Origin of the sequence: Shouchella rhizosphaerae, from assembly GCF_036700015.1 — a bacterium.
Classification (GTDB): domain Bacteria; phylum Bacillota; class Bacilli; order Bacillales; family Bacillaceae_D; genus Shouchella; species Shouchella rhizosphaerae.
Genome location: NZ_CP144921.1, coordinates 3852138 through 3967480, shown reverse-complemented (window position 1 = coordinate 3967480; position 115343 = coordinate 3852138). Strand labels below are relative to the sequence as shown.

Here is a 115343-nt window from a genome sequence, read left to right as displayed (position 1 = left end):
ATAGCATTAAGACGGTAGAAGAGGCCAAAGCCCATAGTGAGCGGTTCCGTAAAAAAAGCACGTCTAAACCACGAAGAGAAACGGCCAATACGCAAGACATTCCTGGTTTTCATTGGCTCGAAAATTTATAAGGAGTTTCGCGATGTTGTCAAAAAAAGATACACAATATGCAATTGATCAAATGGGAGAGCTTTTTCCAGAAGCTGAATGCGAGCTAACCCATTCCAATCCGTTTGAGTTGTTAATTGCAGTTGTCCTTTCTGCTCAGTGTACTGATGCACTCGTCAACAAAGTAACACCGAAGTTGTTTGCCAAATATAAAACGCCAGAAGACTACGTGCAAGTCCCTTTAGAAGAACTACAAGAAGATATCCGTTCCATTGGCCTCTATCGAAACAAGGCAAAAAACATTAAAAAGTTGTCTCAGTCACTGCTTGAGCATTTTGATGGACAAGTGCCTAGAGAGAGGGAACAGCTTGAGTCCCTTGCTGGCGTCGGTAGAAAAACAGCAAATGTCGTGACAAGTGTCGCTTTTGGCGAGCCAGCCATTGCCGTTGACACCCATGTAGAGCGAGTCTCAAAACGCCTTGGCATTTGTCGTTGGAAAGACAATGTCCGCCAAGTTGAAGAGACGCTAATGAAAAAAATTAAAAAAGAAGATTGGTCCGATGCCCACCATCGACTGATTTTTTTTGGCCGTTACCATTGCAAAGCGCAAGCGCCGAAATGCCCGACATGTCCTCTGTTAGACATGTGTAGGGAAGGAAAAAAGCGCATGAAAAAAAGCATGGTTGAAGCATGAACAGACGGATGCGCTAAATTTGCAAATACGATAGAGAAAATAGAAAGGAAGACAGAAGTGAGCGGAATGACTGGAACGACGACTGTAGAGTGGACAGAAAAAGAAAAGCAAAATTGGCAGGCGATTGAGACAAAGCAATCGTTTCGCCTCGCTTTTAGCGGCCATTTTTCCGCCGGGAAATCGACGCTTCTGAATGAGCTTCTTGGTGCGCCTCTGTTGCCAACGAGCCCGATTCCGACAAGCGCAAACCAAGTAATCATTGGCCAAGGCGACATTCGTGTTGTATTAGAGAAAGCAAGTGGCGAAGAGGAAAACTGGCAAGGGGCAATTGATTGGGATGCTGTCAAACGTTCAGGCATGGACGGCACTAAAATCAAACGGCTGCGCATTTATGCCCCCATTCCTTTTTTAAAACATGGCAGCGAACTTATGGATACACCTGGCGTCGACTCGACGGATCCTACTCATCAACGTGTGACATTAGATGCCCTTTATACAACCGATGCAATTGTATTTGTTATGGATTATAACCATGTAAAAGCAGAAACGAACCTCTATTTTTTAAAACAACTTAGCACAGAAGGAAAGCCTCTGTTTTTAGTGATTAACCAAATTGATAAACATGAAGAAGGAGAACTTTCGTTTGCTGCATACAGGGAAAGTATTGAAAGCACGCTTAAAGAATGGGGCATCCGGTATGTAACGATTTATTATACGAGCATGAAAAAAACAGGTATCCCTGAAAACGAACTAGTCCGGTTTAAACAGGAAATGAAAGCATTGCTTTTAGCCGGCAACCGCTTAGCTGAAGCAAGCAAAAACCGGTTGAAACACAGTTTTTATAAATCTGTGCAGCGGCGTCTCCAGGAAGAAAAAGACGAAGCGGTTCATCTCCTTGATGAACAGGCAGCTGCCCAAGGTGCCTCTTTCGAAACGCTGCTTTCTTACCAAGAAGAGTACGAGCGCCTTGAGCGCTTAAAGGATGCGCATCAAAACAGGCAGAGTCAATTCCAGGGTGAGTGGCAATCGCTTTTCCGACAAGCGACATTGTTTAATGCTGCGCTTATGGAACAAACGCAACAATGGCTGGAAACCCTTCAGCCAAACTTCCGTGTCGGTTGGTTTTTTTCTAAAAAGAAAACCGAAGAAGAACGGATGCGGCTCCTTAAACAGTTAACACGAGCGTTAGACGATCAAATCCAGTCGCAGCTTGTTTTTCATGTCAAACGTTCTTTGCAAACGATTCCAGTAGACCGTTTAGCAAATAAAGAAGCATTTCTTGAAGCGGTTGAGCGCACCGCTTTCCACATTGATGAGTCGTTTGTAAGCAAGCACGCACCGACGGAAACCGTCGGGAGAGAGTACGCCTACCAATTTGCGAAAGAACGCACAGACGAGATTATCCGTGAGGTAAAAAAACGGGCTAATGCTGCTTTAGAAAAAGCACAAGCTGGCTTGCGAACAGCAGATCAAACGGCGTTGGAAAAAGGAAAGGCTGAACTTGAACAGCATCAACGCTTAAAACCACTTGTCGAAAAATGGGTACAACTCAACCAAGCCTATGCGAATCAAGTGGAAAGCCTTGAAAGTGCTGCGAAAAGAGTGAGCGACAACGGTGCATTTGAACAGGCGTTGCAGGAAGCGCGAAAACAGCAGCTGCCAGAAGACGAGCAGCAACAGACGAATTGGGTAAAAGACATCGTCTTTTCAGACGAGGCGCTTTTCGCTGCAGAGGAGCAAGAGAAGCCAACAGAGCGGCTGCGTTTTAGCCATGAACCAAACAAAAGCGCTTTGCGTACGCTGCTCCGTCAATACCAAGCGAACATATGGGGCAGCGAGTGGCGAGAGCGCCTTGAACGTCGCCTCAAGCAAATGGAAGAACAGCAGTTTACCATTTCTTTGTTTGGTGCTTTTAGCGCTGGCAAATCAAGTTTTGCCAACGCTCTGCTTGGCGCGGATGTCTTGCCAACATCCCCACATCCAACAACGGCGACGGTCACCCGTGTGCAGCAAGCAACCGATTCATTTAGCCATGGCACTGTCCAAATTCGGTATAAAGGCTATCAAGAGCTCGAACAAGAAATTGCCTCGATCGGCAAACTATTGTCGCTCACTCTTACACCAGAAACATTAACATCCTTTAAGCTGGCAGGTGTCAAAACTGAAACAGCTGCCAAAAAGCAAGCGCGTGCCTATTTACAGACGCTTGCCGCTAGCTTGAAGCAAAGAGAAATGTTGTTATCGACAACAACCACTGTTCCATTAACAGAACTTAGTGAACTTGTTGCCAACGAAGCCCATGCTTGTTTAATTGCCGATGTGTGCATTTACTACGATTGCCTGTTGACAACGCAAGGACTGACGCTCGTTGACACACCTGGCGTCAATTCCATTCATGGCCGTCATACAAATGTCGCTTACGAACAAGTAAGGCGTTCGGATGCAATTTTTTATGTAACGTACTACAACCATTCGTTTTCTAAAACCGATGCCCGCTTTATTGAACAACTTGGTAAAATTAATAAACAATTCACAAGCAACAAGCTTTACTTCGTTTTAAATGCGGTTGATTTAGCCGCTAATCAAAGCGAGCAAAAAGGGGTTGAGGCATATGTGTTACGTTCGTTGCAAAGCGCGGGGGTAGAAAACGCTGCTTTGTACCCAATATCGAGCAAAATTGCCTTGGCCGAAAAGCGAGCAGGCAAGCCTGTAACTGGATTGTTTGCTGCATTTGAAAATGAATTGTACGGACGAATGCTGCAAACGTTTAAACAGCTGAATGTGGACATTCTTTATGAAGAGGTCGCAGCATATAACCGCTACTTACAACAAATGGCTACTTATGCAAAAGCGGGGGCAGGGAGCCAAAAACAACATATAGACGAAATAAGCGAATCGCTTGCGCAAATGTACAATGCGTTTTGCCGGGAAGCAGGGGAACCACTTAAACAGCGGCTCCAGCAAGAAGCTAGCGAATTGTTTCTTTATTTGCGCGAACGGATGCAATACATGTTACGTGATGGGTTTGGCGAACATGTAAATGTCGCGACTGTACAGGGAACGACAAAAAAAGCACAGCGTGAATCACTAGCAAAAGCGTTGCGCGAGTGGGGAGAAGACAGCAGTTCATTTCTTGCCCAAGAAGCGAGGGCCACTGCCGTTCGTTTGACGCTATCATTTAAACGCCATTATAGGCGTTGGTTGAAAGAGTGGGAGCAAGCGATTCAGCAAGCTTATGAAGCATTTTATTTGGAAGAGCAAGAAACAATTCCGTTTGCTTTTCAAGTGGAACCTCCTGATATTCGATTTGATACTGAGCGATATGCAAAGAACTTTCAATCGCTTAAATCGCTGTTTGAAGGCGGAGAACTGGACCATGTAAAAGAACAAGCGGCAGCAGAACTAGCTGCTTCAGCTGTTGCTTATGTACGCGATGAGGAAGCGCGTTGCAAGGAAGCAGTCATCCAAGCGGTACAGACGGCCTTTATGGCAGAGAAAGATCGGATGGAAAGCGCCATTGCATTACAGTTGCAACGGCTTGAAACCGTTAGTAGCCGGGAGTTTGCCCAGCAAATGGAACAAGAAAACACCGCATTACAAAACTGGCTTGAACAAGAGACAGCAAACCAAAAGGCGCAGCTATAAGATAAGCTGCGCCTTTTGTTATTCCTCAGAACTGCTGTCGCTTTGAGTCGATGAACTTCCATCGGATGAATTGTCTGGCTCATTAGGCGGCGTTTCGTTTCCGTTATTATTGTTGCCGTTCCCGCCGCCATTCGTATTGTCATTGCCGTTCCCCCCGCTGTTCCCATTATCATTGTTTCCATTATCGGAACCAGGGTTAGAACCGTCATTACCGCCATTGTCTGTTCCGTCTCCGTTGCCATCATCGTTGTCATTGCCGCCATCCGCAGGGTCTGTATCTGAACCTGTGTCTGAATCAGAGTCTGAACCATCGTTCTCGCCATTGTTGTTTTCATCATCGTTGCCTTCATCTTCATCAGGCGGTGTTTCCTCGCCATCGTTTGGCTCTTCTTCCTCTTCTTCTGGCTCTTCCTCTTCTTCTGGTTCTTCTTCCTCTTCCTCTTCTTCGGTCCCACCTGGAATTGTTGCTGTTACTGAAACAGCCGCACTTCGTAGACCTGTTCCGTCCGTTGCCTGGGCTCGGACTGTAAAGGTATAAGATTCACCTGGTGTGACTCCCGTTAAGACAGCTTCCATGCTGCCTTCATCTACATTAAGGGAACCGCTGCTGACAGAAGTGGAGAACTTGACGTCATCAACTTCATCGGCAGGATAAGACCAAGAGAATGTCACACTGTTCGATTCTTCGTCATACGAGTAGCTGACGTTGGTTGGGTCAGAAATACTAGCAAATTCCTGCGATACTTCTGTAGGACCAGTGCCTTTGACAAATAGCTCTGTGACAATTTCACTGCTTGGCGTCCCTGCACTAGGCAGCTTGCCGGTGCTGCGTTCGACACGCATCTCTACAACCGAATCGGGCTTCACAAAATCAGGCGTATCGATGCCTTGATGGACTTCCGTCATAATGTGTTTAAACATTCTTTGCGCCGTTTTGCTATGGGCGCTCGTCAAGTAGTTGCCTTCTCCATTTTGCGAAAATCCAATCCACACAGAGGCAGTATAGTTGGTGCTATAGCCTGTAAAGGAAGAAGCCGGGAATCCCCCAGAAGGGATGTTGTACTTCTGCATCGTTTCAGGTACATAGTTCGTTGTTCCTGTTTTTCCGGCGATTGGCACGCCAGGAATTTGGGCTTCTTTGCCTGTTCCGGCAGTGACGACCGTTTTTAACATATCAGTAATCATGTAGCCAGTATAGTCTTCCATCACTTGCGTTGGTTCAGGCTCTGTATTGAGTTCCCGGCCGTCTGGAAACACGATTTTGCGAATTGTATATGGTTCATGGTATTCGCCGTTGTTTCCAAAAGCGGCATACGCGCCGGCCATTTCTTTTGTAGAAACTTCAGCACCACCGAGTGCCGCTGATTCATAACGGTCATTTTCATTTACGACAAACATTTTATCAAGGAAGGCAAAGGCATTGTCGACGCCTTCTTCATTGATGGCTTTTACAGCAGGGACATTTCGTGATTCTGCCAATGCTTGCCGCATCGTCATCGGCCCTTTATACGTCCGGTCATAGTTGCGAATCTCTTTGCTGGCATCAGATTGATAAGTGTACTCTTCATCAACAAAGATTTTAGCTGTTGACCATTGTTGATCGTTAATACCAGGTGCGTAAGAGAGCAGCGGTTTCATCGCCGACCCTTGCTGTCTACGGATAGTCGCATAGTTTTCGACACGGGGATCGTTTTCGTCAATGCCATTTCCCATTGCGCGAATCGCACCTGTTTGCGTTTCAAGCAGCGTGACGCCAGCACGGAAATCTTCGCTTTCTGGGAAGACGAGATCGGCATATTCTCCCGATTTCATGACATGGTCGACATGTTCTTGCGCATCCATATCAAGTGTTGTGTAGACTTTTAAGCCTGAATTGTAAATGTCATTTGTCGACAAGTCGCTCATTTCTTCCAGTTCGGTTAACACTTCATCGTAAAACGTTAAATAGTCGCTGTTTTCGCTTTCTACATAATCCAGTTGCTCTTCAATCGGTGTATTGCGTGCTTCTTCAGCTTCTTCAGCTGTGATAAAGCCTTCCCGTTCCATCCGATCAATGACGACATTGCGCCGCTTTTCATTGTTCTCCGGATTTCGGTGTGGATCAAAGTAGCTTGGCCGCTGTGGAATGGCTGCAAGCACGGCTGCATCGGCAACGGTCAAATCGTTTAAGTCTTCTTTGTTGAAATATTTTTCTGCTGCTAATTGTACGCCGTAACCAGCCGATGGCCCAAGGTTGATTTGGTTTAAGTACATTTCCAAGATTTCATCTTTCGTATAACGGCGCTCCAGCTGAATGGCCAAATACTGTTCTTGGATTTTTCTCGTTAATGCTTTTTCATTAGACAAAAATAAATTTTTAACTAGTTGCTGGGTAATCGTTGATGCGCCTTCAGCGCCAAACCCTTCGCGGAAATTGGCCACAACGGCCCCGCCGAGGCGCCTCAAATCGACTCCAAAATGGTCATAGAAGCGGTGGTCTTCTACAGCAATAAAGGCATTTTTTAAATGGTCAGGCATTTCGTCAATATTGGCATTTATCCGCTTTTCCCCAGAGGCTAGCGTATAAACTTGCTCATCATTCATATCAAAAATCTGCAATGATTGTGGCAGCGTCAAGCGCTCTTCGTCAATATCAGGTGCCCCAGCTACAATAGAGGCAACGGTAATCCCGCCGCCAATAATTGCTAAGCCAATTAAAATCGCCATCGTGGTAAAGATTTTTTTCCATACGCTTCGTTTCTTCCCACCATTTTTTGGCGTTGTGCCATTTTTGCTGCGATTTTGGGCTTTTTTGCGCTCCTGCCTTGATTTATACTCATCTGACATGTCTTACGTCCTCTCCTTTGCATCCCCATTAAAGTAAACGGCGTCAAGCGTCCGCAAATAATCAATGGGCGGATGCAGGCCCGTTTTTACTTGGTGTCCAAGTCGTTCAATCTCTGTTTTTTTAATCGACTTCCGTACGTCCTGATTGTCATAATAATCAATTAAATGTTTGGCATCAAGTAAAAAAACTTCTGCCGATTGAAAAAAGCGAATGAGCACAAAACAAATGCCGCCGTGTTTGCTGACTTCCCGCATGTGATCAACTTGGTGGGGATGAATGTTTTTCAGCGGGAACGACGTTTTGTTTTTTGTTTCTTTTGCTTCGAAATCGATATAGGCGCCTCGGTAAACGCCATTATAATCTGTCGTTGAAGCTTGCTTAAAATAAGCCTCACGGATGACAGCTGCACTTCGTTTTGGGTAATCAACTTTGACAATTTGTACCGGTGTCGGTTTTTTATGGACGACTGCCCGTTGTTGGCTCAAATAATATAAATTTGCCTCGTCAATGTCCTGCTCGAGTGTCATGCCGCGACCGCTATATGTATCGGCTGGTAGTGGCTTTTTTGCTTGCCCTTGTTTAGGGCTGCGTGAGTAGGGCTGTCCATTCGGGTAACGAATTGGCATTTGCCCACATCCTTTCCAAATGGCTTTTGTATGTTTTTTGTCTATATGCGGAAAGGTAACAAAGCATAGTCATTCTTTCATTTTAGCATATTTGTCGTCCGAGTAGCGGAACAGAACACGCGATCTGTTGAAAAATTAACGAAAAAATGAGGGAAAGCATGGGATGAAAGGGATCATTCGTTTTAACAATGTCGATAATATTGCCAGGACGAAAGCATACGAGGCATTCGGCAGGCGTCATCCTGAAATTCGCTGGGCACGGCTTGCTGGAATCGTGTCCCGGAATGCAGGCTGGAATATGACTGACCTTGCCGGTGGCCCACTTGCTGCGATCATGCCTAAAGAGACGAGGCAAGCGATTGTCTCTGTTTATGAGCGTGCCAACTGGCTGATTTTTGCAGATGCCTTTCCTCAATTGCAATTATATGCAAAATGGAAACGAACGAAGAACCCTCGTTTTCAAGAGTTGGAACAATTCTTTGTGTCTCGTTTTATGATCGCAGAATGGCGTCGTTTTTGGGAAGAACGTGATGAAATCAGGTTAATGACTGCCTTGATTATTAACGAACAGCTCATGTTGCAGAGGCGTTTTTTAGATGAGCCAGCATTGGAATCTTTTTTCCATTCTGTTTTTTATACGTTAAACGAGCTAGCTCATTTTAGCCATGTTATTTTGCCAACGCCAACGAGCTCAGGATATGCTGAGCGGGTGACGAATTTTGCCGATCCAACAGCGCGTATTGCCCTTGGCAAGCGAATTGCCGCTGTACTTTACGATGCAGAGACCGAGTCAACCATCTTCCAATTTACAAACAAACAAGAGCCAACCGGGTCGCGGAAAGAGTATGACCGATTAGAGAAAGCGTTGCCGCTACGGCTTGTTTATCCGCGTTTTCGTCACAAAGCAGCACCTCGCACCGAGTGGGCCGATAGCCACGACCTAGAGGAAGTGGAATCGTTCTTTAAACCAATTCGTGTTCAGCCTGTATTGGCAGAGAAACAGCGAAAATGGGCAAAATGGGAATTGGCATTGCTAGCCCAAGTTGCCCGCTGGCGAGCAAAATAAAAACTGCACCCTTTTCCGGTGCAGTTCATTTTTTTAGTCATCGACGTTTTTGATTGTGCTAGTCATTCAGCTGGCCGGTTTGGACCGCCTAATTTTTTATCGCCTGTATAGCGTGTTTTTTCACTGTTGGTTTGGGTCTTAGCGTTTGTTTTTCCTTGGCGATGATCTTTTTTCATTACGGAAAACCTCCTTTCTTTCAGTATGGATAAAAACCGATTCGTTTATGTGTTGTCGAAAAGGGGTGAATGACCGCTGCTAATCCTAGAAGAGAACGACTTTCTTTGTTGAATCCGTTCTAGTTTTGTCAACAGCGTAGGAGAAACAAAATGTTGGGCGAATCAGTTTTTAAACAAATGGAGTTAAAGGAGGTCATTGTATGAAAACGAAAGAAATGTCAGAGGCGATTGGCGTAAATCCGACCACGATTCAAAGATGGACCAAATATTTTAAAATTGATTGCGACGTAACGGAACAAGGGCACTTTCTTTATACCGAAAAACATCTGCAACTATTTAAAAAAATAAAGCGTGAGCTTGACGAAGGGAAGCGCATGAAGGACATCAACTTGAATGAACGCCAAGGCCAAGGGGAGCCAAGTGTTCCTACAAAGCAATATGAAGCAAAGCTTGAAAAGATGTTGGTGCAAGTGGACGCCCTCGAAGAAAAGCTAGCGACAAAAGCCGATGACGTGGTCAGTTACCAATTGCTCAAGCATCGAAGCGAGCTCGATGAAATGATGAAACTAGTCGGAACTCTTGAAGACAGACTGTTGTTCATTGAAAAGCGGATGATGAGCCATCATCACCAGGAAAAGCAAGTAGTCAATGAACATACGCCGAAGAAGATAAAGCGCGGACCGTGGAGATCGTTTATGAACTTGTTTGCCTTTTAAACGAAAAGATATGCTACACTTTTTGCTGTGGGAGGTGTAGCCAGTGGATACTTTAAAGTCATTAACAGAGGAGCTCCTTGCTTTAACAGAGGAAGCCGAACGATACTATATTGAAGTAGTGAAGCAGGATTCGACCTATGAAGTCGATTTTCATCATCAGGTCAAGCCGTTTGCCGATAAAGTTCAGCCCTTAGCAGCAGAATGGCTACCAATCGCCAAAGCATTCTTAGTGAAAACCAATCCTCGAGATTTGCATGTCAGTCAGCTTGAACAAACGGTTGAGAACTTAGATGTAGTGGCGATTAAGTCGTTTTATCCTTCATCTGGGATGAAGCGCCAACGTGAAACGTTTAAATCGGTTCGTTATGTGCTAAGCGGTTTGTTGGCTGAAATGGAACGAGTTGCGTCTGAACAATAAACGCGTTTGGTTCGAATGACCCCAGGCCCGACAAATGGAAGCAAGCCCACACATTTGTGTGAGCTTGCTTCTTTTCCCATTTAGCCTTTATCAGTGATAGTTAAAAAAGCGAGAAAGGCAAGTGTAGCGACAGACAAGATATTGAGGATAACGCGTAAAAAACCGTCATTCTCTTCAACTTGTTCAGTTGATTCCGCCGCAGCGGCAAGCACAGCAGGCTCATAAGCAAGCACAACAATGGCTACTATAAGAGCGGCAGCAAAGAGTCCTTTCTTTAACATCAGACCTCTCCTTTTCCAATAAAAACGGATATGTATCTCATCTGCAAACGTTCTCACTCCTATTATAAAAGATCGTTTGAGCTTGTGCAAGAACTCCTTAGCTAAGGGTTTCAGAATTGGTGGACGTATGTTAGAATAAATACCATTGTATCTATACACATACCCGAGGGAATGTGCACGACGAAAGGACGTTTGTAATGACCACGCATTTACAGGATATTATTCGAGCAAATCAACAAATTAAAGATGTCGTGACGCATACACCTTTGCAAAAAGACCAGGTTTTGTCTGAACGATATGATTGCACAGTTTATTTAAAACGAGAAGACATGCAAGTTGTCAGATCTTTTAAAATTCGCGGCGCCTATTACCAAATTTCTTCTCTTTCAAAAGAAGAACTTGCCGCTGGGGTTGTATGCGCAAGCGCTGGAAACCATGCACAAGGGGTTGCCTACTCATGCCGCGCTTTAAAAGTCAAAGGTGTTATTTTCATGCCGACTACCACGCCAAAGCAAAAAGTCGCACAAGTGAAATTTTTTGGCAGGGACTATGTGGACGTTAGATTAATTGGCGATACGTTTGATGATTCTTATGCGGACGCCATTCAATACTGCGAAGAACAGGAAATGACGTTCATCCACCCATTTAACCAAGACAAAGTGATTGCCGGGCAAGGAACAGTCGGGCTTGAAATTATGAATGACATTGAGGAAACGCCAGACTTTGTGTTTTCATCAATCGGCGGTGGTGGGCTTATTAGTGGGATGGCAACGTATATAAAAAGCGTTAGCCCGTCTACGAAAATGATTGGCTGTGAACCAGCCGGTGCTGCATCGATGACAGAATCAATTAAGCAAGGCAACGTTGTTGAGTTAGACGAAATCGATAAATTTGTCGATGGGGCAGCTGTGAAGAAAGTCGGCGACAAAACATTTGAAATTTGCAAAGAGCTGCTAGATGACATTATTGTTGTTCCAGAAGGAAAAATTTGCACAACGATTTTAAACCTTTACAATGAGAATGCGCTAGTCGCTGAACCGGCAGGGGCTATGCCTATTGCTGCTCTTGATTTGTACACGGAACAAATTAAGGGAAAAGTCGTTGTCTGTATTGTTAGTGGCGGCAACAACGACATCGGGCGCATGGAGGAAATCCGGGAACGTTCGCTCATTTATGAAGGATTGCAGCATTACTTTATCGTTGAATTTCCACAGCGAGCTGGGGCGCTACGTGAGTTTATTACCGATGTGCTCGGCCCGGAAGACGACATTACTCGCTTTGAATATACAAAGAAAAACAATAAATCGAACGGTCCAGTATTAATTGGGATTGAACTGAAATGCAGCAAAGATTATGATGGGTTAATTGAAAGAATGGAAAAGATTGGATTTGCCTATAATGAAGTCAACAAGGATGAAAATTTGTTTTCTTTGCTGATTTGAGTTCGCCGGTTACACTCAGGAGCACGAATTAGAAATGAATTCAGAGGAGGAATGGCCCGTGCGTTTAAAAGGAAAGCGCGTTTTAGCTGCAGTTGATGCAGAATTTGAGGATTTGGAACTTTGGTATCCGGTCATCCGGTTGCAAGAAGAAGGGGCGGATGTTGTTTTTGCAGGGGCTGAAGCGAACAAAACGTATATAGGCAAATACGGTGTACCAGCAACGAGTACAATTGCCTTTAACGAAGCATCAACGGACGAATTTGATGGTGTTTTAGTTCCTGGCGGATGGGCGCCAGACAAGCTCCGCCGTTATCCAGAGTTTCTTTCCTTCATTAAGGAAATGGACAAGCAGAAAAAGCCGATAGGGCAGATTTGCCACGCCGGTTGGGTGCTTATTTCAGCAGGTATTCTGAATGGCAAGCGAGTGACGAGCACGCCAGGCATTCGCGATGATATGGAAAACGCTGGCGCCATTTGGCATGATGAGCCAGTTGTTGTTGACGGGCATGTGATTTCAAGCCGCCGCCCTCCAGATCTGGCTCCATATGGCAAAGCATTTGCCGACGCACTTGCAGGCCGATAAAATGGAACTGCACTTTTTAGGAACAGGTGCCGGTGTGCCTGCAAAAAAACGCAATGTCAGTGCCTTGGCGATTCGGTTTTTAGAGCGCAACGGGACGGTGTGGTTGTTTGATTGTGGCGAAGCGACACAGCATCAGTTTCTCCATTCTCCGTTGTCTTTGGCGGCTGTTGAAGCGATCTTTATTACCCATTTGCATGGCGACCATATTTTAGGGTTGCCAGGATTGTTAAGTTCCCGCTCTTTTCAAGGGGCGGAAACACCGTTAGACATTTATGGGCCAAAAGGGCTAGAGGCCTTCGTTATACAAGCATTGGAAACGACCAAAACAAAATTGCGTTTCCCGATTCGCTTCCACGTGCTTGCAGAAGGCCGTATCCGTGACGAAGAAAAATTGAGCGTTGATGCATTGGCGCTTGATCATCCTGTGGAAAGTTACGCCTTTAGAATAAAAGAACAAGATAAGCCTGGAACACTCGATGCAGAAGCGTTAAAAGCAATGGGCGTTCCCCCTGGCCCCCTTTATGCGCAACTAAAAAAAGGGGAAACAGTCAAACTCGCTGACGGCCGCATCGTTAATGGAAGCGCGTTTTTAGATGAATCGATTCGTGGACGGACAGTCGTCATTGCTGGAGACACGGCGCCTGTAAAGGCGATGGAGGCGTTTGCCTCTGGTGCCGATGTTCTTGTCCATGAAGCGACATTTGCATCGAACAAAAAAGACGATGCCCATCTATATGGGCACTCGACAATTGCCGATGCATGTGCGTTGGCTAAGCGCGCAGCCGTTGGCCAGCTCATTTTAACCCATGTTTCCTCTAGGTATGTCCGAAATGAAAACGAATACCGCGACGAAGCGGCAGCGCTCCTTCCTAATGTCATTATTGCGGAAGATCTGTTCGTGTTTGAACTCGAAAAGGCAGGCCGGAAAAAACGTGATTAATATTTCTTATTCCGAGCTCCGCGCAGCCCTTGACGCAGGCAAAGAGGGATGGGTCTATGTCCATTCACCTTTTTGTGGTGCTTGTAAAAAGGCCGAGCAGATGCTGTCGATCATCGAGGAAAGCAAAGAAACGTTTTCGTTTTGGCAAGTCAACATCCAACTTGCGCCAGAGTGGGCGAGGAGCGCACAAATTGAAAGTGTGCCTGCGTTGCTTTATTATAAAAAGGGTCGCTTGCAAGCGAAAATGTACCGACTTTTCTCTGTCATGGAAATCCTATCGAACATGAAGGAGGTAGAAAACGATGTCAATGGCTTATGAAGAATATATGCGCCAAGTTGTTTTGCCGATGCGCCAAGAACTGACTGATGCAGGATTTAAGGAATTGACTACCGCCGAAGCAGTGGAAGACTATATCGCTGACGCTGAAGGAACGACGCTTGTTTTTATCAACTCCGTTTGCGGTTGCGCTGCTGGACTAGCACGACCTGCTGCGATTTACTCTTTGCAGCATGACCATACGCCTGACCATTTGGTAACAGTCTTTGCTGGCCAAGACAAAGAGGCAACAGCAGCTATGCGCAGTAAATTTCCTGACTATCCGCCATCTTCGCCATCAATGGCGTTATTAAAGGGAACAGAAGTTGTCCATTTTATTCCCCGTGAAGACATTGAAGGAGCAGAACCAGAGGCGATTGTCCGCAATTTAGCACTCGCATACAACGAACATTGCCAAAAATAATGTTGTCGACAAACGGTAAGAGCGTTTTCCTAAGGGGGGAAGGCGATGGATTTTTCATTGCCGCAACTTTCAACTAACCAAACATGGCAATTAAGCAAAGAAGCGGCAGGGCGTGCGGTGATGCTGACATTTTGGACGAGTTGGTGCCCCGATTCTGAACGGGATTTAGCGGCGAAAATGCCACTAGCTGCCCATGCCGATCAAAACAAGCTGCAATTTGTCACAGTCAATGTAACGGGCCGCGAAGGCAATGTCGATTTACAAGCTTACTTACAAAAAAGAGGATGGGACTTTTTAGTTTTGCAAGACCGCGGCACCGCTTTGTACGACCATTTCAACTGTAAAGGCGTGCCGACGACGGTCCTGCTCAACAATCGCCATGAACAAACAGCCCAGTTTGGAGAACAGGCGAAGTTACCTGACATTCTCGCAGAGCTAGCCCTGCTAATCGATTAGCTCCTATTAAAAAAAGCAAGCCGAAATGGCTTGCTTTTTTTAATTAGGCCGCACCGCGTAATAAATAACTGCGCTCATTGCTTCAATATTCGGATAGCCGCTTTGCTTGTAAATTTCAACCACATGTTCACGGTTATAAGGGACGCGATTTAATTGGACGGAGTGGCTGCCGTCCTCTATGTCCAAAATAATATAAGAAGCAAGAGGATGACCATCGAATGGCATGCCAACACTACCAGTGTTAATGACATTTTTGCCATGGAGCGAGCGGACATAAGGATGGTGGGTATGGCCGTAAATATAAATGTCTGCTTCATCGCGCACCATGAGCTCATTTTCGATTTTTTCTGTTTCATCCCCATCAATGGCTGTAAATAAGCCAGAGGGGCTTGCATGGAAAGCGTGGATGACCAAATCTTGCCCATCGTCAATGACAAGTTCTGTCGGAAGGTTTTTTAAATAGTCCAAGTCTTCTTGGCTTAGGCGACCCAGTGTCCAATCTCTTTCTTTGTTAAACATTTCAAGGCGCTCAACGGGCACTTCGCCATCTTTAAAGCCCCGCACGAGCCACTCATCTGCATTTCCTTTGATGACACGTGCGCCAGAAGCTTGTACAAGTTCCAGCACCCGTTTTGGTTCTGGGCCACGAAAGCAAAGGTCTCCTAATATGTACGTCTGATCAATTTGCTTCGTTTGCAAGTCATTCAAGACAGCTTCAAGCGCTGTAGCATTTCCATGAATATCCGATAAAAAAGCAAATCGCATAATTTTAAGCCTCCTTTTATCATATTGTAACAGATGTGGTGCAAAAATGTGTACTAGAACATTTCAAGCATAATCGTCGCGCTAGCAATCGCTTTTTAGGCTGTGGTAGTATGGAAAAAGAGGAAATGGTGATAAAGGAGGAAACATGGATGTATATTCGCTCAATTGAACCGACACCAAGCCCGAACACAATGAAAATCAACTTAAGTGAAGCAGCTGCCGGTACAAGCACCACGTACCAAGAAAAAAACAAAGCAGAGGCGCCAACGTTTATTCAACAGCTTTTTGACATAGAAGGGATCAAGCAAGTTTACCATGTTGGTGACTTTTTAGCAGTGGATCGCTATCCAAAAGCGGATTGGAAAGCGATTTTGCCGCAAATTCGTAAACAATTTGGCGAAGAACCAGACGAGCAAGCTAAAGGCAACACCCTACATGATGGCTATGGCGAAGTTCACGTGCAGATCCAAATGTTTAAAGGCATTCCCATGCAAGTAAAGGTATCAGATGGTGAAGAAGAAGTGCGAGAAGGGCTTCCTGACCGCTTTGCCCAAGCTGTAGCGCAAGCACAGCTACCAAACGACAATGTGGTGCTAGAGCGGAAATGGGAAGAACAAGCGCCTCGTTATGGCGAGCTAGCAACGATTGCAAAAGAAGTAGCAGCTGAAATAAGCGCTGCTTACCCAGAAGCAAGGCTCGACAGCTTAATCAAGCTTGCTAAAGGAGAAAAAGCGGCAGCCGAAAGCTTTGCCGCCCGCTTCAAAGAAGTAACATTGGAAATGCTGCAAGCAGAAGATTGGCGTGACCGTTACGCTGCGCTTGAACAAATGGATCCAAAAGAGAAAGACTTGCCGGTGTTGGAAAAAGCGCTCACTGATGAAAAAGCGTCGATTCGTCGTTTGGCTACGATGTATTTAGGGATGATCGAGACAGAATCGGTTTTGCCATTGCTTGAAAAAGCGTTGAAAGACCCTTCTGTCACTGTGCGCCGTACAGCCGGCGATTGCATGTCAGACATCGGCTCAGAAAAAGCGATTCCAGCCATGATCGAGTCTTTAAAAGATGAAAGCAAAATCGTCCGTTGGCGGGCAGCAATGTTTTTGTATGAAGTAGGCACGGAAGAAGCGATCCCTGCTTTGAAAGAAGCAGAAGACGACCCTGAATTTGAAGTGGCGCTGCAAGTGAAAATGGCGTTAGCGCGGATTCAAGGCGGCGAAGAAGCAAAAGGTTCTGTTTGGAAACAAATGACAGAGGCGCGTAAAGGGTAAGAAAGGAGGATGGAAGTGGGAACGGCCATTGATGATTTAGTGGAGAAACTTGAATCAGAAGGAAAAGAAGATATCCTTGAGCTCATTGAAGATGCAAAAAACGGCGAGCTTGAAGAAATCGAGTTGGTTGAATCGATCGGACTGCTTGTCGATTTAGAGGAGAACAAGCGGCTGTTAAACTGGTTTGAACAACAAGGTGTCAACCTCATTTATGTAACAGATGATGAAGAGTGACCAACTTGCCAGCCGGCCAGTTGGTCAAAAAGGAGGTATCACAAGCATGAGAGGGCAACCGCAATTGCGACTGCCGAGAAAGGCGATCAACGTATGGCGCCTGCAACATGCAATCGATACACTGCTGCTAGCTTTGGTTCCGATCGGCTACTATTTTGCACAAAGATACATATTTTTGTCCTTTTACGACTGGCTAACATGGTGGTTAGCAGGAGCTGTTGTAATCTATGGCATCGTGCGCATCGGAATTTGGCCGCTCGTGCAGTGGCGTCGTTTCCGCTACGAGATTTTTGACGATGAAATTGACATCCAACAAGGCGTATTAGTAGTGAGACGGACGCTCGTGCCAATGGTGCGTGTCCAACATGTCGACACGGAGCAAGGACCGATTCTCAGGCGTTACAAAATGGCTACAGTTTCGATAACGACTGCGGCGACCACACATCGGATTCCAACTTTATTTTTAATCGATGCGGACTCGTTGCGCGATCAAATTTCTAAACTGGCTGCGGTGCATGAAGATGAATGAGTTAAAGCGCCAACATATTGCTGCAATTTTGATCCAGTCCGCAAAAGGGGTTTGGCAAATCGCGGTTCCTTTTGCCATTGTTGCGTTGTTGCAGCAAATGCTGTTTTATTTTTTCATCGCCTTGTGTGCGCTTATCGTCATTTCTGCCGTTTTCAGTTGGCTAAGTTGGTTCAAATTCCGCTACCGCCTTGAAGCAGGAGAGCTATACGTTGAACGGGGCGTTTTCATCAAGAAAAAACGCTATATCCAAAAAAAACGCGTGCAAGCAATTCATATTTCCGCAGGTTTGTGGCAACGCGTATTTGGACTTGTGAAAGTAAGCATCGATACCGCCGGCGGAGGCATGGAGGCAGAAGCTGAGTTTGTGGCGGTAACGAGGGCAGAGGCAGTCCGCATTCGGGCTGAACTGTTAAAGGAAGTAAAAGAAGCCGATAGCAGTCAAAACGACGGAGAACTTAACGAAGCACAAAATGACATCGAAACGGAAGCCGAAACAGAAACCAAGCCGTTAGCAGTTTGGCATTTGGGCACAAGGCGGCTCATTTATGCGGCCTTAACGTCAAGTGGAATCGGCCTCGTCCTTTCTGCAGTGGCAGCGCTATTGTCGCAAGTTGGCCAGTTTCTATCATTTATCCCAGATGATATATACGAAAATACATTTGATTATATCTTTAGTTTAGGCCTTTTTCTGCTTCTCATTCTTGTTGTCGCTGTGCTGCTCCTATCATGGATCATTTCAAGCGTGCTAACGATTTTAACATATGGAAATTTCAAAGTGAGCACATATGAAAAGGAAATGGTGATTGAGCGAGGGCTCATTGAAAAGCGGCAACTTACGTTAGCTTACCGTCGTATTACGGCCGTTCGGATTATTAAAAGCATCATTCGCCAACCGTTTGGCTTTGTTTCTGTGTATGTCGAGTCAGCAGGCGGAGGCACGAACAAAGAGCAAGGCTCCACTATGCTTGTGCCGTTAATTCACGAACGTGACTTGCCTGCTTTTTTGGAGCAGACACTGCCTGAATATGTGTTTGAACGCCCAATCAAAACAGCTCCTAAAAGAGCAGCGATCCGCTTCTTTTTGCGAATGCTCATCGTTCCGGTTGTAGCCACTTGTGTAGCAAGTTATTTTTTCGGTGCGATTGGACTGATCGGAGGAACGGTAGTAGTAGCGATTGCGGCGTTGTTTGCTTGGCTCCAATACCGAGATGCTGGAGCGGGCAGCAATGACACGTTTATTTGGCTGCGCTCTCGGACAATTGGACAAACGCTCGTCATCTCGCCGAAACAAAAAGTCCAGTCAGTAACGAAACGAGTCTCCTTCTTGCAGAGGCGGAGCAAGCTGGCCCATTTTGAAATGTTTGTCCAGTCGAGTTTGGCTGGCAAGTCCTTTTACGTGCCGAACGTAAGCGATGAAAACGCTGATGCGTTGTTTCAGTGGTATTCTCATCAATCAGACTAATAGAGGTATACGTAAGAGGGGAACAACGTAACGAGCCACAGTTTAAAGCCAAGAACCTGACAAAGGTTCTTGGCTTTTTTAAAACCGAAATGCGTTTGTGTATAGGGAGATGGTTCGTTTGCCTTTATCGGTTGTGAACTCAAAGCGGTCGTACACAGGCTGTCCGCTTTCAAATGTCAAATTTCGTTTGAAATGATGCTGCACAAGGACAAAATGTTCATCTGTTTGGAATGTAAGGAAGTTGACCCCTTGGAATGAGGTTTCATTTTCTCGATTCAACAGTTGTTCCAATAAGGAATTATAGCAATGAATCAAATCGCGGTGTGAAACATCGTGAAGCTGTAAATTGTATTCGAACCCTTGCAAGGCGACAGGGTCAAGTTCCTTGCGCAAAATGTAATAAGGGTCAAATTGCTTTTGGTCAATTAACATAACGGAATTTTCTTCAGGGATATAGCGGACGCCATTGTCACGAACAAACACGCCATCGCCTTCATAGCGGCCTGAAACGAGTTTGCCTTGTTGGTGCCAGACATATTCAAAATGGGAAGGAGTCAAATAAAGGCTTTCCCCTTTGCTGTCAACAAGCACATAGTGGTTATCGCGAAAATGGAATGTGTATTCATTATAAAAGGGTGCTTCGTCATTTCCAGCGTTATGGCCTTTCGTCCGTTCTGTCCGCCGTTTCTGGCTGGTCAACGTTTTGATATATACTTCTAACGCCTCTAGTTCAGCTGAAGGGGCGGAAACATCATTTTTCAAGCGGATGTAGCGGCGCTTCAAATCAGTTAAAACGGAATCCAAGTAAGGCTCAATTTGAATTTGCTGTGGCCTTCTTTTAAGCTGTTGGCTTCTGAAAAGGTCAATATCGCCTTCGTCGTATGGAACTTCGTGCAAGGCAATCGTATCATTCCGAAAGATGGAATCAGGCAACGACAAAACAGAGAATATCCGGACTTCCCCACGCCAAGGCTTTTTCGGTTCTGTAACAACGTTGACGAGTTCGCCTAAATAAACGCCGTCGACCCCGAGATCGACGATAAGCAACTGGCCAACCAACTGTTGGGCTTCCTTCCGGTCCATACAATCCTCACCTTTTAGCTTGTTTTAAATACTGTGCTGGATTTCATTATAGCGAAAAAAACCACGCTTCTGCAAGCGCGGCCTTTATTCGCTTCGTTGGTCGCTTTGTCCTCCATAGCGGAGTTCCTGCAATCGCATCACATGTTCCATGCGCTCTATTTTTGTTCGCTCAAGTTCATCTTGCAAGTGGATTAAAGTAAGTTCCATTTGCGATAACGAAACAAACACATTATCACGCTGTTCAAGTTGGTTCTTTTTCGATAAAGCGAAATAAGCGCCCATTAAGTTAGGAAGGTCGTCACGGAGCAATCTCCTAACGGTGTGTTTTTGTTCAAAACCAAACAGTTGAAAGTCGTCTTCTAGTTTTTCGACATGGGCAAGGATTCGTTTTAAGCGGTTGTCGAGCAGTGGATCGATTGATAATGTGTCCATTGCCTGAACGTAACGTCTCGCTTCTTGGGCAAGCACTTTAATATCATTGGCTTGTTCCCGTTTCAACTGTTTTTCCTGGCCATTTAAGCGATCAAGCGAGACGTCATCTGTCAATTTCGTTCCTACGTACGCTAAATCAAGACGGTGAATGCCGTGGAAAATTCCTTGAAAAGCAGGGACATTGAGGAGAGAACGTACGTGCATGCGCCCGTCTTTCAAATAATGGATTGTTGCTTCTTTTATTTTCCCAACCCCATCAGAAGCCTTGACGTATTTACGGAAACAGACGATGCGGAGCCGTTTGTGGATAGGCGAACTCGATTGTTTTGTGTCTGCAATTACTAGCCGAATCTGATTATAGGTAATTTTAATGCGAATATCCCAATCTTTTTGCCGCCTGCGGACGTTTTTGCGTTCATTTTTACCTGTGGCATTGTCTGCCATGCGTTTTAGTAAGCGTTCCGTATCGTTGATGAAATTAATAGTTGTGTCATCTTGGATAATATGGTCATCAACAGGACGCTTATGCGCTGGCGTAAAAAACTCAACCAAGCGAGATGTTGAAAAAAACTTCAACGGAGTCAACCTCCTGCTGCTATCGATTTAACAATTTCGTTTGCATTTCGGAATTGAGCTGATCCATTTCTTTAATGAATTGTTTTCCGCTCGTGACAATCCGTTCATTGGATTGCTCCGTCAACTCAATTGCTTTAAATACATTATCGTATGCTTTGCGGAACGCATCAAGTGCAATTGCCGGTTCTTCAAGAGTTTTTAATGTTTCCTCTGTATTTTGTTTCAACAATTCTGCGTTCGAAAGAAGCATCGATTCAGTCGCTTGGTTTACGTTTTGCACCGCAGTAATCACTTTTTTCTGGTTGGTGAGCGCTAGCTGAATCGAAGCCGTTACCGTAATAATGTTTTTCGTCATCGTGATCGCGTTGAAAATCGCTTCTTCCAACTTCTCATTGTTTTCCATGATCAAGTCGACGGAGGCGAGGGATTGCTGAAGAACCATGACAGCTTGCTGCATATTTTTAATGCGCGTCGTCACTTTTAATTGTCCCTTTTTCAGCTCGTTCGCATTATCGGCCCAGCGTTCTGAAGTCATTTCTTGCTCCAACATCTCGTGGAGTTCTGTCCCAACCGCAATTTGATTGTTCAAATTTTCAATCCGCTCTTTAGCAACAACTTTTAACTCTTGAAGCATGACATTGTCTTCTTGCAGTTTATCTTTTCCGGTTAGAAGCCCCTCAATAATATGGTCAACTTGTGCTTCGACTGTTTGGTACTTTTTGGCGTATTGCTCGATTGGGTCTTTCTTTAAAAGTTTGTTTAAAAATTTTTTGAACGAAGAATCATGCAAGTAGTCCGGTTCAAGCTGGCCAACGACTTCACGCAATTCATGCAATTGCTTTGGAAGCGTATTGGCTTCGTCATTCATCATTTGTTTGACAGGGCGCTTAAGCGCCTCGAGTGATTCGCCTGCTTGTTTTTGCTCTGTTTCTCCTAATGAGTCTAGCTTTTGCAAAAGAGTGTGGATATCGGTTTCGTTTTTATACACGTCTATTTCATTGTCTTGTGCATTGTTCTGTTCGGTCATTCGCCTAACCTCCAACAAGTGATCGGATTTATCGGTTCTAGTTTATATACGTTGGATAAATGAAATATGTTTCAGTTTTCTCCTTTCTATTATGAACGAAATTTCCTTGAGTGGCAATTTATTTGCAGGCTAAACGACAAAATTATAAGCAAAAATGAGGTTCAATCTTGACGGATGCCAAAATTATCGCTAAACTTCTAACACGGAATATTTTTTTAGGCCGTATCGGAATGTTCGTCTATAAACGAATGTATGACGAGGCGGGCATTGGTTTTCGCACATATTGTTGGATTTTTATTCATAGTATTGTTTTTATATTCGTTTTTGCTTTTTGGAGATAGGAAGATTCGCTGTTGATATTGCTGTATTCCCTCGTTTTGTCAAAAAATGAACATAAAAACAAGACGTCAATGCCTGTGTAAAACAGGATGGTTGCATAACTATGAATTTAGAAGCAAAGCGATCGTTTCCGCCGAAAATGCAGTCCGGCCTTTAGAGAGAGAAGAACAATTGAAATGGAGGAAAGGGTGGTGTCTATGCGTAATGTAGGTTTTCCACAAAAGCAGGGGTTATACGATCCGGAGTTTGAGCATGATAACTGCGGAATAGGTTTTCTTGCGCAAATGAAAGGAAGGAAATCTCACAAACTTGTAGAGGACGCTTTGTTGATGCTTGAAAACCTTGAACATCGGGGCGGACAAGGAGATGAAATCAATACAGGCGATGGTGCTGGCATATTAGTCCAGCTGCCAGACCGCTTTTTTAGAAAAGTGCTCCCTTTTGAAATTCCGACAGCAGGAACATATGCAGTTGGGATGTTATTTCTGCCTCGAGCAGAGGCAGCACGAAAAGCGTGCAAACAAAAAGTGGAAGCTGTGTTTGCAAAAGAATCGTTAGTGCTTTTAGGCTGGCGGAATGTGCCAACAGATCCGTCTATGCTTGGAAAGGCAGCGCATGACTCCATGCCTGTCATTGAGCAAGTATTCGTAAAGAGCGCGAAGCCTCTTGATCAATTGGCGTTTGAGCGTAAGCTTTATGTAGCGCGGAAAGTGGCGGAACACGAAATTGAACCGACGATTTTGCCAGAAGAGTCATTTTATTTCGCCAGCTTCTCTAGCCGCACGATTGTGTATAAAGGAATGTTGACAACAGCCCAAGTAAGTATGTTTTATTTGGATTTGCTCGATGAAGCATTCGAGTCGGCGCTGGCGCTTGTCCATTCTCGTTTTAGTACGAACACATTTCCGAGCTGGGAACGTGCCCATCCAAATCGGTATATGATCCATAATGGCGAAATTAATACGATTAAAGGAAACGTCAATTGGATGCACGCAAGGGAAGCGAAATTTGCCGGTGCCGCATTTGGAAGCGACCTTGAAAAGATTCATCCCGTTATTGACAAAAATGGCAGTGATTCCTCTATGTTTGACAACACGTTGGAATTTTTGGCGCTATCTGGGCGTTCTCTCGCTCATTGCGCGATGATGATGGTCCCTGAACCTTGGCAAAATAATAAACAGATGGACGAAAAGAAACGGGCATTTTACGAATACCATAGCACGCTTATGGAACCATGGGACGGACCAACAGCGATCGTGTTTACGGACGGAGAAAAAATCGGTGCCACCCTTGACCGCAATGGCTTGCGCCCATCGCGCTATTATGTGACAAAAGATGATTATATTGTCATGAGCTCTGAAGTTGGTGTCCTTGATTTCCCGCCAGAATCGATTGTAAAAAAAGACCGGCTCCATCCTGGTCAGCTGTTGCTTGTTGATCTAAAAGAAGGGCGCATCATTCCTGATGTGGAAGCGAAACAAGCGATTGTCGAAGAAAAACCTTACGGAAAGTGGGTCAAAGACCATTTAATTCATCTTGATGACGTGCTGGAAACAGCGGATGTGTTTGATACGGAATTTGAGCGCATCCATGAACGCCAACTTGTCTATGGCTACACGTACGAAGAATTAACAAAAATGCTGATGCCGCTTATTAAAGATGAAAATGACCCAGTTGGTTCGATGGGCTATGATTCGCCACTTGCAGTCCTATCGAAAAAGCCGCAGCTTCTCTATAACTATTTTAAGCAGCAATTTGCCCAAGTCACAAATCCGCCTATTGATGCAATCCGTGAAAAAGCGGTAACGGCTGTCGGGACGACAATTGGCGCAGAGCGGAACCTCCTTGAGCCGGAGCCGCTAAGTTGTCGGCATATTTATTTGCCTTCGCCGATTCTTAATAATGAAGAATTAGCAAAACTCCGCTCAAACAAAATGGACGGCTTTAAAGCCGAAACGCTTGACATGGTTTTTGAAGCGCAAAAAGGCGGCCAAGGCCTTGAAGCGGCCCTTGACACATTGTTTGCCAACGCCGATCAAGCCATTTCAAATGGCGCGACATTGCTCATTTTAAGTGACCGTAATATTTCAGCAGAAAAAGCACCAATTCCAGCGCTTCTGGCTGTGTCCAGCTTGCATCATCATTTGATCCGCAGCGGCACCCGCACAGAAGTTAGCTTGCTAGTAGAGTCAGCGGAGCCACGTGAAGTCCACCATCATGCATTGTTGATCGGATACGGCGCGGAAGCAATCAACCCGTACTTCGTGTTCGACACAATTGACGACTGGATTCAAAAGCAGCTCTTAACAGACTTCCATTATGTGGAAGCTTGTAGGCGTTACGTGAATGGTACAACGAATGGAATCATGAAAGTTCTGTCTAAAATGGGGATTTCAACGATTCAAAGTTATAGAGGCGCACAAATTTTTGAAGCGATTGGCATTGATCCAGAGTTAATTGACCGCCACTTCACGTGGACAGCATCTCGGATAGGGGGCATCGGCTTCTCGACAATTGCGAACGAAGTTCTTGCCCGCCATGAACGTGCTTATTCACCTCGTGAAGGCGATGATGGTGAGCTTGAACCAGGAGATGATTTGCAATGGCGCCGTAATGGGGAAGAGCATCAATACAACCCCCATACGATTCATATGCTCCAGCATGCGTGCCGCACGAACAATTACGAGCTTTACAAACAATATACGCAGGCGATCAATGAGCAAACAGAAAAGCAGACAACGTTGCGTGGTCTCTTCCGGTTCAAAAAAGGCAACGCCATTCCGTTAGACGAAGTCGAACCAGCAGAATCAATTGTAAAGCGGTTCCGCACAGGTGCGATGTCATACGGCTCGATTTCGAAAGAAGCACACGAAACGCTTGCAATTGCTATGAACCGCTTAGGTGGAAAAAGCAATACGGGCGAAGGTGGGGAAGATCCACGCCGCTTTACGCCTGATGAAAATGGCGATTTGCGCCGCAGCGCTATTAAACAAGTAGCGTCCGGTCGATTTGGGGTCACGAGCCATTATCTTGTAAATGCAGATGAAATCCAAATTAAAGTCGCACAAGGAGCAAAACCTGGGGAAGGCGGGCAACTTCCAGGCGAAAAAGTCTATCCGTGGGTGGCAGAAGTGCGTGGCTCGACGGCAGGGGTTGGCTTGATTTCACCGCCACCTCATCATGACATTTATTCAATCGAAGATTTAGCTGAGCTTATCCACGATTTGAAAAACGCCAACCCGTCTGCGAAAGTGAGCGTTAAACTGGTAGCTGGAACAGGGGTCGGTACGATTGCGGCAGGGGTCGCCAAAGGAAGCGCTGATGGCATTATTATTAGCGGCTATGATGGTGGTACAGGAGCAGCGGCGCGGACAAGTATTAAACATACTGGTTTACCGTGGGAAATTGGGTTGGCGGAAACGCACCAGACACTGTTGCTGAACAATTTGCGTGACCGGGTGACGCTGGAAACAGACGGAAAGCTCATGACGGGCAAAGACGTAGTCGTTGCTGCGCTATTAGGTGCCGAAGAATATGCGTTTTCGACTGCTCCTTTAGTTGTGCTCGGTTGTGTGATAATGCGTGTATGCCATTTAGACACGTGCCCAGTCGGAATTGCGACTCAAAATCCAGAATTACGGCGAAAGTATACAGGAGAAGCAGACTATATCGTCCGCTTTATGACATTCATTGCCGAAGATATGCGTGAACTGATGGCAGAGCTAGGTGTCCGCACGGTAGATGAGTTGGTAGGCAGAACCGACTTGCTAGAAGTAAACGAACATATTAACAATGACAAGGCGAAACAACTTGATTTATCGAACCTTCTCTTCAAACCGGAATCAAGTGGAACAAAAGCTTGCATCAAAACAAAAGCGCAAGATCATAAATTGGAACAGTCACTCGATGCTAGGGAGTTGCTAGAAGCAGCTAAACCGGCACTTGACAATCGCACAAAAATAACGTACGCGACGACTATTCGTAACACGGATCGGGTAGTCGGCACGATTGTCGGTAGTGAAGTAAGCAAAAAATATGGCGCAACAGGCTTGCCGGAAAATACGATTTCTTTCTCCTTTAAAGGGTCGGCCGGACAAAGCTTTGGCGCATTTATTCCACAAGGCATTACCCTTCGGCTAGAAGGTGATGCAAATGACTATATTGGCAAAGGCTTATCAGGTGGAAAGATTGCCGTCTCTCCTGCCGAAAATGCGGCATTTGCTGCTAAAGACAACGTGATTGTCGGCAATACGTCTTTTTATGGCGCTACGTCTGGCAAGGCATTTATCGCCGGTCAAGCCGGCGAGCGGTTTTGCGTTCGTAATTCTGGAGCGCAAGTCGTTGTCGAAGGAATGGGTGACCACGGCCTTGAGTATATGACAGGCGGCATTGTTGTCACTCTTGGTGAAGTCGGCAAAAACTTTGCAGCTGGCATGTCTGGCGGTCTCGCGTTTGTCTATGATGCAAATGGGACGTTTACAGACAAATGCAACCAAGGAATGGTGTTGATCGAAAACGTGCTAGCTGAGGACGAGAGGCTATTGCACGCTCTTTTAACAGAGCACGTTGCCGAAACAAGAAGTGAACAAGCGCAAGAGATTTTGAATAACTGGGAGCAAGTCAAAACAAACTTCGTAAAAGTTATTCCAAAAGACTATAAAAACATGATAACCGCGATTGAGAGATTGAAACAGCAAGGCATGACTGAGGAAGAGGCTGCAATGGCTGCATTTGACGAATCAAAGCGAGATCGATCAAAAGTTTGACGGGGTGGGCAACCTAGCCCAGCCCGTCAGGTTTAACAGCAGGGAGTGAAGAACAGTGGGGAAGCCGACAGGTTTTTTAGAATATAAGCGGGAAGCACCACAAAAGAAGGATCCGTTTGAACGGACGAAAAATTGGCAGGAATTCCAGCTATTTATGCCAGAAGACAAACTGCGGCAACAAGGGGCACGATGTATGGATTGTGCAATTCCGTTTTGCCAAGCGGGAACGACGATGGCAGGTTCAGGAGAAATTGGATGTCCTGTTTACAATCTTATTCCAGAATGGAATGACCTCGTTTATCGGGGGAAATGGCGCGAAGCATTGGACCGGCTCCATAAAACGAACAATTTTCCCGAATTTACAGGGCGTGTTTGCCCAGCACCGTGCGAAGGTTCTTGCACGGTTGCCCTTAACGGAGATCCTGTAACGATTAAATCAATTGAATACCATATCGTTGAGCGTGGCTTTCAAGAAGGCTGGATTCAACCGGAGCCGCCAAAAACGCGGACTGGGAAACATGTGGCTGTTGTCGGTTCTGGCCCCGCAGGTTTAGCTGCAGCAGCCCAGCTTAACAAAGCTGGTCACACGGTAACGGTATTCGAGCGTGATGACCGCATTGGCGGCTTGCTGACTTATGGAATTCCGGATGTGAAGTTGGCGAATGAGGTGGTCGAGCGGCGTGTTCAGCTTCTTGAGGCAGAAGGCATTACCTTTAAAACGGAAGTTGAAATCGGTGTAGACATCACCGCTGAAGAACTTGAAACGTCATTCGATGCAGTGATTCTAGCGACAGGGGCCACAAAGCCACGAGAAGTCCAGGCGCCTGGTAAAGAGTTAAATGGCATTCATTACGCGATGGACTTTTTGACGGCTAACACAAAAAGCCTATTAAACTCGCAACTTGCGGACGGAGAGTTTATTTCTGCAAAAGGCAAACATGTCATTGTCATTGGTGGCGGTGACACTGGCGCAGACTGCATTACCACCTCTATTCGCCATGGGGCCGCCTCCGTTACCCAATTTGATATTAACAAGCAAAAAGGCGCCATGAGAAGTGGAGACAATGTATGGCCATTGTACCCGATCATCCATACAGTTGAAGATGCTCATAAAGAGGCGATGGCTGTTTACGGAAAAGACCCTCGTTCTTACATGTTGCAAACAAAAGCGTTTTTCGGAAATCAAGACGGCCAAGTGACTGGCTTACAGACAGTCGAAGTAACAACTGAACTAAAAAACGGTCAGAAAATCAGGACGGAAATTCCTGGAACCGAGCGTACGTGGAAAGCAGATCTCATTCTCCTTGCCATCGGCTTTACTGGCCCAGAACAAGAACTATTGCAACAGCTCGGTATTGAAACGACAAGCCGGACGACTGTAAAAGCGCCATACGGTAAATATACGACTTCGAAGCCTGGCATTTTTGCTGCAGGCGACAATCGCCGCGGCCAAAGTCTCGTCGTTTGGGCTATCCATGAAGGGCGTGAAGCAGCACGGGAATGTGATCGCTATTTAATGGGAAGCACACGGTTGCCGTAATTTTTTTAGCTTTTTTCCTATTTTCCTATAGGCAAAGCAGGTGGATGCGTGCGATAATGAGGAAAAAAGGGACATGTGAAAGGCTGGTGTAGGCATGATTCGTCGTCTAAAAAGCATGATGATGGTCATGCTAACCTTTCTATCTTTTCATCTACCAATATTTGATCCTTTGTTTGACCGTGAGACAAAACAGAGAGCTGATGCAAAAGCGCTAGTTCAGAAAGCTGACGCCAAAGAATATCATTTGCTTGATGTAGTAGTCGGCTATTCGGATCAATACGAAGACATTGAGCTAACTCATTATTGGCTTACGGAACGTTTTATTATGGACGAAGCGTACAAACAAGGCTTGCAAAAGTTTGGACAGGCAATTTCACCTAAAATTGAGCCTGCTTATAAGGAACTCATTATGCCTAGCTTGAAACAAGCAGTCTCACAATTGCTAAGCAGTGTACAAATCGATGATTTAGCTGAAATCACCGTTTCCCACGCACCAGCTCCAGGGCGCGGAGAGAAAATCATGCATGTTTACAATAAAAAAACAGGCGATGATTTGCTCCGTTTCCATGTGCGGCTGAACCGACCGCCCAAAAAAGGGCACGTGTTTCAATTTCATTATCATGTGCTACAGGACAATTTCCACGGCCACTATGAACTTGGAACCATTTATTGGGGAAAAAATGAGCCCCCGCTTTATTCAGCCTAAAGTTTAAAGGGAACCTCCGCTTCCAGTTAGCGTGAGGTTTTTTTGTTACTAGAATTGTCGCCAATTAGTAGATTTTCAATTCCCTTATCCGCTCATTCTTTGGTACAGTAGAGGAAGAGACTAGTGATGGAGGAATTGTTAGATGGAAGCTGATAAAAAATTCAGAAAGCCCCGTCCATTTTGGCTAAAATGGCTAGTCCGCCTTGTGTGCGCCTATATTGGGTTGCTCGTTGTCGTGCTAGCTGCCGCGATTTTGTCTATGAGTGGCACATTTTTGCTTGTTGTTCTAGAACTATTTGTTGAAAATGACCGCCTTCAGGAATTTAATTACCAATATTTTGTGCCTATGTCTGAGTTTCTTTGGAACTTATTCACGGCACTTGTGCCAGGCCTATAATGGGTGCGTCAGATCTGGCTTACATGGTTGCCTTGCTGGGCTGTTTTTTCGCGGCAGGCCTTTTTGGCGGACTAGCGCTCCTTGGAGTTATGCGAAATAAAAGGCTGTTGCTGTATTGGACTGCCCCTTGCGCCCTTTGTAGCGCCGTTGCTTTTTTAGTGCTGATTTTTCAACTCGTTTGATAGGAGGGAGATACAATGGAACTGTCACAGGCAAAGTATAAATCGGGTATTTATATCGGCAACGTGCTAGAGGTGAGGAAGGAAGAAAATAGGGCGCTGTTTCAAGTGCTTGCTGTCCTTACCCATCCGAACCAAGGGGATTTGCATCATCCTAAACAAATAGACGTTCCCTTTTTTCATGAGCGGAAAGCGCTTGCTTATTTGGAAAAGGCATGGGTGCCGTTTTCGACTGTGAAACCGTATGAAGGGGAGCTGCCAGACTATGGATCATCATTAAAAGCTGCCTGGGAAGCTGCTTGCGAACGTTTGCGGAGCGACGACAGTGACTGGGCTGTTAAAAGTTTGCAGCTGCTTCAAGAAGTTAGGAAGGAATACCGTTTTTAAAAAAGGTTAACGATATAAAAAAGTTCCCTCATACGTACATGAGGGAACTTTTTTCATGAAGAGGCAACCGAACGACTCGCTATTGGCAAAAACGGTTCAAGCACCGCTGCGAGCTCCATGTTTTCCGCTTCATTAAGGCCAATTAGCGGCAAACGCACCCCGCCGCCTGGTAACCGATAACGAGCAAGCGCTTCTTTGACAGGAGCAGGGCTCGGTGCCATAAACATCGCTTTCATGACAGGGAAAAGCTTATGGTGGATCGAGGCAGCAAGCTGCAGCTCGCCACTTGCAAAAGCATCGATCATTTGCTTCATTTCACGGCCAACAATATGGGAGGCAACGGAGACAACGCCTTTAGCGCCAACTGCCATCATTGGCAGCGTCAACGAATCATCGCCGCTGTATACCGAAAAGCCTTCCGGGGCGAGACGCAGAATCTCCGTGACTTTATCGATATTTCCGCTCGCTTCTTTAATCGCAAATACTTGGTCGATCTCAGCCAGCCTCAATGCTGTTTCCGCACTCATGTCAGCACCTGTACGGCCTGGTACGTTATAAAGCAGGACAGGTAAAGGAGTGGATTGAGCCACTTGGGCAATATGTTGGTAAATCCCTTCTTGGGATGGCTTGTTGTAATAAGGCACAACGACCATCAGCCCATCCGCTCCTGTTTGCTCAGCTAACTGTGCCATTTGTACCGCCTGTTGTGTACTGTTTGCGCCGATGCCGGCAATCACCTTTATGTTTGCATTGGCTGCTTCTTCCACCGCGACTGAAAGGAGCGTTTGTTTTTCTTCAAGTGTTAGTGTTGGGGCTTCGCCTGTAGTGCCATGGATAACGACCGTATCCGTCCCATTATTTGCTAAATGGTGTATGAGCGTACGTATGCCATTCACATCTAAAGCATTTTCGTTTGTAAAAGGTGTGACCATTGCCGTCATCAGGTAGCCAAAATCCATGGGAATCCTCCTAAATAGGTGGCGAGTAGAGGCACAAAAAAACAACAATGACAGAGGCTCATTGTTGCACTAGGCAAACGGGTCGTTTTCCAAGTTTGAGATAGCCCCCCATACGTTCGTATGACAGTGCTGCCCTTATTCAGAAACAGCCCCAATGGTACGGCCTTTGGGAAAAACCGCCCATTTCGGCATAAACCCCTTTCCGGCTGGTTCAAACAGATCCCAATTCCTCAGCAGCCGTACTGATCGTTTACGCGCCTCTACTCTCACATCTGTTCAATTTTATGGCTTAACCTTATCAGATTTTATTCCGGTTTGCAAACTATTTATCAGTCTTTCTATAACGGTGGGATTCCAAGCAATTTAAAAGAACATCTAGTTCCTGTGAACATTGAACGGTTTTTTTAGACGTCATGCCGTATTTGCCGGCCATTAAATGCATTTCGTTGCGTTTCACTTCAATATCAATATAAATCATTTTTGCCACTCCGCCTTTACATTTTCATCTTCCATTTCGTATTATAGCGAAAATCAAGCAAGAAGAAAAATGCATTAACAAAACTAGTCAAATAAAAGGAAAAAGAGTCAAGCTTCGACAAATTGCTACGAGGGGTTAGCCTTAATGCCATATTCCGTAATAATTGACTCAAATTCACGCCTCATTAATCGAAACGATAAAGAAGCATTGCTGTAATGTTGTTGCTCGGCCTCATAGGAATGGTTGTTTAGCGCCTGTTCAAGCTCGCCTAAGCTTACCGTATAGGAATGGTGGATATCCTCAAACCCTCCGGCAAATGGCGGCGGAAACGTGTTTGTTTGCTCGTGTGCTTTTGCTTTATCGGCGAGAAGTTCTGTAAGTGCGGCTGCTTCACTGTTATTTCCTGTCATGACCGCCTCTTGTAATTGTACCAAGACAGGGGCAGCTTCATCAACATACTGTTCAAAGGCACGGGCATAGTCTTCTGCTGCTTTTGACTGTTCTTTTTGCTCATGATTGACATCCAATTGGCTCGAGAGCCCTTTGATTTCATCAGATGCTTTGCTAGGAGAAGTGCCATCGACGCAAGCGGATAAAGCAAGTAATGCAAATAAGAGAGCGACAAACGGTTTCTTTCCCATTTCGTCCATCCTTTCTTTCATTCTGTGTTGCCTGTAGTATGTCGCGTAAACACAAAACTATTCCATTAAGCAAAAGCACGTATTTGCAAATAGCATTTGGTTTCCCTTAAAATAAATGGGAAAGGAGTGAGCGCGTGAAGTTAATTGTCACTGATATGGATGGGACGCTGCTTGATGAAAAACGCTCTGTATCAAAAGAGAACGAAGAAGCGATCAAGGCAGCACAAAAGCAAGGCGCGGTTGTCGCGATTGCAACAGGGAGAGATCTTTACGAGGCAACAGTCCCTTTGAAAAAAACAGGGTTATCATTGCCGATCATTAGTGCGAATGGCGCGCAAATCCATGATGAACACGGACGACTTCTCCATGAAGCCGTTCTCAGTCCAGACCAAGCCCGGCATGCGATGGCTGTCTTAAAAAATGAAAATGTGTATTTTGAAGTGTATACGAATGAAGGCGTGTATTCGGACGATTTTGAAGCAGGCCTTGCCGTAGTAGTCGATGTCTTAAAATCAACAGGCGCGAAATTGTCTGAACAAGAAATTATGACATTCGCCAAAGACCGTTTTGACAACGGCTCAATCAAATTGATCGATTGTTACGAAAAACTGCTTGAAGACGGAGCGGTTGTGCTTAAACTCCTTGCTTTTTCACTAGACGCTGAACGGCTCATGAGTGCGAGAGACAGGCTAGAGTTAGACAAAAACTTTGCCGTCAGCGCCTCTGCAGCAGACAATCTTGAAATTACCGATGTAAATGCCCAAAAAGGCATTGCGGTCGAACGATTAGCTCAATCACTAGGCATTTCTCCAAAAGATGTGATGGCCGTTGGCGATAATTTTAATGATGTGTCGATGTTTCAAAAAGCAGGCTTGGCCGTTGCAATGGGAAATGCGCCAGGGGAGATTCAAAAACAAGCTGATCTTGTTACGAAAACAAATGATGAGCATGGCGTTGCTTACGCCATTCGAAACTATGCGCTAAAAAAACAATCCCTTCTCTAAGGGGTTGTTTTTTTATTTTGTCATTTGTTATAAAACAAACAGAAAAATATATTGACTGTTATGATACAAGTACATATACTATTGTTATAGAGAGAAACAGCTTTAAAACCATTCAAGGAGTGTGAATCATGAGAGAGCAAACCAAACAAGTGGAACAAGAACGGGAAGAAGAGATGACCATTCTAGAAATGATTAACGATTACCATGCATAGGGCACACGCCCTGTTTTTTTTTGCTCTGGAATGTGTACCTGTTGTAATACAAGTGGGCGTTTTATTTTTTTTGCAACGGGAATGGGAGCGTAAGAAGGAGAATTGGTTGGGAGGGAATAGAATGGAGCAGCGCCATCCTTCGAAAGAAGAACTAAAGCATAAAATCGAGGAGATGAAGGCAGAAGAACGACAATACCGCCGCGAAGCGTTTATTGACATATATGAACAATATGTGGCGCTATTGGAAGACGAGATTGCTCATTTAAAATCAGCAAAGCGACCTTAGACAGTCAATCTTGTATGAGCCATGTTGTTCTATGAACAGCGTGGCTCGTTTTAGTTGCAACACGCCCGTATAATGGTAAACTGAAAAGGAGAAAAAGGGGAATAACAAGGTCAATGATTCGGGTAATTGAATGTGTTCATCTTTCTGTACCAAAAAATGTTAGGGCGAAAGCGCTGAAAAAGGAGACGAGCAATGGACATGCTCCCATTAATAGGTCATCATCATGTGTCAGCGATCACGGCTGATGCTAAAAATAATGTAGATTTTTACACAAACGTGCTAGGGATGCGGCTTGTGAAAAAAACGGTTAACCAAGACGATCCCTCAATGTACCATTTGTTTTACGCAGATGAAAGGGGCAATCCTGGCACGGAGTTGACGTTTTTTGAAATTCCGATGGCAGGCAGAACGTATCGTGGCACAAATAGTATCTCACGAACAGGGTTAAGGGTACCTTCCTATGAAGCGCTGTCCTATTGGAGTGAGCGGTTTAGTAGACTAGGTGTCACCCATGAAGGGATTCAAACGGAAGGGGAGAGAAGCAGCCTTTTGTTTGAAGACTTTGAAGGGCAGCGTTTGTTGCTTGTGGCCGACGAACGGACAGACAACGATGGAAAACCATGGCTGCACAGCCCTGTGCCGGAACAATATGGCATTTATGGACTGGGCCCTATGGAAATAACCGTTTCTGATCGAACCGTCACGGCGAACGTGCTTACGGATATCTTTGGCTTCCGACTAGAACGTGAAGTAAGCAAAAGCACTTCACTCTACGTGACAGGCCAAGGTGGAGCAGGGGCAGAAATCTATTTAAAAGAAGACACAGAATCACATAAAGAACGCCCTGGGCGGGGGAGTGTCCACCATGTAGCTTTCCGTGTACAATCAAAAGAGGAACTTGAAAAATGGCAAAACTGGCTTTCGGGGAACCGAGTAGCTCATTCAGGCATTGTCGAACGCTACTACTTCCAATCCATCTATACACGTGACCGGAATGGCATTTTGTTTGAGCTAGCGACAGACGGTCCAGGATTTGAAGCAGACGAACCATATGAGTCCCTTGGCCAACGCCTTGCACTTCCACCTTATTTAGAGGCGAAGCGTGGAGAAATAGAGGCGAATTTACGGCCGTTGTTTGTAAAACGAGAGGAGTAGGAGACAAATGGCTGAACACAAACATATTTTCCAACAAGCGAAAAATAGCGCTGCTCCCACACTGGTGTTGCTTCACGGCACGGGAGGGAACGAGCGTGACCTATTGCCAATTGCGGAGATGATTGACGGGCATGCCTCTGTTTTAGGCGTGCGCGGCAATGTGAGCGAAAATGGGATGCCTCGCTTTTTTAAGCGATTGGCTGAAGGCGTGTTCGACAAGGACGATTTACAAAAGCGGACGGGTGAATTGTACACCTTTCTTGATCAAGCAGCAGCCATGTATGGCTTTAACCGTAATGATGTCATTGTAATCGGCTATTCAAATGGCGCAAACATTGCCGCTAATTTAATGTATGAATACAGCAACCCATTTAAAGGGGCTATGTTGTTCCACGCGATGGTGCCTCAAGAAAAAGAGTCGTTGCCTTCCTTGGAGAAGACCGCTGTATTTCTAGGGGCAGGCAAGCGTGACCCACTCATACCTGCCCCTTTAACAGAACAATTGCGAGCGGATTTGCAAACAGCTGGCGCGGCCACTGATGTTTATTGGACAGAAGGAGGACACGAGCTGGCTATTGAAGAAATCCATGCAGCCAAAACATGGTACAATCGAATGTTTCCAGAATAAACGGCAGGTTACTCTGCCGCTTTTTTTGATAATCTTTTTCTAGACAAACAGGGGTGAACCCGCTAGAATGCAAAAAAGATGGGCGAGAAAAGTGAGGTCGATTGAAATTGACTACAAAAAATAAAGGAAAATATCCTACAAGCTCCTATATTTTTGCAGGGGTTGCTCTTGTAGCCATTATCGTTGTAGCCATCTGGAGCGATATTTGGTACAAAATTGTTGTGTTAGCAAGCTTAGTTGCCCTTATGTATGTGTTTATTGCAAAAACGAAAAAAATTGAGCGGGAACTGGAAGAAATGAAAAGAAAGCAAGCTTCATCAGCTGAGCTTGCCCGACAGGAACAAACGGAGCTTGAGAAAACAAAAGAACATGATTTAAAAGCATTGGAAGAAAAGGAATTCCAACTGCAAAAATTAGATCTTGACCGGACGCGGTTATTTGAAGAGCTATTGAATAAGGCCGAGCTCGAAGAAGCTGAGAAATCAACAATACGCGAACGTCTTCAGCAAGCCGATACGGAAACTTCACGAATCCGGCAAGAATGGCTGACTGCGTCGAGCCGGCTAATGACGTTGATGCGCGGCACGAAACGATTTTTTGTGCGTGAATCGCCGATGAAAGAAATCGCTGCTTCCATCGACCAGGACGTATTAGAAACAGGGTCGTTTACAGCATTGAACGAAGAAATTCAGCGCTTAATTCCGCGTCTTTCTAAAGAAAGTGCCGAAGCGTTAGCGAAATCAGACTTTATTGATGAAGACAACCAGTTAACGCGTTCCGGCTATAAAGCATTGTTGCAGGCGAGCGAAGACAAGCAAACGTAACGACGTTTGCTTGTCTTCACTTTATTTGCGGATTATTGCGACGGCTAGCTTTCGCCCCTAAGTCAATGACTTCAATTGTTAGCTCATAGTCAAAAGAAGCATTGGCAAAGTAAACATCATCCCAATCGTCGCGAATTTGTTGCCATAATTTTGGGTAAGCCAGTTGTGCTTCCAAATAGAGCCGCGCCGCATCCGCTTTGTACTCTTTTTGCAACCGCTCCATCATGTTCGATGCCCCGTCTTCGACCGTCTTCTTTACTGCGGCCATGCATGTTTGCAAGTAATCAGCGGAAAAACTTTCATCCCGTGTGTCCCAGTTTTCGGAAATTCTCCCTGAAAAATGTTGGTGAATGTGGAAGTGAAAGTGGCCGTTTTGATACGTTGGCTTGATCTCAGGAACTTTGACTTCAAGAATTTCAAAAGTAAGGGGATCGCCATTACATTCAGAAACGACGATGCCGCCTTCGAGTTCCCCAGAAAGCCAGTTAAGATGGACATTGTCTTGCTCGTTCAACAACGGTTTTAATAGATGGCCCTTCTTAAAGATGCCAGAGCCGCTTAATGAAGCACTGCCGTTATCATTGACGACCATTTGCATAGGAAACGTCAAATCCTCTTGCAAGTCCGAGGAAATGGAGCTTAACGTAGATGCTTTTAAAATCGCAGACGAATGGGTGCGGTTGCCAAACAGCTCGGCAATAAAACGAGCTGGAATCGTCGATTCGTCGGGAGCGACAAGCACCTCTTTTGTAGGCTCATTTGTAAGAAGCACGAGTGAACTGCGGCGTACATGGTCGTCGCGAATCATTTGGTTAATCAAACTCTCTAACGTCCGTTTGCCTCGTAAAACGCCTTCATTAAAAACAGCGATCGACTGATGTTGGCTGAACACAGGGAATTCCAACGTTGTGATATCTCGGATGGCAGCGTGAAAGGTCGGGCCTTCACCAATGACGTTGTTATAGCTTGATGAACCGCCTTGTTGAGCTGGAGGCACGATCACTTGGTTTAGGACCGAAATGAGTCCTTCTTCTGTCACATCCACACCAATGCCAAGGTTTAACGTTACATCCTCCATATTCCGGCTGTCCCAACAACCTGACAATAACAGGATAACTGCAACGTTTGCTAAAAACAGGCGTTTCATCGGACCACCTTCCTCTTAACCGAGTAAATGAGAAAATAGACAAATGGAAGCAACAACATCACTTCAAACCCATAGAAACTTATCAGACGGAGGATCCTTGTATCGAGCGTATGTTGAAAACATAAGGAAATAACCATGCTAATAGCGACAGCAACTGCCATCCCAGAAAAAGACTTTTTTAGCTTTGTATATTTACGAAGGGAATATCCTGACAAAAAGCTATAAATGACGCTCGTAGAAAAAAATTGCATGATCCATGTGCTGAGCAAAAACCCTTCCATTCTTTCAATGAAAATCCCCTCTGTTTCAAACGATTGGATAAACGAAATCGTTGGCCATACAAGTGTTTTGACTTCCCGTTCCCCTAAATTTAAGACAACGATCAAATACGTAATAATGTAAATGATGGAGATAAGCACAAGCGTGCTAAAAACAGCAAGTTTTGGTTTAGCTTTTTTGTTAACAAAAGGAAGCAAGAAATAGATTACTTCAATTCCTTCAAACGGAAAAAGGACACCATTAGGATTAAAGACTACATTGGCAACGCCGTTCGTAAAAGGCGGATTCATATGACCGATGTCCATTTCTTTAAAGCTAAACACTAAAATCGTCCCTGCCACTAAAAGAGTGAGTGGAAAGATAATCGACGAGACACGCAAAATCGTTTGCAAATTTCCGCTTAGCAAGTAGGCAATTAATAAAAAAGTGAGCACTTTAATTAGCGATGTCGGTGTTGATGGCAGTAAGTAAAAACGGATCATTTCTGCCATAGCGGCAATTTGATAGCTTGAAGCTACCCAAAAGTAAACGTTGATTAAAAAAAGAAGCAACGTGCCGCCGATTTTGCCAAAAGTCATATACCCGTAAGTATAAAGGTCAGTTGCATGGTGGCGGCCAATGAAGTAGAGCGCTAAGCAAGTGAGAACGAATGTATAGAGCGCTCCAGCCACAATCGTGAGCCAGCCGTCTGTTGAATTTGCCGTTACCGTTAGCACGCGTGGCAGAATCAAAAATTGCACGCCGAGTAATGTGATTGCAGTTAAGACGGTTAACTGTACAGTAGATAGCGTCTGTTTGGGAATCATGGCTAAGCTCCGCTCCCTTTTGGCTTTTTAAGCGCCCTCTTTTTTGATAACAACAGGAAAATTTGCTTCCATTTTTGGTTGTAAAAAAAGAACTTGCCTGACAAGTAAGGCTGGTTAAAGCTTGTCAGTTTTGACAAATGGATTAACACGAACAAAAAGAAGAACATCACGCCAACGAGCCCTAAAATCGCTGAAATGATAATCGCCCCAAAACGAAGGAGCCGAAACGATAGGCCAAAGCTGTAGCTCGGTACGGTAAACGATGTAATTGTAGTAATTGAGACGATAATGACCATGAGCGAACTGACGATATTGGCCTCTACTGCCGCTTGGCCGATGATAACGCCACCGACTAGGCCAATCGTTTGCCCGAGTGGTGAAGGCAAGCGGATGCCCGCTTCACGCAGCAATTCAATTGTCACTTCCATAATCAACACTTCCAAAATAGGCGGGAAAGGAATGTCTTCCCTGGTGGCGATGATCGTCATGGCTACGTCTGTTGGCAAAAGCCCATGGTGAAACGAAACAAATGAAATGTACAGCGATGATAGGAACACGGTTATAAACAAGGACATATAACGAAGGAGGCGGAGAAAACTGCTCGCAATCCAACGTTCATAATAGTCATCTGGAGACTGCAACAACATATCGAACGTAGTCGGCAAAATCAAGGCAAACGGCGAATTAGCGACAAAAAGAACAAGGCGGCCATCATTTAAGGCTGCGGTAACACGGTCAGGACGCTCTGTGCTTTGCATTTGGGGAAAAGGGGAAAAAGGCGCATCTTCGATCAACTCTTCAATCATGCCTGAATCTTGAATTTCGGTTGTTTTAATTTTATGGAGGCGATCGGTAATATCAGCGATAATCCCTTCATCGGCGACCCCTTTGATATAAAGGAGCGACAATGTTTTAATGCTCTCATTTTCTTTAATTTGGTGCTCTTCTACTTTTAAATTTTTGCTGTTCACCATTTGCCTTGTTAGGCCGATGTTATCGTCTAAGTCTTCTATGTAAGCGAGCTTTGGCCCACGGACGACTTTTTCAGTTGTCGACTCAGCAAAACTTCTTTTTTTAGGCGCATGTGTACGGAGAATAAAGGCAATTGATAAGTGTTCGGCGATCACAACTGTATTGCCTTCAAAAATGGCCATCACCATTTCATCTTGAAATAGAGTCGTTTTGCTTAATGTCGGCGCAAGCAAAGAACAGAAAGCGGCGTCGAAACGTTCGGAACCACTCAGTTTCTCAATATTTAAGCCAACTTCGGCAATGACTTTCCAACTTATTTGTGATCCGAGAAAGAATAAGCAACATTTCCGCCCATAACCAGGAATGGTAATCTCTTTGCTAACAAAATCGCCTTGTTCTTGAAAGGCGGCCTGGATGTTGCTTTTGATATCGTTATATGAAATCCCTATATAATCTGTTGCCACAACCAGAGCCTCCTTCTTTTACTGTTAGTGTGCAATAATTAGCTGCGCTTATGCATGAAAAAACCCGCCTTCACAGCAGGCGGGTTTTTAAACTGTAGCCAAACCTTACGTTCGACTCGGCTAACAGCGTAACTGATGTTTAATAACTTTGCTCAAGTTTTTCGATGAGACGTCCGACATAGGCAACTGCAGCTCGAATGGTTTCTTTGTTTTCCATGTCGACTCCGGCGATTTTAAATAAATCCAGTGGTTTTTTGGTGCCACCAGCTTTGAGCATGTCTAGCCAGCGGTCAATGACTACTTGGCCGTTTTGTTCATAAAGGGAGTACGCTTTGGTGGCTGCTGTTAAACCAGCAGAATACGTATACGGATAAAGGCCTTTGTAGTAATGAGGCTGCCTCATCCACGTCCGTCCGGCGCGCTCGTCAATGTGAACGGCATCGCCCCAGAAACCGGAGATAACCTCTTGCTTCGTCTGACGAAGCAAAACAGCGGTCAGTGGCACGCCTTCTTCAGCATAACGATAGACACGGTGTTGGAAAACTCCTTCAAGCAGGTGCGTGACAAAGTTATGATAATACGTCCCAATAAATTGCAACAGCACCCAGCGTTTCATCCGAGGATCGTCTGTCTGTTTAAGCAAGTGGTTCCCTAAAAACAATTCGTTGATTGTGGACGGCGCTTCAATGCAATACATCGATGGGCGAGTTACACTGAGAGGCTGATGGGCATTGGCAAGATAAAAATGCCCTGCATGCCCTAGTTCATGTGCAAGAATAAAACCACCGCGCATCGTATTTTTCCAAGTCAGCAAAATGTAAGGGTGTGCCCCATACGGGCTTGAACAGAAAGCGCCTGTCGCTTTGCCGATATTGTCAGCCCGGTCAACCCAACGGTCTGTCTTTGCCCTTTGCAACATGTCAACATAGTCGTCGCCAAATACGCGAAGTGCGTCAATGATGGTTGCAAATGCGTTGTCATAGGTTGTTTCTGGTTCAAACTCTGGGTCGAGCGGCGCTTTTAAATCTTCAAAACGAAGCTCAGAAAGGCCAAGGACCTCTTTTTTTAGCGTGGCGTAACGGCGCATATGAGGAGCTAGTTCCTCATAAATCGTGTCCAACTGGTTATGGTACATCGTTTCGCTGACGTCCTGATCGTGAAGAAGCATGGCTTCGGCTGACTTAAAGCCTCTAAGGCGAGCGATTGTGACATTCTTCGACACTTCGGTTGCAAACAATTTCGCGTATGTATGTTCATATGCTTTCAACGTCTCGTCGAAAACGTGAAACGCATTTCTTCGTTCTTCTGTATTGGGCGAAAGCTCATACTGGTCTTCAAAGCGGGCGAATGAAAGGGGCTTATCCTGGCCGTTTGCCCCTTTAAAAGCAGGAAACGACATATCAGCAGCTTTGCTTTGTGAATATGTGCTGTATGGCGCTGACAACACAGGCGACAGAGAAGCAAGGGCTTCTTCTGTTTCGGCAGAAAGGGTATAAGGCTGATTCGCCAACAGTTTGTCCAAATAGACGCTAAACCGCTCAAGCTCAGGAAGGGACTTACGGAATTGCTCGATTAATCCAGTCGGCAATGCAATAATATCCGCTTCTAGCTTTGCTAATTTCGCTTGGATGAGCGCTTGTGCTTCTTCAACGCGGCTTGCATTGGCTTGAGCGGCCTCATCAGCTCCATTTCCTGCTAAAGAAAGAGAAGCATAAGTGATCACCAGAACCGCTTTTTCCAATAGCGCTTCTCTTGCTTGGAGACCGTTTAGCAAATGTTCAGGGCGTTCCCCAAGTTTTTCGCCAACAGGAAGCTTGGCGCTTTGTTCTTTTACTTCGGCAAGCGCTGCTTGCCATGCTTCATCATTAGGGAACAGGGCCGTTAAGTCCCACGTTTCCTCTACAGGCACATCTTGACGTTTAGTTAAATCCATAATAGCCTCCTATGTTTCGTTAATCGAAATATATTTCCATTATACATGAATGCCCGGCCTTTGCCAGCCATCTTTCAGAATTTTTTTATGAATGGTTACGTATAGCCAAGAGAACAACCATTCGCTAAAATGGGGATAGACAATAAATGAGGTGGTTCCATGTTTAAACAGCGTTTGCCACAGCTATTGAACCAATTAAAGAAAGATGAACATGTATCTTACTGGAAAGAAATTGCGCCACTAGAAGCGAAGACAGTGCCTTTTCCAGCTGAATTGGATTTTAACATTTGCCAAGCCTTGCGAAAAAAGGGGATTGGTGAACTGTATACACACCAAGCAGAAGCCTTTGAAAAGGCATTAGCAAACAAACATTTTGTTGCCGTTACCCCGACAGCGTCTGGAAAGTCGCTATGCTACAATTTGCCTGTCCTACAGGAGATCGCTGCTTCTCCACATAGCCGGGCGCTGTATTTATTTCCGACAAAGGCACTTGCACAAGACCAAATGAGCGATTTGCACGGCATGATTGCCGATATAGGGATGGATATCAAATGCCATACATACGATGGCGACACTGCTCCGCAAATCCGTACGTCGATTCGCAAAGCAGGCCATATCGTATTAACAAACCCGGATATGCTTCATGCGGCGATTTTGCCCCATCATACAAAGTGGGTATCGTTTTTTGAGCACTTGCGCTATATTGTCATTGATGAACTTCATACGTACCGCGGCGTTTTTGGCAGCCATGTCGCCAATGTCATTGCCCGGCTTAAGCGAATTTGTGCATATTACGGCGCTAACCCTCAATTTATATGCACTTCAGCAACGATTGCGAATCCGAAAGAGCTGGCTCAAGAGTTAACTGGGTCAACGTTTGACTTAATTGATGACAATGGGGCGCCGCGTGGAAAAAAGCACTTCCTGTTTTACAATCCGCCGTTAGTGAATGAGCCTTTGCAAATTCGGCAAAGCGCTGTTGCCAAAGTGAATGAGCTGGCAGGAATGTTTTTGAAAGAAGGAATCCAAACGATTGTGTTTGCGAAAAGTAGAGTGCGTGTTGAACTGATTTTAAGCAGGCTCCAAGAATTGACGAAACGGACATTTAATCGTTCAGCAATCCGAGGCTACCGTGGCGGCTATTTGCCGAAACAACGCCGTGAAATTGAAAGAGGGCTCCGTTCCGGTGAGATTAAAGGAGTCGTATCCACCAATGCGTTGGAGCTTGGCGTTGACATTGGCCAACTGGAAGTTTGCATCATGACTGGCTATCCTGGTAGCATCGCCAGCTCTTGGCAGCAGGCAGGCCGTGCTGGGCGGAGACAAAAAGAGTCGTGTGTGATTATGGTGGCCGCCTCCACGCCACTCGACCAATATATAATCAAAAATCCACACTATTTTTTTGAACGGCCGCCTGAAACAGCAAGGTTAAACCCTCATAATCTTGTGATTTTTATCGACCATTTAAAATGTGCTGCCTACGAGCTGCCGTTTTCAACGGGAGACGTCTTTGGCGGTGAGGTCGTTGACGACTATTTAGATTACTTGACAGAGCAGCATGTACTTCATGCAAACAATGGCAAATGGCATTGGATGAGCGACGCTTTTCCGGCCCATGGGATCAGTTTGCGCTCAGCTTCACAAGAAAACGTCGTCATCATTGACCAATCAGATGTGACCAATCATCGCGTTATTGGCGAAATGGACCGCTTTAGCGCAATGACGCTCTTGCATGAGGAAGCGATTTATTTACATGAAGGTGTTCAATATCAAGTGGAACAGTTAGATTGGGATGAAAAAAAAGCGTTTGTCCGTGAAGTGAGCGTTGAATATTTTACGGACGCGAACCTGGCTGTATCTCTCCGCGTTCTTGAAGAAGACGAGAGTCGGGAAGAGGGCGATGTCCAGCTTTCATTTGGTGATGTTAGTGTGACAGGCAAAGCAACGATTTTTAAAAAGCTACGTATTAGCACGTTGGAAAATATCGGTTCAGGGCCGATTCATTTGCCAGAGGAAGAGTTACACACGAATGGGATGTGGTTATCGTTTAAATCCGAGTTGGTAGAGACAATCGGCGAAAGCGACTTTGAAGAAGCATTAGTAGCATTGGCTCATTTGCTTCACCACGTTGCACCTGTGCGCATTATGTGTGACCGGGGTGATATTCATGTTGTGCCGCAACGGAAGGCGACCCATTCCGGCTTGCCGACAATATTTCTATACGATTCTTACCCAGGAGGAATCGGGCTTGCCAAGGAAGTATATGAGCGGACAAATGTCATTTTAAGCGATGTTGCCGTTCTTCTTGATTCATGCGAGTGCGAATCAGGCTGTCCGTCTTGTGTCGGCAGCGCCTCTTCAGCAAAAAACATAAAAGTTCTCGTTAAAATGCTTGTTCGGCAATTACAAAAGGGGAGTATGACTATATAATTTCACATACCGTATTAAATGGAAGGAGGCGGCTATGTCGATCAAGGCGAAATTAAAACGGTTTGAATCTCATATGTCGACCACCGAAAAAGAGAAGGGATCGGCGGCGAACACCAACGAACAAGGAAGTTGGGAACAATTGAATACCGAGGCTTGCTCGTTTGACGGTATGATTTGTTATATTCGGACGAGGCGGATGTCTTTGCAAGAAAAACATGGCCCTAAAACATTTGCTGAAATGAAAGCCGCAATTGATCGTTGGGATTCGAGTGCTTTAGCCCATCCATTGTCTAAGAAGGGCATTCCTACTGAAAAACTGTTGTTTTTTGATACGGAAACGACTGGATTAAGCAGTGGGGCAGGCACGCAAATGTTTTTGCTTGGCTTTGCTTCTTTTACAGAAAAAGAAGTAGAGGTTAAACAGTATTTGCTGTCTAAACCTGATGCCGAGGTGGCTTTGTATCACTTTTTTCTTGCCGATGCCAAAAAGCTTGACCATCTTGTCACTTTTAATGGCAAGGCGTTTGATTGGCCAAGGTTAAAAACACGCCATTCATATTTGCGGGAAGCCGTGCCTGCATTGCCGAAGTTCGGTCATTTTGACTTGCTCCATGGTTCACGCAGGCTGTGGAAAAACGAACTTCCCTCATGCAATTTGAGTACGCTTGAAGCAGAAAAGCTTGGGATCAAGCGTACAGCAGATACACCGTCCTACCTAGTGCCAATGCTTTATTTTGACTTTGTCAGGGAAGGGAACCCAGCATTCATGGAATCTGTGTTTGCCCATCATGAAGCGGATATGCTGTCTTTAATTGCTTTGTATGCCAAGTTAAGCGACTTGATTTTAGATGCAAAGAGGCAAGCGAGTGACGCGGAACGCTACCAAATTGCTAGATGGCATGAAGCGACCGGCCAGCAACAAGCTGCGTTTTCTTTATATGAAAGCTTATTGGATAGCAAAGATTTTCCCCTTTTAGCCAGGCGCCACCTTGGCGACTTATTGAAAAAACAACGGCGCTACACAGAAGCGGCAGAGCAGTTCCATGCCTGTGTGCGGCAAGGGTTTGCCAGCTACCATTGTTGGACGGAGCTGTCGCTTATTTATGAGCATTATTTAAAAGAAAGGGACAAAGCGGAAATCTATGCCTACCGGGCATTAGAGTCTTCTTCCTCTAACAAGGAAAGGGAGGCTGCGTTAAAGCGGGCAACACGCATTAGCGGGAAATTAAAACGATAAGCATTTCCCGGGGAAGCGCAATAGTCGACGGTTTTCGCTGTAAAATGCGCAAGCATGCGACGTTTTTTGACTTCGATTGCAAAACGCCGAGGGCTGGAGGCTGTAAAAATAGGTAATCGAACTAGTACACCTGCTGATAGTCTGACATAAGGTATTAGTGACTCTAATATTAAAAGGAGGAACTTACTTTATGTTTCATAAACGTCCACCGCATTGCTGCCCGCCACCAAGACCAGTATGCAAACCAAATGTAAAACCTGCCGCAGACTGTGGGTGTGAGGCGCCAAATTTGCCGAATATGACGTTGCCAACGCAAACGCATGAGCTTCCAGCAGTAGTCCATCCGACGAAGCACAATGTCGTTGAAAGCACGAACGAATACATTGTGCCAGAAATCCATCCAACTCATACGACACATGTCAATAACCATGTGTACAAACACATTCATAAATTCCCGCATAGTGAAAGCGTGAAAGAGAATGTGCAAAATTTGCAGTTCTGCGAAAAGCCGCAAGCGACGATGCCAGCAAACGTTATGCCGTCAAATGCAAAGCCAGGCAATATGATGCCAAGCAATGTGATGCCAACAAATACAAAGCCGGCAAGCACAAAACCAACCGCAAAAACAAAATCAGAAATGAAGCCTAGTGGCATGATGCCATTTAATGGCTACGAGTACTAAGGTTAATACGTTGGGCGGGCGCGAGCCTGCCTTACGTATTGAATAAGGAGGGACGAGCTATCCATTCACTGCTTGTAACAGGTTATAAAGCCCATGAATTGGGGATTTTTCAGGAAAGTCATCAGGGGGTCCACTATTTAAAAAAAACGATTGAAAACCGATTGCGCCCTTTTATCGAAGAAGGGACGGAATGGATCATTACAAGCGGCCAACTTGGCGTTGAACAATGGGCGGCAGATGTGGTCTTTTCCTTAAAGGAGACTGCTTATCCACACATAAAACTGGCGATATTGCCTCCTTTTGAAGGGCAAGAGGCAAACTGGTCCCAAGCAGCGCAAGAACGCTATGCGGCAAGGTTAGCCATGGCTGATTTTGTAGAGTGTATCTCGAAGCGCCCATATGAGCATGTCGGCCAACTTAGGCAAAAAAACGATTTTCTAGTTCAACGGACGGACGGTCTGCTTGTTCTTTATGATGAAGAAAAGCAAGGTTCACCATTATACTATATTGCTAGCGCCAAAGCTCAGGGAAAGCCGATTTTTTACATTTCTCCTGAAGAGGTCGAGGAAACGGTTCGTCAAGACCAATATGACGACTTTCTTTAAAGCGTTGTAAAAGTTTGTGAATTGACTCGGTTTAAATTGACTTTAGGCGCGAGTTTTGAAAAAATAGAAGTAGTAACGTGGAATAGGACATGAGGTGATCTAAGATGAGCCAAATGGAGATTAAGCTGACAGCAAAAGAAATTTTAGATAAAGATTTTAAACAAAGCATGAGAGGGTACAACCAAGACGAAGTCGATAAATTTCTCGATACCGTCATTCAAGATTATGAAGCATTTCAAAAAAAAATCGAGCAACTTGAACGAGAAAATGAACTGTTAAAACAAGATTTAAAAAAGCAAACAGAACGTCCGCAACGGAGCCAAACCGTTACGACGCCTTCGGCTGGCAGTACCAATTATGACATTTTGCAACGTCTATCCAATTTGGAGAAAAAAGTGTTTGGCAGCAAAATGTACGAGTAATGATCCATGTCTATACGGATGGCGCCAGTGCTGGCAATCCAGGTCCTTCTGGAGCTGGGCTTGTTTTTATAAAGGATGGCGAAGCACAAGAATTTCGTTTTCACCTTGGAGACAAAACGAACCATGAAGCTGAATTTGCCGCAGTGGATATTGCCCTTGAACTATGCCTCCAAAAGGAATGGCAACAAGTGTCGGTGCGTACGGATTCAAAGCTTGTCAGTGACAGCATCGAAAAGGCCCATGTGAAAACAAAAGCATATGCTGGCTATCTTTGTTCCATTTTGGATAAAATTGCACAACTGGAGCTTTTTTTTATTATGTGGGTGCCAAGCAAACAAAACAAAAAAGCCGATGAACTTGCACGCTTGGCCATTCGTGAACCAAAGCGGTTATTTCGATAATGATTGCTAAGTTGGCGCAAATGTGTTAAACTGAACAAGTCGCTTATGACAGATACATGTCTTCAGACAACCGCTGCGCATTTTATGTGTAGAGGAAAGTCCATGCTCGCACCGGCTGAGAGGCCGGTAGTGTTCGTGCCTAGTTAATCCATAAGCTAGGGCAGCTGCTGTGCAGCTGACGGCAGGAGAGATGCCTACGTCCAAATGGATAAGGCATGCACTCCTTGAAAGTGCCACAGTGACGTAGTCTGCTTGGAAACGGGCAGAGTGGAACGCGGTAAACCCCTCGAGCGAGAAACCCAAACAATGGTAGGGGCATTTTTCAGTCTGAAAATGAACGGAACTGAAAAAACGAAGCAATTCGTAGATAGATGGTTGTCGCCGGAGTACGAGGCTCATCACCGTTTGTAGTACAAAGGTACAGAACATGGCTTATCGATGGCATGGAGATGAACGTTATAAGCGAGCCAAAACCCTTTACAAGGGTTTTTTTTAATTTTCCTCCGAAATTCATCTCCCACTTCTAAACGGAGTGAAAGTGGGAGATGAATTTCGGTTAGGCATAGCCTAAAGTTTCTCTTTTTTGTGCTATGATAATGAAAAGCTCCTGGTCGTAAACTATCGTAGGTTGATGATGCCATATCTCACTATGTAAAAGAAAGGTTTGCTAGACTGGAGGGAAATGCTAATATTTCCTTGACAGAATGGAATCACGATGTTGGCCATGTACCTATTTTGTTCAAAGCTCATCCGAATAGTGAAATGCTTATAAAAGCGCAAGTTCTCGACTTATCAAAAAGCATGTTCCATAAGTGGAAAGAAAACGTTGAAAGAGTATGTTTGGTCAAGAAGCTTTTGCTTACTTACAACGGGTGGTTCGCCCATCGAAGGGATAAAGAATATAGAAAATCAAGGGATGAAGTGAGGTGATTCGATATGGCAAACAAAGCATATAAGTTCCGTCTGTACCCAACGCGAGAACAAGAGCAGCTTCTTGTGAAAACCTTCGGTTGCGTTCGTTTCGTCTACAATAAAATGTTGGCTGAACGAAAGGAAACATATGAGAAGTTCAAGGACGACAAAGAAGCCTTGAAAAAGCAAAAATTCTCGACTCCTGCCAAGTACAAAAAGGAGTTTGTATGGCTCAAAGAAGTCGATAGTCTCGCATTGGCGAACGCCCAACTGAATTTGCAGAAGGCATACAAAAACTTCTTCTCTGGTCGTGGTGAGTTTCCGAAGTTCAAAAGCCGCAAGGCAAGACAGTCCTACACAACCAATGTGGTCAACGGAAACATCATGCTTTTGGATGGCTATATCAAATTACCGAAACTGAAACTTGTAAAAATGAAACAACATCGGGAAATTCCGTCCCACCATGTCCTCAAGTCTTGTACGGTTTCTCGAACAAAAACAGGAAAATACAATGTTTCGATTCTCACTGAATACGAACATCAACCTACACAAAAAGACATACAAGCTGTTGTTGGCTTAGATTTTTCCATGAATGGCTTATTTGTCGATAGCGAAGAAGGGAAGACAGCCAATTACCCTCGTTTCTATTGCCAAGCCTTGGAAAAGTTAGCGAAGGAACAGCGTATTTTATCACGCAGAAAGAAAGGCTCTCATCGTTGGCACAAACAGCGTCTGAAAGTAGCGAAGCTACATGAAAAAATGGCGAACCAACGAAAAGACTTTCTACATAAGGCATCACACAAATTAGCGAAACGGTATGACTGCGTGGTGATTGAAGACCTCAACATGAAAGGAATGGCACAAGCCCTTCATTTCGGCAAAAGCGTTGCTGATCATGCATGGGGCATGTTCACGACATTCCTCCAATACAAGTTAGAGGATCAGGGGAAACAGCTTATCAAAATAGATAAGTGGTTTCCATCATCCAAAACGTGTTCATGTTGTGGTCAAGTAAGGGAGTCTCTCGCTCTTTCAGAGCGCATCTTCCATTGTGATTGTGGTTTTGTGGCAGATCGAGATTGGAACGCTGCTATCAATATCAAACGTGAAGGGTTACGACGGTTCGTATAATTATCAATAGAGCATGGAACAGGCTCGATAGCTAAGTCAATTTCGTACCATTAGGTGCGATTACCTTAGAAGCCTCCACCTTTAAGCGAAGCGTAGGTGGCGGTAGTTCACTGGAATCTGATAGAATAAACGGGGAACACTGTTTGGCAGGAGGGAAGAAAAATGGACAACCAAGCAAAAACGATGTATCTCATAGGCGTTGTGCTTTTCCTGTTAACTGGGATTGGCTTTGCGATTCAAGGTGATTTACTTGCAGGTGGAGTATTCCTTGTCTTGTTTTTTGCGTTATACATGCTGATTGTCTTTTTGCACCACCGCTCCTTACGTACGCGAAAGCTCGCGACATTTTTAATGTTTGCTTTTGGCGTCATTGCTGCTGCAGGAGCTGTTTTTGCTTATACGCAAGGCGGCTATTTATGGCATTAGCGCCAGTGAAGAGAAGAGAAAGGGGCATGAACGATGAATAAAGTGACGCTCATTGCCACAACCACAATGGGACTGGAAGCAATTGCTGCAAGGGAAGTACGCCAGCTTGGCTATGAAAACGTAACCGTTGAAAACGGCCGTGTGTTGTTTGAAGCAGCAGTTGAAGCGATTCCAAGGGCAAATTTATGGCTGCGCACAGCAGATCGGATCAAAATCCGCATTGGCGAATTTAAAGCCATGACTTTTGATGAATTGTTTGAGAAAACAAAGGCGCTCCCGTGGGCGGATTTGTTGCCGCCCCATGCGGAATTTCCTGTTATTGGGCGATCTGTCAAATCAAAGCTATTTAGCGTTTCAGATTGCCAAGCGATTGTAAAGAAAGCAGTCGTCGAAAACTTGAAAAAACGCTATAAACGTAGCTGGTTTGATGAAAATGGGCCGCTATACCGAATAGAAGTAGCGTTATTAAAAGATGTGGCGACATTAACATTAGATGCAAGCGGAACAGGTTTGCATAAGCGGGGATACCGTGTTTTACATAATCAGGCGCCATTAAAAGAGACGCTTGCTGCGGCGATGATCCAGTTAACGACATGGACGAAAGACCGTCCTTTCGCTGATCCTTTTTGTGGTTCGGGGACGCTTGCGATCGAAGCAGCCATGATTGGCCAAAACATTGCACCGGGGTTTAACCGTGACTTCGTATCCGAGGAGTGGCACTGGATTGGGGAAGAGCGCTGGAGACAAGCGCGTGAAGAGGTTGAAGATTTGGCTAATTATGACCAGCCTCTTGATATCATTGGATCAGATATTGACCACCGTGCGGTTGAACTGGCAAAAGGGAATGCAATAGAAGCAGGGTTAGGCGATGTGATTCAATTTAAACAAATGCAAATGAAAGATTTTCGCCATAAGCGCCCATACGGAATTTTAGTTGGCAATCCCCCCTACGGCGAACGGTTAGGGGAGCAAAAAGAAGTCGAGCATTTGTACAAAGAAATGGGACAAGTCATGGCATTACATGATACGTGGTCTGTTTATGTTTTAACTTCCCACGAGGAGTTTGAACAGCTATATGGCAAAAAAGCGAACAAAAAACGCAAACTTTATAACGGTAACATTAAGACAGACTTCTATCAATTTTTTGGGCCACGCCCGCCAAAACAAGAGTAGTTTTAACGAAAGCCCGCGCATAAGCGGGCTTTTTTAAAAACGGTGCTTATCAGGGAGGATCAAGATGAAGATAGGAACGATTGGTACTGGTTCGATTGTAGATTTATTTTTATCCGCTTTAAAAGACATAGACGGTGCTGAATGTGTTGCCATGTACTCTCGAAAAGAAGAAACAGCGAAGCCATTAGCTGAGAAACACAAGATAACAATGATCTACACGGATTTAGTAAACATGTTTGCGGATCCAGCAATCGACTTTATTTACGTAGCTTCACCAAACAGTTTCCATTTTAGCCATACGTACGAGGCATTACAAAATGGAAAACACGTTATCTGTGAAAAGCCATTTACGTCGACCGTACGAGAAACAGAACGAATCATGGAACTTGCTCGCGAAAAACGATTAATGGTGTTTGAAGCGATTACGACCATTCATTTGCCCAATTATCACCTTATTAAAGAACAGATTGGCGAATTAGGCCCGCTTAAGCTCATTCAATGTAATTATAGTCAATATTCTAGCCGCTATGATCTCCTAAAGGCTGGTGAAACTCCAAATGTGTTTAATCCGCAATTTTCTGGCGGTGCATTAGCTGACATCAATATTTACAATCTTCACTTTGTCCTACATTTATTTGGAGCGCCTCAGTCAGTTGACTACACAGCAAACAAACATCCAAATGGAATAGACACTTCAGGAGTCGTTGTATTAAAATACCGCGATTTGGTAGCTGAGTGTGTGGGCGCTAAAGATACGAGAAGCAAAAATTTCGTTTTGATACAAGGAGAAAAAGGGTACATTCATGTGGAAAATGGCGCAAATGGGTGCCGCAATGTGAGCGTGCATTTACAAGACCAAGCAATCGATTTGAATGAACAAACGAGCAGTAACCTGATGTATTATGAACTTCGTGCATTTAAAGACATCTATGACAACCAGCGATATGACCGTTGTGAAGAATTACTAAAGCATTCGCATTCTGTTATGCAAGTATTTGAAAAAGCAAGACAGTCAGCCAATATTGTGTTTGCGGCTGATCAGCAATAAACAGGATCAGAATTTATTCGAGCCGATAGCGTCCTACTTCAATAACGTAAGGGACGTCGTCGGCTGTTTGTGTGAATAAGAGTGGTGAGCTTTTTTCCATACACCTGCTCGATGGGGCCATCTCAAAATTTTCTTCATAATGCCTTACTTTTTTACAATCTGTTCACAGGTGCTGCCTTAAAGGATAGCGGTCCGTTTCCGATATAAAAGAGGAGCTTGGTTTAAACACGACCAAATGAGGTGTAATGAAGGTGGTGTATACAACGATTTAATTACCATAAGAAATAATATGTAAATAAGTACAGCACTAACCTCACTTACCTTGGAGAGTACATTTATCGAGATTTGTTTGAGAGGTACCACTGAAGCTGTAATAGTGCGTAGGGAGGAGTATGAATGCCAAAAGTTGCGTCAATGATAGTGAAATTTATAAAGGAAAAAGGTTGCAAGACAGTTTTTGGCGTTCCTGGAAAACCGGTTGTTCCACTGATTTTGGCGATGGAGGAAAGTGGAGTATCGTTTGTCCTGGCTAGACATGAAGGTGGCGCAGGCTTTATGGCTACTGGATATGCCCTGCAAACAGGCGGACTAGGAGTGGCAATTGGGACGTCTGGTCCAGGTGGCACAAACATGATTACTGCGGCTGCCCAGGCTCAAGCCTTCCATGCACCCGTTTTATTCATTACAGGACATCCGCCACTTTCACAATCAGGGATGGCGCTTGGCCAAGATTCAAGCATGTTTGGCACTGATTTAGTAGCTTTGTTCAAGCCTGTTACAAAATTCAGTGCGAAAGTCGAAAGCAAAGGAATGCTCAAGCGCTATTTACAGCATGCGGAAGAACAGGCGTTGACAGGAGCAAAGGGGCCGGTCCATTTGTCCGTTCCGTTGGATATTTTGATTGAGGAAGTGGATGAATTTACGCTTTCTCGTTTACCGGTGCAAGACCACATACGCTCAGGAAACATTCAACTAGCCATTAAAGCGTTGAATAGAGCAAAACGTCCACTCATGCTAGTTGGGAAAGGTGCCCATTTTTCTGGTGCTTACAAGGAAGTGGAACAAGTAGCGGAAAAGTGGAGTATACCTGTTGTGACGACTCCTGGTGGAAAAGGGACGTTTGTGACCGATCATCCTCTTTCTCTTGGCAGTCTCGGATTAGGCGGTACAGAAGGAGCTGCTGCTTATGTAAAAGACAAGCCGATTGACTTGCTTCTTGTAGTAGGCTCAAAACTAAGCGATATGTCAACAGTAGGGCTTACAGCAGGAGGAATGCCAAGTCAAGTGCTCCATTTTGATTATCAAGGGCTATTTGTCGGGAAATCGCTGCCTGCTGATACGCTATTTGTCCAAGGAGACGCCAAAATCAATTTACAGCAACTGTTGCTTGAGGCAAAGGAGTTTCCACAACGGCAACAGGTTGATTTGCGAGAGTACAGAGACAGGAACCGCGCGCCAGTCGATGGTTGTGATCGACTTTCTACTGCGCAAACAATGGGCGCACTTCGGGAAGTGCTGCCAGCAGACACTGTTGTTTATGGAGATGACGGCAGCCACACGTTTTATGCAATTAAGCATTTTCGTACATTGGTGCCGGGAACGTTTTACTTCGATGATGTGTTTGGGGCAATGGGCCATGCGATCGGTCTTTCAATAGGGGCAAAGATGGCTCAACCTCAACGACCAATTGCTTGTTTTACTGGAGATGGCTGCTTATACATGCACGGGACAGAAATCGCTACAGCAGTCGACCAAAAAACGAATGTCCTATTCGTTGTCTTTAATAATGGCATGCTTGATATGGTTGACAAAGGAATGAAGCATAATTTAGGTCGGACAGCAGGAACAAGGTATGAACAGGAAATCAATGCTGCCCTATTTGCAGAATCTTTAGGGGCAAAAGGGTTTCGCTGCAACACTGTTGCAGAAGTGAAAGAAGCGGTGCAAAAAGGGAACCGATTTGAGGGGCCGGTAGTGGTTGAAGTCATGGTCAGCAAAGAAGAGACGCCGCCAACGCTCGGACGAGGGTAAAGAAAGGAACTCAAACCATGGAAAAAGCACAATTAGGATGGAAACAAATTGAAGAGATGGCGGGCGAAGCAGGGATCGAGGCCATGGAGGCAGTCGAAGCGTTTTCGCCGCGCCTTGCGAAGCTAGCGCTTGAGTTTGGTTATGGCGATGTATATGCGGGAGACGCACTTGACTTAAAACAACGGGCGTTAATTACGCTTTCTTCTTTAATTACACAAGGGGACCAAGGCAGGGGGCTAACCTATCATTACAAAGCAGCATTGCGTGTCGGGGTGTCAAAGGAAGAGATTTTGGAAGTCATTAATCATTGTAGTGCGTATGCCGGATTTCCAAAAGCCATCCATGCCTTATTTGTATTTAAGCAAGTATGGGATGAATACACACCATAGCAATTAGCCACATATCAAGACTGATTTTTCGGTTTAACAACATTTGAATTGGGGGAAGCAAAAATGGCAAAATTTGAAACGAAAATAAAAGATGACGTTTTTTACTTTAAGTATTTGGAAATGGCTGCGACTGTGGAGGAAGCGAAAGAACAAGCAGCTTTTGTCAAAAGCGAACTAAGCAAGCCAGGCATAAAGAAATTCCTAAATGACAATAGCCATATTAAAACGGTTGCCAAACCAGAAGTGAGCGAAATATGGGGAGAATTAATGGAGTGGGTAGCTAGCAATGTTGATAAGAATGCAACAATTACGCCAAGTGTTACGTTGAAAATGCAGTTAAACCGCTTGTCAAAAAAGGCCGGAACATATGAAAGCGTGCGGGCATTTACCGATTTAGACCAGGCGCTTGCATTTATCGGCGCTCCCGATTTTAAAATGTAAACACACGGAAAGGCACGGTTAGCAAATATGAAAAGAAAAGGTTCAGTTTATAAGCAACTGCAAATTCGATTAGCTGGCTGCACCCTTATAGCAATGATTGTTCCGGTTGTTGTGCTGGCGCTTGCCGGGCAACTTAGTTATCCCCTTTCGTTTGCTCGTTTTGAACTATGGGTGAGCCTTATAATTGCCAGCGGACTCACCGTGCTCCTTGCTAGCTATTTCTCTAAGCGTATGTTTGCCCCTTTAAAAAAAGCAGAACAACAGGTCAATTTTGGTGCAATTAAAGAAGGGAAAGCTGCGAGTCAGCTCGATATGCTGCTTGAGGCGCTAACGGTAAAAGACAATCAAGAAAAGAACAACGAGCTAACTGCAAAAACAACTACCGTTTCCGCCCAATTGCAAGCATCTGCCGCTGAAACTAGCGAAGGCGTAGCGGAGATTGCAGAAGTGATGCAGGAAGTAGCGGCAGGCAACACAGGACAAGTAGAAGCTATCCAAAACGTGAATAGCACAGCTGCGGAAATTGTCTTTAACGTAAAAGAAGTATTAGAGAGCACCGAATTTGTCGCCCAATCTTCGCAAACGGCTTTAACCCATACTAAAAACGGGAACAAAGCCGTCGAAAATATTACGGCCCAAATTGATCTGATTGGCGATCATGTCCAGCATTCCCACGAAGTCATTCGTGAGCTTGGAAAAAAGACAGAGCAAATTGAACACATTCTCACGTTTATTGTCGGCATCTCAAAGCAAACCAATTTGCTGGCCCTTAATGCAGAAATTGAAGCAGCGCGGGCAGGCGAACATGGAAGGGGATTTGCTGTGGTCGCTAACGAAGTACGATCATTGGCAGAACAAACAAATGTTGCGACAAGCGATATTCAAGAGATCATTTCTGAAATTCACCAGCAAAGCAGACAAGCAGCCGAAGTGATTGAAAAAAGCACTATTTCTGTGGAAGACGGGATAACGATGAGCCGTGAAGTTGGCATTGTCTTTAAAGACATTTACGACAATGCTCTGGAAGTCGATGAGTTCATCCAAGATGTCTCAGAATCTATCCGCGAAGTTTCTAGCCATATGGACAGCATTTCGGGCACGATTGCCGACATTTCTGCGATAGCGGCACAAGCAAATGGCAGCGTACAACATGTAGCGGCAGTGGTGGAAGAACTGAGCGCATCGATGCAAGAAATCTCCGCTTCAGCGACTGTTTTAACAGATGTTGTTTACGAACTCGATACGCAGTTGGCTTAATGAATAAAATGGCAACAGCCCTTGATCGGTGCTGTTGCCATTTTTAGTTGTGGGTCAAAAAGTTTCCTTCGGTCAACTTTTTTGTTTACAGCAAAAATGCAATTCGTTATAATACAGTTATCTCCCTTCTTTCTGGTAGTGGGGTGAGCCATGATTGGAGCTGACCAAAATCAGCTCCTTTTTTAAAGGCATTTTAAAGAAGAAAGCACAAAAAGGGCTTGACATTGAAAATGATATTCATTATCATTTAGTTTGTAAGATCCCCCTTATCCCTTTTCAAAGTTTTCCTTTGAAGCCTTTGCCATTGCGGCAAAGGCTTTTTTTGCTTGCAGAATCCATTTTCTTAATCGCAGTAGGAACAAAAAGCAAGAAAAATCGACATTTTTCTTGCTTTTTTGCTACAATGATATGAAACAGTATCAATGAATAAATGGAGGCTTGTTTTTATGGATAGCAGAATTGAAATCACATACGACGTATTTGAGGCAATGTGGCTGATTACGCTCATTGATGAAGCAGGGCAGCGGGTAGGTAAGCCTGAGTATTACAAGAAAAAGGAAAAAGCATTGCAACAAATTCCTTCTTTGAAAAAAGAGTATCCTGATATTCCAATCCGAGTATACAGCAAGAGCGATTTTTTAGTTGCAGTTTATTAAATCACCAAGTTGTGCCTAAAGACAGATACGGGTTTGACGCTTTAATCTGTAATGCCGCTTCCGATCACGGTTAGATCGACGTTGACATCAATATCAAGAGATGGGTAAGTGTCATGCCATTGCTCCATATTCAAATGGCGGATTTTGCTACTGGCCACGTCGCCAAGGCCAATCGGATCGATGCCGCGCTGTTGGAACCTGTTAACTAGTGTTTGCATTTGCTCTTCGAACTGTTGAATGCCGAGCTCTTTTATTTTAGTGAGGTCTTTGGCACTCATGCTTAAGCCGCCACTTTCACTAACAACGCCTTTCATGTAGACGAGAATAGAAACATGTAAGCCGTTATCGTCTTTGGTAATCGTGTATTGCGGTGTTGCTTGGACATTCTCAAGGCTTGCAAACGAATCACTGCTAATTTGCACTTGGTAAAAACCACCTCGGAACGGCTCTGAAAGCAATTTAAAAAAGGAAGCTTCATGGACATTCAGCTTATCGATATAACGGTCCTCTTTAAACAATGCCAAGCCTGTTACACGAGCGTGATCATCATTGCCTTTAATGATGGGCAAAAACATATCAGTGCCTTCTGCGTAATATTGGTATAAGGCGGTATGCAGTGTGACACGTGGGTAAATTTCCCGTTCACTCTGTTCAAGTAATTCATTTAAATATTGATAAACAGTCGTGTCTAAATGGTAATTTTTAGAGAGCAAATCGAATGTTTTTCCTTCAACAATCGCAGGGCGAAGATTGCGTCCGATCATTGAATCCCGTTGGTGGACATTTAAAAAATAAAAAATGCCGTCTTCGGCAAGGCGGTCTTGAAACAACATGAGCCCAATCCGGCCGACAACCATGTATTTGGAAGACTCTGTTTGCATTTTTTTTTGTGTGATCCGCGAAGTATTTCCGGTAGCAGTAAATACTTTTGTTTGCGGCAGCGTTTCCTCGCTAGGAAGGACGATGAGTGAACTCGCTACGCTCCTGAATTCGTTTTTATTCACATAATCATAGCCAATTGCTTGAATGAGCTGAATGTCTTCAATCACTTTTGTACGAGGCGCGCATCCTCCTAGCACTAAAACGCAGCAAAGGGCAAGCAGCCATTTTTTCATCGTTTGTTCCCTCCTTTAATAACAGCAAGCTTTACTTTTTGGGCAATGTATAAGAATGGGACGTAAGTAATAATGGTCCAAAAGCCAATTGCGGCTGTCATATCATTCAATTGATTGACTTCCTTACGCCCTACGACGAAAAAGGAGCAAACAAACAGCAAGACAATTAACAGGCGCAATCCGGTGCGTTGTTTGATGGAGAAGGCTTGGTTTGCAATGCGGCTTGCTGCCCAAAGCAGCAAGCAAATGGTAGGCAACACAACAAATAGCCAAGTCGAAATACCAATGTACTCAAAGCGTTCGATGACGGACAAATCGACGACTTTCCATAAGGTAATTGTGGCCCAAATCGTTTGATTAAGTTGATTTTGATTAAAATAGATAGTCGTTAACACAATTGCAAGCGTGTAGATGAGTGTGGTTGTGAAGACCGCTAAATGGCTCCATTTTTGCGATGCAGGACCGTTTTTTAAAAAGGGATAGGCAACCAATAAAACCTCGAAGCCGAGCATATTAAGCGTCATTGCTTTGCTGCCGAGGAGAATGGCTTGCGGTGAATGTTCGAACAAAGGGAACAGATTGCTAACATTCGCATGTGTAAATGCAAAATAATTTGCCAAAAGCAATGGGGCTGAAACAAAGAGGCCAATCACACAAAGACCGACAACGACACGCAGCCCATTTGTTACATAAGAATAGGCAAGGCAGACGAGCAGCAAAAACAATACCCATACATACACTTCGACAAACATCCACATTTGAATAATCTCGATATACGTACGAATGACCGTGTAAGCAAGCAAGGCAAAATAGCCGATAAAATAAAGGTTCAGCAAACCACCAACTGCTTTTCCAAGCACGGCTTTGTGGATCGCGACAAGGTCTCCTTCCCCTCGCTTCAATATGCCGTATAGAAGCCACACGAGTACATGGACTGTCATCCCTGCCAGCACCACAGATAACCAAGCGTCCTGGCCTGAAAACGTAGCGATAATTCGCTCAAAACCAAGGACGCCAACGCTGATTTGAGCGCCGACAACGATAAAAAAGCTGAAAAACGGCGAGAGTAGCCGACTTTCACTTGGGGCTTGAGTGTGTGTAGCTGGCATCATTGGTCCACTCCTTTTTTTACTCCTCGATGTCGCGCTTTTTTAGATGGTTGCCGTCGTGGCTGGAGCTAAAGCGCTTGCGTTTCTTAGCTCGTACGCTTACGGGGCGCTTTTTCTGTTTGTTAAACGGCAACCTAAAAAAGGAGTCTTTCAAATCAGTTACTCTCAACGGATAAATTGGTGCTAAATAAGGTTGTCCAAGCGAAGTTAAAACAAGTAAATGGCTTAGAATGAGGGCGAAACAAGCCGCTACTCCTAAAAAGCCAAGCCACTGGGCAGCAAGGATAAAAGGAAAACGAATCAACCGGATTGTATTGCCCATTTGGTAAATAGGTGTCGTAAAGGAAGCAAGCGCAGTCAAAGCAACAATGATTAAGAGTATATTGCTTGTAAGGCCTGCTTCGACGGCAGCAGTTCCGATAACAATACCGCCAACGATCCCAATCGTTTGGCCAATTTTATTCGGCAATCGTGCTCCAGCCTCTCTTAGCAACTCAATGACAAGTTCGAGAATCAACGCCTCAAAAATAGGCGGAAAGGGAATGCCGCTTCGCGAGGAAACGAGTGTATTCAGCAGTTGTGTCGGAATCATTTCATAATGGTACGTCATCACAGCCACATACAAGGCTGTCGACAAAATCGAAAACAATACAGCACATAGCCGGATAAGACGAAAAGCAGAGGCGAGTGGCCATGGCAAAAAATAATCTTCAATAGCAGAAAAAAATTCAACAAATGAAGTTGGCCCAGTAAGTGCATGGGGCGAGCCATCAACAATTACGGCAACTTTTCCTTCGGCGAGCATCGCAGCAACTCGGTCGGGGCGTTCTGTATCAATCAGTTGCGGGAAAATCGAATTGGAGTCATCTGAAATCAATTGCGCGATATAAGAACTATCGATGATTTCATCAAAGCCGATGTCTTCAATGCGTTGTGTGACCGTTTGTACGACTTGATTATTTGTAATGCCGTCTATATGTAAAATTGCTACTTTTGTTTTACTTAAATGGCCAACGATTCGTTCGGTTATGACAAGGTCTGGAATCGGCAGCCGCTTGCGCACTAAGTTAATATTGGTCGACAGCGGTTCAACAAACGCTTCTTTTGGCCCAACTACACTAAACTCGACTTCAGGCGGATTGATCGAACGAGTTTCAGCTTGCTGTGCTGGGACAAGCAACGCTTCTGTCGGTGCCTGTTGAAGACAAATAAGGACTTCGCCGCGCATTAAAGCTTGTTCAATTTTAGCTAACTGATGTTCAATTTTCGTTTCTTCTACTCTAATCGCTTCTTTTACACCAACGAGTGTTTTAAGTTGCTTATTAGCAAGAACTGGCAAAATCTGTTCATGGATGACGTTGGGTTTGACGATCGATGAAAAATAATAAATCTCAAAAGGATTGTCGTCCGCCTGTTTAAAGGAATGAAAATCATTTGATCGCCGACACAAGTCAAGGAGCTCTTCCAGCGTCTTCGCGCTTGAACGTTTTTGTTTACGAATTTTTCGTTCGAAACGGCCTTGTTTGCTTTGTTTAGGCATTGGCATCACTCCGAGATTGGCATGTCCATTAGTCTGTGTTGAGCCACTTCTTTTATGCATGAAAAAGAGAATGTGGGGTGGGAAAAAGATTGATAAGCTCACTGTTCATGGCATGTACATCGTTTAAGCCGGGTAATAGTAACCACTAGGCAGGGCGTTTTTTTATTGGCCATTTCACATGGATTGTTCGCCACTGTGGAGATGTTTTTTTAATTTTGACGAAATGTTATCTGGCTTCTATAATAAAAAAAAATGGAAGAGGAGTCGTCAGATGTCATTATATATTGTTACTAAAAGGTATCAAACGTGTTATCCTGATCCACTCATTTTAGAAAAAGGCGAGAGCGTCCAATATGGCGAGGAAGATACCGATTACCCAAAGTGGATTTTTTGTGAAGCGGACAAATCGCATAAGAAGGGGTGGGTACCGAAACAATTTTTAACAGTTCCAAATGAAAAGGGAGAGGCCTATTTGTTGGAATCCTATACTGCACACGAGTTGACAGTTGCAGTAGGACAACGGCTTATTGTCAATAAAGAATTAAACGGCTGGCTGTTTGCTCGTACTGAAAAAGGCGAGGAAGGCTGGATCCCAGCTGCCATGCTGTTAAAGCAGCAATAGGCAAAATAGAAAGAGCGAATCAATGACCGGCAAGAACTCATTCAAAAATGATGCATAAATAAAACTGCCTGGAATCACGAAGTCCGCTATGTTGATAAACGGGCGCAAACAATAGGTTGTTCGTTGATAGATCCCCCGTGGAGCCACATATGTCTTTCCATGACTGATACGTGTAGCTCTACTTTTCCACCACTTTCCTCATAATTTCACTTATCGTATTTCACATAAAAAAAACAAAATAAACAACACTACACCTAAAGGAGTGCACGCTATGCTAGATGGTTCGTGGGTAACAATAAAACGAGGCAATCACACGATTTTAGGGTGGATTGAAAAAAACAAATCCTTTCATTGCAAAGATCCTTTATACCAAACGTACTATTTCCATACGCTTCATCCCGAACGGTCAAAAGCGCCGATTTTAATTTACTATAAAGACATACATAAAGCCGAATTGACGTTAGAAGACGAGGATTACCATACGATGCAATTACTTGCACTGGAATTGAAAGATGCCAATTGGTTTTCTGAAATAGGGGAGCGGCGAAAAGAAATTCCTTTTTGAAATCCTTCTACTTATGAGATAATCAACAGAAATACTGACCATCTTACCCTACACGTAATTCCCACAAAAGCCGTGACAAAAAAGCGAATTTGCGTAATGATAAGAAGGGAGAGGGGGATTTTTTTCGTGTATTCAATTGGTTTAGACATAGGCACTACGAGCGCAAAAGCCGTGCTCTATACAGCGAACAACGAAGAAATTTGCGCATGTGAAATTGCCTATCCATTGCTAAAACGGAAGGTAAACTATGCAGAGCAAGATCCAGATGTCGTCGTTGATGCTTGTTTTACAGTCCTTCACCACGTTATAAATAAAGGGCAAATACAAGGAAAAGATGTTTCATTGGTTGCCTTGTCCTCAGCCATGCATTCACTCATCGCCGTTGACCAAAACGGCAAACCGCTGACGCTTGCGATTACTTGGGCAGACAATCGTTGCGCCCCTTTTATAAAAACGTTAAAAGGGACAAGCCAAGGAAGACATTTTTATGAAAATACAGGAATACCGATTCATCCGATGTCTTGGATTGGCAAAATCCACTGGTTACGAGAAAATGAGCGATCTGTTTTTAAACAAGCGTATAAATTTATCACGATGAAAGAATATTTATGTTTGCGATTGACTGGCCACTATGTGGTCGATCATTCAATGGCGAGTGGGACAGGCCTTTATCATTTACGGAAACAAGCATGGGATAAAGACGTATTAGCTTTTCTTGAAATTAGTGAAGATAAGTTGTCTTCGCTCGTGCCCACAACTTACGAATTGCCGCCGCTAACAGCAGAGGCACAAGCGCTGCTTCCAGTTGGAACGGATTGCCGTTTTTTTATTGGCGCAGGGGACGGCGTATTGGCCAATATTGGCGCTGACGCGCTAGAAAAAGGAACGGTTGCGATTACTATTGGGACAAGTGGAGCTGTGCGAACGCTTGTAGATGACGTAGTGACGGACGAGTTACAGCGAACATTTTGTTATGCGCTTACAGAAGGAAAGTTCATCGCAGGCGGTGCGACCAACAACGGTGGTATGGCATTGCAATGGTTTATTGACCAATTTTCAAAAGGAATGCAAACGGAAGCAAATGGACGCTCTATCCATGAATCGATTATTAAGTCAGCGGCCAATGTTCCTGCTGGTTCCGAAGGTTTGCTGTTTCTTCCATTTTTAAATGGGGAGCGTGCTCCATTTTGGGACCCGGATGCAAGAGGGACTTTTTTCGGCGTTTCTATGCACCATCAACATTCTCACTTTGCAAGAGCTGTAATGGAAGGAGTCCTCTATAGCATTTGCTCCGTTGTAAACGCATTGAAGCAATCCCTTGGCACAATCGACCGCGTCCAAGCTTCAGGCGGATTTGCTCGCTCGCCTGAATGGGTCCAAATGCTGGCGGATATCATTGGCCAAGATGTCTCTTTGCCTCCGTCTCACCATGCTTCAGCGCTAGGAGCTGTTTTGCTTGCCAAACATGCCATTGGGGAACTCGATATGTTTGCCGCAGCAAAAACAGAGAAAAAAGAGCAGGCACTCCTTTTTAAGCCTAACCTTCAGCATACAGAAGTATACCAAGAGCTGTTTGCTATGTATGAACGCCTGTACCAAAAACTAGAAACAGAATTTAGCGCCATTGCAGCCTTTCAAAGTAAGTAAACCGTATTTTTATTATGTTAACTAATTTGAATAAATGGGTATAAATCCGTTCATGCTAGCCATAAAGGAGGCAGACTCATGAACAATTACCCTAAAGATGTATATGGCTACAGCGATCTCAAGCAAATTGAACTTGCCATCCAAGCTGCACAACATGCGGTTGGCCAAGCTACCCATAGCATGGACCCTGACCAAATTGAAAATGCAAATGCGGCATTAAAGCAAGCACGCGAACAATTTACACATGCACTTGCTCACCAGCATAACATGGATAACGCTTTTGCAGCTCATTCATCGGCTTTGCTCGACCAAGCGGCTCATCAATTGCATGAGGCAGAAGAAGACTTGCAAGACTAGGCAGCGCTATATATGGTCTAAAACAAACAACAAAGGGAAAGAGGCCCCATCCAATTTTCCACTTTGCGACAGGAACAAGCTAAACCTTGTTGCAGTGGGGGATACCACCGACGACCATTCACTTGAAACAAGGATAATTTGACGTATAAAGTACTTTACTTCCCACGTGAAGATTTGCTATGATTGTCTAACATTCATTAAGCGACAATCAAAAAAATGCGATGAAGAGAAGAGTACAATCAGGAATTCTTCAAAGAGAGCTCCAGTTGGTGAAAAGGAGTAAGGAGGAATGGTTGGAAGCAAGCCTCAGAGCGGCACATTGGATCCCATGTAGGTGATAGTGTGACAGGAGCTCCTGTTATAGAGCTAGGGTATACGTATGGACTTCATACCGTACCTAATGAGGGGAATATGGTGACATATTGCCAAACTGGGGTGGCACCACGGCGCGCAACAACTCGTCCTCAAGACAATAGTCTTGGGGGTGAGTTTTTTTATTTTCCAAATTTAGATTTTCAAAGGAGTGGAAATAAAAATGCGTATAAAAAAGTTTATAAAGTCGTGGAAATACCCGTCCATTTTATTGTCTAGTATTGGCATTTCCAGTATAGGAGAATGGGTGTATTTTATCGCATTAAATTTAATTGTTCTTGACCGGATGGGCGTAATGGCTGTCTCGGGTCTATATATACTTCGCGCTTTATCTGCATTGTTTACCACCTTTTGGTCAGGGAGTCTAATTGACCGATTAAATAAAAAGCACCTTATGGTATGGTGCGCTATATTCCAAGCAGTGTTTATTGCTGTACTTCCTTCATTATCCTCTCTTTGGGCAATATACGGCATTGTCTTCTTAATAAATATAGCTAGTTCCATGTATGAGCCTACATCCATGACTTATATTACGAAGTTAATCCCACGGGACCAAAGAAAACGGTTTAATTCTCTTCGAAGCTTCATCGATTCTGGGGCATTTGTTATTGGGCCTGCTATTGCAGGGATGATGTTTATGATTGGCACCCCCAATTTTGCGGTATACATGAATGCCATCGCTCTGTTTTTATCAGCACTACTCACATTATTCATGCCTAATCTTGAAAAAGATGATGTTATGGAAGCGGAAGTAGAAAAAATAAGCTTGAAGATCTTAAAACTTGATTGGCAATTAGTCGTAGATTTTAGTCGTAAACACGTGTATATTATGGTCATTTACTTCCTATTTAGTGGGGTAATGGTTTTGGCAACTGCGATCGATTCATTGGAAGCGGCATTTTCAACAAAAGTGCTTTCTTTATCAGAAAGAGATTATGGATTACTAGTAAGTATTGCGGGTGTTGGCATCATTGTAGGCTCCTTTGTAAACATACTCATTGTTAAAAAAGTAGCTACCTCTTGGCTAATCGGTCTTGGAGCCTTGATGATTTCCGTCGGTTATATCATATATGCTTTTTCAACTATTTTTTTAACGGCAGCAATTGGCTTTTTTACTTTATCATTTTCAATGGCGTTTATGAATACAGGATTTTACACATTTTACCAAAATAATGTTCCAATTAGCATGATGGGGCGTGTTGGTAGTGTTTATGGTTTCATCGAGGCGTTTTTCATCATTATTGGCACGATCATTTTTGGAATGATGGCTGAATTCATCTCTATTCGCTTCATCCTTGTGTGCGGAAGCCTCCTTATGTTTGTTGTGACAATAATATTGTTTATTTGCAATACACAACCATCGAAAGCAGCATATTATTCTGAGGAACATGCACTGCAAGCCTCTGATACCAATTAGAAAAGGGCAACATAAACAACGTTATAAAAAAGAAGAATGTCACAAACCCCCATGCCCCATTTATCATCAGGCATGGGGGTTTCTTTGTTCAATAGACAAAAATGTTGACAATAAGTCATGACTTAATTAAAGTTATAACAGAGTCTAAATATCTATAATAAAAGGAGAATGACCATGAATCAGAAATTAAATAGAAAAATAACTAATTTGGAGAAGATAAAGCGTCCCTCTGCTGATGAGCTGTTTCAGTTTATATCCCTTCATAAAGAGGATACATTATTAGATCTTGGAGCAGGAGCAGGCTATATAAGTCTTCCCATTTCTAAGTATGTAGATGAAGTCATTGCACTCGATTTTGATGAAGAGATGTTAAAGTACTTGGAAATGAAGGCGAAGGAACAAAGCATAACCAATATAAAAACGCTCGTATCAGATTTCAAAGATATACAACTAGATGACGAAAAAGTCGATAAGGCAGTTGCTTCCATATCGCTTCACGAAGTGAAACCACTTTCGCTCGCATTAGGTGAAATATATAGGGTCTTAAAAAGCAAAGGCGTGTTTCTCTGTATTGAATTAGAGGAGGCAGAGTTATCAACTGGCCCGCGAGTTTCATCGGAAAAGATGAAAGAAGAAATTCTTCGTGCTGGTTTTGATATCGTCCAAGCTTTTTATCTTCAAGCTAAAGTGGCTAATCAACCCGTGTATATCATTGTGGCCCAAAAGAATGACTAAAACTTTTACCCGTATTGCAAAAAAGGAGCATAAGATCAGAAGGGGAATCCTTTTGGCTTATCGCCGTAAGCGGGAAAGCGCCTAAATTTCGTAGATTCAGGTCGCTACCCGTTTATAAAAAGTCCATTTCGTTTAAAACCCAGCTTTGCCATCTACATCAACAACCTTGTCACGTTTCCAGTGGATGGTGCAAATCAGCAAAACGTGGCTGCTGAAAGACGATCATCTCCAAGTCAGCGTCATAATCAATGGTCATGCCGTCCAAATACCAGAAATCATCTTCTGAAACAGTAAAATAAAGCGAGCCAGATTCGATATAATAGCGGTTATTAAGTTCCTCTTCTCTCATAATACCAACTGAAAAACCGCCAGAGCCAACACCACCAACACGAACATACAGGCGAAGAATCGCGCCTGCAGGCAATTCCATTTCTCTTTTATAGAAAGCAGCCGCTTGCTTCGATACATGAATGTTCATTTGTTTCCACTCCTATCCGTTGTTTAGTGTACCATATCGCTTATAAAATAGTTGTCCAAACGATACAAACCTTGCTATTGTAGAAAATAGAAAGGTGGTAATAAGCAAAATGGAAAACGATATCCAAAAAAAGTTTCTTGAATACGTAAAAAAAATCAACCACTATAAGCAAGCAATGGCGCTTATGGCTTGGGATGGTCGTACGGGCGCGCCAAAAGCAGGCGTCCCACAGCGTGCTGAAGTGCTTGGTACGTTATCCGCTGAAGTGTTTGCTATGTCTGTGTCCGATCAGATGAAAGACATGCTCGCTGCATTGGATAAAGCTACGGATTTGTCGGATATAGTGTTAAAATCAAAGGAACATTGCCAGAAAACGTATGACCGCAACACGAAAATTCCTGCTGACGAGTTTAAAGCATATGTCATGTTGCAATCGACAGCCGAGTCGGTGTGGGAGGAGGCGAAGGAAAAGAACGACTTTGCGATGTTCCAGCCCTACTTGGAAGAATTAGTCTCATACAACAAGAAGTTTATTGAGTACCGTGGCTATGAAGGTCATCCGTACAACACGCTCCTCGATGATTATGAGCCAGGCGTTTTCACCGATACACTCGACCGAGTCTTTGCAGAACTAAAAGCAGCATTGATTCCACTTGTAAAAAAGGTGTCTAACGCTAAGAAACAGCCAAATACAGCGCCGCTCTATGCTTATTTCCCGAAGGCGGACCAAGAAAAACTTAGCCACGCTGTACTAAAACATATTGGCTACGATTTTGACAAAGGACGCCTAAATGAAACGGTCCATCCATTTGCGATTGGCATTAACCCAAATGATGTCCGCGTCACGACTAAATACAACGAACATGACTTCCGCGTTGCCTTGCTTGGCACAATCCATGAAGGCGGCCACGCCCTTTATGAGCAAAACATCGATCACGAGTTCATCGGAACGCCTCTATCTGGTGGCACTTCTATGGGTATACATGAGTCGCAATCATTGTTCTTTGAAAAATTTGTCGGCCAATCGCTTCCTTTCTGGAAAAACGTGTATCCCCTTTTAAAACAACATGCCGGCAGCCAATTTGACGATGTCGAGCTTGAGGACTTTTACTTTGCTTTAAACGAATCTAGGCCATCCCTCATTCGTATTGAAGCAGATGAACTTACCTATTGCCTACACATTATTTTGCGCTATGAACTAGAAAAAGGCCTGTTTGAAGGGACAATTGAAGTCAAAGACTTGCCACGTCTATGGAATGATAAAATGGAAGAATATTTAGGCATTCGACCTGAAAACGATGGAGAAGGCGTCCTCCAAGACGTCCACTGGTCATCCGGGTCCTTTGGCTATTTTCCTTCGTATGCACTTGGCTACATATACGCGGCACAAATGAAGCAAGCGATGTTAAACGATTTGCCAAATTTCGATCAATTGCTTGAACAAGAACAGATCGGCGTTATTCGCGAATGGCTGACAAAGCACGTTCACCGTTATGGCAGCTTAAAAAAACCGCAAGAAATCATTGCTGATATTACTGGGAAATCGATCGACGCCAAGCCTTTACTATCCTATTTAACCGAGAAATACAGCAACCTATACGAACTTTCTTAACAACAAAAAAGATTGCCTTAGCCGGCAATCTTTTTCTTTATGCTGCTTCTTGTTCAAAAGACGGAAGGATATCGGCAAAGCCCATGACGACCATTTCAATCGCAATCACCGTTAAGGCAACACCTGTTGCTCGTTTCACCAACGATAGGCCCTTTTGCCCCGTGCGCCCACGAAGCCAATTCGCAACCAAGAGGGGCAAAAGCGATAAAACGAGCACACTCACGAATGCTAAAAAGGTAATCGGCACATAAAACCAGCGGTGATTCTGATTCGCCGTTAAGCACATCGTTGCACCGGCAGCGCCTTGGCTAGCAACTGTAGCGAAAATGGTTTTTTGCTTGCTGCGATACCTCGTTTTCCCTTGCAGCAATTTACAACCAATCACTAATAAACATAGCCCACAGCCAATCGTAAAGGCTTCAATGGAAATGTTATAAAGCAGTAACAGCCATTGTTCCAGCAGTAACAACGTAGTTAAGGCTCCTAAAACAACAAGGATGGCTTTTGCTGCTTTATGTATTCGTTGAGTATCCCCTTTTATATGGGCGAGCCCTAGCCGCACAGAGAGATTGCCTATGGGGTAAAGAATCGCAAAAATTGAAACGAACGCGTGGATGAAAAACGACACCATGCCAAACGCTCCTTTTTTATTATGAGTTAGCTGCTCGTAGTTTGCCCTGTTTTTTCTCGGCTATACAGCTAAATTCAAAAAAATTAGCGCTCCCAAATGGGAAGGGGAGAAGGGCGCTACCATCCGCTTCCTTCCCAAACAAAAGCTTCCCTTTGATACGACGATGGCCGATGAGTTGGAAACATTTCAGCCTTCGAGTTCGGCGATAATACTTTTTTCTAACCACTGAAATTAATCACGTTTAACAGTTTATCAGTGGGGTGAGGACGTGACGAAAAGTTTCTACAACAGTTGAGCGACAGTTTAGGGTACAAACGGAGAAGATTTAGGTTCATAATGGCAATGTACTGATTGCTGATGATAAGCGGCATTTAGCCATGGTCGCTTCCTCACCTTTGCGCGTACGATAGAAACGGACAGTGTTAACCGGCTATTTTTGCGAGGCGACGCCAATCCGTTATAAAATCCTTCGTTTTTAGTCCATATCTCTTTCATTATCGAGTCTTATTTAGGATAATAAAAGTGAGAGGAAGCCGACTTGCGAGAAGGAAGGAGGCCGTTATGGACAAGCCTGTCCTATTAATTACAGGCGGAAGCAGTGGCATGGGCAAAGCGATTGCTAAACAGTTTGCTGAGGAGGGGGCATTTGTTGCTATTTGTGCACGAAATGGCGACAAATTAACGCAAGCCAAACAGGAAATTGAAACATTCCCTGGTCAAGTGGCGACCTATGAAGTCGATGTGCGGAACCGGGCCGATGTCGAAAAGATGGTAACCGCGATTTACGAATCGCTTGGGCCATTGACCGGAGTTGTCAACAATGCGGCTGGGAACTTTTTATGTCCAGCTGAGGACTTGTCTGAAAATGGTTGGAATGCGGTCATTGACATCGTTTTACATGGAACATGGCATGTCACGCAAACAGTTGGAAAGCGCTGGATTGCTGACGATGCAAAAGGGTCGATCATCAACATTGTCGCCACCTATGCATGGACAGGCGGCCCAGGAGTCGTCCATTCAGCCAGTGCCAAAGCGGGCGTCCTAGCGATGACGAAAACGTTGGCCGTCGAATGGGGAAGCCAGTATGGGATACGCGTCAATGCGATTGCGCCTGGCCCGATTGAAAACACAGGCGGCGTTGAAAAACTGCTTCAAGATGAGCATGCTCATGCTAAAGCGGTAAAAAGCATCCCCCTGAACCGCTTTGGCAAGACGACAGAAGTGGCCAAACTTGCTTCTTATTTGTTGTCTCCAGACGGGGCTTACATTAACGGCACTTGTATCACGATTGATGGGGGTCAACACATTGGCCAGTCTGGCTTTCAAACAGGCGCTGCTACTTTTCGCACATAACCTCAACCCGCAGGGGCAACCTTGCGGGGATTATTCTTTCCTCGGAAGGGATGCTGTGGTTAAAAAAAACAAAATCGGGTATAAACTAAAAAGCGCCTAATCATAAGGGGGAGAAGGATAACGTGATTGCCTTTGAGCAAGTCTCTAAAGTATATGCTGACGGCACAACAGCTGTAAACAAGCTCTCCTTTAAAGTCGAAAAAGGGGAATTCTTTGTGTTAATTGGCCCGAGCGGCTGTGGGAAAACCACAACCCTTAAAATGATTAATCGTCTCATTGAACCTTCTTCTGGCGCGATTTTCATCGACGGCCAACATACCGCTCAAGCAAACATTCATGAATTGCGCTGGAACATTGGTTATGTTTTACAACAAATCGCGTTATTTCCGAATATGTCTGTGGCAGACAACATTGGGATTGTGCCAGAAATGAAACAATGGAAGAAGTCGACGATTGAAAAGCGCGTCGATGAATTGCTTGATTTAGTCGGACTTGAACCTACGATTTACCGGGAGCGCATGCCAAGTGATTTGTCCGGCGGTCAACAACAACGTGTAGGGGTGGCTCGAGCACTTGCGGCTGATCCAGATATTTTGTTAATGGACGAGCCATTCAGCGCCCTTGACCCGTTGTCAAGGAGCCAGCTCCAACACGATATTAAAGCGTTGCAACAAACCATTCAGAAAACAGTTGTGTTTGTCACACACGATATGGAAGAGGCGGCGAAACTCGGCAGCCGCATTGGGGTAATGGAAAAAGGAGAAATCGTGCAAATTGGCTCGCCTCAGGAACTAAGGGAAAATCCGCGCACAAACCTTGTGAAAGAAATGATGGGGCACACGATCTCTCCTGGGCACTTGCCACTAAAAGACGTAATGATGCCTGTTTACCAAAGCGCCTACGTAAAAGAAAGAGTGAACACGAATCAAGCCGAGTTGCAATATGAAATCAACGATAAGCAGGAACTAACCCGCGCTTTTTATCATGGCGTTTTGCTTGATGACCCGTTGACTTTAAATCGGGACAGCACGCTTGAGCAAGCGTTTGAAGCTTTACAAAAACAAGGTGTGCCAGCCCTTCCAGTCACGGAAGGAAATCACCTAATTGGCACCATTTCTTATGAAGACTTGGCCAAACTGAGCCTAAAAATACTTTAATCTAGCACTGTCCGCGTGCATACAAAATGGGGAAGAACTGCAAGCTTAAGCAGGACAGCGTTCGCGCGCTTTAAGCATGCAGCAAAAACATATGGCTACCTTTTGGACATCTTATATCAACCTTTTTCACGAGCGTTCCGATTTATTAATACGCGCATTTTGGGAACATATTCAATTGTCGCTTGCTTCCTTGCTAATTGCAGTGGCGATTGGCGTGCCACTAGGGATTTTGCTTACTCGTTATAAACGAATATCGGAGTGGGTGATCGGCACTGCTGCCGTCTTGCAAACGATCCCATCGCTCGCCTTGCTTGGCTTTTTAGTCCTTTTTGTCGGGATTGGCACGACTCCAGCTATCATTGCGCTTACTGCCTACGCGTTACTGCCGATTTTGCGCAATACATATACAGGAATTAAAGGCATTGACCCATCCCTGATCGAGGCGGCGAAAGGAATGGGCATGAATTCATACCGCCGTTTGCTGAAAGTAGAACTACCCATCGCCATGCCAACAGTCATGGCAGGCATCCGTACATCAATGGTGCTGATTGTCGGCACTGCCACCCTGGCAGCGCTTGTTGGCGGCGGCGGACTTGGGCAAATCATTATGACCGGTATTCAGCGGACAAGCAATGAATACATTTTATTCGGCGCCCTTCCAGCTGCGTTGCTTGCGCTAGCACTCGATTTTGTGTTGCGCTTCAGCGAGAAGCGTGCAGCGCACGCACAAGGAACAACGTATAAGCCGCTTGCGAGCGTGCTCCTTGTTGCCATTGCCATCGTCGCGATTTCGCCGATCGCTTCCTTTATTCAAAGCGATGAACCAGATTTAGTTATCGGCGGAAAACTCGGCCCTGAACCACCAATCCTCGCCAATATGTATAAACATTTAATCGAACAAGACACTGACCTTACTGTTGAAGTGGTCGCTCCTCTTGGTGAGACAAGCGTGAATTTCAACGCCTTACGTGTTGGAGATATTGATCTCTATCCGGAATTTACAGGGACGGTTCTTAGTGATTTGTTGGGAACAGAAGATTTCAGTTATCATGAACAGACATCCTACGAACAAGCGCGCAATGGCCTCCTTGCTGAATACGGTGACGTATTGCTTAAGCCGATGGCCTTTCAAAACACGTATGCGCTGGCGATGCCACGGGAACAGGCTGAACAACTCAACATCAAGAAAATAAGCGATTTGAGCCCTTACGCTACTAAACTTCACGTCGGTTTCAGCTTTGAATTCATGGACAGACAAGATGGCTATCTTGGTTTTGAGGAAGCGTATGGCTTTTCGTTTGAACATGTCACATCGATTGACGTTTCCACTCGCTACCAAGCGATCGCAAACGAGAGCATAGAAGTAAGCGATGTTTTCTCGACAGACCCGCAACTTGTCCAGTATGATATGGTTGTTTTAGAAGATGACCAGTCGTTGTTTCCGCCTTACCAAGCAGCGCCGCTAGTAAGCAAAAAAGCGATCGAAGAATATCCTGAATTGGAGTCGATTTTAAACCAACTCGCTGGACTTGGTTCTGTCGAAGAAATATCTGAATTGAACTATCGCGTGGACATTAACGACGAAGACCCTTATCAAGTAGCAGGCGAATTTTTGCAAGAGAAAGGCCTGCTGAAAGACGAAAAGGAGTGAACACAGATGAAAAACCCAAGTGATGAACGAATGAAAGAACTGCTTCATACGAAAAAACGCATTGCCGTTGTTGGCTTATCTGACAATCCGGAACGCACGTCTTACATGGTATCCGAGGCGATGCAAAAAGCAGGATACACCATTATTCCTGTCAACCCCCGCGTCGATAAAGTGCTCGGTGAAAAAGCGTACCCATCGCTCCTCGATATTGAGGGTGAGGTCGATCTCGTTAACGTTTTTCGCCGCAGCGAGTTTCTCCCTGAGATTGCCAGAGACACAGTCAAAGCAGGCATTGGCGTCTTTTGGTCGCAATTAGGCGTCGTTAACGAGGAAGCATATGATTATTTGCAAGCACATGGGGTTGAAACAGTCATGGACCGTTGCATCAAAGTAGAGCATGCTAAGTTTAAATGAGCGCAAGCCCGCATCATAGGTGCGGGCTTGATTTTGTCAAACAAGGTAGCCAGGCATTTGCAACAACAAAGATAAACATGGTAAGGTGCTATTAGAAAAAACTGTTGCATACAGGAAAACAATGGTTAAAATGAAGAAGGGCAGCCATTATTTCACCTATACAGAACAAACATTCGTATTCGTTATGGTATAATCGATTTATAGATAAATGGAAGGGAGAACGGAATGGCAAAACAGCACGTGGAATACAATGAGGATGCCATTCAAGTCTTAGAAGGGCTTGAAGCGGTACGCAAGCGGCCTGGCATGTACATCGGCTCAACTGATGTACGCGGGCTGCACCATCTTGTTTATGAAATTGTCGATAATGCCGTCGATGAAGCACTCGGCGGCTACGGAAATACAATAAAAGTAACGATCCATAAAGATCAGAGTGTCTCGATTGAGGATGAAGGGCGGGGGATGCCCGTCGGCATGCACCGTTCTGGAAAGCCGACACCGGAAGTCATTTTCACCGTCCTTCATGCTGGAGGCAAATTCGGCCAAGGCGGATATGCGACAAGTGGCGGGCTGCACGGAGTTGGTGCTTCCGTTGTCAATGCCTTATCGGAATGGCTTGAAGTGGAGATTAAACGGGATGGCTATCGATACACACAACGTTTCGAACAAGGCGGCAAGCCGGTCACAACGCTTGAGAAAAAAGGCAAAACACGCGCCTCAGGCACGACTGTCCGTTTTAAGCCAGATGAAGGCATTTTCTCAACCATTCAGTTTAACAGCGAAATATTGGCGGAAAGACTTCGAGAAGCGGCTTTTCTGTTGAAAGGCGTCCAGATTGAATTAACGGACAAGCGTCCTGGAAAAGAGCTGCATGAAGTGTTTAAGTTTGATACGGGGCTTGAAGCCTTTGTCGACTATTTAAATGAAGGAAAAGAAGCGCTTCATCCAGTCGTGTCCTTTTCCGGAAGCGCCAATGACATCCAAATGGACTTTTCCTTTCAATTTCACGATGCCTATACGGAAAATGTGCTTTCTTTCGTTAATAATGTCCGTACACGGGACGGCGGCACACACGAGCTAGGCGCGAAAACAGCGATGACCCGCATCATGAATGAACACGCACGCAAAATTGGCGTTTTAAAAGAGAAAGACAAAAACTTAGATGGATCGGATATACGAGAAGGATTCACTGCGGTCGTCTCCGTTCGCGTCCCGGAAGCAAAACTGCAATTCGAAGGGCAAACGAAAAGCAAGCTAGGGACTCCAGAAGCCCGTTCTGCTGTTGATGCGATTGTCTCGGAAAACCTCAGTTATTTTCTCGAAGAAAATCCAGCTGTGGCAACGATGCTGCTTAAAAAAGCAATGAAAGCAGCACAGGCACGGGAAGCGGCACGTAAAGCCAGGGAAGATGCGCGCAACGGCAAGAAAAACAAGCGCAAAGATGTGTTGCTGAGCGGCAAGTTAACGCCAGCTCAGTCACGGAACCCAGCTCGCAATGAACTGTACTTGGTCGAGGGCGACTCTGCTGGCGGCTCAGCCAAACAAGGGCGTGACCGCAAATTCCAAGCTGTTCTTCCTCTTAGAGGAAAAGTCATCAACACCGAAAAAGCTAAGCTTGATGACATTATGAAAAATGAAGAAATCCGCACAATTATCCATACAATTGGCGCTGGCGTAGGAGCCGATTTTGATAGTGCTGACTGTAATTACGACAAAGTTGTCATTATGACAGATGCTGATACAGATGGCGCTCATATTCAAGTGCTGTTGCTTACGTTTTTCTATCGCTACATGAAACCGCTCATCGACGAAGGGAAAATTTACATCGCCTTGCCTCCTTTATACAAAGTAAGCAAAGGCAGCGGCAAAAAAGAGCAAGTCGAGTATGCATGGGATGAAAACGAGCTCCAGGCTGCGTTAAAGAAAGTCGGCAGGGGATCGACTGTCCAACGTTACAAAGGGCTCGGCGAAATGAACGCCACCCAGCTATGGGAAACAACGATGGACCCAGCGACACGGACGTTGATCCGCGTCCGTTTGGAAGACGCGGCACGGGCTGAGAAACATGTGGCCACGCTTATGGGCGATAAAGTCGAACCGCGCCGTAAGTGGATTGAAAGCCATGTCGCCTTTGGGCTAGAAGAAGACACAAACATTTTGGAAAACGAGAATCTGCAAGTAGGGGAGGAAGCGTAAGTGGCAAAATCAGAACGTTATCTCGACCTTCCTTTAGAAGATGTCATCGGCGACCGTTTTAGCCGCTACAGCAAATACATTATCCAGGAACGGGCATTGCCTGATGCCAGAGACGGACTAAAGCCTGTGCAACGCCGTATTTTGTATGCAATGTACAATGAAGGCAATACGGCCGATAAACCGTATCGAAAGGCAGCCAAAACGGTTGGAAACGTCATCGGCAATTACCATCCCCATGGCGACAGTTCCGTGTATGAAGCAATGGTCCGCATGAGCCAAGAATGGAAAGTGCGTGAACAATTAATCGACATGCACGGCAACAACGGTTCAGTGGATGGCGATCCACCGGCGGCCATGCGTTATACGGAAGCGCGGCTATCGGCGATTAGTGCAGAGTTGATGCGTGATTTAGATAAAGGCACAGTCGACTACATCCCGAACTTTGATGATTCAATTGAAGAGCCCGTCGTCTTGCCAGCGATGTTTCCAAATTTGCTTGTGAATGGTTCAACAGGTATTTCGGCTGGTTACGCGACAGACATACCGCCTCATCACTTGCCAGAGATCATTGACGGCATTACGTTGTTGATGCAAAAGCCACATACGAGCCTTGATGAATTGTTAGAAATTATTAAAGGCCCTGACTTCCCTACTGGCGGAATTGTCCAAGGCTCAAACGGCATCCGCCAAGCTTATGAAACAGGGAAAGGCAAAATCGTCGTCCGCGGCCGGACAGCGATTGAAGAAACGCGTGGCGGCCGCAAGCAAATCGTCATTACGGAAATTCCTTACGAAGTAGTAAAGGCGAGCTTAGTTAAAAAAATGGATGAAATCCGATTTGACAAAAAAGTGGACGGTATTGCCGAAGTCCGCGACGATACAGACCGTACCGGGATGCGCATTGTCGTTGAACTGAAAAAGGAAGCTGATCCAGAAGCGATTCTCCATTACCTGTTTAAAAATACCGATTTGCAAGTGACGTACCACTTTAATATGGTGGCGATACACAATAAAACACCTAAGTTAATGGGGCTGCTCGACTTGATGCAAGCGTACATCGACCATCAAAAGCAAGTGTTTACGCGACGCTCCCAATTCGAGCTTAAAAAAGCCGTTGACCGCGCCCACATTGTCGAAGGCCTTATCAAAGCCGTTTCCATTTTGGATGAAGTCATTGCTGTGATCCGTGCTTCAAAAGATAAAAAAGACGCAAAAGCCAATTTGCAAAGCCAGTTTGGCTTTACTGAACCACAAGCAGAAGCAATTGTCACACTCCAACTTTACCGTCTGACCAATACCGACATTACGACGCTTCAAAAAGAAGCAGAGGAGCTTGAAAAGCGAATTGCCGAATTAAAAGCGATTTTGGCCAGCGAAAAGAAACTCATTTCCGTCATTAAAAAGGAATTAAACCAAATTAAAAAGACATTTGCTTCTCCGCGCCGTACCGAAATTCGAGCGGAAATTGAAGAAATCAAAATCAACATGGACATGTTGATTGCCTCGGAAGACGTGCGCGTGACGATCACAAAGGCAGGCTACGTCAAACGGACAAGCCTGCGCTCCTACTCAGCCTCTAGCCAGGATGGGCCAGGAATGAAAGAAGGAGACCGTCTCTTATTATCCCAAGAAGCCAATACAACTGATGTGGTGCTACTGTTTACCAAACGGGGGAGTTACTTGTACGTGCCTGTCCACTCGCTGCCAGACATCCGTTGGAAAGACGACGGCCAACATGTTGCCAACCTCGTTGCGATTGATGCCGATGATGAAATTATTGCTGCACAAATCATTCGCGAGTTTGCTGAGACGAAGTATTTGCTCTTTATGACGCGAGCAGGAATGGCCAAACGGTCAACGTTAAACTTATACCAAGCCCAACGTTATTCCAAACCACTGATGGCCTTAAAGCTAAAAGAAGGGGACGAAGTCGTTCGCGTGCTTTTGACAGACGGCCAGCAAGAACTGTTCGTAGCCACTGCCTTTGGGTATGGCCTTTGGTTTTCGGAAGAAGATGTTTCTTTAGTCGGCCAACGTGCCGCTGGTGTAAAGGGAATCAATTTAAAAGAAGGTGATTACTGCATTGGCGCCGAAGCATTTGGCCTTGAAGATTCTGTTGAATTTCTCGTTGCCACACATCGTGGAGCGGTCAAGAAAATGGCCATTACTGAATTTGAAAAGTCAAGCCGCGCCAAACGAGGCGTGTTAATGCTAAGGGAATTAAAAAACAACCCTCATCGATTAGTTGGGCTCAAGCGGGTCCGCTCTCAAGATGAAACGTTTGCTATCGAAACGGCAAAAGGAGACATGATTGCCATCTCGCCAAGGGACTATCGTCGTGCTGATCGCTATTCCAACGGCTCCTATGCTTTTGACCAACACGAAAGCGGCGACGCGCTTACGTTAGTACGTGTGATTCAATAAGGAAACCTCAAAGCCTTGAAGCATGAGCTTCAAGGCTTTTTTAGTAGACTATTTTTCTTTTTTCAGCTTCTTTGTGTAGCGTCTCATTTTCGTAAAATCTTCACCATTGCTTTTCCCTTTGCTAGCTCATCGATCAACTTATCCAAATAACGAATTTCCCGCATCGTTGGTTCTTCAATGTCTTCCACTCGGACACCGCAGACGACGCCTTTGATCAAATGGCGCGAAGGATTTAGCTTTGGAGCGTCTGCGAAGAATGTCTCAAAGTCTGTTTGTTTTTCCAGTTGCGCTTCGAACTCTTCTTGGCTATATCCGGTCAGCCAACAAATGATTTCATCGACTTCGGTTTTGGTGCGCCCTTTTCTTTCTGCCTTCGCGACATAATGGGGATAGACGCTCGCGACACTCGTTGTATAAATCCGATGTTTGGCCATCATGCTTCCTCGCTTACGGTTTTTCTTTATTTTAGCACGAAACTTAGTCGAACAACACCTAGGGAATTTACCAAATATTAGAAATTTGTTGTATTGGTATGGAATTCGGGCAATGATGCAAATGGCTTCCGTAGCGAGCCGTTTTGCCTGTCATCTACAACATTGTGAATCTGCCAATTGCACCCTCATTGTTTGCCTAACCGCCTTTTCGGGAAAGGAGCAGTATAAGGATGTAGAGGGAGGTTTAGTAAACATGGGACTTTCAGAGAAACAACTTGCTCATTTAAAACACAAATTGCTAGAAATGAAAGACGAGCTTGAAACAAAGAAGCGACGAACCACTGGCGAAATGTCGGACAGCCGCGGCGACATTGCCCGGGGCGCCGATAACCATATTGGTGAAACGGCTTCTGAATACGAAGACCGTGTCATCCAACAATCACTTAACGAAGCGGACCAAAAACGCCTTCAAGACATCACAGAAGCGCTAGAGCGAATCGAAGAAGGGACATACGGAATCTGCATCGATACAGGGCAACCGATTCCTTATGAACGTCTGGAAGCACTCCCTTATGCGAAGCGAACACCGGAAGCGCAACGAGAAAAAGAAACGCTTTTAGCGGAGGATCGTCAAGAAGCTAGTGGAGTGGACTATGTGCGAATGGAGGGCGATACAGAGACAACGCGTGCCCTTGAACAAGAACAACAGGCAAGCCATCAATCAGGGGAGGACGCGTTCTCCCATTCAACAAATGAACAAGATTGGCCAAAGCAATAGCCCGCTCCGATGAGCGGGCTATTGCTCGGGTTCAGTAAAACCGTTGCGGATAAACTGAAGGACGGCTCGAAAAAAGCCAATGTCATTCAAAATTACGATGAACACCAAAATAGCAGGGCCTAAAAACAAGCCGAATGCACCGAACAAGCGGAGGCCGGCAAACAAAGAAATTAAGACTGCAATTGGATTTAAGTTCATATGACTTGAAAGCACTTTTGGTTCAAGTAGTTGCCGGATGATGACGACAATGATGTATAAAATCGCAATCCCGAAACCGCCAGACACATCGCCTGTGATAAACAAGTAAATAAACCAAGGAATTAAGATCGTGCCAGTCCCTAAATAAGGAAGCAGCTCAGCAATTCCGACGACAATGGCAAGCATCCACGCATTGTCAATCTGAATGATCAAAAGGCCGACAAAGACAATACAAGCGGTGACAAACATGAGGATGAACTGGGCTCGAAGAAAGCCAAACAGCCTCCGCCGGATCGCTTGTACGAACTCTTTGCCTTTTTTACGCAACCGTAGTGGCACATGGCGATCATAAACATCCTGGTAATAACTCCAACTTTTCCCCATAAAATAAATGCTCAAAATGATAAACAGAAACGCCACCAAAAAGTTCGGTAACCCTAAGAGCGCGGTTGTTAAAAAGTCAACAACCCCCTGCCCGATATCGCCAAGAAAATTGCCAAGCACTGTCCCTAACTGGTCAATTCCTTCCGACAGAACATTGTGTGTGCCTACATCGATCGTATCAAACAAGCCAAGTACTTGTTGCCAGTACGGCCAAACCGTCTCATTAAAGAAGATTTGCATTTTTTCAGAGCCTTCTTCAATCCACGTTGGTACTTGCTCAAAAAATTGGCGCAAACTAAAATAAATAAGAAAAACCAACCCCGTTAGAATCGCGCTAATGACCAAGATTCCGCCTAGCAAACCAAACAAACTGGCAAAACCACGGCTGAAGCGCAGCTTTTGTTGAAAGAAACGGGCGACTGGCTGTAGCATCCAGGCAAACAAAGCCGCAAACCAAAAAGGGTATGTAAGCGAGAAGACCTTTGCGAACACCCATAAAGAACCTATAAGAAAAACAACAATGGCAATCGTTCGGCCAATCATCCAAGCAACGTCTCGCGACAACAGGTTCACCTTCTTTTCATGTAAACATCGCCAAAACAGGTAACGAGATTATTGTAGTTCTTGACAAAGCATGCTGTCAAATGGCACCTAAAAAAACGGAGTGGGGCGGAACCCACTCCGTTTTTTATTCGATTGGTTCCAACGGGAGAACGAGGACTTCCACGCGTCGGTTGGCTTGCCTTCCTTCAGCAGTCTCGTTTGAAGTAATCGGGTGATACTCACCGTAACCTGCAAACGACAGTTGCGCCGGCTCAAAATGATCGTATTCAAAAAACAGTTTCATGACATTGTAAGCACGGGCGCTGCTTAATTCCCAGTTCGAATCAAATTCGTTGTTTCCCATCGGCACATTGTCGGTATGCCCGGAAATTTGAATATAGCGAGGTGGGTCAGAAGCAAGCATAGCTGATAGTTGCTCGATTAGTTCGATCGAATCGCTCTTAAGCTCGGCACTCCCTGAAGCAAACAAGATGCCGTCATTGATCGTAATTAACAATCCGGAAGCACCAAGTTCCGTTTGTAGCCGATCCGCCAACTGCTTTTCTTCAATATACCCATTTAAGCGTGCCTGAAGCTGTTCCAATTCACTTCGTTCCAGTTTTGAGGCTTCGCTTAATTCAGAAGGATCGCTTTCAAGGGTATTCCGCGCCTGTTCATCCACTTCGTCAAGGGCATTTTGATTATCAAGAATCCCTTGTCCGCCAAGCGTTTCGGAAAGCACAATTTTGAGTTGGTCATACTTGGCTTGATCAATTTGGCCCATCGCAAATAGGACAATAAACAAGGCGACAAGCAAAGTAAGCATATCGGCATAAGGTAGAAGCCATGTTTCGTCTACATGTGTGTTACTGTCATGCCGCCTAGGCCTCCGCTTGTGTGACATGTCGTTGTTCTGCTCCTTCTTTGTATGCTTTTTGCTTCTTTTCCTCCATATAAACCGACAAATACTCTTCAACCGCCCGAGGCGAGCTGCCATTAATAATGGCAATCGTGCCTTCGATAATCATATGCTGATTCAATACTTCAATTTTTGACTTACGCCGTAGTTTATTGGCAAATGGATGCCAAAGCACATAGCCAAAAAAGATCCCAAGCAGTGTTGCAACAAAAGCAGCTGCAATCGACTCGCCTAATTTGTTAATGTCATCCAAATTGCCAAGTGCAGAAATAAGCCCCAGCACCGCCCCGAGTACGCCAAGGCTTGGCGAATAGGTGCCAGCTTGGCTGAAAATGGCCGCTCCTGTTGCATGGCGTTCTTGCATGGCATCAATCCGCTCATGCAATGTATGGCGAATAAAGTCAGGGTCCTGGCCATCGATCATCATCCGTGTTGCCTGCTGAAAAAACGGATCGTCTATATCTTCAATCTTGCTTTCAAGGGCAAGCATCCCGTCACGACGAGAAATGGTCGCATACTCTACGAACTTTTCCACGATTTCATGCTGAGAGGTTTCTTTCCGTTCAGACAGCAACACGCCAAACAATTTTGGAACTCGTTTAATGTCTGAAAAAGGAAAGGCGATTAAAACAGCTGCAATCGTACCAATTATGATGATGACAATAGCGGCGGGATTCAGGAGCACCTCTAAGCTAGAGCCTTTTAAAATGACTCCAAATATAACTGTACCTATTCCTAAAAAAATGCCGATAAATGATGTCTTGTCCATGTGAGTCTCCTTTTAAATCTGTCCTTACTACTTAATTCGGATAAAGAAGCCCATGCTTGAAGCGCTCTTCGCAATTTCGTCAATCTGTCACTCTTTTAAGCCGAAAGTCTCATTTTACAATTGGGTCCTTTTGCATAAAAAAATTCAATTTTGTCCATAGTAATGAGATGGAGGGACTGTCTATGCCAGCTTCACAGCAACTGAGCTTTCGAATATTCACTGTGATGGCAGGTGCCATTTTAGCCGCTATAGCGATTGAATGGTTCCTATTGCCAAACAGTATTATCGATGGAGGCATTATCGGCATCTCGTTGATTTTAAATGCGATTACATCTTTTAATTTTGGCATTCTCGTCCTTCTTTTAAATGTCCCGTTTTTATATTTTGGCTTTCTCTACCTCGGCAAACGTTTTTTAATCTATTCTTTGACTGGAAACATTATCCTCGCTGTATCAGAATCGCTTTTGCATCATTGGCATTTAGAACCTCTGACGACGACGCCTTTGCTAGCAACCATATTTGGCGGACTGCTATTAGGACTTGGGGTAGGGTTGGTCATTCGAAGTGGAGGCGCGCTGGACGGCACAGAAGTATTAGGATTATTGTTAACTCGTAAAATTCCCTTTACAGTCGGTGAATGTGTACTCGCTTTTAACGTGGCCGTTTTCGCTTGGGCTGCTTTTGTGTATGGCTTCGAAAACGCCATGTACTCTATTCTAACTTATTACGTAGCCGCCAAAACGATCGATGCAGTGGTAGAGGGGCCCGACCAAACGAAAGCGGTCATGATTGTCTCGGACCACTATGAACAACTTACTGAAGCAATTACGGCGAAACTGGGCAAAGGTGTAACAAGGCTAAAAGGGCAGGGGGGCTATCAAGGAAAAGAAAAAGACATCTTGTACGTGGTAGTAGGAAGACTGGAGATCATGCAACTTAAAAATACTATCTATGAACATGACCGAAACGCCTTTTTCACCATTATCGATGCCCATGAATCGAGAGGGGCTGCATTCAAAGGAGAAGAGGACCATTAAAAAAAGATACCGGTAAAACGGCACCTCAGCCTGTAGAAAAACACCTACGTTTTCTACAGGCTAATTGTTTTACAGATTTCAGGCGAAGCTTCTCCGTCACGAAGAGTTAGAGGAATTTGATGTGACCACTATCGTAGTCATCGCTACAATCATTGCTGTTTCCATGGCATCAATTGTCTTTTTAACTTCAGCAGAGACAGGTAAGTCTTTGCTGATCCGCTTCAAATGCGCTGCTGCTTCTCGTACCTCAGCTCGTTTTTTAAAGATAATAGGCAAAAGCTTGCTCGTATGCAAAAAGGCAAGCAACACTGCGTATCGTTCTTCTTCTCGGTTGAGGGGCTCTTGACTACTCATTTTATCCAACACCGCCCGGAACAAACGATAGGCGTGGGCGTGTAAGTCGTTTCGTTCTAAATGGTATTCATAACTTGGAAAGAGGCCTAGAAAACGTGTTTTACGAACCGTTAGCTGGTCCTGTTCCTCAAGCAATGCTGCCACCTCTTGCTGAGTGCGGGAAGAAGAGAGGCCTTGCACCCAATACTTGAGAGAGCGAGGCTTTTTCTCCTTCATACGTGCAAGTGTTTGCTTAAGCAAAGGATCATTCGTATTTTCATTCACAACAACTGCTTTCTTATGTTGTAGTTCAATATTGCCATTGATCATCAATTCAGCCAATAGGGCGCCATTAAGCGCATAAGGCAGAGCCGTCGAAGCTCGGTAATAAGGCTTCGCAGTTTGCGGATTAATCGCTAATAGCAACAATTGCTCAGCAATAAAAGGCAAGTCCCATCACTCCTTTTTATTATCTATCTCTTACTCTTATTTACGAGCCAACACAAAAAAAGTTTCGTTCCCACATCAACAACGAGATAAGGATAAACCAAAAATCAACTGGAGTTTGTTATTGGTAGTATGCAGGACTTGAAAAAAATTATAAAATTAGAACAGCTAAATGTAAAAAGCAGGGATGCTTAGAATGGGGAGGATGAGATGAACACTTCAAAAGAATTAAAAACGTGCGATAAAGGACACAAATATTATAAAAGTACAGATTGTCCAAGCTGTCCAACGTGTCAACAAGAAAGCAAACCAAGTAGCGGATTTCTTTCAAAGCTTTCTTCTCCCGCTAGAAATGCATTGATACACGAGGGAATCACGACATTAGAGCAGCTATCACGCTTTAGTGAAAAGGAAATTTTAAAGATTCATGGAATAGGACCAGCATCCTTGCCAACTCTTAGAGCTGCATTGGAAGAAAAACAACTCTCATTTAAACGTTAAATTGTAGTGAACTTCTGAACTCATAAGTGTATGTTGAACTTCAAAAAGTGACATGATAAGATTTTTGCAGCGCTTACATTACTAATGATATCGCCAAAAATAGAAGGAGTGTAGCCCTCAATGCCAAATAACAGTACGAATCCTAAGGTTGATGAATTTTTAAATAACGCTAAAAAGTGGAAGGAAGAATATAAGAAGTTAAGAGAGATTATTCTGGACTGCGACCTGACTGAAGAATTTAAGTGGATGCACCCTTGCTATACATTTGAAAACAAAAACATCGTATTAATACATGGATTTAAAGACTACTGCGCGCTGCTTTTTCATAAAGGTGCCTTGTTAAAGGATGCCCACGGGATACTCATCCAACAAACAGAGAACGTACAAGCGGCCCGCCAAATTCGCTTTACAAATATTGAGGAAATCATTGAAAAAGAGCTTATTTTAAAAGACTATATAGATGAAGCAATTGCAGTAGAGAAAGCCGGATTGAAAGTAAATCAAGATAATACCAACTTGAACATTCCAGAAGAGCTGCAAAATAAATTCGATGAAATGCCCGCCTTGAAAACCGCTTTTGAGGCATTGACGCCAGGAAGGCAACGAGCATACATTCTTTATTTTTCTGGTGCCAAGCAACCAAAAACACGAGCAGCAAGGGTGGAAAAGTACGTCCAGAAAATTCTAGATGGATTAGGATTGAAGGATTAGTTAAAAGGTTTATTCTATGAATGTATATGTATTTGGAAGGTTTGTTGACTCTTGTTATAGATACTTGATAATATGATGGCATGAAATTGCCTATAAAAAAGGATGACTGTCATGAAAAAAGCAGTGAAAATAGCCTCCTAAGATAAATTTAATTATATTATATTAGGAGGCGTTGATTATGAAATTTAACACTATTAATCGTGATACATGGGATCGAAAAGAATATTTTGAACACTATTTACAGCAGCAGACAACATTCAGTCTGACGAATGAAATTAATATAACTATACTTATGAAGAACTTAAAGAAAAAGCATTATAAGTTATATCCTGCGTTTATTTTTATGGTGACAAAAATCGTGAACGCCCATAGAGAATTTAGAATAAATTTTAACTCAGAAGGAAATTTAGGTTACTGGACGGAGATTTGCCCACTCTATACCATTTTTGATAACAAATCACACACATTTTCTGGCATCTGGTCACCAAACTTAACTATTTTTTCTGAGTTTCATTCTAAATATGAAAATGATGCAGAAAGATACAATGGCACGAGGAGATTATTTCCAAAAAAACCAATACCAGATAACACTATTCCGATTTCTATGATTCCTTGGAGTTCTTTTACAGCATTTAATCTAAATATAAATAATGGCGGAGATTTTCTCTTACCCATAATAACTGGAGGGAAGTATTCACAAGTAAATGATGAATTATTCCTGCCTGTCTCTATCCAAATGCATCATGCTATTTGTGATGGCTACCATGCAAGTGTTTTTATCAATGACTTACAAAAACTTGCTGATGAAAGTGAAGACTGGATTTAACTGGTCGTTAGTGGATGAATCGTATTATTAAAGGAACTGTGTGCAACAGTTCCTTTTAATTTGGTTTCTGTTGGACAAATAATTAAGATATGATAATAAGTAAGTGATTAGCGCTAGCAATGAAAAGATTTTTTGTCTCGAAAACTGAAGTAAACTTGTCATTCGAGACGATCTTTCTTTTTCATCCAATTGGTTCCTGTAATGTATATTATGTAAACTAACAGAAACAACGTATTGAATTGAACGGGTCTAACAAATACTTTGCTTCCCCCGAATCCGAGCCCTCATTGACAGGAACAGCGAGCATTTGTTGTACTTAAGATGCCCGCCGTCTTATCTTAGAAAGGATAAACAATCATTTTAGTCAGCTTCTTTCAATTGCCATGCGATCACTTTCCCGACTGCTTCCGCTGCCGCGAATGGCGTTACTTCACTCGTTGGTTGTTCCTGCTCAGCTTTTAGACATACGATCATATCCTGATCCAACCGAGAAGGATCGAGCCAAGATATAGCCCAACAAGCCCAGAATTTCGTTAAACCTACTGATTTCTTGGCTGTCTCTTCCAATAATGGTAGACTGTCAGGGCCGATGCGCATCAACGAGAGAGCTGCGGCCATCCTTGTCTCCTCAGAGCTTGTTTGCATCAGCTCAATCAGTTTCGGCACTGCCTCTCCTGCGTCTGAACCTAGCTCTCCGAGAACGGCACATGCAATGTCACGCAACATCGGATCCTCACCATGAAGCGCATCTATCAATAGTGGCAAAGCGGCTTTACCAGACCGCCTCACTTCTTTCATCGCCGCAGCTACCTGGTTCATTTCACTGGAATTCGCAATCTTTCTAAGCGATAGAGATACTTCCTCGTTCTTGTCCATAGAGACACCATCCTTTTGTATTACATATTCCGCCTCAAAATTACAATAACATTATCATCGAAAATACAGCAGTGAGCGATGGGTTATACCCTTGACCTGCCGCAGTTTAGTAGATAGGTGATTTATTACTTTATCGCTCTCAGAATAGTAACTTACTAATTCACCTTGTTGTTTTGCATACTCAATTTCTTTTTTTGTGCTTTCCCCAATATAGCCATTAACATCAATAACAAAAATTTCGTCAGACATATTTATTTTTTTATAATGAATTTCCTCCAACAATTCTGCTTGCTCTTGTGTTTCTATACCTTCACTTTGCTCGAAAAACCCGAGACTTATCACAATATTTCCTTGCAATGTATGATAAGCATTTGCTTTCTCGAATTGTTCCTTAAATTTTGTAGAGCCGCATAAAGTAATTACTTTTATCAAGATAACCTGCTTTCTACTATTCATATCATATTAATTGCAATGCGTATTTCACTGTATTTCTACTCGCTCAATTCAGATGCCCGCACCTTATGTATTTATTATTTCGTTGTATACCCTATCTCCTTTTACTTCTACTTTTACTTCTACATTGCCTCCCATTCCCTCTTCTCTCTTTAAAATTCACTAATCTGTGCATTTGGACACCGTTTCCTTAATTCGGAAATAAATTTCAATTTATCCTTTGGTAATATTTTTATCGTTCTAGTAGCATTGGCTGTTTTGTAACGCAATTCAATTCCCTTATCAGACGAAGAAATTTGATAACCGGTGAATCGATCAGTTGTTGGGACGACTTTTATTATGTTTGGATACAATATTTTACGTTTAAATGGACCTCCTTTAATTAGGAGATGTTCCTCTGTCAAAACAAATTTAATGGAGGTTATATACCACAAGAGAAAGCCAACTGTAACAATAAACATCGCAACCGAAATGAAAAAAATAAGGGATGAAGACACCTCTCCGAGAATAAAAGTGAGAGGAAAAACAGCCATCGCGACCATGGCGCCTACCAATAAAAATATAAATATAATCATAGGAACAATCGCTATTTTCGCATGAAAAACCATTATTTACTCACATCCTTGTTAAAGTACGTGTATGCTCCATTGCCCATTTCTACAAAGCGCCATTCACCCTGTAACAAAAACGCAGACACAATTCGATAATAGACATCTGGACATTCGGCATGGGGAGTATGCCCACAATTGTTCATCACCACTTTATGACCGTTTGCCATTTGATTATAAGCTTCCACATGTTTATCGCATGTGACTGGGTCCGCGTCCCCTATCACAAGCAAAGAAGGAACCGAAAGACTGGGAAGCAAGGAGACGATCGATTGGAAGATCCTTCCCTCTTCTCGTAAACGCTCAAGATGAATGTCCGTTCGGTCATCAAAAGCCTCCCATTCTTCATCCGTATATGCCGAATAATCTATTGAAGTATCGGCATTTACCCGGTAAATATCCTCTTTATGTTCCCCTAGCTCCTCTCCTAGGCGTAAATACGAATCAAATAGGTGCTCACTTGATAAGTTGCTGGTTGCTAGATTTAGACATTCCTCGGATTTCGTTTCGATTCCTAGCTCTAAAAAGACAGAAGCTGCTCTGCGCAACAAACTTTTTGCCGTCCATGCAAAGTCAAAGGTTGGACATTCAAAAACAACGTTTGTGATAGCGTTTGGATAAACTGAGGCATAAAGCAAAGCAAGATACCCACCAAACGAATGGCCAATGACTGCCCATCGGTTAATGCCCAGTTGTTTCCTCAAATCCTCACAGTCTTCCACTAAATCTTGAAGCCCGAATGGTTCAGTTTCTGATAAACCTTCCGAGCGGCAAACCCCTCTTTGGTCAATCGCTACCAATTGAAATTGATCTGAAAAACGGTTGGACTGATGATAAACAAATTCGTAGCAGCTTTCTCCAGGCCCGCCATGAAGAAAAAGCACAGCCGGTAGTGACCGATCTCCGAAAATCTCTACATGGATTTTTTTGCCTCGTACTATATATGTATTCATGATTGTGGCTCCTTCTTCACATGCAATCATTCGTATTGTGTGGCCTATACTTATTATTTGCGGTGAAAAGGCCCGAGTCAATAAAATTAGCGGATATAATCACAACATCAGATTATCAAATTAATAATAAAAGATACCAAGCCAAAAACAAGATAATCTGCCTTAGCCGTAAAAAACGAGATAAAACGGATGCAGTTGCGGGATCAATAATCTCTTTAACTCCTTTTTAAAATCTTATTCGCCTTCTTCGACATGACCGCCAGGCAGTTCCCATCCTCGCTTGGGATGCTTGACGAGTAAGATGTGATTGTTTTCATTACGTACTAAAGCTCCTGCAGTTAATCGATGTTTAGGTAGCATATCTAACCTCTCCTATACTTTTATCATTGTTCTGTTTTCGGGTATTATACGTCAACGACTTCCATCCATCCCTTCAAATATATACAATAATTATACGATACTTCATAGGGAAAGCTTCCGATATAATAGGTCGTTCCGACAGAGGTAGTAACGATAAGCAAACTGCTGCAGCTCAGGAAGCGGAGTATTTTGAACTTGGTTCAGGCGATTTACAGCAATAAGGATGAAGCGATGTGTAGCAAGTTGCTAGTGGCTCTTGCGGATCATTGCATCACTGTTATGGAATATAGGTCTTCTATCAAGTAAGCGGGGGCAGGCTAACTTGTAATGCCCCCACATCATGATTGCTTACCGAAGTTCTCCGTTCTAGCCCTTTGTGCCCGTGTTGTCATTTTAATGTTAGTTTTCTTAGCTTTTCCTTTACAAATCAATCTTTTACAGAGAGAGTAACTGCCCCTTTCTACCATTCTACTGCCTTTTCCATAGCTTTCTGGGCATCCGTTTTGCGAAAATCAAATAAAGCAGAGTGGCGGTTGGAAAATTCAGCAAGCCAATCATTCCCCATAACCAGTAATTATGGCCGTGCCGCCTGGCGTTAATAAATAGAACCGTACTTTGCGTAAATAAAATAGCGGCTAAGATTACCCATAGATAGAAAGGAACGTCAGAAGGATGCGTGTTCGTCATGAGCGTTTGTTCACCTCTTTTTTCGTCGTAAAATATACGATGAACGGCAGTATAACAACAGCGATCCCTTGTAAGATCAGGAAGACCGTTGGCGAATGAAAGTAGGTTGTCGTCCAAAGCGCTAAAATAACAAGAGCGAGCCCCCACAATCCCACTAGTTCCTTAAGCAACTTTTTCCTGCTATTGGCTTTTGTTTCCTTTACTTGCTGTAGGAAAAAAGAAAGGTCTGGCTCATCCGCTGCATCGAGCTGATCAAGACGTTCTAAACCCGAACGCAGCTCGATAATCGTCTGTTTGTCGGTTAGCTGTGCTGAGGGCCTTCCGTTTTTCCCCTTCTCTTCCGTCTCCGATTTATTCTGCCTCTTATCCTTCGTCATTCACGTTCAACTCCTTCCTTAACAGACTTAATGCGTGATGAACCCTTGATTTCACAGTTCCTTCTGGTATGCCTAACATCTTGCCTATTTCTTCATATCTATAGCTGTAATAGTGCTTCAAAATCAAGGGCAGACGATACCCTTCTGATAATTTCCCTAACTCATCTACAACATCCATCCAGTCAAGCTGACGGTGGGCAAATTCCCACTTCAACTGGTGCAATGGCGTTTCTGTATCTGCCATTAGTTCCTCTTTGCTCTGCTTGCGGCACATATCAATATATAGGTTAGAAGCGATGGAAATCAACCATGTTGAAAACTTAGAACGCCCTTTATAAAGATGAATTTTTTCGATCGCCTTGGTCATCGTTTCCTGTGTTAAGTCATCGGCCAATGATGGTTTCAATGTAATCTTTAACGCATATCTCCTCAGAAATAAATAATTCTCGTGCAGGAGAGTAGCTAGCGCCACTTGGTCTCCCTTTTGGGCTTTACGAATAAGTGCAGTTTCATCCATAGCATGTCTCCTTAAACAAGGCAGATCGTTCCTTTCTATCATGCTCATTGATACTGAAGCTAGTCAACAAGCTCTTTATGTGTAAAAATGGCGATTGCTCCAAGCTGCAAGCCGATAATCCCAAACAAAGTCGACAACAAAACAGGTGTATAATCAGCCAAACCCTCTCCTTCCAATAAAACCAATGTGGCGTGATTGGCCAACTGTGCAGGACTCCACGAGAACCAGGCTGGAAAGGACGATGAAAGCAGGCTGATGAGAAGAATGGTACCTAATGCACAAAAGGCTGCTGCGCCTGTTTGTTTAAGAATGGTGCTATAAAACAGAACAATCGTCATAACCAACGTTAACCACAATCCAAAATGAAAAAAACTACTGACCCAACGTTCAAGCGAAACCGCATCGAAAAGAAGGGTCGTGTAATACATCGCTAACCCGTAACCAAGGCCAAGTGACACCCACGTAAAACAAATAATCGCCGCCCATTTGGCTGTGAGATAAGAAAAGTAGGGTACTGGCTTCAGTAAAATGATCGCAGCTACTCCGCTCCGCCGTTCAGCCGATACAATCCCCATCAACGCCAACGTCAAGACAAGGACGCCGAGCAATCCGAAATCAGATAACGTTTGCGCGAGCACCTCAGTTCCTGTTGGCGTTGGAATGTCGATGACGGCCCCTTCTGGTAACCCGCCGAAGTCCTCTAAGATTTGTGGCATAAAGTAGGTAGAGAGCGGCGTCGAACTTCCTAATAATAGAAACACAACAGGAACCCATATCCACTTGTAATTCCTCCATAGTTCTACCTGTTCTTTTTGAAACAACACGAGCCATTGCTTCATTTTTGCACCACCTTTAAAAATAAATCTTCCAAAGACATTTTAGCTACTTCGAATTTCGTTAACCGAACCTGGCGCTGAGCAAAAGCGTGTAAAAGGAAGGGCACCGCCAACTCAATATCCTCTACCAATATTTTGTAACCATCATCTTCTGTAACAAAGTCAACAATACGTTTTTGTTCCCGCCAGTTCCTGAGCTGGTTAGTCAGGTCATCCTGGGCTTCGATTATGATGGCCGCATCTTGCCATTCTTGCTGAAGCGAATCGAGCGTTCCCCCGTACTTTAGCTGGCCTTGATCAATAATGAGCACTGCGTCACTGACTTCCTCCGCATCATGCAGGACATGGGTCGAGAAAAGAACCGTTGCTTCCTCCTTTAATGTTTGCATCAGCTGGAGAATTTCCCGGCGTCCGACGGGATCAAGAGCAGATACCGGTTCATCTAGCATGACCAGTTTAGGCTGGTGAATCAGAGCTTGGGCAATGCCAAGACGTTGCTTCATACCACCTGAATATTGACCAATACGCTGATGAGCCGCTTCGGTCAGCCCCACCTTGTCTAGTAATTCTTTGGTTCTACGTTTCGCTTCCCGTCTCGACAAATGAGCGAGTTGCCCGACATAGAAGAGAAATTCAAAACCGGTCATCCAATCGCAAAAGACGGGAAACTGGGGCAAGTAGCCGATATCGGCACGAATGTGGCCCTTTCCGTGTGGTGTTGGCTGGTGGAACTGTATGGTGCTTGATGTAGGTTTGACTAATCCTGATAACATCTTTAATGTTGTCGTTTTGCCAGCCCCATTCACTCCTAATAAAGCGATGCAGGAATGCGGCTGCAGTTCGAAAGAAAGATTATCGACTGCAGGATGCCCGGTATATGTCTTCGTTAAGTGCCGAACAGATACGAAACTCATTAGTGGTTCCTCCTCCCGAAAATCAAGTACATTACCGGTCCGAAAAAGCTAACAAATAAAATAACCGGAATCCAGAACAGGTGGGCGCCTTTCGTTTTTGCTAGCTTCACATAATCGATGAGCGCGACAATGACCAAAATTAAATTCAAAATGATAACGGGCGCAAGCAGCCCCCAAGGAACATCAGCAAAATCTGTATTCATCTTATCCTTCCCCTTTAATCGTAAATGTAAGTTCACATATAAGACGGAGTAGATGATAAAATCGTTCATGAAAAAATAAAAAACACAAGACCCCTATCATCTCGTGTTCATTTTGCATCTTTTTAACAGCAACTGAAGCTTCCCTTAGTTGATTTTGTGTATTTGTGTTTTCTAGTCAATTAATTTGGTACGTGAAATTATCAATAAGGCCAATATAAATCCGCAAATTAAAGCCATTTCAATCAAACTAGTCTGCAGAAAACAACGGCATACAAGGATGAGAAGGTGCGTATGATAGCGCCTTCTCTGCTCCTGCTATCATTTCGCATAGACAACTGCGCCACCAGACCCAATTACCATAAATTGATTACCTGATGGAGCAAAACCACATTTTATCCAACCATCCAAACGGGGAATGGTTAAATGCACTCCGTCACCCGCTTCTATGCCAAAAATTTCTATCTCCTCCGCCGATTCTGGAATGATAAATTTCAATCCCCTGTCTATGATATTGTTTTCAGTCCTGTCGGTGTCCCTGTCCCTTAGGATTCTCTCTCCAGTCATTGAATGGTTGATGCTATAACCTGAATTTGAGCTAATTAGGATGATATTCTCTTTTGAATCCCATCCTGCTGCGATTACTCCAGAGGCAGAGAGTACGGTCTGTTGTCTCCACGGTAGAGGAGGCACTTGTGGAATCATTTTTTGTGCTTTCTCCAATAATGCCAATTCGTAATTTGTTCTTATTTCTTGCTTGTTGTTTTTAAACATTTCAAATGCCACTCCGTACAAGTTTTATGCGTCTCACTAATGTTTACTTACCACTCAGCCTCTAGAGCGGTAAGTAGTTCTGACGGCAGTACCACAATAATAAATCAAAGCAAACTTCAGTTCAAACGGGTAGGAGTAGAGGATACTTGGAACTTTTACCTATAACTTAATTGTTCAATTTCCTTAAACATGTATTCTGTGTAGTTTAGGAGCATATCCTCGTCGAGATTTAAGGTCTCTAATCCATTTTCATACTTTGCAAGACACTGCGCAATTGTATACTTATACTGATTGGGCAATTCATTTAAAGCCCATTCACCTGCTTCTTTTTTGGAAGAAATGGCGGATTCCCTTACATACAGAAGTACTCTTGCTAGATTAAGCACATAATAAACTGGATTATCAATGATTCCTTCAAATGCTCCATTAACATCAGACTTAATTGAATCGATATAATAGTTGTGATCTATAGCCTTGAATACTTCCTTAATTGGTTTTCCGAAAAGTACACTCCCGCGATTATATGTCACAACAAAGTGAGCTGCTAAATCAGGATCTTCATATCCTCCGCAGAAATAGGTCTCATCCGTTAGATACTTTACTTTGTGGAATGAAGAATAATGAAATTCAAAAGGGGTTGGATATACAAAATCAACAGTATATGTCTCTAATACTATACTGATTTCAAATCCTCTCACCATCTTCCATTCTTCTTCAAGGCGAATAAGTTTATTAGCAATTTTCCTGTAAGTATCAACAGATAGCTTTTCTTTAACCACTGCTAAAATATCTACATCACTTTGTAACGGATTAAAACACCCCATTGCCATAGAACCATGTAAATAAATTCCTATAAGAGAGCCAGATAATTTTTTCTTTAAAAGACTAGTTACCTTGTCTAAGACAACTTGTTGATTCATATTCATTCTCCTTGAATAAAAGCGGGAGCTGATTTCCTCTAATAGTCCTCATTGAACCCGAGGAACTCGCGAACGGAGTCTCAGTTTCGCTTATTGAACTTCTCTGCTAAACATTTCTTGCAAATCGAAAGGATAGCCCTAGCTTTAAAAATAGGATGAGGTGAAATGGGGACACGGGCTCTGTGAAATCGATCAATTTGACTTTACGCCTTCCCCTGATGCATGTCATCGCGAATACACTTCCAATGCTCGTAATACAACCGCCTCATTTATTCCACTTACCCTACTAATTCGGTTGGCCCATTCCTCTATACCACTTAACTGATCTTCGATTTCCCTGCCAGTATTACGACTAATAAAACTTTTATAATTATCAAATTCCCAATGACCGACTTGATCGTCCATAAACAAACGTTTCTCAACAAGGGGGCTTGTGATGTTTCTCTGCGTTTTTTCTCCTGCCGCAATCAATTCACTATCGGAAACCGGGGTCAAGTTAAATGACTGATTGCTTTCCTTGCCACTTGGCCTTCTATAAGTCACAATAAGGTTTTCCAACTGTGTTGTCAGCTTAATTTGAGCGCCTGGAAAGAACCCTTCCACAAATTCCTCGGTATATTCCTCATGTTCCCGGTCTATCAGTATAGGCTGAACCCATTGATCTCCAAGATCGCACAAATACTTATAACCTTCATCATCAATAACGACTACCGCCACATGGAAATGAGGAGTAAACACTGCATAAGCTTGTAATTTATTCTCCCTAAACTCGTTAATTAACCAAATCGCTAAATCAAAACAGTTGCCAGACGTTCCATATTCCTCCCGATGTAATTTCATTAAATCCACTGTTCGTTGCTTGTTAACCGAAGCAATCTGGCTATACCAAGCTTTAGTTAAGGTTTCCATCGGAAAGTCGTCGAATCTTTTCCAAATGTCAATCACACTCTGAGACGCTTTCATTGCCCTCTCTCCTTCATTTTTCTTCTTGAACAGATCGCTCCCGAATAAGGAACAAAAATCATGGTGAAATCTCCGGCCCATTCCATCTGTCTTGCGGGCATTGAAAGATTATGGATCCGGCAGTTCATTGAATGCCTCTCACTTGAACATTTCTTTATTTGAATATTATTAAATAAAACCAATTAAAAGTTGGACAGCCAAAACGGTCTATTAAACGGTCGTGCCTGGAGACCGTTCCGTTTGTTTGCGCATCCAGCGCAGACTAAGGATCCAGCCGCCTAAAGCGATCAGACTGCCGACCAGGAATGGGGAGTTGATTTGAACATCAAACAAGGCCCCGGCAAGGATCGGGCCGCCGATGTTCCCTAGACTCGTATAGGAAGCATTCAAACCGGCAACAAGCCCCTGTTCGTTGCCGGCAATTCTGGAAAAATAAGTGCTAATCGCCGGGCGTACAAAATCAACTGCCAGAAAAACAAGCGTGACCGATACAACCATCATCCAATATTGGGCCGAAAAGATGGTCGCAACCATAAAAACAGCCATCACTAATAAGCAATAGACCGTCAGCTTCTTCTCCCCAATCCAATTGATCAGCCGCCCGAAGAGCGTCAGCTGCATCACAGCGCCAACGATCGCCCCGATCATGATTAACCAGGCAATTTCATTAGGCGTATAGCTGTACTTATGGTCAACAAAAAGTCCTAACACCGTCTCAAATTGGGACAATCCGAGCGAAGTGATCAAGATGATCAACAGCCCTGTAAAATAAGGGGTGCGATAAGATTTGGCAAGCTGTGCGAGTTGAGACTCTTTTCGGTCCATACGTGCCTCTGGAGCAGGCAACTTGTTTTTATCCAGTGACTCTGGCAAAATACTCATTGAAACGACAGCGGATAAGGCGGCAGCTCCAGCTGCGGCGAAGAAAGGCACTCGCATACCGTACTCGACTAAAAAACCACCGATCGCCGGACCGATGATAAAACCTGTGGAAATCGCCGCATTAATCCAGCCCATTCCCATTCCCCGATCCTCTTCTGTCGTAATATCAACGACGTAGGCCATGACGGCGGGCATAATAAAGGCAACGGATACACCGCCAAGCAGTCTTGAGATAAACAGCAAGACTGCATTCGTAGCCAGGCCAAAAAGCAGCTCGGATACAGCAAAAAGCAGCAGACCGGCGACAATGATCCACTTTCGCCCATAACGATCAGACCAACTGCCTGCATAAGGCGCCACTAGAAATTGAGTTAATGAAAATACAGCGACCAGCAGGCCAACGATCGTTCCAGAGATGCCAAGGACGTTCATATATGTCGGCATAATCGGGATAACCAAGCCAACGCCTACAAATCCTATAAAGATATTAAACATGAGCAATAAAATAGCCCCTCTGTTTCTTGTTGCCAATGCCTTCATTCTACAAATTCCTCCGAATTCTTCTCTCATGACTATCTATACTCTGGATAGTTTTCCAGCTTTAAAATCGGCGCCCGATTTAATGGTTTGTTCAGTGGCAAAATTGTCCTTTCACTCGAGCAAATAATCATCAATCATAGATGTTGTTATATTAGAGAAAGCAACAAATTATACGTCTTTATATACGTCATTTGATCGATATACGCCCCATACTTAAAATTCACCACTCGTCGTGGTGGTTCTCCAATAGATTATTTGTACATGAGACGGCGATCATTTTATTTTCCTTTCTAGTATCTCATCCTCCGTCTCCGTACAATATATCATACTTTTCTGCAAACGATTAATAGGTAGGGCGCCAATATTCAACTTTTCCATAGACCTTGAAAATCCTTTTAAAAGTGGTCGAGTCATGCGTTAAACAAGCTATACGTTCTTTAATCGATTTCTCATTGTGGAATCCGTTTCTGTTGCATAAGAAGAATATGCAGCTGCCAGCCCTCTCGGTTTATTCATATTGACATAAATGGATTCATAGCTACCTGCTTTCACGACATAGGTTTCATGGAAAAAACCAACTCCTTTTGAGTCTGCCGCTTTTTTATAAAAACGCGTCCAAGCATTCATATGCGTTTTTCCATGGGCGAAATCATGTAACGACTTTATGTTTTCCCAATATTGAGTAATCACAATATTCCTGCCATTCCAACCAGCTTCATAATGAAGAAAACCAGTGCCTTTTTTGCTGGAAAGTTCTTTTAGCATCGGTGGCATGGCACTAAAAACGGGTCCCCATGCTTTGATATTCCACCACTGCTGGATTTTCATGCCAACGATAAAAATGACTACATCTTGGTCATTGGGAGCACTAACTCGCTTCGCTTTTGTCATTTTAATTTCTCCTTTGTTTTTTTGCACCATTGCAGCTCAGCTTTAGCTACTTCTTTTCCATAATCTAACGTATATAACCAAAATTCAGCGCCGGGGTGAATACTTAGCTGTTTTTCCATTTGTTCGTAAACTTTCATTTTTCCTTGTAACAACCGTTCATGTTCACAAATGTGGTGAAAAGCGTGTTCTCGGTTCATTTCGTTTCCAAAAAACAGTTTTACGAGCAGTTCATTTTTATGAAGTCCACTATCGTAAATAGGAGCCACCAGCCAATCATGAAGTTTATGCTTTCCTGCCTCCGTTATCTCATACTCCTTCCGATCCCCATCGCTTCCGATTTGACTAACATACCCCTCTTTAACTAACGTTTTAAGCGCGGGATAAATTTGTCCATAACTCATTTTCCAAAAATGCTCAAAACTATTATCAATGACCTTTTTTATTTCGTATCCCGTTCTACATCCTCCTGACAGTATGCCAAGCACAATCCATTTAGCCTCTGTTTTCATCTCGCCCTCCATATATCTTTAAGATATATCTAAAAGATATATGGACTCGATCCATTTGTCAACAGCAATAATGAGTTAACGAAAAGCGTCTCCCATCTTTTTAAATCGGAGTATTTGAGATCCTTTTTTATTACTAATACGATTTCATTCAACTAGTTTTACAGACTTTTTGACTCCGTTTTGCTCTGACATGCATGGATGAGCCTTACATGTTTTTGATCTCCGCCTTTTCTCGTGGTAAAGTTTTATCATGCCCTTCTACATAGCTACATAGTGTTCACCTCTATCTGTACGAGCGATCCCATTGAATACACAAATCCCCATTCATACAGCTTTCCCTATGATGATGGCATACTTTCTCTAATGAATTTGGCGGTAATAATCTGTCACAATTGAGCACAGATGAACAGGAACGACTAACACAATATTCGTAGACTTAGTACAGAAAGGAGAACATACGATTAAAAAGCCTTCAAAGAATGCTTGATAGCATTGAGTATATAGAAAACCATTTAGATAACGAGCTTTTGCTTGACGAAATTGCTGCGGTTGCTTGTATGTCTAGATTTCACTTTCAACGGATGTTCCGTATGTTAACCGGCTATGCCGTATCTGAATATATTCGGAATCGCCGTATTACAGTAGCTGCACAAGAACTCGTTCATTCCAAATCTAAAGTAATCGATGTGGCAATGAAGTATGGGTATGAAAGCCCAGAATCTTTTACGAAAGCATTTCGGCGAATACATGGTATCTCTCCATCCGATGCTAAAAAACATAGTCAATCCTTGAAGGCTTACCCAAAGATCTCTTTTCAAATTCAATTAAAGGGTGATGTGGAAATGGATTACAAAATTGTTGAGAAAGACGCGTTTACCGTTGTAGGAAAAAGCATTCGTACGACTACAATTGGCGGAGAGAACAACCGAAAGATTGCTGCTTTCTGGAATGAATCGAATCGGAATGGATTATCAAAACAACTTGCTAAAAATTGCGGCCCTCTTGGATTGCTTGGTATTTGCATTGATTTTGACAAACAGCAGGAAAATTTAACCTACCTCATCGCTGCAGAAAAGAATAGTGATCAAATTCCTGTTGATTGGGAAACAAGACAAATTCCTGCGGCAACTTGGGCTATTTTTCCGGTACACGGGGCAATGCCTAATGCAATGCCAAAAGTATGGGAGCGAATCTTTTCTGAATGGTTTCCGGCAACAGGATATGAACATTCAGGTGGACCCGAAATGGAAGTATACGTTAGTGATGCTGATCCTTATTCAAAGGACTATTACAGCGAGATATGGGTTCCAGTAAAAAAATGACAAATAAGCAGCGCATGAGACAGCCTTTGTCCATGCGCTGTTTGTCCCCCCCAAAAAGCCCAACACTATCAGTGAAGCGATACATAAAGCCGTAAATGCCAACATGGTAAAAATGTTTAACATATCGGAAATTAAAAACAGATAGGCTTGTTGGCGTTGGCTACTGTCCTTGACACAGATAAGATCTTTTTTAATAATTCTTCTAGCTTTAGTCTATATCCCCACTCCATCTTTCATAAACGGCACTGCCAGTTCGTATGATTCTATATGGACATTATTCAATCACGATAGTTATGAAAGCGATTACAAATAGAGGAGGTCAGCTAATGGACTGACAAAAAACGGTATTCTCTTAACCGCCCGACGGTCAAAACGGACACTACCCCTCCCCCAGTTGCTTGATAATTTGGGAAACCAAAGCCATTTATTTTGATTTTTTTCAGAAAATATCTTTTCAAATGAAGTCAGAAGCGGTAGACTCTTGGAGAAGAATGTTTTTTAAACATTTCATCATTTTTTAAAAGGAGGAGTACACTTGGCTCGAGAACAATGGGGAACAAGAGCCGGCTTTATTATGGCCGCTATTGGATCCGCAATTGGGTTGGGAAATATATGGCGTTTCCCCTATGTAGCTTATGACAATGGAGGGGGCGCATTTTTTCTCGCATATTTGTTTGCCATGCTTACAGCAGGGATCCCGCTATTATTAATGGAATTTTCAATCGGCCAAAAATTCAGAGGATCTTCCCCGTTTTCATTTGCGCGCATCAATAAAAAGACGGAATGGCTTGGTTGGTGGCAAGTCGCGATCTCTTTTGTTGTGGCCACATATTATTCGGTTATTATCGCTTGGGCTCTGTCCTATATGGTGTTTTCATTTAATCAAAGTTGGGGCAGCGACACCCAAGGTTTCTTTTTAGGGGACTACCTTGAAGCCACTGAAGCTGGTGTGCTTGGTGGATTGAATGGCAATGTGTTAATTCCGCTTATCGTTGTATGGGCAGGCGTATTTGTGATCATGTTAGCTGGTGTGAAAAAAGGCATCGAATGGGCAAACCGCATTTTTATTCCTTTACTTGTTGTGATGTTTTTAGCAATTGTTGTACGTGCCCTCACATTAGAAGGTGCTGTCAATGGATTGGATGTCTTTTTCCGACCTGATTGGCAAGCGTTAGCCCAACCTGGTGTTTGGGTTGCCGCCTATGGGCATATTTTCTTTAGCCTTTCAATCGGCTTTGCGATTATGATTACTTATGCAAGCTACTTGCCTAAGAAAGAAGATTTGAACAATAGTGCGTTTATTACTGCTTTTAGCAACGGAAGCTTCGAGCTACTTGCAGGCATCGGCATTTTCGCGACGCTAGGTTTTATGGCTGGTAATCTCGGTGTTCCTGTGGCAGAAGTGGCAACGAGCGGCATTGGTCTAGCCTTTATCGCGATTCCTGAAATCATTAATACGATGCCAGGATTCAACGGTTTGTTCGGCGTCTTGTTTTTCGGATGCCTCGTATTGGCCGGTATTACGTCGTTGATTTCAATTACAGAAACGTATATAGCTGGCGTACAAGACAAATTCAAAGTATCACGAACGAAATCGGTTATCGTTGGCGGCGGTTTATCGGCAATCATTTCGTTGTTGTATGCGACGCGTGGGGGCATTAACGTGTTAGATGCTGTCGATAACTTCATTAACCAGTTCGGCATTGCATTTGCTGGCCTTGTCTCTGTCATTATCGTTGCTTGGATTTTGCGCAAGCTCGATTTCTTGCAAGGGCATATGAATGAAGTATCTGATTTCCGTATTGGCTCATGGTGGAAATTCAGCTTAATGTTTATTACTCCCCTAGTCCTTGGCGCCAATATCATTCTTGCGTTCATTAATAACATTCGCGCTCCTTATGAGGATATGCCCCTTTCTTTCTTAGCTATTTCAGGTTGGGGCGTTGCCGGGGCAGCTTTTGTTGTCGGCCTTTTACTTAGCCTGATTAAATGGCCTCCTGGCAAATTGGAAGCCTATAAGAAGGAGGATGATTAACAATGAGTGGAAGCGCCATTGTCATGATGATTCTTGGTATGGTTATTCTATGGGGTGGTATGGTGGCAAGCATTGCCTATGCGTACATTGTCTCCAAACGTCGTAAAAAGACAAACTAGCCCTTGTATGAGGACGGCGCATCTTTTGCGCCGTCTTTTTTCGTGGTCAATAAAGAAGGATGATTTGGACAGACTAAGCCCATAAGCAGATTGCTGGTAACATTCTTTGTCCGTCTGTACAATAGAAGGAAACATCTAGCGGAGGTGAGCTTATGCCTACAGAAGAAGAAAGAAACGAAACGAAAGAACGGGTAATGGCGCAATTAGAAGAAGTGATTGACCCTGAGCTTGGTGTTGATATTGTCAATCTCGGCCTCGTTTATGGCATTGAACTAGACGATGAGTTCAACGTTACGGTAGAAATGACGCTAACGACCATGGGCTGTCCACTTGCAGGAACAATTCAAGCGGACGTCAAGCGGGCCCTTTCCGAATTACAAGAACTTGGGGAGATTGGAAAAGTTGATGTGAATATCGTTTGGAGCCCGCCTTGGTCAAAAGATAGAATGTCACGTTACGCCAAAATTGCTCTCGGCCTTCCTGATTAAACTGTACTTTTCCGCCTAAAAGATAGACATGGCTTTTGCAGGGCGAAATAAGACCCACGTTATGTGACAACAATTAAAAAAGAATAAAGCCTTTGCAATAAAGATTGCCTTAAACCGCCATTTGCAGCAAACTAACATTGTATCCACTACAACAAATGGAGGTCGGCCATATGTATACCCTTGCTTGTTTGCATGACGGCTCGGTAACTGTCCTTCACAGCCAGCGCTATTGCCCCATCAAGGCTTTTACTGATGTGATGGCAGCAAAAGAATTGGCTCGACAAGTACATGCTCGTTTAACCGAAAGTGGCAAATGGCATGTGTTGAAAGTGGGAACAACATAAAGGAACACCGTTCATAAGCAGGTCCCCCTCCTGCTTATTTTTTTCGCCTACTGCGATAAACTCCGTTTTGACTGTGTTTGTTTTGGCGCAATGGAAGCAAGCAAAAGGCCAAGCAACAGCAACGCAATGCCGCCCCATGAGTAGAAAGAGAGCGACTCCCCCACAAGGCTGACTCCTAGAAGGGCCGCAGTAAGCGGTTCGGCTAATGCAAGCGTTACAGCAAGAGAACCTGGAATTTCTTTTAGTCCTTTCGCAAAAAGCATGTAGGCCAAGCCAGTCGCAAGCAAGCCTAAATGCAAAACAACGAGCCCATTTTGCCAATGAAGCAGCCAGCTGACCTCAAATAAAAAGAACGTTGGCAACAACACGATCGCGCTGAAAGAAAAGATAAATGCGACGACGACTTCAGGCTCCCCTTTGGCTAGAAGCCCTTTGCTTGCTAATGTATAAGCAGCAAAGGAAAGCCCTGCCCCTATAGCAAACAAAAGCCCTAGCGGTGACACAACTACGGACTGATCGCCAGCGGTCATTAGCAACACACAGCCGGCAATCGCCAAGGCTGTTGCTTGCATCCACCGCTTTCCTGGAACCCGCTTAAAAAAGGCCCACTCCAACAAGCCTGCTACTATTGGGGCACTGCCAATGGCGATAACGGTTCCTGCCGCAACGCCAGTCATTGACACAGCCGTAAAAAAGAATGGTTGGTAAGCAGCCATAGCCGCAATACTCACAAAAAATGGCCATTTCGGCCACCCCTTTATATTTAGCGATTTGCCAGTCAAAATAGCAAACAGGAGTAAACTCATTCCCCCGAGCAATAGCCGCGCAGCCCCCACTACTAACGGATGGGCGCCAATTAAAAATGCTTGCGCTGTCCCTGTTGTTCCCCATAGCATCGCAGCACATAGCACGAACACAATCGCCATCGGCATCGTCCATCGCTCCAATCGTTCTATTTGTCTTAAATCATCATAAGGCCATACGCTATTTTTGAGCCGTCCTTGCCTAATGCCAAATAAGGCCGAAAACGAGCACATCTTGTTCGTCGGCAATCGTTTGTTGAAGCTGCTTTGGTTCATACCAATTCGATGCGCCACTGTTGCCTGAATGGATCAAAACAAGGGGGTTATCTTCCATTTGCAAATCCAGCTGCTCTGCTTCTAGCGCCACTTTCCCGTCTACTCCAGAAAGCGCAGGCACTGCTAGAGGGCCAGTCGAGTACATGACCCGATCCCCTTCTTTCTCTACACCTTCTATCCAGCATGTATAGTATAACGTCTCATCCAATTCTTGTTCCTTTATCGCTAACGTAAGTTCTTCATAAGCCGAGAAAGGTGTGTCTTTGTCAAAAAACAGTGTGAACAACTCATTAGAGTCTCTTCTACGGGTTCACCGTCTTGATACCGTTTGCTATAAAAGCTTAGCTCTTCTATTTCTTGGTGACCAGCATTGCTTAAATCAAAGGAAAACGAATAAGTGGTGCCGATTTGCAAATACCGTTCTTCCGATTCGGACAATGCCTTTTTCGGCAAAATCCCTGTTTCCTCTGATTGGCATGCCACTAATGTTAACAATGTGCTTATGAGAAACCATGCGCTTTTTTTCATTTTGTTTCCTCCCCAAAAATTTTTCGGTATTCTCCCCTATTCCGAAATATCTGTTAATGGTACCAGCAATGCAACGTGTATGGGAAGAGAACACGACGGCTATGGCTTTTCCCGTTCCGCTAGCGTCAATCAGCAGAAACGGGCGCCACTAATAGCCTGACATCTCAGTAAATCAGCATGCTCCTGAAAGGATATTTAGGCAGCGGAAAGCCATGGTTATCCTTCCTTGTCCCTCCTAAGCCAAGTCAACATTGTGATAAACTTGTTGTACATCTTCCAAGTCTTCAATCGCGTCAATCATTTTTTCAAACTGTGCTTGCACATCCTCTGAAAGCGTCACTTCGTTGTGGGCAATCATTGAAAACTCGGCCACAGAAAACTCCTCTATCCCGGCGTTTCGGAACGCTTCTTGGACAGCATGAAACTGGTCTGGTTCTGCATAAACAATCACCGTGTCATCTTCTTCGATGATGTCTTTGGCGTCAACATCGGCATCCATTAAAATCTCTAGTGCTTCATCGGCTGTTTTTCCTTCAAAACCGATCACAGCCACTCTGTCAAACATATAGGCGACTGAACCACTGACGCCCATGTTCCCGCCATTTTTCCCAAAAGCAGCGCGAACGTCAGACGCGGTGCGGTTGACATTGTTTGTTAAGGCGTCGACAATCACCATCGCCCCGTTTGGCCCAAACCCTTCATAACGACGTTCCTCATAACTTTCATCAGAGCCGCCTTTCGCCTTCTCAATGGCGCGGTCAATGATTGACTTCGGGACATTGTATGTCTTCGCCCGTTCTAGTACTGCTTTTAAAGCTTGGTTTAATTCAGGATCAGGCTCTCCTTGTCTGGCAGCTACATAAATCTCACGGCCAAATTTGGCGTAAATCCGGCTTGTATTGGCATCTTTAGAAGCTTTTTTTTCTTTAATATTATTCCATTTACGGCCCATAGCGGTACCCACTCTCTTTCCCTTATTCAATTCCAGGCCAAAGCGCTGGTTCTCCACGTTATTATAACGCATAATGACCAACTTGCATAAGCAGAAGTGGCGAATTATCCCAGTGTTCTTCATTGTCAGCAATGACACACTATCGATAGGAAGACCGAAAAAGCGAGTTGCACGAGCACGAGCAACTCGCTTTAAAACGGTCGCGATGATTCATTTGGTTGCAAATCGAGGCATAGTTCTATCGGACAGTGATCGCTGCCCAAAACCGATGAATGAATAGAAGCGTCGACAAGATAAGGCATCAACGCCCTGGAAATAAGGAAATAATCAATGCGCCAGCCAATGTTACGGGCTCGGACATTGGCCATGTACGACCACCATGTAAAGGCATCCTCATCATCAGGGTAAAAATGGCGAAATGTATCAACAAACCCTGCCTCCAGCAGTTTGCCAAACTCGGCTCTTTCTTCATCCGTAAAACCTGAATTGCCGACATTCGCTCGGTCGTTTCGAACATCAATCGGCTGGTGGGCGACATTGAGATCACCGCAGAAGACAACTGGTTTTTGTGTCGCTAATAGAGTCAGGTATTCCCTAGCGGCTTTCTCCCACTGCAGCCGGTATGGCAGCCTGCTTAAGTCTCGTTTGGCATTAGGGGTATACATCGTTACGACATAGTAGGTCTCAAACTCAAGGGTGATGACCCGCCCTTCGTTCTCTGGAAAATGATCGCCGATTCCATATGTGACAGACAGCGGAGAGTGTTTAGTAAAAATCGCTGTCCCTGAATAGCCTTTACGCTCCGCATCGTTCCAGTATTGTTCATAACCAGGCAACTCAAGCGAGATTTGCCCTTTTTGCAGCTTCGTTTCTTGTAAGCAAAACACGTCCGCATCCACTTGTTGAAAAAAATCTAAAAAGCCTTTTTTTACACATGCGCGCAGGCCATTGACATTCCACGATACGAATTTCATAGTTGTCGTACTCCCTCTCTCTTTATCCAGTGCCCAGTGTAGCATAGATAAGAGAAAACCAGTACCGTTTTGCTTTCTGTACCTCGGCGTGAGTATTGGCACTCAATCTACTGCTCAGTCCGTAAGTTGACACCTAGTTGGTAATCCGTTTCCATGATCTCTTTAGGCACCATGCTTCCTCCTGTCGCCCAGACAAGATGAGTCGCTGCATCGGTATATAGCCCTCTCTTTTCAAGCTGTACAGGGCCGTATAATCCCGCAACTGCTGATGGCTCCAAATAGAGGCCTTCTGCGTCGGCGAGATCAGCCAAGAGTGTATAAAGCATCGGGTCGGCGATTGTGTAGATGCCCTCAAGCAATGGAGCCATCATGCGGCCAACAAAGCCAGACGGTCTCCCTACCGCAAGACCGTCGGCTGCTGTTTGGTTGTCGATTCCAAAGTCTTGGACAGAAATGTGCTGGTGCTTTCCAGTTAACATACCAATTAACATACATGGCGAATGGGTAGGCTCTGCGAAAAAACAGCGGACAGCGTCACCGAAAACGAGCTTCAAGCCGAAAGCAACCCCGCCAGGACCGCCGCCAACGCCACATGGAAGATAGACGTGGAGCGGTTGGTCTTTTGTGACGGCAATTCCCTTTTCCTGCAACTGTTCTTTTAAGCGAAATGCAGCGACAGCATACCCTACAAATAGATCAATTGAATGTTCGTCATCAATAAAATAGCTGTTCGGATCGGCGTCTGATTCTTTTCTTCCCTCTTCGACTGCCTTGCTGTAATCGGCGGAATGTTCGACCACACGCACGCCTTTTTCTCGCAACATGTCTTTTTTCCATTGCTTTGCATCATCTGACATGTGTACCGTCACGCGAAAACCTAGCTTTGCGCTAATGATGCCAATGCTTAATCCTAAATTACCTGTTGATCCAACAACAATGGCATAAGACGAGAAAAACGATTGGACTGCGTCAGTGGCGATCAATGAATAATCGTCTTGTTTAGTGAGAATTTGTTGGTCGACCAACAAGCTTTCCGCATGTTTCAACACTTCATAAATACCGCCCCGCGCTTTAATGGAGCCTGAAATAGGCAGCGCGTGATCGCCTTTCAGCAAAAGTCGGCCTGGCACGTTTTGGCCAAATCGTTGGTCAAGCTTGTGCTTCATTGTGGGAATGTCGATAAGCGGCGATTCGATCAAGCCCCCTGCCCCTTTCGTTTCCGGAAACACGCTTGCTATGTATGGGGCAAAGCGTCGCAACCGCTGTTCTGCTTCCTTCACGTCCTCTTCCTTTAAAGAAAGGCGTGCTAGCCCTTCGCTAGCAGGCTGCCTGTTCGGATTGGCCCACCACACTTCCTTTGTCAATACAATTTGTTGTAAAAGTGGGTAAGCTGCCAACCATTGCTCTCTGTTTTTGCCTGCTATGTCCACGTTTATCCCCTCCTTTTTTCTTTAACTTTAGCACATGTAAGAACAATCCGGCTCGGGATATTCCTGTTTGTAAATGCACATCGTAAATGGGAACGACACTTTTGCACTTCTGAGGATTTAAAAACATGAAAGGGAGGATCAACTTGAAACAAGCCGTTTTTTTAGACCGTGATGGAGTCATTAACGAAGTATTATCCAAGCGTGTCAAATTCGTTAACGATGCAAACGACTTCCACTTGCTGGATGGTGTGGCCGAAGCGATCCGCTTCTTTAACAAAGCTGGCTTTCTCGTCTTTGTTGTTACCAATCAAGGCGGCATTGGACTTGGTTACATGAAAGAAAAAAAGCTCGAGCGCATCCATGAAAAAATGGAGGCCGACTTAAAAGCGCAAGGGGCAACAATCGACGATATCGCTTATTGCCCCCATAAACCTAATGAAGGATGTCCTTGCCGTAAACCAAAAGCCTATTTACTCAAAAAACTAGCGGACAAACATCACGTTGACTTGCCCGCGAGTGTCATGGTAGGCGACCGCGAGCCAGACATTCGCGCGGGCCAAAAGGCAGGCTGCCAAACGGTCTTAGTTCATGCACGCACTGAGGACGATTTCCAAGCAGACGCACGCTTCCCGGACTTGCGTGCCGCCGTTCCATGGATCATTGCCCAAAAGAGAGCTGCGGCCCGTTAAAGCAATTCTTCTAATGCACCACTCTATTGGGGACTGTTTTCCATTTCATTAATTGCTGGCAGTCTTGCTCTAACACGTGAAACGGTTCGTTCCCGAACCATTCAATCGATACATTGACGCCGTCCAATTGATTCGCTGACAGAAAGGACTCATAATCAACGCATCCATTAAACAGCCCGGCCATTCCCTCTCTAGATCCGGCAGCAGCATAAACATTTTCAGGCGCAAATACATCTAAGTCTTCTGGCGAGCGAATGTTTTTTACATGCAGATGGCGGATATGAGGCTGCAATTGTTTAAACGCACCGTTTACATCCGCTCCGCTTTCCCATACATGAAGGACATCAAAATTGATTGCTAACCCTGGATGATCGACTTCCGCCAACAATTGCAGCGTGGATGGGACTGTATCACATAGCGTATGGGGATGTGTTTCAACCAACACATAGTGCCCTTTGTCGAAAAAGTAGTCACAAAGACAAGCTAACCGTTTTACAAGATAGGCTCGTTCTGCTTTTGTCGTATCCTTGCTTCCCTTTGCACCGGCAAATGTGCGGATGTGGTTCGTATTCCATCTCGTCAATAGACGTGATGCCTGTTTGGCAGCCTCTATTAATGTATTCCATTCCTCATAAAGCGGAAAGTAATCACTTACCATTGGTACGATCAGGCCCTGTTTTTTAAGCCAGTCGCCATTGTAGGATGGAGTGGCAAACAAGTGGCGGGCATGAGGGGCCCACAATTCAATTCCATCGACATCGTGGGCCTTCGCCCAATCAGCAAGCTGGTCGATCGACACTAATGCATGGCGAAAAGAAATGGTACAAATCGACACATTCATGCGTTCACCCCCCTAGCCATTTCTTGTAATTGTTGCCATTCCCTAAAATAATCGTATAGCCTGTGTTTGATTCGCCTTTCCCGTAGATCTTGTTTTTCCAGTTGAGCAAGCACCGCTTGATAATCCCGCTCATGTTTGGTTCGAGAAAGTTTCATTGCCCGGTAATGAATCGTCGTATAGCCTTTCGCCAATTTCTCGATTTCATCGCACCACTCTTCAAATTCAGCTTCCTTAAAGCCAAGTTCCTTCCAAAAGTAAGCAAACGCATGTTCATACGCATATTTGCGAATCGCCAGCACAGGCAACTGTTTTAAAGCTACGGCAAGCGCTGAACAACGCGCCTTTTCACTTCCGTTCACATAGGCTTCAACAATCGTTCTCACCCCTTCGGTAAGAGGATTCGAATGCAACTTCATACATGTTTGAAAATAGGCCTCGACTGTTTCTGGCGTCGGCTGATGGATCTGTTTCGCATCAAAATAAAAGCCACCCCCTACGTCAGGGGAACGGATCGCCTCTAAAATCCGCTCTTTTTCTATGACGCCTTCCCAACGGTAGTCGGGATCGAGCATAAGCCATTGGCTTTCCGTGCCTGTTTTTTCTAACAGCACATAATGAGGGAACGGCTTTTGATGGAATTTATTTTCCCGTTCTGGCAAAAGCGCCAAATCAAGCATCACCATTACGTTGCGAAAAGAAGGCCTCGTTTCAAGCAACGTTTCAAGCTTGGCGATATTGGCTTCTTTCGTTTGCTCCTTTTTATACCACTCGTGCATGTCAATTCCGTACAAATGACGATACCAGTTTTTCAAAAAGGAATGGTCGATTGTTTCGGAATGATAAGCTAAAGCATACGAATCGTCGATGGCAAAATCAGCATCCCACACACCAAAATAATAAGGACGATGGTCAATGCCTCTTTTTTTAAGAACTTCGCATATGCAACTGACAAAACAGTGGACTTTAATCATAAAGCGGCTCTTCCTGTTTGTCGGCAACAAACGCAGCCAATGCGCCGACTGTGTAAAATGCTTTTATATCAATGTGCTCATCTGGGATGGCAACGCCATATTTCATCTCTAGTTCAAGCAAAAGCTGCAAAATCATAATGGAATCAAGCGCTAGATCTTCGTTCATTCGCGCGTCTTGATGAAACTGTTCAAGCGTTGGCAATTTTAATTCATGCTCTAAAATCGTGTAAATCGCATCCATAGCTTCCTTTTTCGTCATCCTTTTGCTTCTCCTAACTTTACGCGGCTTACTTTTCCGTTCGCGCTTTTTGCAATCTCTTCAACAATGGTCATTTCATGTGGAACTTGATGAGGCGCTAGCCGGCTTATGCAATAGCTCCGCAATTCAGGAAGGGATAACGTCTCCGTTCTGGCAGACACTTGCGCGCAAACACGCTCTCCTGCATAGGAATCTGCCTTTTTATAGACGACCGCATCTTCTACGCTAGGATGTTCGCGCAATACGTGTTCGACTTCGTGAGGATAAACATTCAATCCCGCGACATTAATCATGTCGTCCAGTCGTTCCCGAAAGCAAAGAGCTCCATCTTGATCGATGTAGCCTAGATCGCCTGTGTTGATTGTGCGTCTGCCAATGGTGACTTGAATCTCGCTAGGATTGTTTCTCGCCGTCCCTGCTTTGGCCTGTACATGGCGAAGGGGCACGCCCAATTCTTCAGAAAAACGAAGTGGCATAGCGATGCTAATACAGCCAGCTTCCGAGCAACCATATTGTTGCAGCAGCATTTGGCTGTTTGATTGGATTGACTGAAACCATTCCTCTGGCAAACGTGTTCCCGAGGTCATGACGGCCTGAAGCGTGTCCCCATTGCTTAGCTTTGCCAATGCGTACAGAAGTGGCGGGGCACCATACAACAAATGGTTGGGATAATCGGTTAGTTTTTTAAGTACATATTTTGGATTTTGCGCAGTTAACACAACTACCTCCTTATCCTGGGACAGTCCGGCTAACACCCCACTAATGAGTCCATAGGAATGGGTGACTGGACAGGCAACCACGACCGTATCGACGTCCACACGAGCCATACGCTCGGTGTAAGCGGCTAGCTCCTCATCAATCGATGACCAACTGCGCTCCAATTGTTTTGGTACCCCGGTCGTGCCTGAACTAAACTGGACAAGCCCTGGAGGAAAGGTGCTGACCGGGTTTGAGAGCGTCAATGGCGTTTCAAACGTATGAAAGAATAAGTAAGCACAACGAGCTTGCACAGCAATCTTCTTCGCTGCAGCAAGAGGCGTACTTGGATGGATCGGCACTATACTGCCGCCTCTTTTTTTGACGTATAACAGGAGCGCAATCCATTTTTCAATTTCTTGTGGGCAGACAGCAATCCGCCATTGTTCAGCTGTTTTCCAGATGGAGTGCATAGCAAACTGTTGTTCGCACCGCTTCAAATCATCTTTTGTATAGGTGCAATCGTTTACAGTTAACATGTACGGCTTTCCCTCCCAAGTTCATTGTTGACCAAATGGCGACAGTTCTCCTTCCCTGTCACCTTGCTCGTTAGCAGTGACTCTGTAGCGATAACAGGAGCAGCTAACCGTAAAGCTTGCAAACGCTCTGGCGGTACGAGTTCCCTGGCAGCGTAATCACGGATGACGCAATCGACCAATGACCAAAATTGCTGCTCGCTAAAGTGAAAATGTTGTTCCAGTTGCCACGATAGTTCTGTGAGCTGATAAACAAAAACAGTATCCATCACTAGTTCCCTTAGTGCTTCAAGGGAAGACATCCAATAATACTCGTCGGTTTTCCCTGATTGAAATGCTTGATGCAATGTGGAAAAGTGCGGGATCCAAGCACGTTCTTTCACAAAACTCTCTTTGTATTCGATACTTTCATGAAAGTCACGCAAAATCACGCGTTTTGGCCACCCTTTTTCAGTTACAAGAATGACATTTTGCCCATGTGCTTCGAGAGCGATTCCATGCTCAGCTAGGAAATGGATTACAGGGATTACGCTTATTCTGAATAACTGCATAAGCCACGCCTCTATCCCAAACCGCTCTATAAAAGGGGCGATAAACAACGCGCCGTCTTCTTCTATCAGTGGTAAAGCGTTCATTGGAATCGCCTGCTCCCCTGGCCTCAGTTTGGAGGGAACGCTTTCGCGCCAAATACAACCGATCTGGCCAAGGATCGCTTTGTTCCATTGTTTGCCTTTAGGTTCGTACGCCACCCCGGCATACTCTGCTAGGCGCTCAACGCCGATTTCGTCTTTTAAAAACGGGTCACTGTCAATGATGCGTTGTAACCACACGGAAATAGCTGGAGCCGCTGCAATCAAATGAGGCGGGATTGTACGAACCGAAGAGGTATTGACGACATTTAACGGCAATTTTAATTGCGCTTTCGTTCCATGCTCGACATTCATGACTGTTCTTAAAGATTGAGTCGCACAGTATGCGTCGCCAAATTGGCCTAAGTACAACACGTCTCCCCTTTTGATCGCTTGTTGGAGCAAATGTTCATTAAGCGCTTGCCATTGCCACGGATGAACAGGGACGAACTCGTATTCACTAAGTTGGCCGCCCGCTTCAGATAATGCTTTTACGAGCGCTTGCCAGACGGGAGCGCCTAATTCCTGCTGCAAAAAGGAACCTGCTTCCTGAGGATAATGGACAATCGCGTCTTGCTTGCGAACGCCAAGCCAGACAAGGTGAAATGATTGTTGAGCTTCGGGCCCATAACGATCATGATCGTCAAACGAAAACCCTTTTCGTGCTTTAAAACAAGGATGGTAAGGATGGCCTTCGATTAGCGCTGCTTCCAATTGTTCATAAGCCAATCCCCTTCTCGATACTGTCTTTCTAAGCTTCGTTTCATTCCAATCACTTAGCTTTATCGTTTGGAAAAGTTCTTCTATCAGCGCTTGTTTTCTCGTTTCTTCGGCAGTCAGTTCATTGACGATTTCCTCTATTCTCGCCAGCCGCACTTGGCGTTCGCCTATGAGTCGGTACGGTCCTTGCCGCAAACGAATCCGCCCAAAAGCAGACCGCTTTCCTATGCATTGGAACAAACACGAACGACCGTACACGGTAAATACCGTATCCCCATTGCTTTTATTCGTTTCCTCGACGTCCAGCAACTTTTCAAATAGGATCGCTTCCATCAATTGACGTCGTACCCGCAACGCTGCCTTAGAATATGGCGCTGCCTGCATGTGCATAGGCGACACCTTCTTTTTTACCCGTGCTTTTAAACGGGTTTTTGATTGACGTATAGACCGCTTGTTCTAACTCTTCGGCTAGTTCATCGACATCGTGGAAGCGCGTTAGTAAATTTGCTTTGCAAGCAAGCTGTTCGTTTCCCAGTAACCCTTGTACAAAACGCTTGCCTGCTCCAACTAAAGTAACCTCCAGTTCAGCGAGCGCTGAACGCAACACTTCAAGCAAAACCGCTTCTTCCTGGAGACCGTCAACACCAAAACGGCAGATTAATGAAAACACTTGGTTCAAGATCAAATAGTACGCAAATCGGTCGTCAATGAGGGCGTCCTTGTAAAATAGTCCATCGACGTCCTTTAATTTAGGCTCTTTTGCCAACAGAGCGTCTTTATAAGAATTTGCCAAGTAATAGCCTTGATTGTCACGGTAATAAAAAGCGCTCGGGTAGCCGCTATAAATGTTGATTAGGCTATTTTGTTGATGTGCTTCAAGTGCCAAACCAAGTTCGTCGTACAAATGGATAAGTGGCCGAACAGCCACGTCAATATAGTGTTTAAACCAATGAATGCTAACTGTGGAGACTGGTAGGCATTCGCGCACCGCGACCTTTTTCATTAAGCCCGCAAGCTTTGAATCATAGCCAGGCAATGGATCTTGGGTAAGAGCAGCAATAGAAGTGACGCCGGCACCGCCATCTTGAAACGGATTTTCACGAATGATCGTTTCAAACCCGCTTTCTTCCATTCCAGGCAAACGTACCGTCATATAAGCTGGATCCCCGATCATGTGAAACCCCTTATTTATCCGGAGCGTCTCCGAGTGGTGGAGCAACGTTGCTACCAACATTCCTGCTTGAAGTTCATGACGCCGGTTCAATCGGAGTGAATTGGTGACTTTTACTGGAATCGAAAACTTATACATCCATTTTCCTGATTCACTTGTAACCGTTCGTATCGAAGAGGTTGCGCTAAAAAGCTTCCCCGCTGGTCCTATGTCTTTTATCAACCCTTGTTCCATTGCCTTTATAACAGAAGTGTGCTTTAGCAAGTATTGGGCTTGGAGCGGATGCATCGGAAAGACAATCCAATTTTGATCGTTATTTCGAAATGACGGAGCGCCAACGTCTTGTGCCACCAATTCACAGGCGCTGCTCTCAAGCAACGAGCCGTGTTCAACAAGGTCATGGTGGACAAGAAAATAATGGAGCTGAAACCGTCCTTTTAACTCCGGTGCATATAATGAATGTTGCCAATAAGCCATACCCTGCCTACTTTTCGGTGTTGGATGGAACCAATGGCCATACAAGAGCGACTGTTCCGAATCAATAAAACATTGTTTACTTTCGTATAGTTCCCCCCCGTCTTTTTGACG

117 protein-coding genes, 1 other RNA gene, 2 pseudogenes, 1 riboswitch and 1 other annotated feature (2 of these 122 cut by a window edge) are annotated in these 115343 nt (G+C 44.4%); of the genes and pseudogenes, 67 read left to right on the top strand and 53 right to left on the bottom strand.

Annotated features, from left to right (window positions below; genetic code table 11):
- From V5G21_RS19800 to V5G21_RS19790, 3 genes are all read left to right on the top strand, one after another.
- Window positions 1-131, top strand: the end of a protein-coding gene (locus tag V5G21_RS19800) for a DnaD domain-containing protein (RefSeq protein ID WP_011246901.1). It extends 571 nt beyond the left edge of the window; the window shows 131 of its 702 coding nt (coding positions 572-702); the start codon falls outside the window, past its left edge; its stop codon occupies window positions 129-131.
- An 11-nt stretch (window positions 132-142) separates the two neighbouring features.
- On the top strand, window positions 143-802 hold the full coding sequence (gene nth, locus V5G21_RS19795; RefSeq protein WP_011246900.1) for an endonuclease III: 660 nt from the start codon (window positions 143-145) through the stop codon (window positions 800-802).
- Between the two features lie 66 nt (window positions 803-868).
- Window positions 869-4447 (top strand): dynamin family protein, encoded by a 3579-nt coding sequence (locus tag V5G21_RS19790; protein ID WP_338465529.1) that lies wholly within the window; start codon window positions 869-871, stop codon window positions 4445-4447.
- An 18-nt stretch (window positions 4448-4465) separates the two neighbouring features.
- Here V5G21_RS19790 and V5G21_RS19785 read toward each other — a convergent pair whose 3' ends face one another.
- Entirely contained in the window at window positions 4466-7273 is a 2808-nt protein-coding gene (locus tag V5G21_RS19785; RefSeq protein ID WP_011246898.1) for a penicillin-binding protein 1A, read from the bottom strand.
- 3 nt (window positions 7274-7276) lie between these two features.
- Window positions 7277-7900, bottom strand: coding sequence for a Holliday junction resolvase RecU (gene recU, locus V5G21_RS19780; RefSeq protein ID WP_011246897.1), 624 nt, complete (start codon window positions 7898-7900; stop codon window positions 7277-7279).
- A 163-nt stretch (window positions 7901-8063) separates the two neighbouring features.
- Here recU and V5G21_RS19775 point away from each other — a divergent pair, with 163 nt between their 5' ends.
- Window positions 8064-8966, top strand: coding sequence for a DUF2515 family protein (locus V5G21_RS19775; RefSeq protein ID WP_051881142.1), 903 nt, complete (start codon window positions 8064-8066; stop codon window positions 8964-8966).
- Window positions 8967-9028: 62 nt separating this feature from the next.
- Here the strand turns inward: V5G21_RS19775 and V5G21_RS19770 are convergent, their stop codons facing one another.
- Entirely contained in the window at window positions 9029-9142 is a 114-nt protein-coding gene (locus tag V5G21_RS19770) for a spore protein (RefSeq protein ID WP_193760040.1), read from the bottom strand.
- A 200-nt stretch (window positions 9143-9342) separates the two neighbouring features.
- Here V5G21_RS19770 and racA point away from each other — a divergent pair, with 200 nt between their 5' ends.
- Both racA and V5G21_RS19760 read left to right on the top strand, forming a co-directional pair.
- Window positions 9343-9858, top strand: coding sequence for a chromosome-anchoring protein RacA (racA, locus tag V5G21_RS19765; protein WP_011246895.1), 516 nt, complete (start codon window positions 9343-9345; stop codon window positions 9856-9858).
- 43 nt (window positions 9859-9901) lie between these two features.
- Complete coding sequence (locus V5G21_RS19760) at window positions 9902-10276, top strand: YppE family protein (protein WP_011246894.1); 375 nt, start codon at window positions 9902-9904, stop codon at window positions 10274-10276.
- 80 nt (window positions 10277-10356) lie between these two features.
- On the opposite strand, the gene V5G21_RS19755 is transcribed toward V5G21_RS19760, so the two are convergent.
- Window positions 10357-10557: a hypothetical protein gene (locus V5G21_RS19755; protein WP_035202566.1), complete on the bottom strand. Its 201-nt coding sequence runs from the start codon at window positions 10555-10557 to the stop codon at window positions 10357-10359.
- A 197-nt stretch (window positions 10558-10754) separates the two neighbouring features.
- On the opposite strand from V5G21_RS19755, the gene ilvA reads away from it, so the two are divergent.
- The 6 genes from ilvA to V5G21_RS19725 are packed head-to-tail and all read left to right on the top strand — an operon-like array spanning window position 10755 to window position 14718.
- Window positions 10755-11999 carry a threonine ammonia-lyase IlvA gene (ilvA, locus tag V5G21_RS19750; protein ID WP_011246892.1) on the top strand — a complete coding sequence of 415 codons (1245 nt, stop codon included), beginning with the start codon at window positions 10755-10757 and terminating at the stop codon, window positions 11997-11999.
- A 58-nt stretch (window positions 12000-12057) separates the two neighbouring features.
- Entirely contained in the window at window positions 12058-12582 is a 525-nt protein-coding gene (locus V5G21_RS19745; RefSeq protein ID WP_011246891.1) for a type 1 glutamine amidotransferase domain-containing protein, read from the top strand.
- Between the two features lies 1 nt (window position 12583).
- Window positions 12584-13522, top strand: coding sequence for a ribonuclease Z (gene rnz, locus V5G21_RS19740; protein ID WP_063609848.1), 939 nt, complete (start codon window positions 12584-12586; stop codon window positions 13520-13522).
- Entirely contained in the window at window positions 13515-13841 is a 327-nt protein-coding gene (locus tag V5G21_RS19735) for a thioredoxin family protein (protein WP_051881141.1), read from the top strand. The genes rnz and V5G21_RS19735 overlap by 8 nt, the downstream gene beginning before the upstream one ends.
- The gene (locus V5G21_RS19730) at window positions 13825-14262 is read left to right on the top strand and encodes a BrxA/BrxB family bacilliredoxin (protein ID WP_011246888.1); all 438 of its coding nucleotides are present in this window, start codon (window positions 13825-13827) and stop codon (window positions 14260-14262) included. Before V5G21_RS19735 ends, V5G21_RS19730 begins: the two co-directional genes overlap by 17 nt.
- Window positions 14263-14307: 45 nt before the next feature.
- The gene (locus V5G21_RS19725; protein ID WP_011246887.1) at window positions 14308-14718 is read left to right on the top strand and encodes a TlpA disulfide reductase family protein; all 411 of its coding nucleotides are present in this window, start codon (window positions 14308-14310) and stop codon (window positions 14716-14718) included.
- Window positions 14719-14757: 39 nt separating this feature from the next.
- Here V5G21_RS19725 and V5G21_RS19720 read toward each other — a convergent pair whose 3' ends face one another.
- A complete protein-coding gene (locus V5G21_RS19720) occupies window positions 14758-15483 on the bottom strand; it encodes a metallophosphoesterase family protein (RefSeq protein WP_011246886.1) in 726 nt (241 codons plus the stop codon).
- A gap of 149 nt (window positions 15484-15632) precedes the next feature.
- Between V5G21_RS19720 and V5G21_RS19715 the strand changes: the two genes are divergently transcribed.
- Genes V5G21_RS19715 through V5G21_RS19700 form a run of 4 tightly spaced genes read left to right on the top strand, consistent with a single transcriptional unit; the run spans window position 15633 to window position 18976 of the window.
- Complete coding sequence (locus tag V5G21_RS19715) at window positions 15633-16751, top strand: conserved virulence factor C family protein (RefSeq protein ID WP_011246885.1); 1119 nt, start codon at window positions 15633-15635, stop codon at window positions 16749-16751.
- A gap of 15 nt (window positions 16752-16766) precedes the next feature.
- Window positions 16767-16985: a hypothetical protein gene (locus tag V5G21_RS19710; RefSeq protein ID WP_244835521.1), complete on the top strand. Its 219-nt coding sequence runs from the start codon at window positions 16767-16769 to the stop codon at window positions 16983-16985.
- A gap of 46 nt (window positions 16986-17031) precedes the next feature.
- Window positions 17032-17514 (top strand): PH domain-containing protein, encoded by a 483-nt coding sequence (locus V5G21_RS19705; protein WP_011246883.1) that lies wholly within the window; start codon window positions 17032-17034, stop codon window positions 17512-17514.
- Window positions 17507-18976: a PH domain-containing protein gene (locus V5G21_RS19700; protein ID WP_063609849.1), complete on the top strand. Its 1470-nt coding sequence runs from the start codon at window positions 17507-17509 to the stop codon at window positions 18974-18976. Before V5G21_RS19705 ends, V5G21_RS19700 begins: the two co-directional genes overlap by 8 nt.
- Before the next feature lie 78 nt (window positions 18977-19054).
- Here V5G21_RS19700 and V5G21_RS19695 read toward each other — a convergent pair whose 3' ends face one another.
- From V5G21_RS19695 to V5G21_RS19685, 3 genes are all read right to left on the bottom strand, one after another.
- Complete coding sequence (locus V5G21_RS19695) at window positions 19055-20059, bottom strand: DUF2777 family protein (RefSeq protein ID WP_063609850.1); 1005 nt, start codon at window positions 20057-20059, stop codon at window positions 19055-19057.
- 84 nt (window positions 20060-20143) lie between these two features.
- Window positions 20144-21067 (bottom strand): hypothetical protein, encoded by a 924-nt coding sequence (locus V5G21_RS19690; RefSeq protein WP_235360836.1) that lies wholly within the window; start codon window positions 21065-21067, stop codon window positions 20144-20146.
- A gap of 19 nt (window positions 21068-21086) precedes the next feature.
- A complete protein-coding gene (locus tag V5G21_RS19685) occupies window positions 21087-22094 on the bottom strand; it encodes a toxic anion resistance protein (RefSeq protein ID WP_095254749.1) in 1008 nt (335 codons plus the stop codon).
- A gap of 536 nt (window positions 22095-22630) precedes the next feature.
- On the opposite strand from V5G21_RS19685, the gene gltB reads away from it, so the two are divergent.
- The 5 genes from gltB to V5G21_RS19660 all read left to right on the top strand — a co-directional run bounded on the left by gltB (window position 22631) and on the right by V5G21_RS19660 (window position 30408).
- Window positions 22631-27199, top strand: coding sequence for a glutamate synthase large subunit (gene gltB, locus V5G21_RS19680; protein ID WP_081427712.1), 4569 nt, complete (start codon window positions 22631-22633; stop codon window positions 27197-27199).
- Window positions 27200-27254: 55 nt separating this feature from the next.
- On the top strand, window positions 27255-28739 hold the full coding sequence (locus V5G21_RS19675) for a glutamate synthase subunit beta (protein WP_063609852.1): 1485 nt from the start codon (window positions 27255-27257) through the stop codon (window positions 28737-28739).
- A 94-nt stretch (window positions 28740-28833) separates the two neighbouring features.
- A complete protein-coding gene (locus tag V5G21_RS19670; RefSeq protein WP_011246876.1) occupies window positions 28834-29445 on the top strand; it encodes a YpjP family protein in 612 nt (203 codons plus the stop codon).
- A gap of 142 nt (window positions 29446-29587) precedes the next feature.
- Window positions 29588-29842 carry a hypothetical protein gene (locus tag V5G21_RS19665; RefSeq protein ID WP_011246875.1) on the top strand — a complete coding sequence of 85 codons (255 nt, stop codon included), beginning with the start codon at window positions 29588-29590 and terminating at the stop codon, window positions 29840-29842.
- Window positions 29843-30039: 197 nt separating this feature from the next.
- The gene (locus V5G21_RS19660; RefSeq protein ID WP_011246874.1) at window positions 30040-30408 is read left to right on the top strand and encodes a kinase-associated lipoprotein B; all 369 of its coding nucleotides are present in this window, start codon (window positions 30040-30042) and stop codon (window positions 30406-30408) included.
- A 53-nt stretch (window positions 30409-30461) separates the two neighbouring features.
- Here the strand turns inward: V5G21_RS19660 and dapA are convergent, their stop codons facing one another.
- From dapA to V5G21_RS19645, 3 genes are all read right to left on the bottom strand, one after another.
- Window positions 30462-31367: a 4-hydroxy-tetrahydrodipicolinate synthase gene (gene dapA, locus V5G21_RS19655; protein WP_011246873.1), complete on the bottom strand. Its 906-nt coding sequence runs from the start codon at window positions 31365-31367 to the stop codon at window positions 30462-30464.
- A 93-nt stretch (window positions 31368-31460) separates the two neighbouring features.
- Window positions 31461-31638: riboswitch (Lysine riboswitch) on the bottom strand.
- 51 nt (window positions 31639-31689) lie between these two features.
- Window positions 31690-31845 (bottom strand): aspartyl-phosphate phosphatase Spo0E family protein, encoded by a 156-nt coding sequence (locus V5G21_RS19650; protein WP_073304090.1) that lies wholly within the window; start codon window positions 31843-31845, stop codon window positions 31690-31692.
- A gap of 125 nt (window positions 31846-31970) precedes the next feature.
- Window positions 31971-32486 (bottom strand): hypothetical protein, encoded by a 516-nt coding sequence (locus V5G21_RS19645; RefSeq protein WP_073304086.1) that lies wholly within the window; start codon window positions 32484-32486, stop codon window positions 31971-31973.
- A gap of 134 nt (window positions 32487-32620) precedes the next feature.
- Between V5G21_RS19645 and V5G21_RS19640 the strand changes: the two genes are divergently transcribed.
- From V5G21_RS19640 to V5G21_RS19620, 5 genes are all read left to right on the top strand, one after another.
- On the top strand, window positions 32621-33490 hold the full coding sequence (locus tag V5G21_RS19640; RefSeq protein ID WP_051881139.1) for a Cof-type HAD-IIB family hydrolase: 870 nt from the start codon (window positions 32621-32623) through the stop codon (window positions 33488-33490).
- Window positions 33491-33823: 333 nt separating this feature from the next.
- Window positions 33824-33988 (top strand): hypothetical protein, encoded by a 165-nt coding sequence (locus V5G21_RS19635; protein WP_156323135.1) that lies wholly within the window; start codon window positions 33824-33826, stop codon window positions 33986-33988.
- Between the two features lie 192 nt (window positions 33989-34180).
- Window positions 34181-35143 (top strand): ring-cleaving dioxygenase, encoded by a 963-nt coding sequence (locus V5G21_RS19630; RefSeq protein ID WP_011246869.1) that lies wholly within the window; start codon window positions 34181-34183, stop codon window positions 35141-35143.
- Between the two features lie 7 nt (window positions 35144-35150).
- Window positions 35151-35771 (top strand): alpha/beta hydrolase, encoded by a 621-nt coding sequence (locus V5G21_RS19625; protein ID WP_011246868.1) that lies wholly within the window; start codon window positions 35151-35153, stop codon window positions 35769-35771.
- Window positions 35772-35878: 107 nt separating this feature from the next.
- Window positions 35879-36595, top strand: a complete 717-nt coding sequence (locus V5G21_RS19620) for a hypothetical protein (RefSeq protein WP_142237508.1) — start codon at window positions 35879-35881, stop codon at window positions 36593-36595.
- 16 nt (window positions 36596-36611) lie between these two features.
- Here the strand turns inward: V5G21_RS19620 and V5G21_RS19615 are convergent, their stop codons facing one another.
- From V5G21_RS19615 to pepF, 4 genes are all read right to left on the bottom strand, one after another.
- Entirely contained in the window at window positions 36612-37742 is a 1131-nt protein-coding gene (locus V5G21_RS19615; protein ID WP_011246866.1) for a Ger(x)C family spore germination protein, read from the bottom strand.
- On the bottom strand, window positions 37739-38827 hold the full coding sequence (locus tag V5G21_RS19610; RefSeq protein WP_011246865.1) for a GerAB/ArcD/ProY family transporter: 1089 nt from the start codon (window positions 38825-38827) through the stop codon (window positions 37739-37741). The genes V5G21_RS19615 and V5G21_RS19610 overlap by 4 nt, the downstream gene beginning before the upstream one ends.
- Window positions 38828-38829: 2 nt before the next feature.
- Window positions 38830-40263: a spore germination protein gene (locus V5G21_RS19605; protein ID WP_212929798.1), complete on the bottom strand. Its 1434-nt coding sequence runs from the start codon at window positions 40261-40263 to the stop codon at window positions 38830-38832.
- A 139-nt stretch (window positions 40264-40402) separates the two neighbouring features.
- Entirely contained in the window at window positions 40403-42196 is a 1794-nt protein-coding gene (gene pepF, locus V5G21_RS19600) for an oligoendopeptidase F (protein ID WP_338465032.1), read from the bottom strand.
- A gap of 159 nt (window positions 42197-42355) precedes the next feature.
- On the opposite strand from pepF, the gene V5G21_RS19595 reads away from it, so the two are divergent.
- The 17 genes and pseudogenes from V5G21_RS19595 (at window position 42356) to V5G21_RS19515 (ending at window position 57437) form a co-directional block, all read left to right on the top strand.
- Window positions 42356-44626, top strand: coding sequence for a DEAD/DEAH box helicase (locus V5G21_RS19595; RefSeq protein WP_338465031.1), 2271 nt, complete (start codon window positions 42356-42358; stop codon window positions 44624-44626).
- 34 nt (window positions 44627-44660) lie between these two features.
- On the top strand, window positions 44661-45863 hold the full coding sequence (locus V5G21_RS19590; RefSeq protein WP_011246861.1) for a ribonuclease H-like domain-containing protein: 1203 nt from the start codon (window positions 44661-44663) through the stop codon (window positions 45861-45863).
- A 190-nt stretch (window positions 45864-46053) separates the two neighbouring features.
- Window positions 46054-46545, top strand: a complete 492-nt coding sequence (locus V5G21_RS19585) for a spore coat protein (protein WP_011246860.1) — start codon at window positions 46054-46056, stop codon at window positions 46543-46545.
- A 38-nt stretch (window positions 46546-46583) separates the two neighbouring features.
- Window positions 46584-47150: a DUF1273 domain-containing protein gene (locus V5G21_RS19580; protein WP_011246859.1), complete on the top strand. Its 567-nt coding sequence runs from the start codon at window positions 46584-46586 to the stop codon at window positions 47148-47150.
- A gap of 104 nt (window positions 47151-47254) precedes the next feature.
- Complete coding sequence (gene gpsB, locus V5G21_RS19575; RefSeq protein WP_011246858.1) at window positions 47255-47572, top strand: cell division regulator GpsB; 318 nt, start codon at window positions 47255-47257, stop codon at window positions 47570-47572.
- The gene (locus tag V5G21_RS19570; RefSeq protein WP_011246857.1) at window positions 47572-47973 is read left to right on the top strand and encodes an RNase H family protein; all 402 of its coding nucleotides are present in this window, start codon (window positions 47572-47574) and stop codon (window positions 47971-47973) included. The genes gpsB and V5G21_RS19570 overlap by 1 nt, the downstream gene beginning before the upstream one ends.
- A 58-nt stretch (window positions 47974-48031) precedes the next feature.
- An RNA gene (gene rnpB, locus V5G21_RS19565) (RNase P RNA component class B) lies at window positions 48032-48413 on the top strand.
- A gap of 190 nt (window positions 48414-48603) precedes the next feature.
- Window positions 48604-48898: pseudogene (locus V5G21_RS19560) on the top strand (IS200/IS605 family transposase); the annotation flags it as partial.
- Window positions 48899-48909: 11 nt separating this feature from the next.
- The gene (locus V5G21_RS19555; protein ID WP_011246856.1) at window positions 48910-50016 is read left to right on the top strand and encodes an RNA-guided endonuclease TnpB family protein; all 1107 of its coding nucleotides are present in this window, start codon (window positions 48910-48912) and stop codon (window positions 50014-50016) included.
- A 162-nt stretch (window positions 50017-50178) separates the two neighbouring features.
- On the top strand, window positions 50179-50442 hold the full coding sequence (locus V5G21_RS19550; protein WP_011246855.1) for a hypothetical protein: 264 nt from the start codon (window positions 50179-50181) through the stop codon (window positions 50440-50442).
- 33 nt (window positions 50443-50475) lie between these two features.
- Window positions 50476-51615, top strand: coding sequence for a THUMP domain-containing class I SAM-dependent RNA methyltransferase (locus tag V5G21_RS19545; RefSeq protein ID WP_011246854.1), 1140 nt, complete (start codon window positions 50476-50478; stop codon window positions 51613-51615).
- A gap of 64 nt (window positions 51616-51679) precedes the next feature.
- Window positions 51680-52663, top strand: coding sequence for a Gfo/Idh/MocA family protein (locus V5G21_RS19540; protein ID WP_063609854.1), 984 nt, complete (start codon window positions 51680-51682; stop codon window positions 52661-52663).
- A 396-nt stretch (window positions 52664-53059) separates the two neighbouring features.
- The gene (locus V5G21_RS19535; RefSeq protein WP_063609855.1) at window positions 53060-54694 is read left to right on the top strand and encodes a thiamine pyrophosphate-binding protein; all 1635 of its coding nucleotides are present in this window, start codon (window positions 53060-53062) and stop codon (window positions 54692-54694) included.
- Window positions 54695-54711: 17 nt separating this feature from the next.
- The gene (locus tag V5G21_RS19530) at window positions 54712-55083 is read left to right on the top strand and encodes a carboxymuconolactone decarboxylase family protein (RefSeq protein WP_011246851.1); all 372 of its coding nucleotides are present in this window, start codon (window positions 54712-54714) and stop codon (window positions 55081-55083) included.
- Window positions 55084-55146: 63 nt separating this feature from the next.
- Window positions 55147-55524 carry a hypothetical protein gene (locus V5G21_RS19525; RefSeq protein ID WP_011246850.1) on the top strand — a complete coding sequence of 126 codons (378 nt, stop codon included), beginning with the start codon at window positions 55147-55149 and terminating at the stop codon, window positions 55522-55524.
- Window positions 55525-55551: 27 nt separating this feature from the next.
- Window positions 55552-56781, top strand: coding sequence for a methyl-accepting chemotaxis protein (locus V5G21_RS19520; protein ID WP_073304084.1), 1230 nt, complete (start codon window positions 55552-55554; stop codon window positions 56779-56781).
- A gap of 446 nt (window positions 56782-57227) precedes the next feature.
- Complete coding sequence (locus tag V5G21_RS19515; RefSeq protein WP_035202542.1) at window positions 57228-57437, top strand: hypothetical protein; 210 nt, start codon at window positions 57228-57230, stop codon at window positions 57435-57437.
- Between the two features lie 41 nt (window positions 57438-57478).
- On the opposite strand, the gene V5G21_RS19510 is transcribed toward V5G21_RS19515, so the two are convergent.
- Genes V5G21_RS19510 through V5G21_RS19500 form a run of 3 tightly spaced genes read right to left on the bottom strand, consistent with a single transcriptional unit; the run spans window position 57479 to window position 61201 of the window.
- Window positions 57479-58552, bottom strand: coding sequence for a Ger(x)C family spore germination protein (locus V5G21_RS19510; protein ID WP_063609547.1), 1074 nt, complete (start codon window positions 58550-58552; stop codon window positions 57479-57481).
- Window positions 58549-59664, bottom strand: coding sequence for a GerAB/ArcD/ProY family transporter (locus V5G21_RS19505; protein ID WP_063609548.1), 1116 nt, complete (start codon window positions 59662-59664; stop codon window positions 58549-58551). Before V5G21_RS19505 ends, V5G21_RS19510 begins: the two co-directional genes overlap by 4 nt.
- A gap of 16 nt (window positions 59665-59680) precedes the next feature.
- Window positions 59681-61201 (bottom strand): spore germination protein, encoded by a 1521-nt coding sequence (locus V5G21_RS19500; RefSeq protein ID WP_063609549.1) that lies wholly within the window; start codon window positions 61199-61201, stop codon window positions 59681-59683.
- 271 nt (window positions 61202-61472) lie between these two features.
- On the opposite strand from V5G21_RS19500, the gene V5G21_RS19495 reads away from it, so the two are divergent.
- The 6 genes from V5G21_RS19495 (at window position 61473) to V5G21_RS19470 (ending at window position 66916) form a co-directional block, all read left to right on the top strand.
- Window positions 61473-61823, top strand: coding sequence for an SH3 domain-containing protein (locus tag V5G21_RS19495; protein WP_062746790.1), 351 nt, complete (start codon window positions 61473-61475; stop codon window positions 61821-61823).
- Window positions 61824-62094: 271 nt separating this feature from the next.
- On the top strand, window positions 62095-62388 hold the full coding sequence (locus V5G21_RS19490; RefSeq protein WP_062746792.1) for a hypothetical protein: 294 nt from the start codon (window positions 62095-62097) through the stop codon (window positions 62386-62388).
- A 126-nt stretch (window positions 62389-62514) separates the two neighbouring features.
- Window positions 62515-64035, top strand: a complete 1521-nt coding sequence (locus V5G21_RS19485) for a gluconokinase (RefSeq protein ID WP_167369557.1) — start codon at window positions 62515-62517, stop codon at window positions 64033-64035.
- Window positions 64036-64113: 78 nt separating this feature from the next.
- A complete protein-coding gene (locus V5G21_RS19480) occupies window positions 64114-64392 on the top strand; it encodes a DUF2564 family protein (protein ID WP_011246842.1) in 279 nt (92 codons plus the stop codon).
- Window positions 64393-64604: 212 nt separating this feature from the next.
- Window positions 64605-64861, top strand: a binding site (T-box leader).
- A 66-nt stretch (window positions 64862-64927) separates the two neighbouring features.
- Window positions 64928-66181, top strand: a complete 1254-nt coding sequence (locus tag V5G21_RS19475; protein ID WP_082111968.1) for an MFS transporter — start codon at window positions 64928-64930, stop codon at window positions 66179-66181.
- A 174-nt stretch (window positions 66182-66355) separates the two neighbouring features.
- Window positions 66356-66916: a class I SAM-dependent methyltransferase gene (locus tag V5G21_RS19470; protein WP_063609552.1), complete on the top strand. Its 561-nt coding sequence runs from the start codon at window positions 66356-66358 to the stop codon at window positions 66914-66916.
- Between the two features lie 169 nt (window positions 66917-67085).
- Here the strand turns inward: V5G21_RS19470 and V5G21_RS19465 are convergent, their stop codons facing one another.
- On the bottom strand, window positions 67086-67394 hold the full coding sequence (locus tag V5G21_RS19465) for an iron-sulfur cluster biosynthesis family protein (protein ID WP_063609553.1): 309 nt from the start codon (window positions 67392-67394) through the stop codon (window positions 67086-67088).
- Between the two features lie 109 nt (window positions 67395-67503).
- Between V5G21_RS19465 and V5G21_RS19460 the strand changes: the two genes are divergently transcribed.
- Window positions 67504-69006 carry a carboxypeptidase M32 gene (locus tag V5G21_RS19460; protein WP_011246838.1) on the top strand — a complete coding sequence of 501 codons (1503 nt, stop codon included), beginning with the start codon at window positions 67504-67506 and terminating at the stop codon, window positions 69004-69006.
- A gap of 37 nt (window positions 69007-69043) precedes the next feature.
- Here the strand turns inward: V5G21_RS19460 and V5G21_RS19455 are convergent, their stop codons facing one another.
- Window positions 69044-69637: a MarC family protein gene (locus V5G21_RS19455; protein WP_011246837.1), complete on the bottom strand. Its 594-nt coding sequence runs from the start codon at window positions 69635-69637 to the stop codon at window positions 69044-69046.
- A 561-nt stretch (window positions 69638-70198) separates the two neighbouring features.
- Here V5G21_RS19455 and fadH point away from each other — a divergent pair.
- From fadH to parC, 6 genes are all read left to right on the top strand, one after another.
- Window positions 70199-70990 carry a 2,4-dienoyl-CoA reductase gene (gene fadH, locus V5G21_RS19450; protein ID WP_338465029.1) on the top strand — a complete coding sequence of 264 codons (792 nt, stop codon included), beginning with the start codon at window positions 70199-70201 and terminating at the stop codon, window positions 70988-70990.
- A 122-nt stretch (window positions 70991-71112) separates the two neighbouring features.
- On the top strand, window positions 71113-72147 hold the full coding sequence (locus V5G21_RS19445; protein WP_338465028.1) for an ABC transporter ATP-binding protein: 1035 nt from the start codon (window positions 71113-71115) through the stop codon (window positions 72145-72147).
- 91 nt (window positions 72148-72238) lie between these two features.
- Window positions 72239-73798, top strand: coding sequence for an ABC transporter permease/substrate-binding protein (locus V5G21_RS19440; protein ID WP_251225607.1), 1560 nt, complete (start codon window positions 72239-72241; stop codon window positions 73796-73798).
- A gap of 6 nt (window positions 73799-73804) precedes the next feature.
- Window positions 73805-74212 carry a CoA-binding protein gene (locus tag V5G21_RS19435; RefSeq protein ID WP_011246833.1) on the top strand — a complete coding sequence of 136 codons (408 nt, stop codon included), beginning with the start codon at window positions 73805-73807 and terminating at the stop codon, window positions 74210-74212.
- 225 nt (window positions 74213-74437) lie between these two features.
- Window positions 74438-76408, top strand: a complete 1971-nt coding sequence (gene parE / locus V5G21_RS19430) for a DNA topoisomerase IV subunit B (protein ID WP_035202509.1) — start codon at window positions 74438-74440, stop codon at window positions 76406-76408.
- Window positions 76409-78832 carry a DNA topoisomerase IV subunit A gene (gene parC, locus V5G21_RS19425; RefSeq protein WP_073304076.1) on the top strand — a complete coding sequence of 808 codons (2424 nt, stop codon included), beginning with the start codon at window positions 76409-76411 and terminating at the stop codon, window positions 78830-78832. It abuts the gene before it with no gap.
- Between the two features lie 83 nt (window positions 78833-78915).
- On the opposite strand, the gene V5G21_RS19420 is transcribed toward parC, so the two are convergent.
- Window positions 78916-79266 (bottom strand): DUF2200 domain-containing protein, encoded by a 351-nt coding sequence (locus V5G21_RS19420; RefSeq protein ID WP_011246830.1) that lies wholly within the window; start codon window positions 79264-79266, stop codon window positions 78916-78918.
- A gap of 253 nt (window positions 79267-79519) precedes the next feature.
- Between V5G21_RS19420 and V5G21_RS19415 the strand changes: the two genes are divergently transcribed.
- Window positions 79520-80044, top strand: a complete 525-nt coding sequence (locus tag V5G21_RS19415; protein WP_063609559.1) for a TraR/DksA family transcriptional regulator — start codon at window positions 79520-79522, stop codon at window positions 80042-80044.
- Window positions 80045-80062: 18 nt separating this feature from the next.
- Here the strand turns inward: V5G21_RS19415 and ytvI are convergent, their stop codons facing one another.
- The 3 genes from ytvI to motA all read right to left on the bottom strand — a co-directional run bounded on the left by ytvI (window position 80063) and on the right by motA (window position 82857).
- Entirely contained in the window at window positions 80063-81199 is a 1137-nt protein-coding gene (gene ytvI / locus V5G21_RS19410; protein WP_011246828.1) for a sporulation integral membrane protein YtvI, read from the bottom strand.
- Between the two features lie 115 nt (window positions 81200-81314).
- Window positions 81315-82073, bottom strand: coding sequence for an OmpA family protein (locus V5G21_RS19405; RefSeq protein WP_011246827.1), 759 nt, complete (start codon window positions 82071-82073; stop codon window positions 81315-81317).
- Window positions 82051-82857, bottom strand: a complete 807-nt coding sequence (motA, locus tag V5G21_RS19400) for a flagellar motor stator protein MotA (protein ID WP_011246826.1) — start codon at window positions 82855-82857, stop codon at window positions 82051-82053. Before motA ends, V5G21_RS19405 begins: the two co-directional genes overlap by 23 nt.
- 182 nt (window positions 82858-83039) lie before the next feature.
- On the opposite strand from motA, the gene V5G21_RS19395 reads away from it, so the two are divergent.
- Entirely contained in the window at window positions 83040-83894 is an 855-nt protein-coding gene (locus V5G21_RS19395; protein WP_035203838.1) for a YitT family protein, read from the top strand.
- A gap of 96 nt (window positions 83895-83990) precedes the next feature.
- Here V5G21_RS19395 and V5G21_RS19390 read toward each other — a convergent pair whose 3' ends face one another.
- Window positions 83991-84677 carry a GOLPH3/VPS74 family protein gene (locus V5G21_RS19390; RefSeq protein ID WP_051881195.1) on the bottom strand — a complete coding sequence of 229 codons (687 nt, stop codon included), beginning with the start codon at window positions 84675-84677 and terminating at the stop codon, window positions 83991-83993.
- Window positions 84678-84884: 207 nt separating this feature from the next.
- On the opposite strand from V5G21_RS19390, the gene V5G21_RS19385 reads away from it, so the two are divergent.
- The 3 genes from V5G21_RS19385 to V5G21_RS19375 all read left to right on the top strand — a co-directional run bounded on the left by V5G21_RS19385 (window position 84885) and on the right by V5G21_RS19375 (window position 86712).
- On the top strand, window positions 84885-85175 hold the full coding sequence (locus V5G21_RS19385; RefSeq protein WP_035203837.1) for an RNA polymerase alpha subunit C-terminal domain-containing protein: 291 nt from the start codon (window positions 84885-84887) through the stop codon (window positions 85173-85175).
- A 120-nt stretch (window positions 85176-85295) separates the two neighbouring features.
- The gene (locus tag V5G21_RS19380) at window positions 85296-85886 is read left to right on the top strand and encodes a YdeI/OmpD-associated family protein (protein ID WP_073304075.1); all 591 of its coding nucleotides are present in this window, start codon (window positions 85296-85298) and stop codon (window positions 85884-85886) included.
- A gap of 178 nt (window positions 85887-86064) precedes the next feature.
- Window positions 86065-86712 carry a type A-10 chloramphenicol O-acetyltransferase gene (locus tag V5G21_RS19375; protein ID WP_035203840.1) on the top strand — a complete coding sequence of 216 codons (648 nt, stop codon included), beginning with the start codon at window positions 86065-86067 and terminating at the stop codon, window positions 86710-86712.
- Window positions 86713-87072: 360 nt separating this feature from the next.
- On the opposite strand, the gene V5G21_RS19370 is transcribed toward V5G21_RS19375, so the two are convergent.
- The 16 genes and pseudogenes from V5G21_RS19370 to V5G21_RS19295 all read right to left on the bottom strand — a co-directional run bounded on the left by V5G21_RS19370 (window position 87073) and on the right by V5G21_RS19295 (window position 98972).
- On the bottom strand, window positions 87073-87588 hold the full coding sequence (locus tag V5G21_RS19370) for a HEAT repeat domain-containing protein (protein ID WP_011246820.1): 516 nt from the start codon (window positions 87586-87588) through the stop codon (window positions 87073-87075).
- A 54-nt stretch (window positions 87589-87642) separates the two neighbouring features.
- Window positions 87643-88017 carry a hypothetical protein gene (locus V5G21_RS19365; RefSeq protein ID WP_050749041.1) on the bottom strand — a complete coding sequence of 125 codons (375 nt, stop codon included), beginning with the start codon at window positions 88015-88017 and terminating at the stop codon, window positions 87643-87645.
- A 176-nt stretch (window positions 88018-88193) separates the two neighbouring features.
- Window positions 88194-88649 (bottom strand): PH domain-containing protein, encoded by a 456-nt coding sequence (locus tag V5G21_RS19360; RefSeq protein ID WP_011246818.1) that lies wholly within the window; start codon window positions 88647-88649, stop codon window positions 88194-88196.
- Window positions 88649-89602: an alpha/beta fold hydrolase gene (locus V5G21_RS19355; RefSeq protein WP_011246817.1), complete on the bottom strand. Its 954-nt coding sequence runs from the start codon at window positions 89600-89602 to the stop codon at window positions 88649-88651. Before V5G21_RS19355 ends, V5G21_RS19360 begins: the two co-directional genes overlap by 1 nt.
- 237 nt (window positions 89603-89839) lie before the next feature.
- A pseudogene (locus V5G21_RS19350) lies at window positions 89840-89962 on the bottom strand (NUDIX domain-containing protein); the annotation flags it as partial.
- 683 nt (window positions 89963-90645) lie between these two features.
- On the bottom strand, window positions 90646-91026 hold the full coding sequence (locus V5G21_RS19345) for a YxlC family protein (protein ID WP_011246816.1): 381 nt from the start codon (window positions 91024-91026) through the stop codon (window positions 90646-90648).
- A complete protein-coding gene (gene sigY / locus V5G21_RS19340; protein WP_011246815.1) occupies window positions 91013-91543 on the bottom strand; it encodes an RNA polymerase sigma factor SigY in 531 nt (176 codons plus the stop codon). Before sigY ends, V5G21_RS19345 begins: the two co-directional genes overlap by 14 nt.
- A 59-nt stretch (window positions 91544-91602) precedes the next feature.
- On the bottom strand, window positions 91603-92382 hold the full coding sequence (locus V5G21_RS19335) for an ABC transporter permease subunit (protein ID WP_011246814.1): 780 nt from the start codon (window positions 92380-92382) through the stop codon (window positions 91603-91605).
- A complete protein-coding gene (locus V5G21_RS19330; RefSeq protein ID WP_338465024.1) occupies window positions 92379-93293 on the bottom strand; it encodes an ABC transporter ATP-binding protein in 915 nt (304 codons plus the stop codon). Before V5G21_RS19330 ends, V5G21_RS19335 begins: the two co-directional genes overlap by 4 nt.
- Window positions 93293-93496, bottom strand: a complete 204-nt coding sequence (locus tag V5G21_RS19325) for a PLD nuclease N-terminal domain-containing protein (protein ID WP_011246812.1) — start codon at window positions 93494-93496, stop codon at window positions 93293-93295. The genes V5G21_RS19330 and V5G21_RS19325 overlap by 1 nt, the downstream gene beginning before the upstream one ends.
- A 318-nt stretch (window positions 93497-93814) precedes the next feature.
- Complete coding sequence (locus V5G21_RS19320) at window positions 93815-94267, bottom strand: hypothetical protein (protein ID WP_011246811.1); 453 nt, start codon at window positions 94265-94267, stop codon at window positions 93815-93817.
- Between the two features lie 155 nt (window positions 94268-94422).
- Window positions 94423-95187: an aminoglycoside adenylyltransferase domain-containing protein gene (locus V5G21_RS19315; RefSeq protein WP_011246810.1), complete on the bottom strand. Its 765-nt coding sequence runs from the start codon at window positions 95185-95187 to the stop codon at window positions 94423-94425.
- Window positions 95188-95412: 225 nt separating this feature from the next.
- Window positions 95413-96150: a hypothetical protein gene (locus V5G21_RS19310; protein ID WP_011246809.1), complete on the bottom strand. Its 738-nt coding sequence runs from the start codon at window positions 96148-96150 to the stop codon at window positions 95413-95415.
- 210 nt (window positions 96151-96360) lie between these two features.
- Window positions 96361-97572 carry an MFS transporter gene (locus tag V5G21_RS19305; protein ID WP_011246808.1) on the bottom strand — a complete coding sequence of 404 codons (1212 nt, stop codon included), beginning with the start codon at window positions 97570-97572 and terminating at the stop codon, window positions 96361-96363.
- Window positions 97573-97998: 426 nt separating this feature from the next.
- Window positions 97999-98463 (bottom strand): DUF4188 domain-containing protein, encoded by a 465-nt coding sequence (locus V5G21_RS19300; protein WP_011246807.1) that lies wholly within the window; start codon window positions 98461-98463, stop codon window positions 97999-98001.
- A complete protein-coding gene (locus V5G21_RS19295) occupies window positions 98460-98972 on the bottom strand; it encodes a PadR family transcriptional regulator (protein ID WP_011246806.1) in 513 nt (170 codons plus the stop codon). Before V5G21_RS19295 ends, V5G21_RS19300 begins: the two co-directional genes overlap by 4 nt.
- 479 nt (window positions 98973-99451) lie before the next feature.
- Between V5G21_RS19295 and V5G21_RS19290 the strand changes: the two genes are divergently transcribed.
- The 5 genes from V5G21_RS19290 (at window position 99452) to V5G21_RS19270 (ending at window position 103280) form a co-directional block, all read left to right on the top strand.
- The gene (locus V5G21_RS19290) at window positions 99452-100294 is read left to right on the top strand and encodes an AraC family transcriptional regulator (RefSeq protein WP_011246805.1); all 843 of its coding nucleotides are present in this window, start codon (window positions 99452-99454) and stop codon (window positions 100292-100294) included.
- Window positions 100295-100868: 574 nt separating this feature from the next.
- Complete coding sequence (locus V5G21_RS19285; protein WP_338465528.1) at window positions 100869-102329, top strand: sodium-dependent transporter; 1461 nt, start codon at window positions 100869-100871, stop codon at window positions 102327-102329.
- Between the two features lie 2 nt (window positions 102330-102331).
- Window positions 102332-102448 carry a methionine/alanine import family NSS transporter small subunit gene (locus V5G21_RS19280; protein ID WP_073304071.1) on the top strand — a complete coding sequence of 39 codons (117 nt, stop codon included), beginning with the start codon at window positions 102332-102334 and terminating at the stop codon, window positions 102446-102448.
- 152 nt (window positions 102449-102600) lie between these two features.
- Window positions 102601-102936 (top strand): metal-sulfur cluster assembly factor, encoded by a 336-nt coding sequence (locus tag V5G21_RS19275; protein ID WP_011246803.1) that lies wholly within the window; start codon window positions 102601-102603, stop codon window positions 102934-102936.
- Between the two features lie 170 nt (window positions 102937-103106).
- Window positions 103107-103280: a hypothetical protein gene (locus V5G21_RS19270; protein ID WP_156323100.1), complete on the top strand. Its 174-nt coding sequence runs from the start codon at window positions 103107-103109 to the stop codon at window positions 103278-103280.
- A 47-nt stretch (window positions 103281-103327) separates the two neighbouring features.
- On the opposite strand, the gene V5G21_RS19265 is transcribed toward V5G21_RS19270, so the two are convergent.
- From V5G21_RS19265 to V5G21_RS19240, 6 genes are all read right to left on the bottom strand, one after another.
- On the bottom strand, window positions 103328-104212 hold the full coding sequence (locus V5G21_RS19265; protein ID WP_041823814.1) for a DMT family transporter: 885 nt from the start codon (window positions 104210-104212) through the stop codon (window positions 103328-103330).
- A 73-nt stretch (window positions 104213-104285) separates the two neighbouring features.
- The gene (locus tag V5G21_RS19260; protein WP_011246801.1) at window positions 104286-104645 is read right to left on the bottom strand and encodes a hypothetical protein; all 360 of its coding nucleotides are present in this window, start codon (window positions 104643-104645) and stop codon (window positions 104286-104288) included.
- Window positions 104585-104887, bottom strand: coding sequence for a hypothetical protein (locus V5G21_RS19255; RefSeq protein ID WP_011246800.1), 303 nt, complete (start codon window positions 104885-104887; stop codon window positions 104585-104587). Before V5G21_RS19255 ends, V5G21_RS19260 begins: the two co-directional genes overlap by 61 nt.
- Before the next feature lie 235 nt (window positions 104888-105122).
- Window positions 105123-105839 (bottom strand): YebC/PmpR family DNA-binding transcriptional regulator, encoded by a 717-nt coding sequence (locus V5G21_RS19250; protein WP_011246799.1) that lies wholly within the window; start codon window positions 105837-105839, stop codon window positions 105123-105125.
- Window positions 105840-106030: 191 nt separating this feature from the next.
- Window positions 106031-106813, bottom strand: coding sequence for an exodeoxyribonuclease III (locus V5G21_RS19245; protein WP_011246798.1), 783 nt, complete (start codon window positions 106811-106813; stop codon window positions 106031-106033).
- A gap of 107 nt (window positions 106814-106920) precedes the next feature.
- Complete coding sequence (locus tag V5G21_RS19240) at window positions 106921-108243, bottom strand: D-serine ammonia-lyase (protein ID WP_011246797.1); 1323 nt, start codon at window positions 108241-108243, stop codon at window positions 106921-106923.
- Between the two features lie 143 nt (window positions 108244-108386).
- On the opposite strand from V5G21_RS19240, the gene V5G21_RS19235 reads away from it, so the two are divergent.
- Entirely contained in the window at window positions 108387-108932 is a 546-nt protein-coding gene (locus V5G21_RS19235; RefSeq protein ID WP_041823808.1) for a D-glycero-alpha-D-manno-heptose-1,7-bisphosphate 7-phosphatase, read from the top strand.
- Between the two features lie 10 nt (window positions 108933-108942).
- Here V5G21_RS19235 and V5G21_RS19230 read toward each other — a convergent pair whose 3' ends face one another.
- The 6 genes in view from V5G21_RS19230 to V5G21_RS19205 are tightly spaced (each overlapping or abutting the next) and all read right to left on the bottom strand, a layout consistent with a single transcriptional unit that may run on beyond the window.
- The gene (locus V5G21_RS19230; protein WP_011246795.1) at window positions 108943-109773 is read right to left on the bottom strand and encodes a sugar phosphate isomerase/epimerase family protein; all 831 of its coding nucleotides are present in this window, start codon (window positions 109771-109773) and stop codon (window positions 108943-108945) included.
- Window positions 109770-110744 carry a DUF6005 family protein gene (locus V5G21_RS19225; RefSeq protein WP_035204161.1) on the bottom strand — a complete coding sequence of 325 codons (975 nt, stop codon included), beginning with the start codon at window positions 110742-110744 and terminating at the stop codon, window positions 109770-109772. The genes V5G21_RS19230 and V5G21_RS19225 overlap by 4 nt, the downstream gene beginning before the upstream one ends.
- Complete coding sequence (gene asbD, locus V5G21_RS19220; protein WP_011246793.1) at window positions 110737-111003, bottom strand: petrobactin biosynthesis protein AsbD; 267 nt, start codon at window positions 111001-111003, stop codon at window positions 110737-110739. The genes V5G21_RS19225 and asbD overlap by 8 nt, the downstream gene beginning before the upstream one ends.
- The gene (locus V5G21_RS19215) at window positions 111000-112238 is read right to left on the bottom strand and encodes an AMP-binding protein (protein ID WP_011246792.1); all 1239 of its coding nucleotides are present in this window, start codon (window positions 112236-112238) and stop codon (window positions 111000-111002) included. Before V5G21_RS19215 ends, asbD begins: the two co-directional genes overlap by 4 nt.
- On the bottom strand, window positions 112232-113974 hold the full coding sequence (locus V5G21_RS19210; RefSeq protein WP_050748973.1) for an IucA/IucC family protein: 1743 nt from the start codon (window positions 113972-113974) through the stop codon (window positions 112232-112234). Before V5G21_RS19210 ends, V5G21_RS19215 begins: the two co-directional genes overlap by 7 nt.
- Window positions 113946-115343, bottom strand: the 3' portion of a protein-coding gene (locus tag V5G21_RS19205; protein WP_011246790.1) for an IucA/IucC family protein. Its footprint extends 420 nt past the window's final position; only the last 1398 of its 1818 coding nucleotides appear in the window; its start codon lies beyond the right edge, outside the window; its stop codon occupies window positions 113946-113948. Before V5G21_RS19205 ends, V5G21_RS19210 begins: the two co-directional genes overlap by 29 nt.

Excerpts from the sequence above, each read along its gene's own strand:
- V5G21_RS19700 (WP_063609849.1), top strand. The coding sequence starts at position 17,507 with ATGAATGAGTTAAAGCGCCAACATATTGCTGCAATTTTGATCCAGTCC.
- V5G21_RS19210 (WP_050748973.1), bottom strand. The coding sequence starts at position 113,974 with ATGCACATGCAGGCAGCGCCATATTCTAAGGCAGCGTTGCGGGTACGA.
- V5G21_RS19500 (WP_063609549.1), bottom strand. The coding sequence starts at position 61,201 with ATGCCTAAACAAAGCAAACAAGGCCGTTTCGAACGAAAAATTCGTAAA.
- V5G21_RS19585 (WP_011246860.1), top strand. The coding sequence starts at position 46,054 with ATGTTTCATAAACGTCCACCGCATTGCTGCCCGCCACCAAGACCAGTA.
- V5G21_RS19395 (WP_035203838.1), top strand. The coding sequence starts at position 83,040 with ATGCCAGCTTCACAGCAACTGAGCTTTCGAATATTCACTGTGATGGCA.
- V5G21_RS19310 (WP_011246809.1), bottom strand. The coding sequence starts at position 96,150 with ATGAAAGCGTCTCAGAGTGTGATTGACATTTGGAAAAGATTCGACGAC.
- V5G21_RS19380 (WP_073304075.1), top strand. The coding sequence starts at position 85,296 with ATGCCAAATAACAGTACGAATCCTAAGGTTGATGAATTTTTAAATAAC.
- V5G21_RS19250 (WP_011246799.1), bottom strand. The coding sequence starts at position 105,839 with ATGGGCCGTAAATGGAATAATATTAAAGAAAAAAAAGCTTCTAAAGAT.
- V5G21_RS19525 (WP_011246850.1), top strand. The coding sequence starts at position 55,147 with ATGGCAAAATTTGAAACGAAAATAAAAGATGACGTTTTTTACTTTAAG.
- V5G21_RS19435 (WP_011246833.1), top strand. The coding sequence starts at position 73,805 with ATGAAAAACCCAAGTGATGAACGAATGAAAGAACTGCTTCATACGAAA.
- asbD (WP_011246793.1), bottom strand. The coding sequence starts at position 111,003 with ATGACGAAAAAGGAAGCTATGGATGCGATTTACACGATTTTAGAGCAT.
- V5G21_RS19355 (WP_011246817.1), bottom strand. The coding sequence starts at position 89,602 with ATGAATACATATATAGTACGAGGCAAAAAAATCCATGTAGAGATTTTC.
- V5G21_RS19715 (WP_011246885.1), top strand. The coding sequence starts at position 15,633 with ATGTATATTCGCTCAATTGAACCGACACCAAGCCCGAACACAATGAAA.
- V5G21_RS19385 (WP_035203837.1), top strand. The coding sequence starts at position 84,885 with ATGAACACTTCAAAAGAATTAAAAACGTGCGATAAAGGACACAAATAT.
- V5G21_RS19695 (WP_063609850.1), bottom strand. The coding sequence starts at position 20,059 with ATGGACCGGAAGGAAGCCCAACAGTTGGTTGGCCAGTTGCTTATCGTC.
- V5G21_RS19215 (WP_011246792.1), bottom strand. The coding sequence starts at position 112,238 with ATGTTAACTGTAAACGATTGCACCTATACAAAAGATGATTTGAAGCGG.
- gpsB (WP_011246858.1), top strand. The coding sequence starts at position 47,255 with ATGAGCCAAATGGAGATTAAGCTGACAGCAAAAGAAATTTTAGATAAA.
- V5G21_RS19515 (WP_035202542.1), top strand. The coding sequence starts at position 57,228 with ATGGATAGCAGAATTGAAATCACATACGACGTATTTGAGGCAATGTGG.
- V5G21_RS19615 (WP_011246866.1), bottom strand. The coding sequence starts at position 37,742 with ATGAAACGCCTGTTTTTAGCAAACGTTGCAGTTATCCTGTTATTGTCA.
- V5G21_RS19665 (WP_011246875.1), top strand. The coding sequence starts at position 29,588 with ATGGAAGCTGATAAAAAATTCAGAAAGCCCCGTCCATTTTGGCTAAAA.
- V5G21_RS19755 (WP_035202566.1), bottom strand. The coding sequence starts at position 10,557 with ATGTTAAAGAAAGGACTCTTTGCTGCCGCTCTTATAGTAGCCATTGTT.
- sigY (WP_011246815.1), bottom strand. The coding sequence starts at position 91,543 with ATGGATGAAACTGCACTTATTCGTAAAGCCCAAAAGGGAGACCAAGTG.
- V5G21_RS19545 (WP_011246854.1), top strand. The coding sequence starts at position 50,476 with ATGAATAAAGTGACGCTCATTGCCACAACCACAATGGGACTGGAAGCA.
- V5G21_RS19550 (WP_011246855.1), top strand. The coding sequence starts at position 50,179 with ATGGACAACCAAGCAAAAACGATGTATCTCATAGGCGTTGTGCTTTTC.
- V5G21_RS19295 (WP_011246806.1), bottom strand. The coding sequence starts at position 98,972 with ATGAAAACAGAGGCTAAATGGATTGTGCTTGGCATACTGTCAGGAGGA.
- V5G21_RS19730 (WP_011246888.1), top strand. The coding sequence starts at position 13,825 with ATGTCAATGGCTTATGAAGAATATATGCGCCAAGTTGTTTTGCCGATG.
- V5G21_RS19790 (WP_338465529.1), top strand. The coding sequence starts at position 869 with ATGACTGGAACGACGACTGTAGAGTGGACAGAAAAAGAAAAGCAAAAT.
- V5G21_RS19625 (WP_011246868.1), top strand. The coding sequence starts at position 35,151 with ATGGCTGAACACAAACATATTTTCCAACAAGCGAAAAATAGCGCTGCT.
- ilvA (WP_011246892.1), top strand. The coding sequence starts at position 10,755 with ATGACCACGCATTTACAGGATATTATTCGAGCAAATCAACAAATTAAA.
- V5G21_RS19405 (WP_011246827.1), bottom strand. The coding sequence starts at position 82,073 with ATGTCACACAAGCGGAGGCCTAGGCGGCATGACAGTAACACACATGTA.
- racA (WP_011246895.1), top strand. The coding sequence starts at position 9,343 with ATGAAAACGAAAGAAATGTCAGAGGCGATTGGCGTAAATCCGACCACG.
- V5G21_RS19270 (WP_156323100.1), top strand. The coding sequence starts at position 103,107 with ATGTATACCCTTGCTTGTTTGCATGACGGCTCGGTAACTGTCCTTCAC.
- V5G21_RS19540 (WP_063609854.1), top strand. The coding sequence starts at position 51,680 with ATGAAGATAGGAACGATTGGTACTGGTTCGATTGTAGATTTATTTTTA.
- V5G21_RS19305 (WP_011246808.1), bottom strand. The coding sequence starts at position 97,572 with ATGAAGGCATTGGCAACAAGAAACAGAGGGGCTATTTTATTGCTCATG.
- V5G21_RS19630 (WP_011246869.1), top strand. The coding sequence starts at position 34,181 with ATGGACATGCTCCCATTAATAGGTCATCATCATGTGTCAGCGATCACG.
- V5G21_RS19590 (WP_011246861.1), top strand. The coding sequence starts at position 44,661 with ATGTCGATCAAGGCGAAATTAAAACGGTTTGAATCTCATATGTCGACC.
- V5G21_RS19635 (WP_156323135.1), top strand. The coding sequence starts at position 33,824 with ATGGAGCAGCGCCATCCTTCGAAAGAAGAACTAAAGCATAAAATCGAG.
- V5G21_RS19645 (WP_073304086.1), bottom strand. The coding sequence starts at position 32,486 with ATGGGAAAGAAACCGTTTGTCGCTCTCTTATTTGCATTACTTGCTTTA.
- V5G21_RS19230 (WP_011246795.1), bottom strand. The coding sequence starts at position 109,773 with ATGAATGTGTCGATTTGTACCATTTCTTTTCGCCATGCATTAGTGTCG.
- V5G21_RS19300 (WP_011246807.1), bottom strand. The coding sequence starts at position 98,463 with ATGACAAAAGCGAAGCGAGTTAGTGCTCCCAATGACCAAGATGTAGTC.
- V5G21_RS19570 (WP_011246857.1), top strand. The coding sequence starts at position 47,572 with ATGATCCATGTCTATACGGATGGCGCCAGTGCTGGCAATCCAGGTCCT.
- V5G21_RS19650 (WP_073304090.1), bottom strand. The coding sequence starts at position 31,845 with ATGATTTATATTGATATTGAAGTGAAACGCAACGAAATGCATTTAATG.
- pepF (WP_338465032.1), bottom strand. The coding sequence starts at position 42,196 with ATGGATTTAACTAAACGTCAAGATGTGCCTGTAGAGGAAACGTGGGAC.
- rnz (WP_063609848.1), top strand. The coding sequence starts at position 12,584 with ATGGAACTGCACTTTTTAGGAACAGGTGCCGGTGTGCCTGCAAAAAAA.
- V5G21_RS19245 (WP_011246798.1), bottom strand. The coding sequence starts at position 106,813 with ATGAAATTCGTATCGTGGAATGTCAATGGCCTGCGCGCATGTGTAAAA.
- V5G21_RS19460 (WP_011246838.1), top strand. The coding sequence starts at position 67,504 with ATGGAAAACGATATCCAAAAAAAGTTTCTTGAATACGTAAAAAAAATC.
- V5G21_RS19265 (WP_041823814.1), bottom strand. The coding sequence starts at position 104,212 with ATGCCGATGGCGATTGTGTTCGTGCTATGTGCTGCGATGCTATGGGGA.
- V5G21_RS19490 (WP_062746792.1), top strand. The coding sequence starts at position 62,095 with ATGCTAGATGGTTCGTGGGTAACAATAAAACGAGGCAATCACACGATT.
- V5G21_RS19775 (WP_051881142.1), top strand. The coding sequence starts at position 8,064 with ATGAAAGGGATCATTCGTTTTAACAATGTCGATAATATTGCCAGGACG.
- parE (WP_035202509.1), top strand. The coding sequence starts at position 74,438 with ATGGCAAAACAGCACGTGGAATACAATGAGGATGCCATTCAAGTCTTA.
- nth (WP_011246900.1), top strand. The coding sequence starts at position 143 with ATGTTGTCAAAAAAAGATACACAATATGCAATTGATCAAATGGGAGAG.
- V5G21_RS19475 (WP_082111968.1), top strand. The coding sequence starts at position 64,928 with ATGCGTATAAAAAAGTTTATAAAGTCGTGGAAATACCCGTCCATTTTA.
- motA (WP_011246826.1), bottom strand. The coding sequence starts at position 82,857 with ATGGACAAGACATCATTTATCGGCATTTTTTTAGGAATAGGTACAGTT.
- V5G21_RS19255 (WP_011246800.1), bottom strand. The coding sequence starts at position 104,887 with ATGAAAAAAAGCGCATGGTTTCTCATAAGCACATTGTTAACATTAGTG.
- V5G21_RS19530 (WP_011246851.1), top strand. The coding sequence starts at position 54,712 with ATGGAAAAAGCACAATTAGGATGGAAACAAATTGAAGAGATGGCGGGC.
- V5G21_RS19670 (WP_011246876.1), top strand. The coding sequence starts at position 28,834 with ATGATTCGTCGTCTAAAAAGCATGATGATGGTCATGCTAACCTTTCTA.
- V5G21_RS19720 (WP_011246886.1), bottom strand. The coding sequence starts at position 15,483 with ATGCGATTTGCTTTTTTATCGGATATTCATGGAAATGCTACAGCGCTT.
- V5G21_RS19505 (WP_063609548.1), bottom strand. The coding sequence starts at position 59,664 with ATGATGCCAGCTACACACACTCAAGCCCCAAGTGAAAGTCGGCTACTC.
- V5G21_RS19660 (WP_011246874.1), top strand. The coding sequence starts at position 30,040 with ATGGAACTGTCACAGGCAAAGTATAAATCGGGTATTTATATCGGCAAC.
- V5G21_RS19325 (WP_011246812.1), bottom strand. The coding sequence starts at position 93,496 with ATGAATACAGATTTTGCTGATGTTCCTTGGGGGCTGCTTGCGCCCGTT.
- V5G21_RS19535 (WP_063609855.1), top strand. The coding sequence starts at position 53,060 with ATGCCAAAAGTTGCGTCAATGATAGTGAAATTTATAAAGGAAAAAGGT.
- V5G21_RS19225 (WP_035204161.1), bottom strand. The coding sequence starts at position 110,744 with ATGATTAAAGTCCACTGTTTTGTCAGTTGCATATGCGAAGTTCTTAAA.
- V5G21_RS19725 (WP_011246887.1), top strand. The coding sequence starts at position 14,308 with ATGGATTTTTCATTGCCGCAACTTTCAACTAACCAAACATGGCAATTA.
- V5G21_RS19275 (WP_011246803.1), top strand. The coding sequence starts at position 102,601 with ATGCCTACAGAAGAAGAAAGAAACGAAACGAAAGAACGGGTAATGGCG.
- V5G21_RS19315 (WP_011246810.1), bottom strand. The coding sequence starts at position 95,187 with ATGAATCAACAAGTTGTCTTAGACAAGGTAACTAGTCTTTTAAAGAAA.
- V5G21_RS19465 (WP_063609553.1), bottom strand. The coding sequence starts at position 67,394 with ATGAACATTCATGTATCGAAGCAAGCGGCTGCTTTCTATAAAAGAGAA.
- V5G21_RS19360 (WP_011246818.1), bottom strand. The coding sequence starts at position 88,649 with ATGGTTTTTCATGCGAAAATAGCGATTGTTCCTATGATTATATTTATA.
- V5G21_RS19610 (WP_011246865.1), bottom strand. The coding sequence starts at position 38,827 with ATGATTCCCAAACAGACGCTATCTACTGTACAGTTAACCGTCTTAACT.
- V5G21_RS19320 (WP_011246811.1), bottom strand. The coding sequence starts at position 94,267 with ATGTTTAAAAACAACAAGCAAGAAATAAGAACAAATTACGAATTGGCA.
- V5G21_RS19290 (WP_011246805.1), top strand. The coding sequence starts at position 99,452 with ATGCTTGATAGCATTGAGTATATAGAAAACCATTTAGATAACGAGCTT.
- dapA (WP_011246873.1), bottom strand. The coding sequence starts at position 31,367 with ATGGATTTTGGCTACCTGATGACGGCAATGGTCACACCTTTTACAAAC.
- recU (WP_011246897.1), bottom strand. The coding sequence starts at position 7,900 with ATGCCAATTCGTTACCCGAATGGACAGCCCTACTCACGCAGCCCTAAA.
- V5G21_RS19555 (WP_011246856.1), top strand. The coding sequence starts at position 48,910 with ATGGCAAACAAAGCATATAAGTTCCGTCTGTACCCAACGCGAGAACAA.
- V5G21_RS19770 (WP_193760040.1), bottom strand. The coding sequence starts at position 9,142 with ATGAAAAAAGATCATCGCCAAGGAAAAACAAACGCTAAGACCCAAACC.
- V5G21_RS19785 (WP_011246898.1), bottom strand. The coding sequence starts at position 7,273 with ATGTCAGATGAGTATAAATCAAGGCAGGAGCGCAAAAAAGCCCAAAAT.
- V5G21_RS19480 (WP_011246842.1), top strand. The coding sequence starts at position 64,114 with ATGAACAATTACCCTAAAGATGTATATGGCTACAGCGATCTCAAGCAA.
- V5G21_RS19375 (WP_035203840.1), top strand. The coding sequence starts at position 86,065 with ATGAAATTTAACACTATTAATCGTGATACATGGGATCGAAAAGAATAT.
- V5G21_RS19440 (WP_251225607.1), top strand. The coding sequence starts at position 72,239 with ATGGCTACCTTTTGGACATCTTATATCAACCTTTTTCACGAGCGTTCC.
- V5G21_RS19495 (WP_062746790.1), top strand. The coding sequence starts at position 61,473 with ATGTCATTATATATTGTTACTAAAAGGTATCAAACGTGTTATCCTGAT.
- V5G21_RS19455 (WP_011246837.1), bottom strand. The coding sequence starts at position 69,637 with ATGGTGTCGTTTTTCATCCACGCGTTCGTTTCAATTTTTGCGATTCTT.
- V5G21_RS19330 (WP_338465024.1), bottom strand. The coding sequence starts at position 93,293 with ATGAGTTTCGTATCTGTTCGGCACTTAACGAAGACATATACCGGGCAT.
- V5G21_RS19520 (WP_073304084.1), top strand. The coding sequence starts at position 55,552 with ATGAAAAGAAAAGGTTCAGTTTATAAGCAACTGCAAATTCGATTAGCT.
- V5G21_RS19595 (WP_338465031.1), top strand. The coding sequence starts at position 42,356 with ATGTTTAAACAGCGTTTGCCACAGCTATTGAACCAATTAAAGAAAGAT.
- gltB (WP_081427712.1), top strand. The coding sequence starts at position 22,631 with ATGCGTAATGTAGGTTTTCCACAAAAGCAGGGGTTATACGATCCGGAG.
- V5G21_RS19280 (WP_073304071.1), top strand. The coding sequence starts at position 102,332 with ATGAGTGGAAGCGCCATTGTCATGATGATTCTTGGTATGGTTATTCTA.
- V5G21_RS19370 (WP_011246820.1), bottom strand. The coding sequence starts at position 87,588 with ATGGACAAGAACGAGGAAGTATCTCTATCGCTTAGAAAGATTGCGAAT.
- V5G21_RS19510 (WP_063609547.1), bottom strand. The coding sequence starts at position 58,552 with ATGAAAAAATGGCTGCTTGCCCTTTGCTGCGTTTTAGTGCTAGGAGGA.
- V5G21_RS19420 (WP_011246830.1), bottom strand. The coding sequence starts at position 79,266 with ATGGCCAAACATCGGATTTATACAACGAGTGTCGCGAGCGTCTATCCC.
- V5G21_RS19705 (WP_011246883.1), top strand. The coding sequence starts at position 17,032 with ATGAGAGGGCAACCGCAATTGCGACTGCCGAGAAAGGCGATCAACGTA.
- V5G21_RS19335 (WP_011246814.1), bottom strand. The coding sequence starts at position 92,382 with ATGAAGCAATGGCTCGTGTTGTTTCAAAAAGAACAGGTAGAACTATGG.
- V5G21_RS19685 (WP_095254749.1), bottom strand. The coding sequence starts at position 22,094 with ATGACCGAACAGAACAATGCACAAGACAATGAAATAGACGTGTATAAA.
- V5G21_RS19285 (WP_338465528.1), top strand. The coding sequence starts at position 100,869 with ATGGCCGCTATTGGATCCGCAATTGGGTTGGGAAATATATGGCGTTTC.
- V5G21_RS19345 (WP_011246816.1), bottom strand. The coding sequence starts at position 91,026 with ATGACGAAGGATAAGAGGCAGAATAAATCGGAGACGGAAGAGAAGGGG.
- fadH (WP_338465029.1), top strand. The coding sequence starts at position 70,199 with ATGGACAAGCCTGTCCTATTAATTACAGGCGGAAGCAGTGGCATGGGC.
- V5G21_RS19470 (WP_063609552.1), top strand. The coding sequence starts at position 66,356 with ATGAATCAGAAATTAAATAGAAAAATAACTAATTTGGAGAAGATAAAG.
- V5G21_RS19415 (WP_063609559.1), top strand. The coding sequence starts at position 79,520 with ATGGGACTTTCAGAGAAACAACTTGCTCATTTAAAACACAAATTGCTA.